Source organism: Dyella sp. ASV21 (genome assembly GCF_016428975.1).
GTDB lineage: Bacteria > Pseudomonadota > Gammaproteobacteria > Xanthomonadales > Rhodanobacteraceae > Dyella.
In genome coordinates this window covers 57,002-159,471 of record NZ_JAELTT010000002.1, presented here as the reverse complement: position 1 = coordinate 159,471, position 102,470 = coordinate 57,002, and the positions used below count along the sequence as shown (strand labels likewise).

General features: G+C 64.0%; 85 protein-coding genes (1 of these 85 cut by a window edge). 43 read left to right on the top strand and 42 right to left on the bottom strand.

Annotation, left to right across the window (positions count from 1 at the left end; genetic code table 11):
- The 10 genes from JHD67_RS01540 to rapA form a co-directional block, all read left to right on the top strand.
- The coding region (locus tag JHD67_RS01540; RefSeq protein ID WP_199096609.1) for a TonB-dependent receptor at positions 1–768 on the top strand (768 nt) is incomplete at its 5' end.
- Positions 769–813: 45 nt separating this feature from the next.
- Complete coding sequence (locus JHD67_RS01535) at positions 814–1,491, top strand: Fe2+-dependent dioxygenase (RefSeq protein ID WP_199096607.1); 678 nt, start codon at positions 814–816, stop codon at positions 1,489–1,491.
- A gap of 424 nt (positions 1,492–1,915) precedes the next feature.
- Positions 1,916–2,479, top strand: a complete 564-nt coding sequence (locus JHD67_RS01530) for a GspH/FimT family pseudopilin (protein WP_199096639.1) — start codon at positions 1,916–1,918, stop codon at positions 2,477–2,479.
- A gap of 4 nt (positions 2,480–2,483) precedes the next feature.
- On the top strand, positions 2,484–2,990 hold the full coding sequence (gene pilV / locus JHD67_RS01525) for a type IV pilus modification protein PilV (protein ID WP_199096605.1): 507 nt from the start codon (positions 2,484–2,486) through the stop codon (positions 2,988–2,990).
- On the top strand, positions 2,987–4,069 hold the full coding sequence (locus JHD67_RS01520) for a PilW family protein (protein ID WP_255556563.1): 1,083 nt from the start codon (positions 2,987–2,989) through the stop codon (positions 4,067–4,069). Before pilV ends, JHD67_RS01520 begins: the two co-directional genes overlap by 4 nt.
- Complete coding sequence (locus JHD67_RS01515; RefSeq protein WP_199096601.1) at positions 4,066–4,605, top strand: hypothetical protein; 540 nt, start codon at positions 4,066–4,068, stop codon at positions 4,603–4,605. The genes JHD67_RS01520 and JHD67_RS01515 overlap by 4 nt, the downstream gene beginning before the upstream one ends.
- Positions 4,606–4,621: 16 nt before the next feature.
- Entirely contained in the window at positions 4,622–8,350 is a 3,729-nt protein-coding gene (locus tag JHD67_RS01510) for a PilC/PilY family type IV pilus protein (protein WP_199096599.1), read from the top strand.
- A gap of 11 nt (positions 8,351–8,361) precedes the next feature.
- Positions 8,362–8,652: a hypothetical protein gene (locus JHD67_RS01505; protein WP_199096597.1), complete on the top strand. Its 291-nt coding sequence runs from the start codon at positions 8,362–8,364 to the stop codon at positions 8,650–8,652.
- Between the two features lie 18 nt (positions 8,653–8,670).
- Entirely contained in the window at positions 8,671–9,135 is a 465-nt protein-coding gene (locus tag JHD67_RS01500; RefSeq protein WP_199096595.1) for a type IV pilin protein, read from the top strand.
- Between the two features lie 86 nt (positions 9,136–9,221).
- Entirely contained in the window at positions 9,222–12,062 is a 2,841-nt protein-coding gene (rapA, locus tag JHD67_RS01495; RefSeq protein ID WP_199096593.1) for an RNA polymerase-associated protein RapA, read from the top strand.
- 224 nt (positions 12,063–12,286) lie between these two features.
- On the opposite strand, the gene JHD67_RS01490 is transcribed toward rapA, so the two are convergent.
- Positions 12,287–13,663, bottom strand: a complete 1,377-nt coding sequence (locus JHD67_RS01490; RefSeq protein WP_199096592.1) for an amino acid permease — start codon at positions 13,661–13,663, stop codon at positions 12,287–12,289.
- Positions 13,664–13,693: 30 nt separating this feature from the next.
- Complete coding sequence (locus tag JHD67_RS01485; RefSeq protein WP_199096638.1) at positions 13,694–14,347, bottom strand: rhomboid family intramembrane serine protease; 654 nt, start codon at positions 14,345–14,347, stop codon at positions 13,694–13,696.
- 657 nt (positions 14,348–15,004) lie between these two features.
- On the opposite strand from JHD67_RS01485, the gene JHD67_RS01480 reads away from it, so the two are divergent.
- Together JHD67_RS01480 and JHD67_RS01475 are read left to right on the top strand one after the other, a co-directional pair.
- Positions 15,005–17,593, top strand: coding sequence for a TonB-dependent receptor (locus JHD67_RS01480; protein ID WP_199096591.1), 2,589 nt, complete (start codon positions 15,005–15,007; stop codon positions 17,591–17,593).
- A 111-nt stretch (positions 17,594–17,704) separates the two neighbouring features.
- A complete protein-coding gene (locus JHD67_RS01475; protein ID WP_199096590.1) occupies positions 17,705–19,351 on the top strand; it encodes a M28 family metallopeptidase in 1,647 nt (548 codons plus the stop codon).
- On the opposite strand, the gene gloA is transcribed toward JHD67_RS01475, so the two are convergent.
- Positions 19,348–19,875 (bottom strand): lactoylglutathione lyase, encoded by a 528-nt coding sequence (gene gloA, locus JHD67_RS01470; protein ID WP_199096589.1) that lies wholly within the window; start codon positions 19,873–19,875, stop codon positions 19,348–19,350. The genes JHD67_RS01475 and gloA overlap by 4 nt on opposite strands.
- A 106-nt stretch (positions 19,876–19,981) precedes the next feature.
- Between gloA and JHD67_RS01465 the strand changes: the two genes are divergently transcribed.
- Positions 19,982–20,623 (top strand): oxidoreductase, encoded by a 642-nt coding sequence (locus JHD67_RS01465; protein ID WP_199096588.1) that lies wholly within the window; start codon positions 19,982–19,984, stop codon positions 20,621–20,623.
- 76 nt (positions 20,624–20,699) lie between these two features.
- Here JHD67_RS01465 and JHD67_RS01460 read toward each other — a convergent pair whose 3' ends face one another.
- The 3 genes from JHD67_RS01460 to JHD67_RS01450 form a co-directional block, all read right to left on the bottom strand.
- Positions 20,700–21,434: a C40 family peptidase gene (locus JHD67_RS01460; protein WP_199096587.1), complete on the bottom strand. Its 735-nt coding sequence runs from the start codon at positions 21,432–21,434 to the stop codon at positions 20,700–20,702.
- 248 nt (positions 21,435–21,682) lie between these two features.
- Positions 21,683–22,396 carry a YggS family pyridoxal phosphate-dependent enzyme gene (locus JHD67_RS01455; protein WP_233171567.1) on the bottom strand — a complete coding sequence of 238 codons (714 nt, stop codon included), beginning with the start codon at positions 22,394–22,396 and terminating at the stop codon, positions 21,683–21,685.
- 117 nt (positions 22,397–22,513) lie between these two features.
- Positions 22,514–23,938, bottom strand: coding sequence for a M20 family metallopeptidase (locus JHD67_RS01450; RefSeq protein ID WP_199096585.1), 1,425 nt, complete (start codon positions 23,936–23,938; stop codon positions 22,514–22,516).
- A gap of 217 nt (positions 23,939–24,155) precedes the next feature.
- Here JHD67_RS01450 and JHD67_RS01445 point away from each other — a divergent pair, with 217 nt between their 5' ends.
- The 4 genes from JHD67_RS01445 (at position 24,156) to JHD67_RS01430 (ending at position 26,281) form a co-directional block, all read left to right on the top strand.
- On the top strand, positions 24,156–24,521 hold the full coding sequence (locus tag JHD67_RS01445) for a ComEA family DNA-binding protein (protein ID WP_199096584.1): 366 nt from the start codon (positions 24,156–24,158) through the stop codon (positions 24,519–24,521).
- A gap of 169 nt (positions 24,522–24,690) precedes the next feature.
- On the top strand, positions 24,691–25,167 hold the full coding sequence (locus tag JHD67_RS01440) for an SET domain-containing protein (protein ID WP_199096582.1): 477 nt from the start codon (positions 24,691–24,693) through the stop codon (positions 25,165–25,167).
- Positions 25,168–25,175: 8 nt separating this feature from the next.
- On the top strand, positions 25,176–25,715 hold the full coding sequence (locus JHD67_RS01435) for a GNAT family N-acetyltransferase (protein WP_199096636.1): 540 nt from the start codon (positions 25,176–25,178) through the stop codon (positions 25,713–25,715).
- Complete coding sequence (locus JHD67_RS01430) at positions 25,712–26,281, top strand: HutD family protein (RefSeq protein WP_199096572.1); 570 nt, start codon at positions 25,712–25,714, stop codon at positions 26,279–26,281. Before JHD67_RS01435 ends, JHD67_RS01430 begins: the two co-directional genes overlap by 4 nt.
- A gap of 48 nt (positions 26,282–26,329) precedes the next feature.
- On the opposite strand, the gene JHD67_RS01425 is transcribed toward JHD67_RS01430, so the two are convergent.
- The 7 genes from JHD67_RS01425 to JHD67_RS01395 all read right to left on the bottom strand — a co-directional run bounded on the left by JHD67_RS01425 (position 26,330) and on the right by JHD67_RS01395 (position 34,183).
- Positions 26,330–27,235 (bottom strand): hypothetical protein, encoded by a 906-nt coding sequence (locus JHD67_RS01425; protein ID WP_199096570.1) that lies wholly within the window; start codon positions 27,233–27,235, stop codon positions 26,330–26,332.
- Positions 27,235–29,454 (bottom strand): M1 family metallopeptidase, encoded by a 2,220-nt coding sequence (locus JHD67_RS01420; protein WP_343214279.1) that lies wholly within the window; start codon positions 29,452–29,454, stop codon positions 27,235–27,237. Before JHD67_RS01420 ends, JHD67_RS01425 begins: the two co-directional genes overlap by 1 nt.
- Before the next feature lie 79 nt (positions 29,455–29,533).
- Complete coding sequence (locus JHD67_RS01415) at positions 29,534–31,153, bottom strand: sulfite reductase flavoprotein subunit alpha (RefSeq protein ID WP_199096633.1); 1,620 nt, start codon at positions 31,151–31,153, stop codon at positions 29,534–29,536.
- Between the two features lie 5 nt (positions 31,154–31,158).
- Complete coding sequence (locus JHD67_RS01410; RefSeq protein ID WP_199096568.1) at positions 31,159–32,139, bottom strand: FAD:protein FMN transferase; 981 nt, start codon at positions 32,137–32,139, stop codon at positions 31,159–31,161.
- A gap of 25 nt (positions 32,140–32,164) precedes the next feature.
- Positions 32,165–32,977, bottom strand: a complete 813-nt coding sequence (locus JHD67_RS01405; protein WP_199096566.1) for a DUF4198 domain-containing protein — start codon at positions 32,975–32,977, stop codon at positions 32,165–32,167.
- An 18-nt stretch (positions 32,978–32,995) separates the two neighbouring features.
- Entirely contained in the window at positions 32,996–33,511 is a 516-nt protein-coding gene (locus JHD67_RS01400) for a DUF2271 domain-containing protein (RefSeq protein WP_199096564.1), read from the bottom strand.
- A 12-nt stretch (positions 33,512–33,523) separates the two neighbouring features.
- Complete coding sequence (locus JHD67_RS01395) at positions 33,524–34,183, bottom strand: PepSY-associated TM helix domain-containing protein (protein WP_199096562.1); 660 nt, start codon at positions 34,181–34,183, stop codon at positions 33,524–33,526.
- Between the two features lie 225 nt (positions 34,184–34,408).
- Between JHD67_RS01395 and JHD67_RS01390 the strand changes: the two genes are divergently transcribed.
- From JHD67_RS01390 to JHD67_RS01375, 4 genes are all read left to right on the top strand, one after another.
- Positions 34,409–35,098, top strand: coding sequence for a response regulator (locus JHD67_RS01390; protein WP_199096559.1), 690 nt, complete (start codon positions 34,409–34,411; stop codon positions 35,096–35,098).
- 41 nt (positions 35,099–35,139) lie between these two features.
- On the top strand, positions 35,140–36,561 hold the full coding sequence (locus JHD67_RS01385) for a sensor histidine kinase (protein WP_233171573.1): 1,422 nt from the start codon (positions 35,140–35,142) through the stop codon (positions 36,559–36,561).
- 224 nt (positions 36,562–36,785) lie between these two features.
- The gene (locus JHD67_RS01380) at positions 36,786–37,595 is read left to right on the top strand and encodes a hypothetical protein (protein ID WP_199096556.1); all 810 of its coding nucleotides are present in this window, start codon (positions 36,786–36,788) and stop codon (positions 37,593–37,595) included.
- Positions 37,596–37,612: 17 nt separating this feature from the next.
- Positions 37,613–38,137 (top strand): polymer-forming cytoskeletal protein, encoded by a 525-nt coding sequence (locus JHD67_RS01375; protein ID WP_199096555.1) that lies wholly within the window; start codon positions 37,613–37,615, stop codon positions 38,135–38,137.
- A 189-nt stretch (positions 38,138–38,326) separates the two neighbouring features.
- On the opposite strand, the gene JHD67_RS01370 is transcribed toward JHD67_RS01375, so the two are convergent.
- On the bottom strand, positions 38,327–39,838 hold the full coding sequence (locus tag JHD67_RS01370; protein ID WP_199096554.1) for an MFS transporter: 1,512 nt from the start codon (positions 39,836–39,838) through the stop codon (positions 38,327–38,329).
- A gap of 105 nt (positions 39,839–39,943) precedes the next feature.
- Between JHD67_RS01370 and JHD67_RS01365 the strand changes: the two genes are divergently transcribed.
- On the top strand, positions 39,944–40,849 hold the full coding sequence (locus tag JHD67_RS01365; RefSeq protein WP_199096553.1) for a LysR family transcriptional regulator: 906 nt from the start codon (positions 39,944–39,946) through the stop codon (positions 40,847–40,849).
- 110 nt (positions 40,850–40,959) lie between these two features.
- On the opposite strand, the gene JHD67_RS01360 is transcribed toward JHD67_RS01365, so the two are convergent.
- A complete protein-coding gene (locus tag JHD67_RS01360; RefSeq protein WP_199096552.1) occupies positions 40,960–42,366 on the bottom strand; it encodes an aminotransferase class III-fold pyridoxal phosphate-dependent enzyme in 1,407 nt (468 codons plus the stop codon).
- A 54-nt stretch (positions 42,367–42,420) separates the two neighbouring features.
- Positions 42,421–43,122: an MtnX-like HAD-IB family phosphatase gene (locus JHD67_RS01355; protein ID WP_199096551.1), complete on the bottom strand. Its 702-nt coding sequence runs from the start codon at positions 43,120–43,122 to the stop codon at positions 42,421–42,423.
- Positions 43,123–43,378: 256 nt separating this feature from the next.
- On the opposite strand from JHD67_RS01355, the gene JHD67_RS01350 reads away from it, so the two are divergent.
- Genes JHD67_RS01350 through JHD67_RS01330 form a run of 5 tightly spaced genes read left to right on the top strand, consistent with a single transcriptional unit; the run spans position 43,379 to position 48,459 of the window.
- Positions 43,379–44,794: a TolC family protein gene (locus JHD67_RS01350; RefSeq protein ID WP_233171565.1), complete on the top strand. Its 1,416-nt coding sequence runs from the start codon at positions 43,379–43,381 to the stop codon at positions 44,792–44,794.
- Positions 44,794–45,927: an ABC transporter permease gene (locus JHD67_RS01345; protein ID WP_199096546.1), complete on the top strand. Its 1,134-nt coding sequence runs from the start codon at positions 44,794–44,796 to the stop codon at positions 45,925–45,927. Before JHD67_RS01350 ends, JHD67_RS01345 begins: the two co-directional genes overlap by 1 nt.
- A gap of 10 nt (positions 45,928–45,937) precedes the next feature.
- Positions 45,938–46,684, top strand: a complete 747-nt coding sequence (locus JHD67_RS01340) for an ABC transporter ATP-binding protein (protein WP_199096544.1) — start codon at positions 45,938–45,940, stop codon at positions 46,682–46,684.
- A 20-nt stretch (positions 46,685–46,704) separates the two neighbouring features.
- Positions 46,705–47,634, top strand: a complete 930-nt coding sequence (locus JHD67_RS01335) for an HlyD family efflux transporter periplasmic adaptor subunit (protein ID WP_199096542.1) — start codon at positions 46,705–46,707, stop codon at positions 47,632–47,634.
- 18 nt (positions 47,635–47,652) lie between these two features.
- Complete coding sequence (locus tag JHD67_RS01330) at positions 47,653–48,459, top strand: MipA/OmpV family protein (protein ID WP_233171564.1); 807 nt, start codon at positions 47,653–47,655, stop codon at positions 48,457–48,459.
- A gap of 3 nt (positions 48,460–48,462) precedes the next feature.
- On the opposite strand, the gene JHD67_RS01325 is transcribed toward JHD67_RS01330, so the two are convergent.
- Genes JHD67_RS01325 through JHD67_RS01310 form a run of 4 tightly spaced genes read right to left on the bottom strand, consistent with a single transcriptional unit; the run spans position 48,463 to position 51,372 of the window.
- Entirely contained in the window at positions 48,463–48,783 is a 321-nt protein-coding gene (locus JHD67_RS01325; RefSeq protein ID WP_199096540.1) for a non-heme iron oxygenase ferredoxin subunit, read from the bottom strand.
- Complete coding sequence (locus JHD67_RS01320; protein WP_199096538.1) at positions 48,780–49,328, bottom strand: GNAT family N-acetyltransferase; 549 nt, start codon at positions 49,326–49,328, stop codon at positions 48,780–48,782. Before JHD67_RS01320 ends, JHD67_RS01325 begins: the two co-directional genes overlap by 4 nt.
- A 39-nt stretch (positions 49,329–49,367) precedes the next feature.
- On the bottom strand, positions 49,368–49,946 hold the full coding sequence (locus tag JHD67_RS01315; RefSeq protein WP_199096536.1) for a Fe-Mn family superoxide dismutase: 579 nt from the start codon (positions 49,944–49,946) through the stop codon (positions 49,368–49,370).
- Positions 49,936–51,372, bottom strand: coding sequence for an MFS transporter (locus JHD67_RS01310; RefSeq protein WP_199096534.1), 1,437 nt, complete (start codon positions 51,370–51,372; stop codon positions 49,936–49,938). Before JHD67_RS01310 ends, JHD67_RS01315 begins: the two co-directional genes overlap by 11 nt.
- 83 nt (positions 51,373–51,455) lie before the next feature.
- On the opposite strand from JHD67_RS01310, the gene JHD67_RS01305 reads away from it, so the two are divergent.
- The 3 genes from JHD67_RS01305 (at position 51,456) to JHD67_RS01295 (ending at position 55,527) form a co-directional block, all read left to right on the top strand.
- On the top strand, positions 51,456–52,097 hold the full coding sequence (locus JHD67_RS01305; RefSeq protein ID WP_199096532.1) for a metalloregulator ArsR/SmtB family transcription factor: 642 nt from the start codon (positions 51,456–51,458) through the stop codon (positions 52,095–52,097).
- A 146-nt stretch (positions 52,098–52,243) separates the two neighbouring features.
- Positions 52,244–54,280, top strand: a complete 2,037-nt coding sequence (locus JHD67_RS01300) for a M13-type metalloendopeptidase (RefSeq protein ID WP_199096530.1) — start codon at positions 52,244–52,246, stop codon at positions 54,278–54,280.
- A gap of 377 nt (positions 54,281–54,657) precedes the next feature.
- Positions 54,658–55,527, top strand: a complete 870-nt coding sequence (locus JHD67_RS01295; protein WP_199096528.1) for a polysaccharide deacetylase family protein — start codon at positions 54,658–54,660, stop codon at positions 55,525–55,527.
- 21 nt (positions 55,528–55,548) lie between these two features.
- Here the strand turns inward: JHD67_RS01295 and JHD67_RS01290 are convergent, their stop codons facing one another.
- The 6 genes from JHD67_RS01290 to JHD67_RS01265 all read right to left on the bottom strand — a co-directional run bounded on the left by JHD67_RS01290 (position 55,549) and on the right by JHD67_RS01265 (position 61,656).
- Complete coding sequence (locus tag JHD67_RS01290) at positions 55,549–56,052, bottom strand: DUF3291 domain-containing protein (protein WP_199096525.1); 504 nt, start codon at positions 56,050–56,052, stop codon at positions 55,549–55,551.
- 128 nt (positions 56,053–56,180) lie between these two features.
- Complete coding sequence (locus JHD67_RS01285; RefSeq protein WP_199096523.1) at positions 56,181–57,428, bottom strand: cysteine desulfurase; 1,248 nt, start codon at positions 57,426–57,428, stop codon at positions 56,181–56,183.
- 45 nt (positions 57,429–57,473) lie between these two features.
- A complete protein-coding gene (gene sufD, locus JHD67_RS01280; protein ID WP_199096521.1) occupies positions 57,474–58,793 on the bottom strand; it encodes a Fe-S cluster assembly protein SufD in 1,320 nt (439 codons plus the stop codon).
- Entirely contained in the window at positions 58,790–59,560 is a 771-nt protein-coding gene (gene sufC / locus JHD67_RS01275; RefSeq protein WP_199096519.1) for a Fe-S cluster assembly ATPase SufC, read from the bottom strand. The genes sufD and sufC overlap by 4 nt, the downstream gene beginning before the upstream one ends.
- 134 nt (positions 59,561–59,694) lie before the next feature.
- The gene (gene sufB / locus JHD67_RS01270) at positions 59,695–61,173 is read right to left on the bottom strand and encodes a Fe-S cluster assembly protein SufB (protein ID WP_199096517.1); all 1,479 of its coding nucleotides are present in this window, start codon (positions 61,171–61,173) and stop codon (positions 59,695–59,697) included.
- A 48-nt stretch (positions 61,174–61,221) separates the two neighbouring features.
- Positions 61,222–61,656 (bottom strand): SUF system Fe-S cluster assembly regulator, encoded by a 435-nt coding sequence (locus JHD67_RS01265; protein ID WP_199096516.1) that lies wholly within the window; start codon positions 61,654–61,656, stop codon positions 61,222–61,224.
- A 352-nt stretch (positions 61,657–62,008) separates the two neighbouring features.
- On the opposite strand from JHD67_RS01265, the gene JHD67_RS01260 reads away from it, so the two are divergent.
- From JHD67_RS01260 to JHD67_RS01235, 6 genes are all read left to right on the top strand, one after another.
- Positions 62,009–62,347, top strand: coding sequence for a P-II family nitrogen regulator (locus JHD67_RS01260; protein ID WP_199096515.1), 339 nt, complete (start codon positions 62,009–62,011; stop codon positions 62,345–62,347).
- Positions 62,337–63,665 carry an ammonium transporter gene (locus tag JHD67_RS01255; protein ID WP_199096514.1) on the top strand — a complete coding sequence of 443 codons (1,329 nt, stop codon included), beginning with the start codon at positions 62,337–62,339 and terminating at the stop codon, positions 63,663–63,665. Before JHD67_RS01260 ends, JHD67_RS01255 begins: the two co-directional genes overlap by 11 nt.
- Before the next feature lie 139 nt (positions 63,666–63,804).
- A complete protein-coding gene (locus tag JHD67_RS01250; protein WP_199096513.1) occupies positions 63,805–64,815 on the top strand; it encodes a phosphotransferase in 1,011 nt (336 codons plus the stop codon).
- Positions 64,816–64,834: 19 nt separating this feature from the next.
- Entirely contained in the window at positions 64,835–65,548 is a 714-nt protein-coding gene (gene murU, locus JHD67_RS01245) for an N-acetylmuramate alpha-1-phosphate uridylyltransferase MurU (RefSeq protein WP_199096511.1), read from the top strand.
- A gap of 253 nt (positions 65,549–65,801) precedes the next feature.
- On the top strand, positions 65,802–66,923 hold the full coding sequence (locus JHD67_RS01240) for a sterol desaturase family protein (protein ID WP_199096509.1): 1,122 nt from the start codon (positions 65,802–65,804) through the stop codon (positions 66,921–66,923).
- A gap of 161 nt (positions 66,924–67,084) precedes the next feature.
- Positions 67,085–67,246, top strand: a complete 162-nt coding sequence (locus tag JHD67_RS01235; RefSeq protein ID WP_199096506.1) for a hypothetical protein — start codon at positions 67,085–67,087, stop codon at positions 67,244–67,246.
- A gap of 165 nt (positions 67,247–67,411) precedes the next feature.
- On the opposite strand, the gene JHD67_RS01230 is transcribed toward JHD67_RS01235, so the two are convergent.
- The 14 genes from JHD67_RS01230 to JHD67_RS01165 form a co-directional block, all read right to left on the bottom strand.
- Positions 67,412–70,453, bottom strand: a complete 3,042-nt coding sequence (locus tag JHD67_RS01230) for a TonB-dependent receptor (protein ID WP_233171563.1) — start codon at positions 70,451–70,453, stop codon at positions 67,412–67,414.
- A gap of 523 nt (positions 70,454–70,976) precedes the next feature.
- Positions 70,977–74,015 (bottom strand): TonB-dependent receptor, encoded by a 3,039-nt coding sequence (locus tag JHD67_RS01225; protein WP_233171562.1) that lies wholly within the window; start codon positions 74,013–74,015, stop codon positions 70,977–70,979.
- Positions 74,016–74,502: 487 nt separating this feature from the next.
- Positions 74,503–75,459 (bottom strand): protein translocase subunit SecF, encoded by a 957-nt coding sequence (secF, locus tag JHD67_RS01220; protein ID WP_199096504.1) that lies wholly within the window; start codon positions 75,457–75,459, stop codon positions 74,503–74,505.
- Between the two features lie 16 nt (positions 75,460–75,475).
- Positions 75,476–77,347 (bottom strand): protein translocase subunit SecD, encoded by a 1,872-nt coding sequence (gene secD, locus JHD67_RS01215; RefSeq protein ID WP_199096502.1) that lies wholly within the window; start codon positions 77,345–77,347, stop codon positions 75,476–75,478.
- Between the two features lie 89 nt (positions 77,348–77,436).
- The gene (gene yajC / locus JHD67_RS01210; protein WP_199096500.1) at positions 77,437–77,778 is read right to left on the bottom strand and encodes a preprotein translocase subunit YajC; all 342 of its coding nucleotides are present in this window, start codon (positions 77,776–77,778) and stop codon (positions 77,437–77,439) included.
- 234 nt (positions 77,779–78,012) lie between these two features.
- On the bottom strand, positions 78,013–79,140 hold the full coding sequence (gene tgt, locus JHD67_RS01205) for a tRNA guanosine(34) transglycosylase Tgt (RefSeq protein WP_199096498.1): 1,128 nt from the start codon (positions 79,138–79,140) through the stop codon (positions 78,013–78,015).
- 93 nt (positions 79,141–79,233) lie between these two features.
- The gene (gene queA / locus JHD67_RS01200) at positions 79,234–80,265 is read right to left on the bottom strand and encodes a tRNA preQ1(34) S-adenosylmethionine ribosyltransferase-isomerase QueA (protein WP_199096496.1); all 1,032 of its coding nucleotides are present in this window, start codon (positions 80,263–80,265) and stop codon (positions 79,234–79,236) included.
- A gap of 73 nt (positions 80,266–80,338) precedes the next feature.
- The gene (locus JHD67_RS01195; protein WP_199096494.1) at positions 80,339–82,717 is read right to left on the bottom strand and encodes a hypothetical protein; all 2,379 of its coding nucleotides are present in this window, start codon (positions 82,715–82,717) and stop codon (positions 80,339–80,341) included.
- Between the two features lie 72 nt (positions 82,718–82,789).
- Positions 82,790–84,019, bottom strand: coding sequence for a DUF3142 domain-containing protein (locus JHD67_RS01190; protein ID WP_233171561.1), 1,230 nt, complete (start codon positions 84,017–84,019; stop codon positions 82,790–82,792).
- Between the two features lie 56 nt (positions 84,020–84,075).
- Positions 84,076–84,678: a response regulator transcription factor gene (locus JHD67_RS01185; RefSeq protein WP_199096492.1), complete on the bottom strand. Its 603-nt coding sequence runs from the start codon at positions 84,676–84,678 to the stop codon at positions 84,076–84,078.
- On the bottom strand, positions 84,675–85,829 hold the full coding sequence (locus JHD67_RS01180; protein ID WP_199096490.1) for a sensor histidine kinase: 1,155 nt from the start codon (positions 85,827–85,829) through the stop codon (positions 84,675–84,677). Before JHD67_RS01180 ends, JHD67_RS01185 begins: the two co-directional genes overlap by 4 nt.
- On the bottom strand, positions 85,826–87,028 hold the full coding sequence (locus JHD67_RS01175) for a sensor histidine kinase (RefSeq protein ID WP_343214277.1): 1,203 nt from the start codon (positions 87,026–87,028) through the stop codon (positions 85,826–85,828). The genes JHD67_RS01180 and JHD67_RS01175 overlap by 4 nt, the downstream gene beginning before the upstream one ends.
- A 41-nt stretch (positions 87,029–87,069) precedes the next feature.
- Positions 87,070–87,864, bottom strand: a complete 795-nt coding sequence (locus tag JHD67_RS01170; RefSeq protein WP_233171560.1) for an ABC transporter permease — start codon at positions 87,862–87,864, stop codon at positions 87,070–87,072.
- On the bottom strand, positions 87,864–88,778 hold the full coding sequence (locus JHD67_RS01165; protein WP_199096486.1) for an ABC transporter ATP-binding protein: 915 nt from the start codon (positions 88,776–88,778) through the stop codon (positions 87,864–87,866). The genes JHD67_RS01170 and JHD67_RS01165 overlap by 1 nt, the downstream gene beginning before the upstream one ends.
- Positions 88,779–89,061: 283 nt before the next feature.
- Here JHD67_RS01165 and JHD67_RS01160 point away from each other — a divergent pair, with 283 nt between their 5' ends.
- The 7 genes from JHD67_RS01160 to JHD67_RS01130 all read left to right on the top strand — a co-directional run bounded on the left by JHD67_RS01160 (position 89,062) and on the right by JHD67_RS01130 (position 100,326).
- Positions 89,062–90,558, top strand: coding sequence for an aminotransferase class III-fold pyridoxal phosphate-dependent enzyme (locus JHD67_RS01160; protein WP_199096484.1), 1,497 nt, complete (start codon positions 89,062–89,064; stop codon positions 90,556–90,558).
- A gap of 179 nt (positions 90,559–90,737) precedes the next feature.
- On the top strand, positions 90,738–93,566 hold the full coding sequence (locus JHD67_RS01155) for a lamin tail domain-containing protein (protein WP_199096482.1): 2,829 nt from the start codon (positions 90,738–90,740) through the stop codon (positions 93,564–93,566).
- Positions 93,567–93,734: 168 nt separating this feature from the next.
- Positions 93,735–94,082 carry a PsiF family protein gene (locus tag JHD67_RS01150; protein ID WP_233171559.1) on the top strand — a complete coding sequence of 116 codons (348 nt, stop codon included), beginning with the start codon at positions 93,735–93,737 and terminating at the stop codon, positions 94,080–94,082.
- 293 nt (positions 94,083–94,375) lie between these two features.
- The gene (locus JHD67_RS01145) at positions 94,376–95,974 is read left to right on the top strand and encodes an ATP-binding cassette domain-containing protein (RefSeq protein ID WP_199096480.1); all 1,599 of its coding nucleotides are present in this window, start codon (positions 94,376–94,378) and stop codon (positions 95,972–95,974) included.
- A gap of 32 nt (positions 95,975–96,006) precedes the next feature.
- Positions 96,007–96,648, top strand: a complete 642-nt coding sequence (gene upp, locus JHD67_RS01140; protein WP_199096478.1) for a uracil phosphoribosyltransferase — start codon at positions 96,007–96,009, stop codon at positions 96,646–96,648.
- Positions 96,649–96,894: 246 nt separating this feature from the next.
- Positions 96,895–98,520, top strand: coding sequence for a methyl-accepting chemotaxis protein (locus JHD67_RS01135; RefSeq protein WP_199096476.1), 1,626 nt, complete (start codon positions 96,895–96,897; stop codon positions 98,518–98,520).
- Between the two features lie 12 nt (positions 98,521–98,532).
- Positions 98,533–100,326 (top strand): EAL domain-containing protein, encoded by a 1,794-nt coding sequence (locus tag JHD67_RS01130; RefSeq protein ID WP_199096474.1) that lies wholly within the window; start codon positions 98,533–98,535, stop codon positions 100,324–100,326.
- Positions 100,327–100,381: 55 nt separating this feature from the next.
- Here the strand turns inward: JHD67_RS01130 and pip are convergent, their stop codons facing one another.
- Both pip and JHD67_RS01120 read right to left on the bottom strand, forming a co-directional pair.
- On the bottom strand, positions 100,382–101,338 hold the full coding sequence (pip, locus tag JHD67_RS01125) for a prolyl aminopeptidase (protein ID WP_199096473.1): 957 nt from the start codon (positions 101,336–101,338) through the stop codon (positions 100,382–100,384).
- Between the two features lie 116 nt (positions 101,339–101,454).
- A protein-coding gene (locus JHD67_RS01120; RefSeq protein ID WP_199096472.1) for a YncE family protein crosses the window boundary here: on the bottom strand, positions 101,455–102,470 show its 3' portion. 16 nt of this gene lie beyond the right edge of the window; the window shows 1,016 of its 1,032 coding nt (coding positions 17–1,032); its start codon lies beyond the right edge, outside the window; the stop codon is at positions 101,455–101,457.

The window sequence follows — 102,470 nt, the reverse complement described above, 5'->3', positions numbered from 1 at the left end:
AATACGCGCGTCAGCGATAACTTGTGGAACTGGAAGCTGGGCGTGCTCTACAAGCCTGCGCCGAACGGCTCGGTATACGTGAACTACGCGGTGTCGGCCGAGCCGCCGGGCGGCAGCACGCTCACCCTGAGCAGCTCCGCCAACAGCCTGGACAACCCGAACCTGGAGCCCGAGCGCGCCCGCACCTACGAGGTCGGCACCAAGTGGGAGCTACTCGATCAGCGCCTGTTGCTCACTGGCGCGCTGTACCAGACCACGGTCAGCAATGACCTCGTGCAGGACCCGGTTACCCTGCTCTACTACCAGATCGGCAAGAAGCGCGTGCAAGGCGTGGAGCTGAGCGCCGTCGGCAAGCTCACCGACAACTGGGCCGTGAGCGCGGGCTTTACCACCATGAACGCCAGCGTGATCAGCGGCACCGCCGTAGCGCAGGACGGCTCCTCCGACCTCGCCTATACGCCGAAGAAAGCCTTCACCAGTTGGACCAGCTATCTGCTGCCGTTCGGTCTCACCATCGGCGGCGGCGCCCGCTACAGCGGCGAAATGCAGCGCGGTACCGACGGCGCCATTGGCACACCGGCGTACACCAAGGCGTACTGGGTGGTCGACGCCATGGCCTCCTATCCGCTCAACAAGCACGTCGATCTGCGCCTCAATCTCTATAACCTGTTCGACAAGGACTATGTCGCAGCCATCAACAAGAGCGGCTACCGTTACACGCCGGGCACGCCGCGCGCGGCGATGCTGACGGCCAACGTACGCTTCTGATCGCACACCTCCGCGACAACGCGCCACCCTGTTCGAGGCACCGTCATGTTGCTGCACATCCCCAACATCCTCGCCCCCGAACAGGTCGCCGCCATTCGCGCGGCACTGGACCAGGCCGAGTGGACCGACGGACGCGAAACCGTCGGTCCGCAAGGCGCCAAGGTCAAACGCAACCTGCAGTTGCCTGATGCCTCGCCACTGCGTGCCGAACTCGCACGCGTGGTACTCGACGCACTGGCGCACCACCCCCTGTATCACGCGGCCACCCTGCCGCTGCGCACGCTGCCGCCACGCTTCAACCACTACGCGGGCGGCGGCGAGTATGGCTACCACGTGGATGGCGCAGTGATGGCCCTATCGCAGGGCGAGCAACTGCGCAGCGACATCTCCTGCACGCTGTTCCTTGCCGAGCCGGAGGAATACGACGGCGGCGAACTTGTCATCAGCGATACCTATGGCGAGCACGAGGTGAAGCTCCCCGCTGGCGACATCATCATCTATCCCTCCAGCAGCCTGCATCGCGTGACACCGGTGACGCGCGGCGCCCGCATCGCTGCCTTCTTCTGGGTGCAAAGCCTGGTGCGCGACGACAGCCAACGCCGCCTGCTGTTCGAACTCGATACCGCCATCCAGACCCTCACCCGCACCGGCGCCGACGCGCAGGCCGTGCTGCAACTCACGGGCACGTATCACAACCTGCTGCGGCAGTGGGCTGAGACCTGAGTCCCCGGTAGCCACCGACTGCCCCCTTCATCTGTGGGTCCGCCGTGTGGCGAAAGCATTCGCCATGCCCACGTCCACGCTTAGCCATACCTCAGGCGCCAAGCCTGTATTCAAACTGACGATTTAGCGGACTTGCGCCATTCGCGATTGCTTACGAATGCCCGAGAAGATGCCGACCAACGGTAATCCAAAACCGACAAGCGGCACGCCCTGGATCACAAAAATCGCATGAAAAAACGTTCAGTTAACGCTCAGAATAATGGCGTCAAAAAGGGGCCACGCGACGACATGTCTGCACGGCCAACGGCCAGCTGAAGAGCAACAGATCCGTCCCGCGCACCGGTGATGACACGCCGGTTTTCACGGGCCTTGCCGAACGCAGATCGGTAGGTGGGGACAGCTGAACACACAGGGGACGCCTTCCATGATGCCGGCTTGCGCACCGCGCTCGCGTGACCATGGCTTTACGCTGATCGAGCTGATGGTCACTCTGGCCGTGGTGGTGATCATTACCGTGGTGGCTATCCCCAACCTGCGCACGTTTGTGCAAAACGTCCGTCGCGATAGCGTGGTCGATGGTCTGGTCGCGTCCCTGCACTACACGCGCAACCAAGCGCTGAGCACGGACCAGACTACCCTGATTTGCGCGGGTACTACGGGGGTGGGCTGCACTGGCGGCACATGGGGCGGCGGCTGGGAAGTACTCGCTCTGCCGGCCAACGCCTCCACGGTATCGCTGACCAGCCACGCTATCGTGACCACCAGCGCCACGCCCACGCTCAAGGCCCTCAACGGCAGCACGTCTCTTACTTTCAACGGCCAGGGTTTGGTAACCAACATGCCCAGTGCCGGCAGCGAAACCATCGTGGTGTGCGACTCGCGTGGATCCAACTATGCCCGCGCCGTATTCATCAACACCGTGGGTTACATCCAGGCCTCGCCCAATCCGGGCACGGCGCCCAACGGCACTGCACTGACCTGTCCATGAGCCTATGAACAAGAAGCGCCACAACCAAGGATTCAGCCTGATCGAAGTGCTGATTTCCGTAGTGATCGTCTCGGTCGGCATGCTCGGCGTGGCGGGCATTCTGCTGACCGTATCGCGCAGCGCCAACTCCAACTACGCCAGACAGCAGGCCGTTGCGCTGACCTACGACATCGTCGATCGCATGCGGGCCAACGCGACTGCGGCGAGCAACTCGACCACGAGCAACCCCTACATCGCCGCCGCCACTGCACCCAGCACCACCACGCCCAGCCCCGATTGCAGCTCCGCCACGTGCTCGGCGACGCAGATGGCGTCGTTCGACGTGTGGCAGTGGCAAACAAAGATAAAGAACAGCCTGCCCAATGGCCTTGGCTCAGTGTCGGTCGCCGCAGGCAACACCAATACCACCAACATCACGGTGACCGTGACGTGGAACGACAAGCCCGCGCAAGCAAGCTTTGGCAACACCACTGCGACCAACGCCTCCTACACAATCGTCACCGCGCTATGAACAGGCAACCACGTAGATCCAGGCAGACAGGCTTCGGGCTGGTCGAAGTCATGGTCGCCGTTACACTGGGCTTGATCGTGCTTGCCGGCGTTGTGGTGATCTTCACCGCGCAACGCCAGGTGTATCGCAATGCGTCCTCGCAGGCACTGATTCAAAACGCCGACAGCACCATCGCCGCCGTGATAACGCCGACGGTGCGCGGCGCCGGCTTTCTCGGGTGCAGTTCGATGAACAGCGCCGGCAGCTACACCTACGTCGGCAGCCCTGCGACGCCACTGAGCTACAGCACTAGTAGCGCTGTGCAGGGCTACAAGGCCAGCACCATGCCGACACAGATCGTCACCGGCACCGCCAACGACACCAAAGGCACCGATTGGAGCCCCACGCTCGATTCGTCGCTTACCACCAACGGCGTGGCCCAGGGCAGTGACGTGCTGGTATTGATCGGCGCCAAGCCCGGCGCGCAACCGATCGGCGTGACCGCGTTCAACTCCGGCTCGCTGTCGGTGAACAATGCCAGCGCGCTTCCCAGCGCCAGTACCGCCAATCCACTGCTGTTGTCGGTGTCCGACTGCGGCAAGAGCGCGGTGTTCCTGGCTACGGCCATCAGCACGTCCGCCAATACCGTGACCTTCACCAGCGGCCCCAACGGCACGCCGACGTTTGCCAACAGTTCGCAGCTAATTCCGCTGCAGCAGACGGTGTACTTCATCGCCAAGGGCGACGGCGGGGAAAGCGCGCTCTTTCAGGGCACCATGAGCGGCCCGGCGGCATCGGCCGCGTGGACCATGAATGAAATGGTGCCTGGCGTGTCGAACATGCAAGTGCGCTACGGCATCGGCAGCAACGGGCAGGCCACCCAGTACGTGGATGCCAGTGCCGTATCCAGCAACGGCGGCTGGGGCGCGGTAACCAGCATCCAGTTGGGTTTTCTGATCGAGGGCAACCTCAACTCGGCGACCATTCCGTCTGCGGCGACGAAGTACACACTGTTCAACACCACCCTGACCGTACCGCCGGATTCGCGCCTACGGCACACCTATTTCCTTACCATCAACACGCGGAACGCCACGCTATGAACCGGCTCGCCACGCCCATTGACTCGCGCGGCCAGCGCGGCGTCGTACTGCCAGTGGTGATGATCATGCTGCTGGTGCTCACCATTGCTTCGCTGGTGATTGCAGAGCAGATCGGCACGCAGACCCGCGTAGCCACCAACGCCTCGCTGAACGAGATCTCCAGCCAGGCGGCCGAAGCGGTATTGCGTAATGTGGTCAACCAGATGCGCTCCGGCACCATTGCGACCGACCCCGGCTCGTATCCTCTCTCGACCTCCAGCTATCCCGCGAATGGCCAGTACAAATTCGAGGCCTCTTCGTACGCGGGCGTGCTGCTGCCCTGGCAGAACCCAAAAGCATGGGCAGCAACGACGTCCAATACGGCATGGTGCGGCAACACCACCGTGCAGAGTTGCAAGTACATCATCGAGAAGCTGCCTAACATTCGCCCGCCCGGATTCAGCAGCGACGTGAGCGTGTTCCGTATCACGTCGCGCGTGGTGGGGCCGGACGGCCAAAGCGTCGTGATGCTGCAAACCCTCTTCCAGAAACATTGATCACCGGCGACCTACCATGAGCAAGCAAACCCATCGGTTCGTTCGTTCGCTGCGCCTGGGCGCAGCGGTAGCAGTCGTTGCCCTCACAGCTGGCGTGGCGAATCTGCCCATGGACGAGGCTCACGCTGCCAGTACGCCACCGACACTGCCCATTTCCCAGGTTCCATTGACGGTAGTGCAGCCCACGCATCCGCAGGTGCTGATCGCCATCGGCAACTCCGAATCGATGGACGGCAACCTCTCCGGCGCCATCATGGCGGGTTCGGGTTCGCTGAGTTCCAGCCTGGGTGCGCTGACCAGCTCCAGCTCACCTACCAACTTCACCATCCCCAGCGGTTTCACGCCGCCGGTAAATGCCGGCAGTAGCGGTAGCGCGCCCTACACAGTGAACCAGAGCGGCACGCTGTACGACAACAGCCCCAGCCGCCTCAATGTGGCCAAGCAAGGTATCTCGGCCATCATCAACCAATACATGCCGAGCACGGACTTCGGCCTGATGGACTATGGCACCACCGGCACGTCGCTCTATACGACGTGGGTGTATTACATGTCCGCTTCGGGCAGTAATTTCACCTTCACCAATACCGCACCGACCAATGGCACGGAGTACGTCACCAACCCTTGCTACAACTACTCCTCGGCCAGCTCCACCATCAAGAGCAACTGTTCGAGCATCGACACCACCCTCTACAGCGGCAAGATGGGCACGTACCAATACATGATCGTTGGTGCGTCAAGCGATGACCCCAGCATCAACGACGTGTTGTATGCCGGCAGCCAGCCAGGCGTGTACGTCACCTATGGCGGCGTGTCGCCTTCCAATCCCTACAGCTACTACACGCTGGCCAAGTACAACTCGGGTGGCATCAGCACTACCTACAGCAAGTCGGTGCCGAGTGCGAACCAGACCACGTCGCCCACCAATGCGGGCTACATCCCCTACTCGCAACAAGTGATGTACGCCGAGCGCGGCTTCGGCTACGGCGCCAACGACGCCCAGACCGGCGGCATCGGCAATGTGGTGGTGAAGGACAGCAGCGGCAACTCCATCATCAGCGCCGGCCAGTCGCCCACGTCAGCCACCGTGGCGACCGCGGTAGGCTACTTCAGCGCAGCCTTGCAGCCTGAAACCAACAGCACCAGCACCAGCGAGATCAAGGCGCTGGCCGGGCAGTCTGCGCTGGCCGGCATGTTGACCACCGCCAAGACTACCCTTGCCAACAGCCTGCCGACCACCAGCTCCGGCTGCACCCCGCCCAAGCAATACGTGGTGCTGATCACCGACGGCCTGCCCACCGAGGATCTCAAGGGCAAGTTCTGGCCACCGGTAGGCAGTGTATCGGCCACCGGTTATGGCATGACCGCGACGTTCAACAGCGATGGCTCGCTCAATACCGCGGGCACCAATGACCAGGCGCTGCTCGACACCATCACCGCCATATCCAACCTCAACGCGGCCGGCGTGGAAACCTATGTGATCGGCCTGGGTGCCGGCGTGGACCCCACCAAGAACCCGCAGGCCGCGGCAACGCTGGCCGCGATGTCCGTGGCGGGCGGCAGCGCGGCTACCGCCACCAAGATCACCGGCGGCACGCAGTACTTCCCCGCCACCAGCCCTTCGGCGTTGGTGACGGACTTGCAGAGCATTCTTTCGGACGTGGCCAGCCAGAGTTCGTCGTCGAGCTCAGCCACCGCCAACTCCACCAGCCTCAATGCCAATTCGCAGGTGTACCAGGCCACGTTTACGCCGGGCAGCACGGCGGTAAACGCCTGGATCGGTGATCTTCAGGAATACGGCATCAACGCCTCGGCCACCATCAACACCACCGCCACCTGGAGCGCGCAGGCGCAGTTGGACAGCTTGACGCCAACCACCCGCCACATCGCGACGTGGGACCCTTACCACATATCCAGCGGCACCACGGTCACACCGGCCGCGGTAGGTTTCAGTTGGACCAACTTGTCGAGCACCTTGCAAACCCAGCTCGCGCAGAACAGCAACAACGGCCAGTACGTACTCAATTTCATACGCGGCGATCACTCGCAGGAACAGTCCAACGGGGGAACGTTGCGAACGCGCGCCCACCTGCTGGGCGACGTGGTGGACAGTTCGCCAGCCTTCGTCAGCGTGCCAGCGGGAGCGTTCCAGGACGATTCCTACGCCACCTTTTCCGCCAGCAGCACGGTACAGAGTCGCACCCCGATGCTGTACTTCGGCGCCAACGACGGCATGTTGCACGGCGTGAACGCCAATACGGGCCAGGAAGTGATGGGGTTCATCCCCAATGGCGGCACCAATGGCGTGTTCTCCAACCTGTACATGCTGGCTAGTCCTTACTACTTCTACCATCACCAGTTCTTCGTCGACGGCTCACCACAGGTCAGCGACGCTTTGCTGTCCACGGACGGCAAATGGCATACCGTGCTGGTGGGTGGTGAGAGCGCCGGCGGCAGCACGATCTATGCGCTGGACGTCACCAATCCGAACAACTTCACTTCGGACGCCAACGTTGCCAGCTCGGTGCTCTGGGAATTCTCCGATAGCGACATGGGCCTGAGCTATAGCACTCCCGTGATTGCCCGTTCGGCCGCGGTCACCGTCACCGACAAGACCAGTTCCACCAGCACCACGGCAGCCGGCTTCGCGGTGATCTTCGGCAATGGCTACAACAGCGCCAGCGGCAACCCCATCTTCTATGCCGTGGATGCCTCCACCGGCAAGCAGTTGGCCAAGATCAACCTGTGCTCGGCGGTATCGGCCACCTCGCCCAATGCATGCAGCAGCACGCTGCCCAATGGCTTGTCCAGCGTGTCGGTGGCCAACTCCAGCGGTGTGGCCGGTGTCGTCCAGGACATGGCTTACGCGGGTGACCTGCAGGGCAATTTGTGGGCCATCAACATGAGCAACAGCAACCCGAGCAAATGGACGGTGACGCTGCTGTTCCAGGCCCGCGACGGCTCGGGCAATACGCAACCAATCACCACCGCGCCAGCGCTGACGCTCAACCCGAACTTTCCTAACGAGTTCGGACTGATGGCGTTCTTCGGCACGGGCGAACTGCTCACCCAGGCCGACCTCACCAGCACTAATGTCCAGACCATTTATGGCGTGTGGGACAACACCGCCAACTTGACCAGTTACGCCAAACCGTATCCTGCGCCGCCTTATACCCGCTCCAACCTGGCTCAGCAGACCGTGAGCGTGGTAACCGCCACGGTCTCCGGTACCAGCGTGAAGGGTGTGACCAACAGCGCCAACCCGGTGAACCTCACGTTTGCGTCCGTAAGCGCCACCAATCCATCGCCGCCGCCGGCCACCATAACCGTCGCGCCGCAGGAAGGCTGGTATTTCGACTTGTCGCCACTGGGTAGCGGCACCCGCTCGTTCACCACGCTGGCGGTCGATGCAGGCGGCGTGAAGTTCACCACCAACCAGCCACCCGCGAACGCCTGCGCGCAGCCAAACTCGTACTTCCTCAACGTGGACTATCGTTCCGGCAGCGCCCTGCCCACCGCATCCATCGGCCTGCCCAATTCGGGTGTAACGATCAGTTCGGCCACCGTGAATGGCAAAGCCGTGGTGTTGTCCGGTGTCTATGTAACCAATGCTTATGCGGCGGCGCCAACCAGCGTGCAGTCCGGCAGCGGCACCAGCGTTAACATCATCAGTACGGCCAACGGCCTGCAGACCGTAGCCACGCAGGGCTTCCAGCCCGGGCGCGTGGGCTGGTGGCAGGTCCAATGAGGAGGATCACCATGACCACCCGTCGCCATCTGCTCGCCCTTGCCGGTCTGGCGTGTGCCCTGAGCGCACAGGCCAGCACGCCCGCCCCCACCACCTCTGGCGTTATCCAACAAGTGCGCCCGCTAGGCACGGGGAGCGCGGTCACCGTCAATGGCAAGACCTATACCTTGCAGTCCGACGTGCGTGTGGACAGCAGCCTCTCCAACCTTCAGGCGGGACAGGCGGTGACGCTGGATCTGTCCAGCAAGGACCAGTCCGTCATTGCGGTGCACCCCACGAGCGCAACGACCCCCACCCACTGAGCGCCAATGGCTAAGCCGATGAAAAACCCCACCAAGCACGCTGCGGGCTTTACCTTGATCGAGCTGATGATCTCAGTCGCGATCATCGCCATTCTTGGCGCGCTGGCGATCACCAATTACGCGCGCTATGCACAAACCAGCCGCCGCTCTGACGCACTCAGCGCGCTATCCACGGACCAGGGCATACTCGAGCGCTGCTATTCACAGACCTTCGACTACAACAAGGTTACGGTTAGCGGTTCAGGCTGCGGAAGCCTCTCCACCAGCGGCAATACCTCGCCCAATGGCTTCTACACGGTAGCGCTGGCGATGCCTGGAACGTCCTCGCCGCAGACGTCCTATACGCTCACCGCCACGCCCGCCACGGGCTCACCGCAGGTGAAGGACACCACTTGCGCCAAGTTTGTCGTAAGCAGTGCCAGCCCGCACCAGGCCTACGACAACACCGGCGCCACGCAGACATCCACCTGCTGGCCACAATAAGTGCCTCAGGCGCCCGCGCTTTGCAGGCGCGTGCCTGGCAGCGGATAATCGACGCCCTCTGTATTTAATAAGTTGATGGCGTCGCGATGTTTGTACCTGGGCAACGATGGATCTCCACCGCCGAACCCGAACTGGGCCTCGGCACTGTGCTGCGCGTCGAAGGGCGCGGCGTACAGGTGCTGTTCGCCAAAGCGGGCGTGCTGCGCCCTTATGCGATCGACTCCGCCCCGCTGGTGCGCGCGGAATTCCGCCCTGGCCAGCGGGTAGCCGGCAAAGGCATCGCGTTTCTGGTCGAGCGTGTGGAAATCCGCGAGGACCTGCTGATCTACCGTGGCGAAGGCCGCGAGCTGGAAGAAGGTCAGCTCGACGACGAACAGAGCGTGAGCCAGGCGGACGACCGCTTGATCGGTGGCCGCACTGACCCCGTCGCGCACTTCGAACTGCGCCTGGAGGGCCTCAAGCGCCGCGCCGATGCCCGTCGCTCGCCGGCCTGGGGCCTGGGCGCGGCACGCATCGGGCTGGTGCCACATCAGTTGCGCGTGGCCGGCATCGCCGCCTCGCGCCGCCCTCCCCGCGTGCTGCTGGCCGACGAAGTAGGCCTGGGCAAGACCATTGAAGCGGGCATGATCATTGCCCGCCAGCTCGCCACCGGCCGCGCCCAGCGCGTGCTGGTGCTGTTGCCCGATACCCTGGTGTATCAGTGGTTCGTGGAGCTGATGCGCCGCTTCAACCTGAGCTTCGCCATCTATGACGAGGAACGTTGCGAGGCGCTGGACATGTCCGACGCCGGCGCCAACCCGTTCGAAGACGAACAGCTGGTCATCGCCGATTTCAGCTTCCTCGAACACTCGCCCAAGCGTGCCCAGCAATTGCTGGATGCCTCGTGGGACTTGCTCGTGGTGGACGAAGCCCATCACCTGGCGTGGACCCCGGAAGCCGCCAGTCCCCGCTACACGCTGGTGGATCAGCTCGCCGCGGCCACCCCCGGCGTGATCCTGCTTACCGCCACGCCGGAACAGCTGGGCCGCAGCGGTCACTTTGCGCGCCTGCGCCTGCTCGATCCGCAGCGCTATCACGACCTGGACGTCTATTTGTCCGAGTCCGATCGTTTCCACAATTTGTCCAAGGTGGCCGACCGCCTGCTCGCAGGCCAACCGCTGGATGATGCACAGCTCGCCGCACTGCGCGAGGCGTTTGCCGGTGATTCGGCCCTGCAGGCACACCTGGCCGATACCACCAAGCCGGAAAATATGCGCGAGATCCTCGCCGCGCTGATCGATCGCCACGGCACCGGTCGCGCGATGTTCCGCAACCGCCGCGCCAACATCGGCGGTTTCCCTAAGCGCATTCCGCAATGGCACCTGATTGACGCCGACGCGCTCGACGACGCTGCTCGCCAGAGTTTGCTGGCGGAGTTCCACGCGGACATGCAGCAGCCGGCACCGGCCATCGAGATCGACTACAGCAACGACCCGCGCATCGACGCCCTGGTTACCCTGCTGGAGGAGCATCCGCAGGACAAGTTCCTGCTGATCTGCCGCAGCCAGGCCAAAGTGTTGGCGTTGGAAGAAGCCTTGCGCACCAAGAGTGGCGTGGGCGTCGCCCGCTTCCATGAAGGCCTGGGCATCGTGCAGCGCGACCGCAATGCAGCCTACTTTGCCCAGCCGGATGGCGCGCGCTTGCTGATCTGTTCGGAAATCGGCTCCGAAGGCCGAAATTTCCAGTTTGCGCACCGTCTGGTGCTGTGGGATCTCCCGCTCGATCCCGATCTGCTGGAACAGCGCATTGGCCGACTGGACCGCATCGGCCAGAAGCACGACATCAGCATCCACGTGCTTGCCGTGGCCGATAGCGCCCAACATGTGTTGGCTCGTTGGTACGACGAGGGTATCGATGCCTTCCGCTCCAGCCCGGCCGACGGTCGCGAACTGCTGCGTCGCTTTGGCGAGTCGCTGGCCAAACTGGCCGACGAGCACGCACGCGGCGACGATAACCGCGACCAGGAGCTGGATGTATTGCTCGCCGAAACGCGCGCCAGCCACGAAGAGTTGGCCGCCCTGATCCGCGATGGCCGCGACCACTTGCTCGAATTGGCCGCCAGCCGCGACCTGCATGCGGATGAACTGCAGCAGGCGTTTAGCCGCGAAGATCACGATCCCAGTCGCGATCATTTCATCCAGGGGCTGCTGGAGCGCTTCGGCATCCACGCGGAGGAACTGGGCGGCAAGGTGATGCTGCTCGACCCGCAATACCTTTCCACCGATGCACTGCCCGGCTTTGCCGAAGGTCCCGTGCCGGTCACCTTTGCCCGCGACGTGGCCCTGGCGCGTGAGGATCTCCCGTTGCTGCGCCTGGATCACCCGATGGTGATGGGTGCGCTCGATCTCACCCTTTCCAACGAGCAAGGCAACGCCGCCTTCCTGGTGGACGACACGCTGCCGCCGCGCAGCGCGCTGCTGCAAGCGGTATACCTGCTGGAATGCGTGGCCGACCGCAAGCTGGATGCCGAACGCTTTCTGCCGCCGCTGCCGATCGTGGTCACCATCGACACCCGGCTGGCCGAGCGCGCGGATTTCCGGCCCAGCGACATCGCCCTGCGCAAGGCGGCCGATCGCAACATCGAGGTGGCTCGCTACCGCAAGTTCCTCGGCAAGCTGGTGCCGCCCATGCTGGAGAAGGCCGAAAGCATCGCCAGCGAGCGCGGCCAATCGCACATCGCCGATGCCGTAGCCCTCGCCACGGAAACGCTCGATGGCGAGCTATCGCGCCTGCTGGCACTGCGTGCGGTGAACCCCGCTATCAGCGAAACCGAAATCGTCACCGTGGCGGACGAACGCACCGCCCTGCTCAAGGCCCTGCCAGGGTCGCGCCTGCGCCTGGACGCCGTGCGTTTCGTGGTGAGCCCGGACTTCCTCGCGCTACGCTGAGTCATCCATCCGGGGCGGCCATTGGCCGCTCCGGCACCCGTCGCACGGAAGACGAATATCGCGGGCTTCACGCCGAAAACGTTGCGCTGCGATTGGGGCGGGCTGCCGGCGCGACTCAGGTCGACCATGCACCTGTTCCATGCGTACCGCAGCCTTGAGGTGGCCGAAGCGCTACCAAAATGCCTGCAAGGCTGGGGTGGCCCGCGCCACGACCATACCCCGCCTCAGGCCATTGCCCGTTCGCCCGCCATGATGCGGTGGCGCACGTCAAACACCTTGTAGGCCACGCTGAGCAGGGCAATCCACCCGGCGCCCACGTACAAGGCCACGCGCGTATCCGGGCTCACTCCCAGCATCACCACCACAAAACCCAGGAAGGCCAGGCAGACAATGCCGGTGAAAGGCCACCAGCGCAGGCGGAACCCCGCGGGCTTTTCGCCCCGCTCGCGCAAGCGACGACGGAAGCTGTAGTGCGCCAGCAACACCATGGACCAGGTCCACACGGTGTTGAACGACAGGATCGACATCATCATGCCGAACACCTTGGTCGGCAGCAGGTAGTTGAACAACACCGCCAACAGCAGCACGGCCAAGGTAGCCAGGATGGCGCGCACCGGTACGCCCTGCTCGTTCACCCGATTGAATACGGCCGGCGCCTGCCCCTTGCCAGCCAGGCTGAAGAGCATGCGACTGCCACTGAAGGTAGTGCTGTTGAAGCCCGACAAAGCCGCGGTGATCACCACGAAATGGATCAACCCCGCCGCCTGCGGAATGCCCAGCTTGGCGAAGGTGGTAACGAACGGGCTGCGGTGTTCGCCCAGGCCCGTCCACGGGTAGATCGCCATGATCACGAACAGCGAGCCCACGTAGAAGATCAGGATGCGCCACAACACCGAATTGACCGCGCGCGGAATGGTACGTTCCGGGTTGGCCGCCTCGCCCGCCGCAATGCCCACGGTTTCCACGCCGCCAAAGGAAAACACCACCACCGGCAGCGCCAGCACCATGCCGACCAGTCCATGCGGGAACCAACCGCCGTGCGACCACAGGTTGGACAATCCGGTCGCCTGGCCGCCATTGCCCCAACCCAGGAAGATGATGGCCAGGCCGCCGGCGATCATCGCCAGCACCGTCACCACCTTCACCAGGGTGAACCAGAATTCCATCTCGCCGTAGACCTTCACGGTGAGCAGGTTCAGCCCGCCAATCATCACCACGCTGCCCAGCACCCAGATCCATCGCGGCCAGTCGGGAAACCACTGGTTCATGTACGCGCCCACCGCGGTGGCTTCGGCCATGCCCACGCCCACCATCAACAGCCAGTAATTCCAACCGGTGACGTAGCCGGCGAACGGCCCCAGATAGCGCCTCGCGTACACGCTGAAGGAACCTGCCACCGGATCGCGCACGGTCATCTCGCCCAGCGCGCGCATGATGATGAAGATCATCACGCCGCCGAACAGGTAGGCGAATAACACCGATGGACCGGCCAGTTTGATGGCGTCGGCCGAGCCCAGGAACAAGCCCGCGCCAATGGCCATACCCAGCGCCATGAAGGTGATATGGCGCGGCGTAAGGCGGCGCTGAAGATGCTGTGTCATGAAAAACCGGAGGTAATGTAGGTCGCGCGATCAGCGCCGGAGCTGGCGCTGCGGCTTGATCGGCAACTTGCCGCGCCAATACTGGATAAGGATAAACCCGCCGAGCATGCCGCCCAGATGGGCGAAATGCGCAATGCCCGATTGCGTGCCGGTAACGCCGAGCACCAGTTCGTACAAGCCGTAGAGCGTCACGAACACCCACGCAGGCATGGGGATGGGCGGAAACAGCAGCATGAGCCGCTCGTGCGGGAACAACATGCCGAAGGCCAGCAGAATGCCGAACACCGCGCCCGACGCGCCCAGGGTCGGGTAGAAGCCGCCGGTAAACCATCTCACCACGGCCAGCTGCGCCAGCGCGGCCACAATCAGGCAGACGAAGTAGTACACGGTGAAGTTGCGTGGCCCGAACACCCGCTCGATCTGGCCGCCGAACATATAGAGGGCGAACATATTGGAGAACAGGTGCAGCAGGCCGCCGTGCATAAAGGCGTAGCTCACCAGCTGCCAGGGGCGAAAACCGACCGAAACGATGTCGCCCGCCGAGGTCTGCCCCATCTGATCGGCGCCCCACGGCCACAGCGCAAAGTGCATCAGCAGGGTCTCGCCCATGACCTGCTGCAGCAAAAAGACCGCCACGTTGGCAATCAATAAGTTACGAGTAACTGTCGGCATGTCGAACGGCATGGGCTGGCGATTCCGGAAAAGCGATCCGGCCAAGCGTACCCGTACCGGCGGTTTACCGCCACGAAAGACTGCGTCAATTCGCCGCACCCGATCTGGCGCCTGGTGCAAGCCGCGCAACCAAGGGCTCCCGCGCGCATCGCGCCTCCCCTCAGCCATCGGAACCAACGCCATGGCCAACGAATGGTTGACATCGCTTTCACCAGATGCGCAAATGGACGTCCATACCGCTATTCACAGCGGTGTCGACCGACCTTCAGGACCCACCGTTCCGTGAACATCCAGCGTTTCTGCCCGGCCAACAACACCGCACACCGCCTCATGGCGATGTGTTGCGGCTGTTGATCGCACGCCACGCAGAAACCCCGCACGGCCACTGCGGCCGCCGCCCAAGGCTCATGGCCTTTTATGGATGTCCATATGACTATTTCGTCCCGCACCGCGCATTGCGCCACGCCTAGCCGCCTTCGATATCGCGCGTGTTGTCGCGCATGTCGAATGTGTCGCATTGACTGACGCCATCACACCGAGCGTCCCCACGCTCAGCCGTTAACGCCGTCCCCGCAGCGAATCCCTCGACAGCTCCCCCGCTGTCCACACCCAGCACACCTCCCCCCTGGCCCATGCCGGGCCGGGCGTGCGCATAAGGACTGCCCCTCCATGTTCAAGCGACACCTGCTTCCATTCGCTATCGCCGCAGCGCTGGCGACTCCGGTACTTCACGCCAGCGACAGCACCGACACGCAAGCCAAACAGCTGGAAGCCGTTACCGTCACCGGCTCCAACATCAAGACCACCGACACCGAAGGCCCCAGTCCGGTACAAGTGATTTCCGCCGATCAGATCAAGGCCAGTGGCAAGACCACCCTGCCGGACTTTCTCCGCGCCATCTCCGCCAATACAGGCAATAGCGTCAACGAGCAGCTTACCGGCAGCTTCTCGGCGGGCACGGCGGGTATGTCGCTGCGCGGCCTGGGCCAGAAAAACACACTGATCCTGGTTGATGGCAAGCGCGTGGCCAACTACGCCACCGCTTATGAGCTGAAGGACACCTTCGTCGACCTCAATTCATTGCCATTGGCTGCCGTTGAGCGCATCGAAGTACTCAAGGATGGCGCCTCCGCCGTGTACGGCTCCGATGCCATCGCCGGCGTGATCAACATCATCCTCAAACAGAACTACCAGGGCGCGGAAGCTGGCGCGAGTTTCGGCGCCAGCACGCAGGGCACTGGCCAGACGCAGAACAACTTCCACCTGTTGCTGGGCCACGGCGACGTCAAGAAAGACGGCTACAACGTGTTCTTCGCCATTGACGGTACGCGCAGCAACCAGCTCAATGCTTCCGACGTGAGCTGGCTGCGCAGCAACGACTTCCGCGACCAACCCGGTGGCCAGCTCAACTGGGTACCCACCAACTATTACAACAACGACCCCACGCAAGGCTTCGCCAATGCCGTGGGCCCCGTGCAGAACGTGCCCTATGGTGCGATCACGCCTGGCAAAACCGGCGAGGTGTGGGCTTACAACCCGGCCCAGTACGACACCCTGATTCCCGGTGTGGAGCGCTATCACGCGGTGTTGCGCAGCACGGTAAAGATCACCGATGACATCACCGGCTATGGCGAGGCCATGTACAGCCGCAGCCACGCCTCCTTCATCTTCGGGCCGCCGCTGGCTATCGGTAGCGGCCTGCGCGCATGGGACAACCAACTACAGCGCCTGACCAACATCGATACCACGTTGCCGGTCGGCAACCCCGCCAATCCCTATAACGTGCCCACACCCGTCAATACCAACCTGTGGGATGTGGGCCAGCGCAACAAGCGTGACCGCACCATCTTTACGCGGTTTCTGCTGGGCGCAAAAGGCCACACGGGCGCATGGGACTGGGATGTGTCGGCCCAGCACTCGGAAAGCAGCCTCAAGGAATACGTGACCGACTTCGGCAACCGTTATGCATTCCAGTCGCTGCTTGCCAATGGCGGGTACAACCTCGCCAGCACCAGTAATTCGCCGCAGGCCATCGATGCCCTCAGCCTGTCGACCATTCGCCCGGCCGTCTCGCGCCTGACTACCGTCGATGCCACCGCCAGCACGCCGTTGTTCGATCTACCCGCGGGCACGGTAGGCTTTGCCGCCGGTTACCAGTTCCGCCACGAAGCGATGAACTCACGCACTTCCCAGGCCGTGCTTTCGGGCAGCGAACTGCGTCCGGCCATCGACATCATCCAGGGGTCGCGTGACGTCAATGCGGCCTACGCAGAGTTCAACCTGCCGCTGCTGAGCACGCTGGAAGCCAATATTGCCGGCCGTCTCGATCACTACAGTGATTTCGGCGACGCCTTTGCTCCCAAGTTCAGCCTGCGCTACCAGCCACTGGACTGGCTGTTGTTGCGCGGTTCGTTCTCGCGCGGCTTCCGCGCGCCGTCGTTGCCGGAGATCACCAACAGCACGGCGATCAGCTACAGCACGGTGATCGATCCGTATGACCCGATCACGCCCGGCCAACGTCGCGGTTATACGGACGTCTTCACTGCCAACCCCAACCTGAAGCCGGAACGATCGACCAACTACAACGCCGGTATCGTGCTGTCTCCCAGCGTCGATACCAGTCTTTCGCTCGACTACTACCACATCGTGCAGGACGGCATCATCGGCCCCGACAACGACGCCGCTTTGGTGGAACGCAAGGACCCACGCGTGCAACGCGATGCACAGGGCCGCATCGTCACCATCTACAACCAGTACAGGAACCAGCAAAGCCTCACCACCGATGGCGTGGACATCGATTTGCGCCACGTGCTTCGCACGCAGGGCTATGGCGACTTCACCCTCAATGGCTCGATCACGCGACTGCTGAAGTTCAGCCAGCCGCTGGTGGCGGGCGACGCGCCGGTGAATGGTGCGGGCACGAACCTCTTCGGGTCGCTACCGAAGTGGCGCGGCACCACGGGCGTCAACTGGTTGCTAGGCGACTTCTCCAGCACGCTCACTTGGTACTACGTGGGCGGCTACAAACAGAATCCCGCCAACCTGCTGACGGATGCTTATCCGGATCGGGTAAAGAGCTGGAGCACGTTCGACCTGTCGGTCGCTTACACCGGCCTTGCGAAAACCACCCTTACGCTGGCGGTGCAGAACCTGCAGAATCGTCGTCCGCCGTGGGATCCTTCAACGCCGTACTTCGATATCACGCAGGCCGATCCGCGTGGCCGCTTCGTAACACTCGGAGTCGATTACAAGTTCTGATGAAATAGTATTTTCTTGCGATTACGCATACCGGAAGAGATGTCTTCCGGTATGCGTGCATGCGTTGGATACGCGCTACATTTAGACAAAGCGATATGCAACGGAATGAGTATGCGTTACCTGTGGCCGCTGGCTGCCCTGAGCCTTTTGCTCTGCGCGTGCCACCATCATCAAACCAATTCGAGCAACGAGCGCGACGGTGACGCCAGCGCATTGCTTGACTACAACGATTTTTCGCCCGGCATCGTGGTCGATGACTTGGCCCAGCATATGAAGGTGCTTTCTTCCGACGCGCTGCTTGGACGTACGCCGGGCGGCGAAGCCGAGCGTCGCACCACGCAATACCTCATCAAGCAATTCACCCGTATGGGATTGGCGCCCGGCAACAACGGTAGCTGGCTGCAAGCCGTACCGTATGTCGCCGCCACCGTGCAGCACGCGGCGCAGGTGAGGCTGGACGTAGCGGGCAAAGAGGGAGCCGCTTCGCTCGCCTTCGGGCCCGAGATGGTGGTGGGTACGCTGGATGAGCAGACGCATACGGCGCTGCATGATTCGCCATTGGTATTCGTGGGCTACGGTGTCGAAGCACCCGCGGAACAGTGGCACGATTACGCCGGCACGGACCTCAAAGGCAAGACCGTCATCATCCTGGTCAACGACCCAGGCTGGGCCACCCAAGATCCCAACTTCTTCAAGGGCCGCGAGTACACCTACTTCGGTCGCTGGACCTATAAGTTCGAAGAGGCCGCGCACCAGGGCGCCAGCGCCGCGCTCATCGTGCACGACACCGAAGCCGCGGGTTATCCCTGGCGCACGGTGGAGCGCACCTGGAGCGGCGAGCGGATGGACCTGCCCAAGCAAGAGGAGGCCTCGCGACGACTGCCGGTGGCCGGCTGGCTCACCACCGAGGCCGCGCGCAAGCTGTTTGCCAGCGCAGGTGTCGACTTCGACACGCTCAAGCGCCAGGCCGCGCAGCGCGGCTTCACCGCCGTGCCACTGCAGGCCACCCTGAGCGTGGCGTTCGACAGCGATATCCGACGCGGTGAATCGCATAACGTAGTCGCCCGCCTGGATGGCAAGACGCACGCGGACGAAGCCATCGTCTATTCCGCGCACTGGGATCACCTGACCCCGCCCGCAAGCCCGCCCCATGGCACGGTGGACAACGCCACGGGCGTGGCCGGCTTGCTGGAGATCGCCGAGGCGTTCGCGCACCGCGCGCCCAAACCTCATCGCAGTGTGCTGTTCATCGCCACCACGCTGGACGAATCTGGTCTGCTCGGCTCGCGCTATTACGTAGCGCATCCGCTGGTACCGCTGGCCAAGACGGTAGCTGACATCAACCTGGACATGCTGCCGGTCGACGGCCCGGCAAGCGCACTGTCGGTGATCGGCTTTGGCCAATCGCAGCTGGACGAATACCTCGCCGACGCCGCCAAGGTGCAGCGCCGCACGGTGATGCCGGACCTGGCACCCGAAAAGGGCTACTTCTTCCGTTCCGACCAGCTCAGCTTTGCGCGGGCCGGCGTACCGGTGCTGTACGCGCGCTCGGCGGCGGCGCGGCCGGACGCCGTGCCAAGTGGCGGCGATACGCCCGCACTGGACGACAGCTTCAATCCCCGCTGGAACCTCAGCGGCGCCGTCGAGGATGTACGCGCCTTGTTTATGGTGGGTAGCCGCCTCTCGGTGGAGGACAGCTACCCACAATGGAAACCGGGCAGCGACTTTCACCGCCCGGACAGCATGAAAGGGCTTTAGGCGATGAACGCCGCCGGCTGCAGAATCTCGATCCAGTAACCATCCGGATCACGAATGAAGGCGATGTGCTTCATGCGCCCATCCGTCAGGCGCTTCTGGAACGGCACCTCCAAGGCTTCAAACCGAGCGCAGGCGGCCTGCACGTCCGGTACCGACACGCAGAGGTGACCGAAGCCGCGCGGCTCGGCATTGCCGTGGTGATACTGGAACGCCTCGTCCTGTTCGGTGCCATGGTTGTGTGTCAGCTCCAGCACGCCCGGCTGGCCCAACACCCACTGCAGGCGCTGCTGATCATCGTCAGGAATCTGGCTCGGGTCCGCCGCCAGCACCAGGTAAACGATGGTGAACGCCGCCTCGGCAAAGTCCTGGCGATGGACGGGGGTAAAACCCAGCACGCGGGTGTAGAAATCCAGCGAGCGCGCAAGGTCTTTCACGCGGATCATGGTGTGATTGAACACGAAGCCACGGGTGGCGGCCTCCGGCTTGCTCACGCCGGGCATCTGGAGCAACGCAGAAAGGGACATCGGCAAGTTCCTGAAAAACGATGTCCAGAGATGGGGCCCGCCAGCGTCCAGGCAACCCCCGACCCGTCATCCAACCTCGTAACACGAGGCCACTTACAATGCGCTCATGAGCACAGCCCCCCGCCACGTTCTGCTTGCCGGCGCCACCGGACTCACCGGTGGTCACCTATTGCGACTGCTGCAGGATGACCCCGAGGTGGCGCACGTGCTCGCGCCGACACGTCACGCGCTGCCTGCGCACCCAAAGCTGGAGAACCCGGTGGGCATGATCGGGCATCTGATCGCCCAGTTGCACGGCACCGTCGATACGGCGTTCTGCTGCCTCGGCACCACGATCCGACAGGCGGGGTCGCGCGAAGCCTTCCGCGTGGTCGACTACGACCTGCCGTTATCACTGGGGCGCCACGCCCTGGCGCTAGGCGCACGCCATTACCTGGTGATCAGCGCGCTCGGCGCCAATGCAAGCTCCCGCCTGTTCTACAACCGCACCAAGGGCGAGTTGGAACTGGCGCTGCAAAAGCAGGGGTGGCCTCGACTCACCATCGTGCGCCCGTCCCTGCTGCTTGGCGCACGGCACAAGCCACGCGCGGGTGAGGTGCTGGCCGCTCCCTTCTCGCGCCTGCTGCCCGGGCGCTGGCGGGGCATCGAAGCCGCCACCGTGGCCCGCGCCATGCAGAGGCTTGCGAACGCCCCTGGCACCGGCCTGCGCATCGCGGAATCGGACGAACTGGCCGCACTGGGCGCCTGACCCGTTCCTGGCGTTTCATCCGCCCAAAAAAAAGCCGCCCACAGGGCGGCCCTTTTGACGGACGGCGATTGCGCCATCAGCTGCGAGCAAGACCGCCCGGGCGCTTGGCGCCGGCGAAACGCTGTGCCCAGTAAGACTCGTCAAGACTGTCCACGCGCACCGTCTTGCCACGCGAGGGCGAGTGAATGAACTGGCCGTTGGCGATGTAGATGCCCACGTGCGAGATGCGGCCCTGGCCGCGCTTGCCGGCCGTGCGGAAGAACACCAGATCGCCCGGCTTCATATCGTCACGGCTGACCTTGAGGCCGGCCAGGAACTGGGACGCCGAGTTGGTCGGCAATTCCAGGCCCACCGCATGAGCGAACACGTAGCGGACGAAGCCGCTGCAGTCGAAGCCGGTGGACGGATCGCGGCCGCCACGCACATAGCGGATGTCGCGCAGCTGCATGGCCAGACCGATCAGCGTCTTGCGCAGGTCGGAGGTGTCATTGGCCAGCGCAACGACGGCGTTGCCGGCGACGCCCGTGCTGGGCATGCCGTCGGCATCCAGATCGTCGTCGTCACCGCCCCAGCCAGCCGATTTGGCGGCGGGCGCACTGGTGGCGAGATGCACCGGAACAGCCGATTGCGCCAGCATGGCTGCCGGCGAGAAGACCGACAGCGACCCCATCAGACTGGGAGCGGCATTGGTGGTCGTGGCGGCCGGCTTGGATGCCGTGGCATCGACGGTCAGCGGTTCAGCGAAGAGCGGAAGGGAGAAGAGCGTTGCACCAGCAAGCGCAGCTGCGGCGAAAATTCGCTTCGTTGGCATGTGGGACAAATCCCTTTGCAGTTCGGAGGTTAAGCCGCCGGAAGTGCTGGCGACCGTGATTAAGCCGTGAACTTAGCAAAGGGATATAGATCGTATGTTGGATCGAGGTTAACTGAACTCTATCGTTTCAAAATCTGGCACGAGCTATGCAGTGCCATCAAGTCATTGTTTTTAATATTGAAATATGACTGACTTGATTACTTTATGATCAATTAGTGAACTAATTATCCAATTCGGTGGCGTATGTTTCAGACGATTCTGTGACGTGCGCCAAAGATGGCCGTACCCACGCGTATGTCCGTCGCCCCCTCGGCAATGGCCAATGGAAAGTCTCCGCTCATGCCCATGGAAAGGCGCGGCAGTACATGGCCACGCGCCTGCGCGGCATCCCGCAACTCGCGCAGCCGACGGAAGCAGGCACGTACTTCGTCCGGGTGCTCGGACTGCACGGCCATGGTCATCAGTCCCTGCACGCGCAACGTGTCGTAGCCGCGCAGCGCATCGAGCAGCGCAGGCAGTTCGGCCGGCGCCAGTCCGTGCTTGCTCTCCTCGGGCGAGGTCTTCACCTCCACCAGCACATCGATGCAGCGGCCTTCCTGCTGCAGGCGACGATGCAGGGCATCCGCCAGTTCGAGACGGTCCAGCGACTGCACCTCGCTGGCCAGACGCGCCACGTCCTTGGCTTTATTGGTCTGCAGATGACCGATCACGACCCACTCCACCGGGCAATCGGACAGCGCCTGCGCCTTGCTGCGAATCTCCTGCACCTTGTTCTCGCCAAATCGGCGCAGGCCGAGCGCAAGCGCGGCCCGCACGGCATCCGCCCCAAAAGTCTTGCTGACGGGTAACAAGGACACCTCGGCCGGGTCGCGCCCAACCGCATGACAGGCCGCATCGATGCGCGCTCGCACCTCAGCCAGGTTTGCCGCCAAAGAGGAGTCATCGCCGAAGGAAAGCATCATGGAGTGCACCTCTGACTGCTGGCCGCCTGAGCATCGTGCCGGCCCAAGCCGGCACCCCGTGTCCTGCGGCACGATCGGGCGCCAGGCCCCGGCATACGCCGGGGCGGCAATGAACGCTCAGGCTTTGGCGCCCTGCGCGTAATGGTGGGCAACGACGTCGGCCACGACCATCGACACCTTTTTGCCGGTGGGAATGTGCAGGAACTCGTTCGGACCATGCGCATTGGAGTGCGGACCGAGCACGCCGGTGATGAGGAACTGCGCCTTGGGAAATTTCTCGCCCAGCATGCCCATGAAGGGAATGCTGCCGCCCTCACCCATGTAAGCAGCCGGCGCACCGAAATAGGTCTGCGAGGCCTTGGCCACGGCGTCCTCCAGCCACGGCGACAATTGCGGCGCGTTCCAGCCGCTGCCGTCCTTCTCCAGCTTGAAGGTGACCTTGGCGCCGTACGGCGGGTCCTTCTCCAGCAGCTGCTTGACGAACTGGCCCGCCTTGGCGCCAGACAACGTCGGCGGCACGCGCAGGCTCAGCTTCACCGAGGTCTTGGGACGCAACACGTTGCCGGCACTCTCCAGCGGCGGCATGCCGTCCACGCCGGTCACCGCCAGCTGCGGACGCCAGGTGCGGTTGAGCACCAGCTCGGTCAGGTCTTCGGTGACCGGATGCATGCCGTCCACGAAGGGGAACTTGTCGTACACCGCCGTACCCAGCACCTGCGCCGACTTCTTGGCCTGCTCGATGCGCTGCTGCGGAATATCGACGTACAACTCCTTGGGCTTGATCGCACCGGTTTCCTGGTCTTCCAGGCGGCTCAGCAGATCGCGCAGGATGCGGAAGCTGGAGGGCACCACGCCGGAGGCGTCGCCCGAATGCACGCCTTCTTCCAGCACCTGTACGGTGAGCTCGCCGCCGGTCATGCCGCGCAGCGAGGTCGTGAGCCACAGCTGGTCGTAGTTGCCGCAACCCGAATCAAGGCACACCACCAGCGACGGGTTGCCGATGCGATCGGCCAGGTGATCGACGTAGTAAGGCAAATCGTAGCTGCCCGATTCTTCGCAGGCTTCGATCATCACCACGCAACGCGCATGCGGAATACCTTGCTCATGCAATGCCAGCAGCGCGGCCAGCGAACCGAAGATCGCGTAGCCATCGTCGGCACCGCCACGACCGTAAAGCTTGTCGCCCTTGATCACCGGGGTCCACGGGCCCAGGCCTTCCGCCCAGCCAGTCATCTCCGGCTGTTTGTCGAGATGCCCGTACAACACCACGGTGTCGTCACCACTGCCCGGCACATCGATATAGATGAGCGGCGTGCGCCCCTCCAGTCGCACCACTTCCAGCGTCGCACCCGGCAGCGCGGGCAGCTTGCTGCGTGCCCAGGTCTCCATCAGCTTCACCGCCGCATCCATGTAACCGTGCTCAACCCACTTGGGATCGAACATCGGCGACTTGTTGGGGATACGGATGTACTCCACCAGCTGCGGCACGATCTCGTCGTCCCACAGACCGCCGATGAAACGGTTGAGGCGAGCGGTATCCATGAGGCGACTCCTACAACGTTGGGAAAGGGGCAATTGTATCAGCGCTGGCGAGGAGCCCGCCGCAGCCCACAACGATGCCGCCCTTAAGGCGCGTGGCGTTCGCGGCAAGCCCTACCCGATATCGCTATCGCCGCCGACTGCCCTCGCCACGCAACCTGCGCACAGTCGGCATGCGGCCCGACTCGCGCCGCATCCCATCCATTCCGGAGGCTTCCCTATGCGCCACCTGTTCGCCGCCCTGCTGCTCACCCTCACCCTGGCCCTGCCCGCCTGGGCGTCCACCCCGGTCAACATCAACACCGCGGACGCTGCCGCCATCGCGCACGCGCTGGACGGCGTAGGCCCGAGCAAGGCCGCCGCCATCGTGGCGTGGCGTGAAGCCCACGGTCCGTTCAAGAGCGTGGAGGATCTCGGCCAGGTCAAGGGCATCGGCCCCGCTACCCTCGAACGCAATCGCACCGCCATCCAGCTCAGCGATGCCGCCGGCGCAGAAAAGGCACCGGGCAAGCCCGCCGCCGCAGCCGCCGCGACGGCAGCTCCGGCCAAGACCAAACCGAACGCCGCCAAAGCTGCACACGAATAACCAAACCGATCAGTCACTTGCGTTTACTAAAGTGCCACCGGCCGGGACTGGCACCCCCGGCCGGATGAGCCTACACTCGGCCGCCTTGTCGAGTACAAGAGCCTGCCCCCTGTCTCCACGTAGCCGGCACAGGCCACATAAAGACATGGAATAGGCTCTGAGGGTTCACATGATCGTTCCGCGTTACCGCATTGCCGCATCTGAAATCGTCGGCGCGGGTCAGGGGCTGTTTCTCGAGGAAGACGTTCGCGCGGGACATATCGTCACCGCGCCGGACGCGATTGAGCGCACCTACCGCTACGACGAGCTGATAGGCTCGCCCGAGCTGTCTCAACAGCTCTACGCCAGTGCACGCTGGTTCGAGGATCGCTACACCGTCTCGCCCGACTGGCCGGATGAGTGCTACATCAACCACAGCTTCGAACCGACTGGCTTGTGGCATCTGGGCTTTGTGTTTGCCACGCGCGACTTGCCCGCAGGCACCGAGATCACCGTGGACTACCGCCACCTGCTACCACCGGGTGAAGCGGAGGCGTTTGTCGATACCGCCTCTGGCCACAGCATTGTCGGCCTACCGTGGCACGAGAGCCTGGCCATCAGCACCCGCGCGCTGGCGACCTTGCTCGATGGCACCCGACTTGCTTGATGAATACCATGATTGAGATACCTGTCATTGAAACCGCGCGCCTGCGTCTGACCGCTCTGCTGGAGCGTCATTTCGACGACTACGCCGCCATGCTGGCCGATCCACTGAGCACGCGCTGGGTTGGCGACGGCCAGCCGCTGGATCGCACCAACGCGTGGCGCTCGCTCGCCATGCTGATCGGCCACTGGCAACTGCGTGGTTATGGCATGTGGGCGCTGGAACTGAAGGACAGCGGACAATTCATCGGCCGCGCCGGATTGATGAAGCCCGAGGGCTGGCCCGATCTGGAATTGGGGTGGATGCTCAAGCCAGAGTTTCGCCACCACGGCTATGCCACGGAGGCCGGTACGGCAGTACTGGAGTTCGCCTGGCATGCACTGAATGCGCCGCGTGTGATCAGCCTGGTCAAGATCGGCAACGAAGCATCCGACCGCGTGGCGGAGCGCCTGGGCGGCGAACATATTGAAGACATGGACTTCTTCGGCGCACACAACCACGTGTTCGCCTATTACCCGCCCTGCCCGCAGCAACGGCGAGCCTGGGCGTGAGTCGGCTCAGCCGCGTCTCCACGGACCAGTTGCACGGCAAGTCGTGCGCCGACGGCAGCGCGATTATCACGGAGATTGCCTGCGGTCCGCACAACGATGACTGGCAGTGGCGCCTCACCATGATCGGCGCCGATGAACAGGTAGCATTTCCGCCACATGCCGACATGCGACGGCAGTTTGTGCCCCTGGATGCCCCGGTCGAGATCAGCTTTCCCGACGGGCGAACCCAGCAGTTGGATCGTTTCGCCATCGCCTATTTCGACGATGCCAATGCGCCTGAGGCGTTCCGCGCGGCGTCGCCCACCCGCACCGTCAATCTGAAACTGCGCAACCAGGCGCAGGGCGAGCTGCTCGCGCGCCCATTGCGCGGCACCATGGTGCTGCTCGCACCGCAGGGCTGGCGCTGGTTTTTCCTGCTGCTCTCGGGCCATGCAGACATCTACGCCGATCACCGCTCGCAAGCGGTGTCGCCCAACGACATGATCTGGATCGACCCGATTCCCGGTCACCCCGTACGCATCGAAGGCGACGGCGAGCTGGTGCTGGCGCGCCTGCCCAGCCATTGACCTGGGCCAACGCGACCCTCGTACGCACGAAGATCGCGTTGGCCCTGCCTAGCCCAAACCCGAGCGTCGCGAACCGCCCAGTGAGCGCGCCACGTCGGCGAGCGCAAACAAGCGCGCGATGCGCATCCAACCCAGCGTCATGACCATCAACTGGGTCAGCAGGAAGCCCCAACCCATTGCCGCACCGCCTACCGCCAATGTGTGCGTGCGCGCATAGCCCAGCAATAGCGCGACTGCAAAACCCACCAGGCTAATCACCACATAGGTGAGCGCCGTGGAGAACGGTCGACGCAACAGCTGCACCAGGCCACGCCACATCGCCACGGTCGCCGCACGCAAGCCACCATCGGCGATGAACGCCGCGCGCGCCGATTCGATCCAGAGCTGCGCGAGGACTACGGCCAGCCCTGCCAGCCACCAAGCCAGGTGTTCGGCGGCCGTCGCCTGTGACTCCAGTACGGCTAGATCAGCGCGATCATCCGCGTGATCCAGGCCCAGCTGTGCGAGATAGCCCGCCAACGCATACACCGGCAGCGCGCACAGCAGCAGCCGGAACATGCGCCCATACTCGCCTAGGCCGCCCTGCAGCAGCGCCGCAAAACCCAACGAGCGACCGGCGCGACCGCTCGCCACCACCATGCCATTGAGCCACGGCAGCAGCATCACGGCCGTCAGCACACTCGCCATCAAGGCGCCATGCAAAAGGTGATGTTGCTGACTCAAGGCGTGCCCCACGTCACCGAACATCAGCATGTCGAAGTCCCGTGCCCACGCCTGCACGTGGGTCGATTGATCGAGCAGGCCCCCCAACACCTGCAACACCGGCAGGGCGGCGATCATCGTGGGCAGCAACAACAGCAAGGCCCACATCAGCAACAAGCGCCATTGCAGGGCCAGGAACGGCGCACGGAAAACAGCGCCCATATCGACGCGACGGGATTGTCGGTAGGCCATCACAGCGTCACCAGGAATGCGTAGAACGTCTGCAGCAGGGCGGCGAAATCGGCGGTCCAACGCCGCGAAGCCACGTGATTGGGTGTCGTGGTACGACTGTCGTTGAGTTTGTCGGCGTCGAGCAGAATCTTCTGCTCCGGATCCAGCTCGGCCGACACGACCTTGGTCGGACGCGTGAATACGAAACGCGCCCAACGGCGATCATCGTCCCAATGCACGTCTTCATGACTTCCATCGGCAAAGGTGACGCGCAACAGCTGCGGCACCGATGCGCCGTCGCGCACCACCGTCACCGTGCCGCGCCAAGGGAAAGGCCCAGGCTTGTCGCTACCGTCATGCGGATGCGCCTTGCGCCAGGACGTGCGCTGCCGGTCCACCATCTCATCGCGATCATCCGCTACGAATTCCTGGCGCTCGCCCCGCTTTGACCAGCTGCCGGCCAGCGGCCACACCTCTTGGTTATCGATCGATGCGACGCGGTCGTCGATGTGCGCGGTGCCGTAGATGAACTGGTCGAAGATCTCATTGACCGCGCGGGCGTTACCGGATACGTCGATCAAGGTGGCGCGCAGATCGGCGACGGATGGATGACGGAAACGCCAGCGTCGGTAGTACTCACGAAAACCGCGTTCCATCACCGACGTGCCCAGACGCTCCTCCAGGTCGTGCATCGCGGTGGCCGTACGCGAATACACGGTGCCATAGCTGCTGCTGGAATAACGATCCCAACTGTTCTGTCCCAGCGGATCGTAGGGATGCGCAAGGTCGGCAAATCGGCGCTCGAACTGGAATACATCGGTGGACGGTGTGATGCCAGCGCGACGTGCCAACGAACTGGGCACCAGGATGCGCTGGTTACGCGCGCGCAGCATGCGCTGATCCCAATACTCGTTCATGCCTTCGTCGAGCATCGGCTCTTCGAATTCATTGGAAGCCAGCAGTCCATAGAAATAGCCGTGGCCGAACTCGTGGATGGTCACGAAGTCGATATTCCACTGGTCCATGGTTTGCGCATCGATGTTCGCGTAGCCCTCGGCAGTGAAGAAGGTGGGGTACTCCATGCCGCCCGCCTCCTGGGCATTGAACGGCGGCACGACCGCAGTGACCGTGCGATACGGATACGCACCGAGCGTGTTGGAGAAGTAGCTCAGTGAATCGAGCGTGGCCTTCAATACGGGCGCGGCACTGGCCTTGTATTCGGGTGGATAGATCACCCGCACCGCCACCTTCGGGCTGCCGGGTCCTTGCCAGCTGGCATCCAGTGTCTGGTAGCCCTTGGCGGCCACCCAGGCAAAGTCGTGCACGTCGCCTTGCTGGAAATGATAGGTGGCCTTGTCACCCGTGCGCTCCGGCTGGCCTTGCAGTTCGCCCACCGCGCCCACGGTGTAGTCAGACGGCACCGTCAAACGCACGTCGTAGCTGCCAAAGTCCGCGTAGAACTCACTGTTGAAGTGAAACTCGTGCGCGTTCCACTGCACGTGGGTGGCACCGCGCTCCCCCGGCAGCTCCAATACGGCGATCTTGGGAAACCACTGCGCCACCAGGTTGAATGACCCCCACCAACCGGTGCGTTCCACGACGCGTGGCAACTGGCTCAGGAAATCGATATTCAACGCAAGCGTGCCACCAGGCGGCACCGGCTCGGCCAGGTCGACGCACACCACCGTCTGATCGGTGGCAGGGCCGTCGTCCGGGTGTACGAAGCGCCATTTGAGCGCCGCGCTGCCTTGCTGCACGCTTTTGAGATCGATCCATCCCCACTGACCCTTCTCAAGCGCCGCCGCGCCTCGCGAGTGCCCGTGCGCCGTCAGCACCTGGCGTTCGGTGAAGAACGTACTGCCTTCGTTCTGAAACGCATTGAGATACAGATGCAGATAGACACGATTGACTGGCTGATTGCTACGGTTGCGCCAGCTCAACTGCTCGTTGCCTTTCACGCTGTGGCGAACGGCGTCCAGCTCTGCATCGATACGATAGGCCACCACGCGATCGGATAGCGTGGCTTCCTTACCGGTACGCACGCCACCCCACGCATCCGCCGCGCTGGGTTCACGCGGCGCGGCGGCATGGGCCTTGGCCAAGGGAATCTCCACCATGGCTGGCGGCGTCGATGAGGCCGCCGAGACAGGTTGTTCCTGTGCGTGAACGCCCCAGCACCACGCCACGCATCCCATGACGACCAGCCAACGGCCGATCCTGTTCGCTTGCTGCATCCCCATGCGCCCTCCCCCAAGGAACGGCCAGCGTGAAGCATGCGTCCGCAGGCCCCTATAGGCCAAAAGTCACGCTTACCGGCGCTCAATACACGTCGCGACGGTAACGCCCCTGCTCGCGCAGCTCCGCGACGAGGGCTTCGCCCAATACCTCGCGCAAGACGGCGTCCACGCCCGGGGCCATGCCCTCCAGGCTGCCACAGATGTAGATGGCAGCGCCGTCTGCCACCCATGCTTGCAGTGCGGTGGCCGCCTCGCGCAGGCGATCCTGCACGTAGATCGTGCCGGCCCCGTCGCGCGACCACGCCAGATCCAATCGTTCGATATGTCCCTGCTGCTGCCAGGCAAGGATTTCGTCGCGATGATAGAAATCGCAAGCGGACTGACGCTCGCCGAACAACAACCAATGGCGCGAGTATCCGTTGCCGATGCGCGCCTTGAGCAGCGCGCGCAACCCCGCCAGCCCCGTGCCATTGCCGACCAAGATCAGCGGTACCTCGGCAGGTGGCGCGTGGAACCCGGGGTTGGCGCGGATGCGCAAGGCGATCGTCTCGCCGATGGCCGCATGCTCGGTAAGCCAACCAGAACCAAGACCAAGACTCCCATCCTCGCGCTGCATGCGACGCACCAGTAAATGCAGGCTGCCGTCGCCGGGAACGGAGGCGATGGAGTACTCGCGGTGCGGCAGCGGCGTGAGCGCCTCCACCAGCTTATTCGGCGTCAAGCCACGTGCCGCGCCCGGCGTCGGCCACTGACTGGTGGCCAACCATTCGCGCAGGGCGAGCGCGCGCCCCTGCTGCGCAACGATCCTGTCACCCTCCAGCCCGGCCGTTGCCAACCAGCGCTCCACCATGGCTGGTGCGTGTTGCGGCCCGATCTCCACCAGATCGCCCGCCTGCCAGGATAAGTCGCCGTCGAGCGGCTGCAAGGCAAGATGGAAGCAGGCGCCGCCTTTACTGTGTGGGTTGAGCAGTCGACGTTCCACCAAACGCCAGCGCTGATAGTCGGGACGTTCCCAGTCGGGCATATCCGCCGCACCCGACACAAGCGACAGATGATGTTGCCAATGGCGCAATGCGGCCGGGTCACCGTTGTCCACCTCCACCGCATCGAACCATGGTGTGGCCCCGCTGAGTTGCAGCCACTGTTCCAACTGGCGACCGAAGCCGCAAAAGTGTTCGTAATCGCGATCGCCCAGCGCGAGCAGACCGTACTGGAGCGCCGGCAACGCCTGCGGCGATGACATTAGGCGGGTAACGAAGGCCGCCGCACTATCCGGTGCATCGCCTTCACCGGTGGTGCTGACGACAAACAACACACGGCGACAGGACGCGAGCGCGGCATGGGTCAGTGTGCCCAGCTCGATCAGCTGAGTACGCATGCCCGCCTGTTGCAGGCTGGCAGCCGTCTGCGCGGCCAGTTGCGCGGCGCTGCCGGTCTGGCTGGCGAAGGCGACCAGCACCTGCTCGCCGGCGGCGCCCGCCACGGCCAAGGGTCTACGCGCAGCCGCGCGGCGCATGGCCACCCAGGCGGTGAACGCCAGCCATGTACCGGCCACGCCTGCAGCCACCCACGCGCGCGTCCCGCCGGGGTGGTACGACTCCCCTTCCGATGCGTGCCACAGGCCCAAGCCCAGCAGCAGCATGGCAAGCAGCGCGCACAAAAGAACATTGCCCCACGCGGGGCGCTCCACCCGGGCCAGCATCGATGTCACGCCGCCAGCGCCTCGACAAAGGCCGGTGACAGCCGTTCTTCCAGGCCACGCTCGCCGTGCAGGATGAACATCACGGCGATACCACGCTCACACGCATAGGCCAGGCCCGCATCCGGCCCCAGCACCGTCATCAGGGTGCCGAGTGGATCGGCCTGGAGGGCGTGATCCGCGAGCACGCTCACGGATGCCACGCGATGCGGCACGGGCTGGCCGCTGCGCGGATCGATGTGGTGGGAGAAGTACTGGCCGTTCGCCTGGAAATGACGTCGATAGTTGCCGGATGTCGCAATGGCCCGTCCACTCAGCGTCAACACCTGGCTGAGCTGATCCAGCCGCTCCACCGCACCGCTGACCGCGCCGGGCCGCTCAATGCCGATACGCCAGGGCGAGCCATCGGGCTTGCGTCCCTTGCCTTTCAATTCACCACCCACCTCCACCAGCCACGCGTCCACGCCGATGCCATCGAGGTAACGACCCACCTGATCGACGCCATAGCCCTTGGCGATGGAGGACAAATCCAGGTACACGCCACCCGGCTGATAGAGACTGTGCGCGGCGATATCCAGCTGCAAGCGCGACCAGCCGATGCGCTGGCGCGCTGCCTGGATTTCCTCATCGCAGGGCGGCGACAGGCGCGGCGCGTCGGGACCAAAACCCCACAGATTCACCAGCGGTCCCACCGTAGGGTCATAGGCGCCGTCGCTGGCCTGCGCCAGCTGCAAGGCATGCGCCACCACTTCAAAGCACTCGCTGGGCAAGGCATGCCAGGTGCGTGCCGGCGCCAGATTGAAACGCGATAACGCAGACTGCGGCTTATAAGTACTCATCTGGCCGTCGATGCGATCGAGCGTGCGCTGCACGCCATCCTGCACGTCACGCAGCGACATGCCCGCGGGCAATACCGCGCGCACCGACCAGTTCGTGCCCATCGTCTCGCCGTGCAGGTTGTGCACGGCAAGCAGTAGGGTCCGGGACATCAACGCGTGCCCACGGCTGCGCGCATCACTGCGGCAGCACTTCCAGCGTGGCCGCATAGGACAGGCGACGCTGCTTGGCCGGCTTGACACTGGCTTTGTCGTCCTGCGTGCTGGCACTGATCCAGTACATGCCGGCGTGTGGCCACTTGAGGCTGAACTTGCCGTCCTTGCCGGTGGTCACGTCCAGCTCCTCCTGCGCGTTGCGATAGCGCGTCTCGCCAGCGATCGCCACCACTTTCAGCCCCGCCGCCGGCTTGCCGTCAAGCAACAACTGGAAGGTGGCAGGCTCGTCCGCTGCCAGGTCGGTGAATGACGTCACCGGCACCAGTTCCAGGCCCCTGCCCGTGGGCTTGAGCGCCATGTCGCTGGGCTTGCCGTTGGTAACGAAGGTTTCCACGCGATTGATGGATTCGGACACATCCACATTCTTGGCGCCGGCCGGAATGGCCTTGGCCAGCTCCGTCGCGTCACCGCGCCAGCGCTTCTTCTCGCCGTTGAGCTCATAGTTGGCGAACAGGCCGCCATTGATCACCGCCACCTTGTACGTGCCCGGCTGGGTCAGGTGCACATCGAACACACTGCGATATTGGCCAGTAACGCCATGCTCGGGCTGCACCGCTTGGCCGTCCGGCGCAATGACCGTCACGCGGTCCAGCGCCACCGGCATGTGGTCGGGGTAGAACAGATCGTTGGAGACGGCGGCATCCACCGTAACCCACGGATCGGCACCCGACACGTTGGTCGCCGAAGGCACCAGCCACATCTTGTGCGCCTCCGCCGCCAGCGGCAGCGAAAGAGCCAGCGCCAACGCGCTCCACTTGAGGGTTTGCTTCAACATGCTTGGGACTCTCCGTGTTCAGGGGGCCAGGTCGAGCTTGACCGCGCCCAGTTCGCTGCTGCCCTTGGCAGCCAGTTGCTGCGGCGCGCTGGCCGGCCAAGTGAACGGCACGCGCACCACTTCGCGTCCGCCCACTTCGCGTGCCGCTTCCACCACGAGTTCGTACTTGCCCGCAGGCAGTGGGCCAAGCGGCGCCTTGCCGTCGTGGAAGCTCAGCTTTTGATCGCCGGCTGGCCGCGTGGCGCCGGACACGCCGTCAATGGGCAACTGAAGTTCGCGGCCGCCGCGACGCCACCACTGGCGAAGCTCGGGCAGCCACTTGGTGCCGGCGCCCTCCTTCGATTCCTTCTGCGCGTACCACACCGCCAGTTGAGCGGCCACGCTGTGGTCTTCGCGCTCGATCCACACGGCCGTGTACGGGCGGTGGTATTCGGCGACGTCCAGTTGCGGAATCTGCACGGTCACGTTGAGGTCGGCGGCCATCGCCGGAGCGGCGAGCAGCAACGCGGGCATGGAAAGCATCAGTCGACGCATGGGCATTCCCCGTCAATGAATGAAGATCAAGGCCAGCAACAGCGGCAACACCAAACCGAAGGCCACCAGCGGCCAGGTGGCGCCACGCTGCGCGGCGTGCATTTTCAACAACAACAGCCCGGTGACTGAAAAGATCACGCAGGCCAAGGCAAACACATCGATGAACCAACCCCATGCGGCACCCGCATGACGCCCTTTGTGCAAATCATTGAGGTAGGCAACGACGCCGCGCGTGCTGCGTTCGTACTCCACCTTGCCGCTTTCGCGATCGATGCTGAGCCAGGCATCGCCGCCGGGCCGCGGCATGGAGAGATAAACCTCGTCGCTGGACCAGTCTCCCGCGCGACCGGCCACATCGACGTCGAGCGAACCGTCGATCCAATCGGCGACCGCTTGTGGCAACGCCACGCCCTTGCGTTCGTCCTCGGCCGCCAGCACCTTCAGCAGCGGCGCGGGAAGTTGGGCGTTCCGATGGACGGTCTGCGCCTTGGCCTCGATCTGGCCGGCATGATTGAGCGTGAAGCCGGTAAAGGCGAACAGCAGCATGCCCACCAGGCAAAGCGCGGAGCTGATCCAATGCCACTGGTGGAGCTGCTTGAGCCAGAACGCCCGCCGCGGGCCACCCCGATGCGCCGTGCCTGGGTTGTCGCGCGACTGCTTCGCTGGTTCCATGCCCGCCTTCTGTCTGTCCTATCCACACGGATGCTGACGCGGGCGATGCAACGAAGGCTCGCGCATGCTGTCCCAGCACCTTGTCAGGGCGCTAAGCTGCCCACTTGGGCGGCTTCCCTGACATGAGGCCGGGATGTTGCCACAAATGAGAATCAGTCGCAATTTGACCCGCGCCGCCCCGAAGGTGCCATCGCCCACGATGGTCCGCCCCCAACGGAAACCTGCATGCGTATTTTGATTGCCGAGGATGACCCTTCCATTGCTGCTGGTGTGAGCGCATCGCTCCGCCAAGGCGGTCACGCCGTGGATTGCGTGACCGATGGAGCCAAGGCCGACGCCGCCCTGCGCGACACGCCGTACGACCTGCTGATCCTGGACCTGGGTCTGCCCAACCTGGACGGCGCCGACGTATTACAGCGCCTGCGCAAGCGTGGCACCGGCCTGCCGGTGCTGGTGATTACCGCGCGCGAAGGCCTGCGCGAGCGGGTGCGCGTGCTCGACCTGGGCGCGGACGATTATCTGGTGAAGCCCTTCGCACTCGCCGAGTTCGAGGCACGCGTGCGCGCCCTGCTGCGTCGCTATACGGCACAAGGCGCGCCGGAAATGCTGATCGGTAAATTGCGCCTGGACCTGCCCGGCCATCGCGCCTGGGTGGACGACGCACCACTGGAGCTTACCGCGCGTGAATTCGGCCTGCTGGAAGCCTTGGCCTCGCGCCCGGATCGCGTCACCAGCCGCGCCCAACTGGTCGAAGCGCTGTGCAGTTGGGACGAAGAACTCACCGATAACGGCCTGGACATCGCCATCTATCGCCTGCGCCGCAAGCTGGTCGATTCGGGTACCCAGGTACGCACCATCCGAGGCCTGGGTTATCTGCTGGAAGAAGTGAAGGAAGGCAAGGAATCGAAGGCATGAGCGCACCCGCGCCACGGCTCGAACAACCCTGGCTCTATCGCATGCTCGAACCCGATGGCCGCGCGAGCCTCCGCCGCCGCCTGCTCTCCTCGCTGTTGGTGCCACTGATGGTGCTGCTGGTGATCGAAAGCCTGGTGACCTACGGCGGAGCGCTGATCTACTCCAATCACGTGCACGACCGCGACCTCGCGGACGATGCCACCACGCTGGCGCAGATGCTCAGTCAGGAAGACCTGGGCGGACAGATCTCGCCGCAGGCGCGCTTCCTTCTCGAATACGCGCCGGAAGGCCATAACTATTTCAACGTCAGCAGCCAGCGTCATGGCCTGCTGGCCGGCACCGCCGAACTCAAGCCGGCACCGCTATCGGGTGCCACGGAAGACGGCGAGCCGCAGATGTACAGCACCACGCTGTATACGCCCACCCAGAAGCGTCGCGAACTGCGCGCGGCCACCGTGCGCATTCCCAACCTGCACGATCCCAGCGACCAGCTCACCGTGACCATGGCGGAGACCTTCCATGATCGCCACCAGCGCGCGCGCGAAATCCTGCTGCTAAGCATTCCCGCGCAAGCCATCCTGATCGCCAGCGTGTTCATGCTGGTGTTGTATGGCGTGCGCGTGGGCCTGCGCCAACTCGACCCGTTGACGGCGCGACTGGCCTCTCGCGAGCACGACCTCGCCCCCATCGGCGATGCCGACGTGCCGGTGGAGATTCTCCCGCTCACGCGCACCATCGACGGCCTGTTCGCGCGCCAGCGCGGCATGCTCGCGCTACAGGAGCGTTTCATCGCCGATGCCGCGCATCAGCTCAAGACCCCGCTGGCCGGCCTGCGCGTACATGTGGAACGCGCCCAAGCCAACCCCACGCCAGAAACGGTGACGGATGCGCTGCAACACATCTTGCGATTGACGCAACGCGCCAGCCGTACATCCTCCCAGCTGCTTGCGCTGACGCGCGCGCAATCCCCCGAGTTGAACGACAGCAGCCCGCTCTGCCTGCTGGATCTGGCGCAACTGGTACCGGACCTGCTCGGCATGCGCGTGCACGATGCCATCGCGGCCGGCGTGGACCTGGGCTACGAGGGGCCTGAGGGGCACGTATGGATCGACGGTGACCGCATTTCGCTGCAGGAACTGCTCGATAACCTGATCGACAACAGCTTGCGCTACGCAGGACGCGACAGCGTGCTTACCGTTAGCCTCGCCGCACAGGCTGACGGCACTTGCCTCGCCGTGGAGGACAACGGCCCCGGTGTGCCGCCCGCCTTCCTGGAGCGCCTGGGCGAGCGCTTCTTCCGCGTACCCGGCATTACCGAGGAAGGCACGGGCTTGGGCCTGGCGATCGTGCAGCGCATCGCCGAACGTCATCACGCCCAGGTGCGCTATCTCGCCGGCAACAGCGGCGGATTGCGCGTAGAGATCGTATTTCCACCGGCACGCACCTCGCGATCCACCGGTTGATCCGTGCCCGCGAGACGTCTGCACCACGTCACGCGGGCTCCTTGAACGGATGCCGAAACACCACATCGGCTGGCACGGCATTTAAGACTTGTCCGATGGATCGCTGCCCGGCGATCAGTGACCCTTCCCTAGTGAAACGTGGGCATCGCATGGTGCGCACGTTCACCGCGCCGTCCTATTTCACGCCATCACCTTGCGGGTTGTTCCATCGCATGTGAGCAGGCATGGCGCACGGCGAGGCCGCCTTCGCGCGCCGCCATACCACTCCCTCCATGGCCAACAAGCAACGCCAGCCCGTGTGGCTGCACGACAACGCTTTGTTCCGATGCACCGCTATCGAACTCAGCAACGACGCCCAACTCATCGCCCAGCTTCCGCGATTGGCGATGTCAGACCCGGCTCCGGCGGTCAGGCAAACGGCACTGCTGCGCTGCAATGACCTGGTCGCGGCCCAGCACTTGTCGCACAACGATCCCGACGAGCGCACCCGCGTGCGTGCGCGGCAACTGTATTTCTCGTTGATGGCGGGAACGCACCACAACGCCCCGACGCTCAACGACCGACTGCGCCTATTGCAAGGACTGACCGACCCGGCCCTGGTCCTGCACCTGGCCATGCGCAGTCACGAACTCTCGCTCCGCGAGGCTGCGCAGCAACAACTCGAACATCGACAGTATGCCGGCCCGACCGGCGGCTCCATCCACGTCGATCGCGCGGACGAAGACCCTATCTTCAACAAGGCACGTTCGCGCGCACTGTTGCGACGAGCCATCGTCACCGTAGCGCACGAGATCGAATCCGCGCTGTCGACGCACGATCAGGCAAACGCCTGGAAATGGGTGGACGCGCTGGAACGTTTTGTCGCCGACTGGCCCGTGCGCTGGCCGCTACCCCACTACGCCATACGTGCAAGTCGACTACTGCAGACGGCACCACCGCCTGGGCCCGCAGGCGTGCTACCCGCCCCCACGCGTCGCACCGTTGTGTCGCTCGCGCGCCCACCACATCACCGGCCCAGCGCCAGCGCTGCGTAACCCAGGAGGAAACCATCATGTTCAATCGCAAGCGTCCGGATCTCCCCGGTACCCATGACGTCACCAGCCTGGTGGCACGCCACACCCATATCCAGGGTGAAATGCTTTTCAGCGGCTCGCTGTATCTGGAGGGCCAGGTTGAAGGACTTGTACACGCCCACGATACGGGCGCTGTTTTCACGCTGAGCGAGCATGGCGTGTTGCGCGGCAATCTTCGCGTACCCGTGGCGATAATCAACGGCGAAGTGTTCGGCGATCTGCATATTACCGATCGCCTGGAGCTCGGTGCGGGAGCACGCGTGACCGGCGATGTGTTCTATCAGACGCTCAACATGGCTGCGGGCGCGCAGGTTAATGGGCGCTTGCATCACCTTACTCCCGCGTCCAGCGGCACGCCGACGCCACCCGAGGCACCCCAAGCGCTGATGCCGAGCGCGTCGAATGGCGAGTTCGTCGACACCCTCGCGCCTTCGCTGCCCTCGCCTGCCATCGAATCCCGGCGCGAACGCAGGCAGCGACAGGCGCAAGACGCCAAGCGCTGACCCAAAAAGCGGTGACGCACAGGCGTCACCGTTGTCACACATCCCCTGCGAAGCTACGGGGCTGGGCTTGGCCATCGTGCCGCCCATCGCCAAACGTCCGCGAGCCTTGGTGCGCTGCCTCAACGGCAGCTCGGGCGGTTTGCGCGTAGAACGGGCGTTGCCGCCCGCACGCGCCTCGCGCATGCCGAGTTACGACAACAGGTGCGCAGCGCCATTGACCTTACGCACACGGCCTTTGACGCCGAACACCCACAGGCTGGCCCCTGCCAGCAACCACACGCTGAGCCCCGCGTAGAGCATGACCCACTGGAAACCTTGGGCAAGTGCGCCATGTACGACGTCCGCCGCCAGTGGCACCGGCTGCCCACCGGCCATGGCCACGGCCATCACGTGACGTGCCTGCGCATGGCCGGACATCACGCGCGACAAACCCGCGCTAGTGCCGGCGACCAGGATGAGACCCATCAACGCAATGTTGATTGCCAGCGAAATCATGCGCGCGCTCATGTCGATACCTGAGGCCATGCCCGCGCGCTCCGCAGGCACCGCGCCGGTGGTCGTGTTGGTCACTGTGGTATTGGTCAGCCCCAGGCCAATGCCCGCGATGACGCAACCGGGCAACAGACTTAACCAGCTGGGCTGGGCCACGCCACTGCCCCACTTCATCAGGAGAAACCCCGCTCCGATGGTGAACAACCCGCCCGGAATCACCCAGCCCGCGTGGTAACGATGCGCCAATCGCTCGGCCACAGGTGGCACCACCAGCGTGGGCAGCGTGTAAGCAAGCAGTGCGCTTCCTGCAACGACGTCGCCGTAGCCGAGCACGTCATGGAAATAGACGGGCAGATAGAGCATGAAAGGCCAGAAACTGGTATTCATACCCGCTGACCCGAGCAACGCGCCCGAGAACGGGCGAATGCGAAATACCGAAAAGTCCATCATCGGCCGCGCCAACCGTCGTTCGATCAACACAAAGGCGCCCAGGCACAACACGCTCAGCGCAGCCATGACGATGGTTTGCGCACTCGCAAAACCCATGTCTCCCCCCTGGGTAATAACATAGGCAATGCCGAACACCGCCAGCGACAAGGTGACCATGCCGCCCACATCCAGGCGCTGCGCGTGCGGGTCGCGCGATTCCACCGCACCACGCCATGCCAGCGCCCAGGTGATCAACGCCAGTGGCCCATGAACCAGAAACACCCACGGCCAATTGGCCAGCGCCGCGATGGTGCCGCCAATGATGGGACCAAAGCCCAGGCCGATACCGAAGACCACGCCCCACGACGCAAATGCCTTCACGCGCTCCTCAGGGTCGGAGAACTGATGCGAGAGCACTGCCACCTGACCGATCAGCATGGCGCCACCGCTGGCTCCCTGCAGAAAACGTCCAGCGATCATCACCGGCATGTTCCAGGACAGGCCACACAGCAACGAGGTGATGCCGAACAGCGCTATGCATACAAGGAACAACCGTTTGCGTCCGTAACGATCGGCCACCGTACCCGTGCCCATCAGCACGCTGGTACAGGCAATGGTGTACGCGTTCATGACCCACTGCATATCGCGAAAATCGCCGTGGAGCACATGCGCCAGCGTGGGCAGCACGGCTGGCACGCTGGAGATCTCCAGCCCAAACATCAACGAAGACAGGCACACCGCGGCCAATGCCATGCGGTTGCGGGAGACTGAGCGGGACATGATTACGCTCCGTGCGAGAGCGGCTACTATATCGACGCCAAAACATCCCCATTGACTCAATTGGCTCCCCGCACTGAATCCATGAAAGAACCAATGAGCAGGCGCATGGATGACAGGCTCGACGGCGTCGCCACCTTTGTACAGGTGGTGGAAGCCGGCAGTTTCGCCGTGGCGGCGGAGCGGCTCAACCTCACGCGGTCCGCCGTAGGCAAGATCATTGCGCGGCTGGAAGCGCGCCTGGGCGCACGACTGCTTCAACGCACCACGCGCGCGCAAAGCCTCACCGAGGACGGTCAGGCTTATTACGACTATTGCGTGCGCGCGCTCGCCGAACTTGATGCCGCGGAAGCGATGCTCGAAGGCGGTCGCCAACAGCCACAGGGGCGTTTGCGCGTCAGTGTGCCTATCGCGTTTGGACATCTCTGCGCGGCGCCGGTGCTGATGGAACTGGCGCGCCGATATCCCTCGCTGCGCATCGATGTGTCCTTTACCGACCGCGTCGTCGATCTCATCGAGGAAGGCTTCGACCTGGCCGTACGCATCGGTGAGCTACGCGACAGTACAAGCCTCGCTGCGCGCAAACTCGGCGTCCAATACGTCAGCATTGGCGCATCACCGTCCTATGTCGCCGAACATGGCATACCAACGGCATGGGACGATTTGGAGCGGCACGCTATCGTCGCCCATTCACGCGCGGGCGTGACGACACCATGGGACCTGCGTGAAACCCAGGGGCACATTCGCCGGCTGCAGATTCAGCCGCAGCTGAGCATGGACGACGTGACCGCCATCGCGGCGGCGGCCATCGCGGGCTTTGGGCTGGCGCGTCTGCCGTCGTGGCTGCTAGCCCGTCACATCAAGACCGGGGAGCTGGTGCAGGTCAAGGATCGCTGCAATCTCGCGCCACAGGACATTCACGTCGTGTGGCCGAAAACGCGCTACATGCCATCCAAGACGCGCTGCGCCATCGATGCGCTGGTGGCGGCGATTCCCGCCATGCTCGACAACTGAAAAAAAACGGCGACGCATAGGCGTCGCCGTTGTCACACATCCCCTGCATGGGAACTACTCGAGACAAACCGTACGGCAACGCGGCGAGGGATTAGCCTCGCCGCGTCGTCTTACATAGCCTTCTTGGCCTTGGTCAGCAGCTGGTCGAGCAGCGCAATGGCCAAGTCAATTTCTTCGTGCGTGATATCCAGCGACGGCGCGAAGGTGATCACGTTCTTGTACCAACCACCCACGTCGAGCACGAGGCCGATCTTCTTGCCGTTGTGCTCCAGGTCGCCAGCCAGGCCGATGTCGACCATCTTGTCCAGCAGCGCCTTGTTCGGCGTGAAGCCGTCGTCGGTGCAAATCTCGGCGCGCATGGCGAGACCCAGGCCATCGACGTCGCCGATTTCCTTGTGGCGCTTCTGCAGGTCGCGCAGGCCTTCGAGGAAGTGCGCGCCCTTCTTCGGCACGCTGGTCTCGTAGTCCAGCTCGTAGCCCATCTTGATCACCTCCAGACCCAGCGAGGTACCCAGCGGGTTGGAGTTGAAGGTGGAGTGGGTGGAGCCCGGCGGGAAGATGGTCGGGTTGATCATCTCTTCGCGCGCCCACAGGCCCGACAGCGGATTGAGGCCATTGGTCAGCGCCTTGCCGAACACGATGATGTCCGGCGTCACGCCGAAATGCTCGATCGACCACAGCTTGCCGGTGCGCCAGAAGCCCATCTGGATTTCGTCGACGACCATCAGGATGCCGTACTGATCCAACACCTTCTTCAGGTCCTTGAAGAAGTTCATCGGCGGCAACACGTAGCCACCGGTGCCCTGGATCGGCTCAACGTAGAAAGCAGCGTATTCGGCCTGGTTGACCTTGGGATCCCACACGCCGTTGTATTCGGTTTCAAACAGGCGCGCGAACTGGCGCACGCACGCATCGGAGTATTCCTCCGGCGTCATGCCCTTCGGGCGACGGAACGGGTACGGGAACGGCACGAACATCGCGCGCTCGCCGAAGTGGCCGAAGCGACGACGGTAGCGGTAGCTGGAGGTGATGGACGACGCGCCCAGGGTACGGCCGTGGTAGCCGCCCTCGAAGGCGAACATCAGGCTCTTGCCACCGGTGTAGTTGCGCACCAGCTTGAGCGAATCTTCCACCGCCTGCGCGCCGCCCACGTTGAAGTGCACGCGGCCCTTGAGGCCGAACTTCTTCTGGGCATCGACCGCAATGGTCTTGGCCAGCTCGATGCGGGTCTGGTGCAGGTACTGGCTGGCAACCTGCGGCAGCACGTCGATCTGGCGCTTGAGCGTATCGTTCAGGCGCTGGTTGCCGTAACCGAAGTTCACGGCGGAGTACCACATCTGCAGATCGAGGAAGCGCGTACCGGCCGTGTCGATCATCCAGCTGCCTTCACCATGACGGAAGATCTTCGGCGGATCGACGTAATGCACGGTATCGCCGAACGAGCTCCACTCAGCCTCATCGGCCAGCAGCTGCGCGTCGGGGATCACGACGCCAGCGTTCTTGTCGTAAGCGTTCATCAGGGGAATCCAGAAAACGATGGAAAGTGGGGAGAGCGAGCGTGGCTCGCTCAGTTACAAGGCAATGGCCACGGGGGGCTGAGCCGGGGTGTGCTCGGCCAGCAGGCTACCGTCGAGCAGGCGCGGCAACAGCTCCAGCGCGTCCTCGAAACCCGTGATCGGCACATAAGGAATGCCGGCGGCGCGGCAGTGCTCGATCAGGCGATGCTTGGCAAACACGAAATCGACGCGATCAGCGGCGCAGAAATCCGACGCGCCATCGCCGATCAGCAGGGTCTTGGTGCCGCCCTTGCTGGCCTGCGCGGCCACGGCGCACTTGCAGGTACCGCTGCGGCAACCCTCGGCCTGGAAGGGCGAGGTGAGCTGCCACTGGCGCGGCGGCGTGGCCGGGGCCAGGTGGTTGGCCGCCAGCGGCATATCGTCCAGGCCATAGCGACCCAGAATCTTATGAATGGCGTAATCGAGACCGTCGCTGACCACGCGGATGGGCGTGGACAACTCGCGCGCCTGCTTCACGAACGCCGGGAAGGCGTGGTCGATCCACAGCGAACCCAGGTGCTTGTCCAGCTCCTGCTGGGTCATGTCGAGCAGGCCAACCTGGCCGGTCATGCACTCGCGCGAGCCAATACGGCCGGCGCGCCAATCCTGCTCGAGCGTCTCCCAGCCCGGGCGGCCGAAGCGGTCAAGCAGCGAGTCGATCACGTCCTCGACCGAGATGGTGCCGTCGAAGTCGCAGAGAATGGTCCAGCCAGTCACAAGGTGAAGCTCCGTATTGCAGGATGAGGACACGATAGGGACCCACCCCTTTCGGCCTCCTTTCTTTCCGAAAGAAACTGCGCGGCGTCTTAACGAAGACGACAGCTCCCGGCAATTTATAAGCCTGTCGTAGGGCAGCTCCGGTATGATTGGGGCACTTATTGGCGCTGTCGCCGGTCACAAGCACACCCCACTTGTCACCTGAACGTTCAGGAAATTCGTGTTTCAGCGTCGAAATCACCCGGAACAGTCGAACATGGAAGCTGCACCTTCCCGGATCCGCCCCCTGTTCGCCAGCGGGTTGATCGCCTGGGGACTGGTGACGTTGGCGGGGTGCTCGGTCGCCCCGCTACCCGATCTCAAGCCCCCGGTGCCCGAAACCTGGCGCAATGCGCCGGCCGGCGTCGCGCCCCCCAGCGCAGACCTGCGCGGCTGGTGGCAGGCGCTGGGCGACCCCGAGCTGAACGCGCTGATCGACCGCGCCCTGCAGAGCAACCTGGAGGTGGCGCAGGCCGCCGAGCGCATGCGCGCAGCGCGCATCCTCAACCGCCACTCCCATGATCCGTACCTGCCCTCGCTGCACGGTCGCACCAATGACGTGATCGACCCGGACACCACCGCCTCCTACTTCGTGGCGGGCTTCGATGCCGTGTGGGAATTGCCCCTGTTCGGGGCCTGGCAAAGCACCAAGCGGTTGTCTCAGGGGCAGTTGGACGGGGTCAATGCCGCCGTGCGCGGCGCCCAGGTATCGCTGGTGGCGGAAGTGACCCGGCGCTGGGTCGAGCTACGCTCCGCCCAGCAGCAAGCGCGCCTGCTGACCGCGATCCGCGACTCCCTGCGGGAAAAACTGCGCCTGCTCAAGGTGCGCCAGGAACTTGGCCTCGCCCCCCCGGCGGAGGTGGCGCGCGCCCAGGCCGAGCTTTCGCATGCCCAGGCCGCCCTGAGCGAACCTCTGCAGACGATCAACAGCAGCGCCCAGCAGCTGGCCGTGCTGCTGGGCCAGCCCGAACCCGACCCGCAATGGCTGCAACCCGGCGAGCAGCCGCGCCTGGGCGACTGGCAGCTGACCAGCGCACCAGCCGACATGCTGCGCGCCCGGCCGGAAATCGCCACCGCCGAAGCCGACGTGTTGCGTGCGGCCGGCGAGCTGGGTATCAGCCGCGCGGACATTTATCCGCACATCGGGATCGGCTCCTCGGTGCAGTGGTCAGCCAACATTGCCGCCAACCATAAGGTGCACACCGGCGAGGCGATCTATTCCACCGGGCCCATCATCGACGTTCCGCTGTTCGATTGGGGCCAGCGCGTGGCCAATGCCCACGCCAAGGACCACGAACTGAAGGCCGCCGTGCTGGCCTACCGCCAGGCGGTGCTGCAAGGCGTGGCCGAAGCGGAAACGGCCATGGGCGACCTGGCGCAGCTGCGTGATCGCGAACAGGCGACCGTGCAGGCCGCCGAGGCCGTGCAGACCAACCTCAACGCCCAGCGCAAGCGCACCGAGCTCAAGCTCAGCAGCCCGCTCGAACTGCAGGACAGCCTGATCGAAGGCCACAAGGCCGCGCTGGATGTGGTAAGCGCCGTAGCGGCGCGCGACCTCGCCTACGTGGCGCTCTACAAGGCCTTGGGCGGCGCCCCCATGCCGAACACGCCACTGCCGGAAGGCACCAACTGATGGTGGCGCTGGCTCGCAAGACGCTTGTTTATGAATGGCGTCGCTTTCTGCCCGCCATCGTGGCGGTCGGCTTTTCCGGCCTGCTGCAGTTGCTGCAGGCCGCGCTGGTGCTCGGCATCTTCGGCAGCGCGGCGGTGTACATCACCGGTTCGTCGGGCGACCTCTGGGCGGGCTATCCCGGCACGCAGAGCGTCAACCTGGGCCGCTCGATCGATGCCGGTGTGGAAATGCGACTGCGCATGGACCCGGACGTCACCGCGGTGGAACCCTTCCACTGGGTGGACGCCGACTGGCGCGGTCCCAGCGACACCGGCGGCGTGTCGGTATTCGTCTCCGGCATCAACGCCCGGCCGGACGGCCTCATGTTCGCCCACGCCCTGCCTCTGAGCTTGCGCGCGCGCCTCAACGAGCCCGATGCGGTGATCGTGGATCGTGCCGACCTTGAGAACCTGGGCGTCGGCGTGGGCGATACCGCCGTCATCAACGGCCACCGTGTGCGCGTGGTTGGCGTCAGCAGCGGCCTGCGCGCGCTGGGCGGAGTGAACGTGGTGGCATCGCTGGCTACGGCTGCCACCCTGGACACCGACCCCTCCAACGCCAACCGCATGACTTATTTCGTAGCCAAGCTACGCGACCCCGCGCTTGCCACGGACGTTGCTGCGCGCCTGCGCGGCGACCGCGCCTTCGGTAGCTACGACGTGTGGACCGCACGCGATTTCGCCCGTCGCTCCCAGCTCTACTGGATACTCGACACGGGCGCGGGTGCCGGCGTGCTGTTCCTGGCCGGCATCGTGTTCCTGGTGGGTGCGGTGATCACCAGCCAAACCCTGATCGCCGCCGTGATCGGCTCCGTACGCGAGTACGCCACGCTCAACGCGCTGGGCGTTGGCGTGGGCGCGTTGCGCAAGGTGGTGATGGAACAAGCATTCTGGGTCGGCGCACTCGGCTTGATCGGCAGCAGCGTGCTGGGGGCAATCGCCCTGGCAATTGCGCGCGCGCGCAACGTGCCGGTATCGCTGGGGCCGTGGACCACCGCGGTATGCCTGCTGCTGTGCATGAGCCTGGCGATTGTCTCGGGGCTGGCCGCCATGCGCAGCCTGCATCGCGCCGATCCCGCCACATTGTTGCGCTGAGGCGAGCGACATGTCCCAACCCATGAGTTCCCTCGCCTCCAGCCCCGCGCCATCGATCTCGTTGCAGGCGCGCAACATCAGCAAGTCCTTCAGCACGGGACCGATCCACAACACGGTGCTGCACGACCTGACGCTGGATATCCGCGCGGGCGAGCTTACCCTCATCTCCGGACCCTCCGGCTGCGGCAAGAGCACCTTGCTCGCCATCCTCAGCGGATTGCAGCGCGCCGACAGTGGCGAGGTCGTCGCCCTGGGCGAGGATCTGGGCAAGCTCAACCAGCGCGCGCTGGAGCGTTTCCGCCTGCTGCACACCGGCTTCGTGTTCCAGGGCTTCAACCTCTTCCCCGCGCTCAACGCGCTGGAACAGGTGGAGCTGCCGCTGAGCTACCTGGGCCTGACGCCCGGCGAAGCTCGCCGCCGCGCCCAGGCGTCGCTGGAGGAAGTGGGCTTGGGTCCGCGCATGGGCCTGCGCCCGTCCGAGCTGTCCGGCGGCGAAAAGCAGCGCGTGGCGATTGCCCGCGCCCTGGCCAAGGACCCGGGCCTGCTGTTCGCCGACGAGCCCACCAGCGCGCTGGATGCGGCCAACGGCCAGATCATCATCGACATCCTGCATCGCATTGCGCGCGGGCACGGCACTACGGTGCTGTGCGTCAGCCACGATCCTCGCCTGGTCGGCCATGCCGATCGCGTGCTCGCCATGGAAGATGGCCGTATCCTTAGTGATCGCGTGCCCACGCCGGCATCCGCGCCGACGTGAGGCAACAAGGAACTATTTGCATGACCCTGCGCACGCTTCTTTCATTGCCTGCCCTCGCCCTTGCCGTGGCACTGCTGGCGGCCTGTTCGCATAGCGATGCCGACAAGGCCAAAGCGCAGGCTGCCGCCACCCCGGCCTACGCCGCTGTAGCGCGTGGCCGCATCGACATCGAAGGTGGCCTGCTCAAACTGAGCATGCCGCGTGACGGCGTGGTGGCCGAGATCAAGGTGCACGAGGGTGACCATGTCACCAAGGGTCAGGTGTTGGCAGTGCTCGACACCAAGCCCGCACAACTGGCGGTGCATGCGGCCGAAGCCGAGCAACAACAGGCACAGGCACAAGCCAAGCTGCTCGAGATTCGCCTCAAGGCCGCCCAGCAACGTGCTGGCCGCCTGGCCGCCGCCGCCGCGGCCGGCGCCGCCGACGGCCAGAGTGCGGACGATGCCCGCGATGCGGCGCAGCAGTTGCAAGGCGAGCTGGATAACGCTCACGCCGCCGAGGCCATGGGCGCGCAGAAACTGGATGCCGCTCACTATGAGCTGGCCCAGCGCAGCCTGGTTGCCCCGGTGGACGGCCAGGTGGTGGAACGCAGCATCCAGCCCGGCGCCGCCGTCTCCCCGCAGAGTGGCGCCGTGTTCGTATTGCTGCCGGAGAAGTCGCGCATTGTGCGCGCGGAGCTCAACGAGTCGTTCGTCACCTCCGTGCACGAAGGCATGGCGGCGCAAGTCGTGGACGACAGCGGCAGCGGCGCACCCGCGCTCAGCGCGCACGTGCAACGCATCGGCACGGTCTTTGGCCCCAGTGCGCTGGAAGAAGATCCGCTGATTCGCGCCAACAGCCGCACGGTGGAATGCGTGCTGGCGTTCGACCAACCGCCGCCGGCGTCGCTGCGCATCGGCCAGCGCGTGATCGTGCAGTTCAAGGCGGCCGACGGCGCTGCCGGCAAGTAAGGCGATCTGGTCGTCCACATGCGCCTGTCCCTACCCTTCGCGCCACGCCTGCTGCCGGTGGCGCGCCTCGCGCTGATGGCCCTGAGCCTTTGCGCGGTGACCCGTGTGTATGCGGAGAATGTCACCGACGGCCCCAACATCATGCTGGGCGCCGGCGTACAGCGCATGCCCGCGTGGGTGGGCTCCAGTGACCATCGCAACCAGGCCATTCCGTATATCCAGGCGGAGCTGCCCTACCACATCACGCTATCGACGCTGGACGGCCTGACGGTCGACTTTATTCATGGCGATCAATGGCGCGGCGGTCTGTACGGCAACTATCTGTGGGGCCGGGATCGCCAGGAGCTGGGCCCCAAGCTTGGCGGCATCGTCGACTCGCTCTCGCCACGACTCAACGGCGGCGGCTATCTCGAATACCAGGCCACCCCGCAATGGAACCTGGGAGCCGAACTGAGTCATGACACGCAAGGCGCCGGCGCGTACCTCAACGTGTACGCCGACTACGACCTTCCAGTGATTGGCTATCTCAATCACAGCCTGCAATTGCAATGGCAGGCGATGAACGGCGCCGCGATGCGCCGCTTCTTCCAGCTCACGCCCGTGCAGGCCGGCAAGCTGGGGGTGGCGCCGTCGACGCCCAGCGGCGGCGCCCAGCAGGTCGCCCTGGAGTATGACGCGTTCATGCCCACCAGCCAGCACACCGGCATTGCGTTTGCGGTGAATTACACGCGCCTGCTCGGCGATGCGGCGGACAGTTCACTCGTGCGCCACTTCGGCTCGGCCAACCAGCTCACCACCACGCTGGCCTTCGTCTACCGCTACTGAGCGTCAGCGGTCGTCGCGCGTCCAGATCTGCCCATCCACTTCGTGTACGGGAAAGCTGGCGATGGGCTCATAGGCCGGTGGACAAGTGACCGCGCCCGTGCGCACGTCAAAGCGCGCGCCGTGACGCGGGCACTCCACGTCGAAACCGTGCACGTCACCGCCGGCCAGTTCGCCACCATCGTGACTGCACACATCTTCGATGGCATACAGGTCGCCAGCGATGTTGTACACGGCAATGGCGGTATCGCCGTCCCACACCACCTTGAACTCGCCGGGCAACAATTCGCTGCGCGTGCCCACGAAAACCCAGTCCGCAAGATTCATGCGGCCGCCTCCTGCAATGGCTTGCTCATCCATACAAAGCGCAAGTCGTCACGCCGGGGGATGCCAAAACGCGGCTGACCATAGGGAAACGCACCCGTTTCGCCGGTGAGCTGGTAGCCACGACGCTGGTACCACGCAATCAACTCGCCGCGTTGTTCGATCACCGACATGCGCATGTCGGAAAGGCGCCAATCCTCACGCACGATGCGTTCGGCCTCGGCCAGCACGCGGCGGCCAAGGCCGGCCATTTGCAACGCGGGATCGACCGCAAACATGCCGAAGTAGCCAAACTGCCCGCGGCGCTCCAGGTGGCAGCAGGCCACCAGTTCGCCATCGCGCTCGGCCAGCAAGACCGTACTGTCAGCGCGGCCGATCACGTCGGCCACGCTCGCCGCATCGGTGCGCTGCCCATCGAGCAAATGGGTTTCCGTGGTCCAGCCACGCAAACCCGACTCGCCACGATAAGCGGACTCAACCAGGGCCACGATGGCGGCCACATCAGCGGTCCCGGCCGCTCGGAATACGGGAACAAAATCCTTGGACATGGCGCGATGGTAAACCGCCACGCGGCGCCACGCACCGGCTCAGGCAAGGTTGTCCTCGGCAAAGCCCCAGTGCGCCAGCGCCCAGAACGCATCCAGATAACTGGCGCGCGCGTTGCGATGGTCGATGTAATAGGCGTGCTCCCACACATCGAGCGCCAGCAACGGCCGCTCGGGACTGGCCAGCGGCGTGGCCGCATGGGTGGTGGCAATGATCGCCAAGGCGCCATCCAGTCGCTGCACCAGCCAAATCCAGCCCGAACCGAAGTGCCCCATCGCGGCGCGGTGGAAGGCCTCCTTGAAACCCTCGAACGAGCCGAACGAACGCGTGATTGCCTCGGCAAGTCGCCCCTGGGGCACGCCACCGCCGCGCGGACTCAAGGAGTTCCAGAAGAAGCTGTGATTCCACACTTGGGCGGCCTGATTGAACAGCGCACCGGTGGCGTGGTGCACGATGGTTTCCAGGTCCGACTGCTCGAACGCGGTGCCTTCGATCAAACGGTTGAGATGCATGACATAGGCGTGGTGATGCTTGCCATAGTGGTAGTCCAGCGTTTCGGCAGACATATGCGGTTCCAGCGCGTCGCGCGGATACGGCAGTGGCAACAGTTCAATCGCCATGGGTTTTCCTTCCGTGGTCGAGGGAGAGGGGCTGCGCGGCGCGGCGCGCCGCCGGCAGGCCAAGCAGGCTCAACAAGGCGAAGCCGCCGAACAGCCAAGGCACCGCGCGGCAGGCGCCCTCGATACCACCCGGGTCGCTAAGGCCGGCCGCGTTGACGATCAGGCCGGCGAGCGCGGCGCCCAATGCCATTGCATACAACTGCACGGTGGAAATGGAGGCGGAAGCGAGCGCACCGTCTTCTGCCGGCACGCTGCCCAGCAAGGCGCTGAGCAGGTGCGGCCAGGCCAGGCCGATGCCCAGCCCTACGCCGCCCATGGCCACGCACAGCACGAGCAGGCCTGCGCCTTCGCCGAAGCCGTCGCGCTGGCGCAGCATGAGGCCCAGCGCACCCAGCGATAAGGCCATCAACCACGGCCCGCTGCGCATGGCCCATGCGGCGAAACGCGATCCTCGACCTGCGCTGAGCGTAGAACCGAAGCTCCAGCCACCGGCCATCACCGCCGTGAGATAACCCGCCGCCAACGGGCCATGACCGTGAATCACCTGCAGGAAATACGGCACGAAAATTTCAGCATTGGTGCCCACCACCAACGCCGCCATCACCAGATAGATCGCACGCAGGCGCGAGGGCTGGTACGCAAGCGGCGGCAACAAGCGCAACTGGGCGTGGCGATCGAGCCGGATGATCGGCCACACCAGCAACAAGCCAAGGCCCACACCCGTGGCTTGCCAGACACGTGAGTGACTGAGGCTGGCGAGCGAGATCGCCAGCGCCGACAACGTCAGCAGAAACAGACGCAGGCCAGGCAAGCGGAACGGTCCTGCGTGACGCGCCCCTGCGGGCAGCCAGCGAGCGACCACCACGGCCAACAGCGCCACCACCGGCAACAACGACCAGAACGCATCACGCCAATGTCCCCATTGGGCAAACACTCCGCCCAGCGCAGGCCCGGACAAGGTGGCGATGCCCCACATGGCCGACACCAGACCCATCGCACGCGGCCACAGGCCGGGTTCGAAGACAGCGCGAATCAGTACATAGGCAAGCGACACCAGCACGCCTCCGCTCAGTCCTTGCAAGCTGCGCCCCACCAGTAGCACCGGCATCGCGCCGGCGGTGGCGCAAATGGCCGTGCCCAGCGCAAACACGCCCAAGGCCAGCAGGTAGGCGCTCTTGCCACCCCAGCGCATCGCCAAAGGCGCCGCTGCGCTGGCGCCGACAATCGAAGCAATGACGAATAGCGTGGTATTCCAGGCGTAAAACGCCATGCCACCGATGTCGGCCACGGTGGATGGCATCAGCGTGGTGACCATGTAGATGTTGATGGCATGGAGTGCGGTGCCGCCGGCCAGCGCTAGACAGCGGGTGCCATTGCGGCCAGAAAGAAGCGTGCGCCAGCTCGGGGAAACGGCGACAGAGGACATGAAACCTCGACAGTGCGCGGGGACGCGCCTAATATCCAAGAATGTACTTGTATATTAATCGAGCGCACCGGAATTAAACAAGCATGAACTTGGAAAATAAAAGCGAAGCCACGGCCGAGCGCATCCTGTTTCAGCTCAAGACGGTAGGCCCACTCAGCACCGCGACCTTGGCAGAGAGTCTCGGACTGACCGCCGAAGCGGTGCGCCAGCAAGTGCAGAAGCTGCACGAATCCGAACTGATCGTCGGCGAAGCCGAGCGCGGCACCGGCGCGGGGCGTCCGCGTCAGGTGTGGGCATTGACCGCCACTGGCCACGCGCGTTTTCCCGATACGCATGCGCAATTGGCGGTTGATCTGATCGGCTCCGTGCGCCAACTCTTTGGCGATGCCGGCGTGGACCGGCTGATCGACGCGCGCCGCGAAGACAACCGGCAGGCCTATCTCGACCAGTTGAAGAACGCGCGCTCCATCGGCGAGCGCGTGCGTCGCCTCGCCGAGATCCGCCAGCGCGAAGGCTATATGGCGCGTGCCGAACGCGACGGCTCCGATTGGCTGCTGATTGAGGACCACTGCCCGATCTGCGCCGCCGCCCGCGCCTGCCAGGGCTTTTGCCGCGCCGAACTACAGTTGTTCCAGGACGTGCTCGGTCCGCAGGTACGCGTGGAACGCGAGCAACACCTGCTGGCTGGCGCGCGCCGCTGCAGCTACCGGGTCAGCCCTCGCTGAAACCCGCAAGGTCATGCGCCGCGGCATGACCTTCGACACTGGGCCATACCCTGCCCGCCTCCCTAGCCTGACCGGTCGATTCAACAGCGCGGCGGACCGGATGTTCCGGCCGCCGCGTGCCGTCAACCGAGGGAGCGCAACACCGCATGAAGATCCGCATCGTAAAACCGCTGACGCTGGCCGTTGGCCTGGCCCTCAGCACGGCCGCCCTGGCCGGCCCCTCGGGCAACTTCAACGTCAAAGAGCTGGATACCAGCAAGAACATCTGCAACGACTTCAACGGCTTCGTCAACGCCAAGTGGCTCGCCGCCAACCCGATTCCCGCTGATCGCACACGCTGGGGTTCGTTTGATGCGCTGCGCGAAGACAGCCTCAATGTGCAGCATGGCATCGTCGACAAGGCCGCCAAGGATGCGGCTAGCGCGCAGTCGGGCTCGATCGAGCAGAAGATCGGCTACTTCTACGCATCGGGCATGAATGAAGATGCCATAGAAAAAGCCGGCTATGAACCGATCAAGCCGGAGCTTTCGCGCATCGCCGGCCTGAAGAACAGCCAGGACATCGTGGCCTATATCCGCGACAGCTACGCCAACGGCAACCCGGTGGCGTTCCGCTTCTACGGCAACCCGGACTTCAAGAACTCCAGCAACCAGATCGCCTACGCAAGCCAGGGCGGACTGGGCCTGCCCACCGCCGATTACTACAGCAAGCCGGACTTCGAGAAAATCCGTGCCGCGTACGTGGCACATATTGCGCGCACCTTGCAGTTGGTGGGTGTAGGCGAAGCCGATGCACAAACGCAGGCCAAGGCGGTGATGGCGTTCGAAACGCGCCTGGCCGCCGCCTCGCTGGTGCCGACCGAACTGCGCCAGCCGGAGAATCGCTATCACTATGTGAGCCTCGCCGAGGCCAACAAGGTGACGCCGCACTTTGACTGGGCGACGTTCTTCAAGGCGCAGGGTGCGGATGTGGGCAATGGCTTCTCGCTCTCGCAGCCGAAGTTCTTTGCCGAGTTCGACAAGATGCTGGCCGATGTGCCAGCCAGCGATTGGCAGGCGTACCTGCGTTTCCACGCTGTCGACAATGCAGCGCCCTATCTGTCCAAGGCCTTCCAGCAGGAAGACTTCGCCTTCAATGCGCAAACACTGAACGGCCAGAAGGAAATGAAGGCGCGCTGGAAGCGGACGCTCGACGCCGTGGAAGGCGGCATGGGCATGGCGCTGGGCCAACTGTACGTGGCCCAGACCTTCTCGCCCGAATCGAAGGCGCGTGCACAAGAGTTGGTGGACAACCTGCGCGCCGCCTATAAAAAGCGCATCGAGAACCTGCCGTGGATGAGCGACGCCACCAAGCAGAAGGCGCTGGAAAAGTGGGCCAGCTTCACCCCCAAGATCGGCTACCCCGACAAGTGGCGTGACTGGAGCGGCCTGCAGCTTCAGCCGGGCAACTACTTTGCCAATGTGCAGGCCGCCGATAAGTTCAATTACGACTACATGGTGGCCAAGATCGGCAAGCCGGTGGACCGCACCGAGTGGGGCATGACGCCGCAAACGGTGAACGCCTATTACAGCCCGCAGAAGAACGAGATCGTATTCCCCGCCGCCATCCTGCAGCCGCCCTTCTTCGACGCCAAGGCCGACGACGCGATCAATTACGGCGGCATCGGTGCCGTGATCGGTCACGAAATGGGTCACGGCTACGACGACCAGGGCAGCAAGTTCGACGCCCAGGGCAACAACGCCAACTGGTGGACCGACGAAGACCGCAAGGCCTTCGAAGCACGTACCGCCAAGCTCGCCGAGCAGTTCGACGGCTACGAGGCGCTGCCGGGCAAGTTCGTCAATGGCAAGCTCACCATGGGCGAAAACATCGGCGACCTGGGCGGCCTCAACGCCGCCTACGATGCGTTGCAGATGGCGCTGGCCAAGAACCCCAAGGAAGCCAAGAGCAAGATCGACGGCTACACGCAGAATCAGCGCTTCTTTCTCAACTGGGCACGCGTGTGGCGCGGCAGCATTCGCCCCGAAGCGCAGCTCACCTTGCTCAACACCGACCCGCACGCACCGGCGCAATTCCGCGCCATTGGCGCGCCCTCCAACATGCCCGCCTTCGCCCAGGCCTTCCAGTGCAAGCCCGGCGATACGATGGTTCGCCCGGACGATAAGCAAGTAAAGATCTGGTAAGCGCCCCGCACGTTGCGGATGCGACGAAACGCCGCGGCATGCCCGCGGCGTTTCTGCATTCACCGGCCTCACACCCTTACCGCCTTTAGGCCTATAGCCCAAAAAGTGCTGTCGCCCGGCGTCACATGACGCGGCATTCACGTCATTCGCGCGCACTGTGCCGTGGGTCACTTCCGGCCGCGTACCGTCAAACGTCAAAGCAACAGACCACCCTGGGAAAGCATCGCGACAGGAATGCTGCCCGGCAAGGTCACATGTTGACTTAGCTACGTCCCCAACACCTCGGTTACGTCGTCCGGGCGAGTACTTAGCGCACTTGGCACGGCACGTGCGTTGGTTCTGCCATCGAGGCGAAACAATCGAACAGGGCGAATGCCATGACGACCGATATCAATGTGATGCACTGGGGCATGGACTGCATGGACGACGCGCAAGACGCCCGGGTGTGGCGCCACCTGTTTGAACGCATGCGTTACGAAGCCACCAAACCGCGCAAGCTACCGGTAAGGGGACTATCGCGCGTGGCCGCCGTGCTGGCCTGCGCCGCAGCCATGTTGATGCTTAGCCTGCCGTATATGGCGCCGCGCCAGTTCTCACTGAGCGAGAGCCAAGGCACCATCACCCCGAGTGACCACCAGCCTTTGCACGCCGCAGGCGACTGGCTGACCCGCCACAAGTACGCCGTGCTCACCTTCGACGATGGCCCGGAGGGTAGCGCGCTGGATGATCGTATCCTCCGGGTGCTGCGCCACCATCACGCCCGCGCCTTGTTCTTCGTGGTTTGCAGCAAGATGAACGCCGAGACCGCTCGCTCCATCACCAAGATGGAAAGCGAAGGCCACGCCATTGGTAATCACAGCTACGATCACCTGAAGCTCAGCAGCATCGCCTCTTCGGCGCTGCCGCATCAGATCGAGGATTGCAGCCAGCGGATCGCCCAGGTCACGGGCCATCGTCCGCGCTATTTCCGGCCGCCGTTTGGCATGACCTCCGACCAGGTGCGCCATGTCGCCGAACAGGCCGGGATGAAACAAATGCTGTGGGACGCCAACAGCTACGACTGCCTGGTGAAGAACCCGACCGAGATCGTCCGCCGCGCCACCAACGAAACTTTCGACGCCTCCATCATCCTGATGCATGAGAAGGCCACCACCGCGGCGGCGCTCGATCAAATCCTGACCAACCTGGAACAGCGCGGCTTCCAGTTCGTACTGCCGGACGATGCTTCCGCGGCGGTGCCGGCCTGACCTGCACGCCGCGCACGGGGCTCAAACCTCGGCCGTAGCGGCTTCATCCAACCCGGCTGGGGTCCGCCCGGGCATCTCGAAGCGCTGCTTGAAGGTGAAAGCCAGCGGCGTCGGCCCAAAGCGATCCAGGTGCCATAACTTGGCGAGACCCTCGCTCACCGTGGGTTCGGTGCCCGCGGGCACCCACCAGAGCACCTGGTAAGCGCGCCCTTCCGGAGGCTTGCCGAAGAACTCCCGGCGCCTGGCCATGATGGCCGTATGCGCCGAGCGGTACACGAAGTCGAACAATGCCTCCGCGCTATCCCATACCGACATGTTGACGATAAGCCGGGGATCGGCGGTCGCCGCGATACTGGTCGCATTGTCCGCAACCTCGTCCTTCAGCCGCCACACGAAGCCGGGGCGGCTCTCCGCCAGCGCATTGACCTCGGCCAGCGCATCGAAGAAAGGCTGCACCACCGGATCACCCGCATCGGCCACCAGCGTGGCGATATTCATCTGAGCCAACTGCCAGGAACGTTCCATGCGCCCTCCTCCCGAAAATACACGGGTTGGGGACACGGCAAGGGGTTCTCAATGGAGGAGGTCAGCATACCGTCGCGGCCAACGATGTCAGCCCAAGGAAGGTTGCATGCAACGCCGCCTCCGGCGACCTACATCAGCAGCTTGCGCACCTTGAGCAGCGCGGTGATAAACGCATCCACTTCCTCGCGCGTGTTGTAGAACGCAAGCGAAGCACGCAGGGTGGCCGGTACACCAAAGAACTGCATCAGCGGGTGCGCGCAGTGGTGACCCGAGCGTACCGCCACGCCCTGCAGGTCAAGCAGCGTCGCCAAATCAGTGGCCTGGGCGCCTTCGATCAGGAAGGAAATCACCGGCTCTTTCTCTTTCGCTTCACCGAACAGGCGCAGACCCGGCACCTCGCGCAGGCGCTCGGTGGCGTACTGCAGCAATTGCTGTTCCCACGCATGGATGGCGTCGAAGCCCAGCGAGGCGTAGTAGTCGATGGCCGCAGTCACACCGGCAAAACCGGCGATATTGGGCGTGCCCGCTTCAAACTTGTGCGGCGGTTCGGCAAAGGTGGTGCCGTCAAAGCGGACCTCGCGGATCATCTCGCCACCGCCGAAGAATGGCGGCATCGCCTCCAGATGCTCCTTGCGCGCCCACAGCACCCCGGTGCCGGTCGGCGAAAGCATCTTGTGCCCGGTAAACGCATAGAAGTCGCACCCCAGCGCCTGCACGTCGACAGGGCGATGTGGAATCGCCTGGGAACCGTCCACCAGCAGTGGAATACCCCGCTTGCGACATTCGCGGGCGATCTCGCGCACCGGGTTCACCGTACCCAGCACGTTGGACACATGCGTGACGCAGGCGAGCTTCACGTCGGGGGTGAGCATCTCGACATACTTTTCGAGGATCAACTCGCCGCGCTCATCGATCGGCGCCGCCTTGACCGTGGCACCGCTGCGCCCGGCCACCAGCTGCCAGGGCACGATGTTGGCGTGGTGCTCCATCACCGTGGTGAGAATGCTATCCCCGGGCTTCAGACGCGGAAGCGCAAAACTGTAGGCCACCAGGTTCATGGCCTGCGTCGTACCGGAAGTGAGCACCAGCTCGTTGCGCGAAGGCGCGTTGATGAAACGTGCCAGCCGGTCGCGAGCGCCCTCGTATGCCGCCGTGGCCTCCTCGCCCAACAGGTGCACGGCGCGCGAAACGTTGGCGTTGCGCAAGCGGTAGTGGCTGTCCACCGCCTCGATCACGCTCAACGGCTTTTGGCTGGTGTTGGCGTTGTCGAAATAGATCAGCGGCTTGTCGTGCACCGTGCGCGACAGCAAAGGGAAATCGGCGCGGATGCGCTGCACGTCGAACACGGTGGAAAGCGGTTGGGTCTGTGCGTTCATCGGAGAGATTTCGCCTTGTAGCCGGTGAGCAGAATCAGTCGTCGCTTACGCGGACGGCAGGTGTTCCATCAGGCGGTGATCGATATGTTCGCGCAGCGCCGCGTTGGGCAACGACTCGAACACGGCGCGGCAGAACGCCGCGGTGAGCATCGAGCGCGCCTCGGCGAGCGGAATGCCGCGCGAGCGCAAATAGAACAGCGAACGCTCATCCAGCTGACCCACGGTGGCGCCGTGGGCGGCCTTCACTTCATCCGCGTAGATTTCCAGTTCGGGCTTGGTGTCGATTTCCGCCTGCCCCGAGAGCAACAGGTTCTTGCTGCTCAGGCTCGCATCACTGCCATCGGCGCCCGGCGCCACCACGATGGCGCCACGAATCACACCACGCGAGCGCCCATCGGCCACGCCACGCCACACCGAGTCCGACGCGGTGTTGAGCGCCTGATGGCGAATCGCCATCTGCGTATCTACATGCTGGCGACCGTCGAGGGCGAACACGCCGCGCGTTTCCAGGCGCGACTGGTCGCCTGCCAGCGTGGCATGCAGATCGTGACGGACCAGCGAGCCACCCAGTTCGAGGACATAAAGCGATGCCTGCGCCTGCGCATCCAGCTGCACACTGTCATGGCGCACCAGGGTGCTGCCTTCGCCGGCATCCTGCAGGGTGACATGGGTGAGCCGGGCGCCCTTGCGCAGCACGATATCCGCCACTTGCGTGCCCAGGTGCTGATGCTTGCCCACGGCGACATGGTGTTCCACCAGCGACAGGGCCGCCTCTTCGCCCAGTTCGATCACATGCCGCACATGCCAGGCGATGTCGTCTTCGGCCGGAGCGCCAACGAACACCAGGTGTACCGGAGCGACCACCTTGGCGCCCGCGGCCACGCGCAACACCACGCCATCACCGGCCAATGCGGCGTTGAGGCGCGCGAATGCATCGCCGCCTTCACGGTAATGACGCGACAAGGCAAAGCGCAGCGGCTCGGCGTCTCCCTGCAAAGCCTGCGATAGCGGCGACAGGGTCAGCCCGGCCGGCAATGTATCGAGACACGACAGATCGGCACGGAACACGCCGTTGACGAATACCAGTGCGGGACCGTCCACGCCGGGCAAGGCAAATACGGCCGCATCGACCGCGCGCGCGGCCGCCTGCGCATCGCCCAAGACGAAGCGGCGCTGCCCCAAGGCGCGCAGTGCGGTGTATTTCCACGCTTCCACCCGCGTGTCGGGCAAGCCGCTCGCGGCAAAGGCGTCGAGATTCTCACGGCGCGCCGTGTCCAGCCAGTCGATACCGCTACTCGGCAGGGGCGTCTGTGCGGCAGCCTGCAGCAGCGAATCGACGAAAGGCGTCGCTTGCGCCTGGCTCATGCCGAGGCTCCGGTGAGCGCGGGATCCTTGTCGGCCACCCACGCGTATCCCTGCGCTTCGAGCTTGAGCGCCAGCGTCTTATCGCCGCTCTCCACGATGCGGCCGTCGGCCAGCACGTGCACGAAATCCGGTTCGATGTAGTCGAGCAGGCGCTGATAGTGGGTAATCACCAGGAAACCACGCTCGCTCGAACGCAATGCATTCACGCCCTGCGCGACCTGCTTGAGGGCATCGATGTCCAGGCCCGAGTCGGTCTCGTCGAGAATCGCGAGCTTGGGCTCCAGTACCGCCATCTGGAAGATCTCATTGCGCTTCTTTTCACCGCCCGAGAAGCCCTCATTCACGGCGCGATGCAGCAGCTCGTCGGAGATCTGCATGATCTTGAGCTTCTCGCGCACCAGCTTGAGGAACTGCATGGAGTCCAGCTCCGGCTCGCCGCGCTGCTTGCGCTGGGCATTGAGCGCGGCGCGCAGGAAGTAGGTGTTGTTCACGCCGGGAATTTCCACCGGGTACTGGAAGGCCAGGAACACGCCGGCAGCGGCGCGTTCTTCGGGCTCCAGCGCCAGCAGGTCGATGCCGTTGAAGACGACCGAGCCTTCCGTCACTTCGTAGCCTTCACGCCCGGACAATACGTTGCCCAGGGTGGACTTGCCCGCGCCGTTGGGGCCCATGATCGCGTGTACCTCGCCCGGATTCACGGTGAGCGTGAGGCCCTTGAGGATGTCCTTGCCCTCGACACGGGCATGCAGGTTTTCGATCTTCAGCATATGCGTTCCTGGTCTTTATGCCCTGCACCCAGCGGGTGAGGGATGGGGATGAGGATGGGCCGTGCCGCAAGGCGCCAGCCGCTCCCTCATCCACCCGTTGAATACCTACTCCCCAAGGGAGTCAGGGATAAGCATCAACCCACGGCGCCTTCCAGCGACACTTCCAGCAGCTTCTTGGCTTCCACCGCGAACTCCATCGGCAGCTCGCGAAACACCTGCTTGCAGAAGCCGTCGACGATCAACGACACGGCGTCTTCCTCGCCAATGCCGCGGCTGCGGCAGTAGAACAGCTGGTCGTCGGAGATCTTGGAGGTCGTGGCTTCGTGCTCGACGATGGCGCTGGGGTTCTTCACTTCCATATAGGGGAAGGTGTGCGCGCCGCACTTCTTGCCGATCAGCAGCGAGTCGCACTGGGTGTAGTTGCGCGCACCCTCGGCGCCCTTCTCCACCTTCACCAGGCCGCGATAGCTATTGGAGCTGCGGCCGGCGCTGATGCCCTTGGATACGATCTTGGACTTGGTGCCCTTGCCGATGTGGATCATCTTGGTGCCGGTGTCGGCCTGCTGGCGATGATGGGTGAGTGCCACCGAATAGAACTCACCCACCGAGCGGTCGCCGCGCAGCACGCAGCTGGGGTACTTCCAGGTGATGGCCGAACCGGTTTCCACCTGCGTCCACGAAATCTTGGAATCGTCGCCGCGGCAATCGCCACGCTTGGTCACGAAGTTGTAGATGCCGCCGCGACCTTCTTCGTCGCCCGGATACCAGTTCTGCACGGTGGAATACTTGATCTGCGCCTTCTCCAGCGCCACCAGCTCCACCACGGCCGCATGCAACTGGTTCTCGTCGCGCATCGGCGCGGTGCAGCCTTCCAGATAGGACACGTAAGCGCTGTCCTCGCACACGATCAGGGTGCGCTCGAACTGACCGGTATGGCCGGCATTGATGCGGAAATAGGTGGACAGCTCCATCGGGCAACGCACGCCCTTGGGAATGAACACGAACGAGCCGTCGGAGAACACCGCCGAATTGAGCGCGGCAAAGTAGTTGTCGCCCACCGGCACCACGCTGCCGAGGTATTTCCGCACCAGCTCGGGGTATTCGCGGATGGCTTCGCTCATCGAGCAGAAGATCACGCCGACGTCGGCCAGCTCCTTGCGGAAGGTGGTGCCGACCGATACGGAGTCGAACACCGCATCCACCGCTACGCCGGCCAGTCGGGCGCGCTCGTGCAGCGGCACGCCGAGCTTGTCGTAGGTTTCCAGCAGCTTGGGGTCCACTTCGTCCAGCGACTTGGGCTTGTTCTTGGGCGAGGCGTAGTAGCTGATGGCCTGGAAATCGATCGCGCCGATATTGAGCTTGGCCCAGTGCGGCTCGGGCATGGTGAGCCAGTGGCGATAAGCCTGCAGGCGCCACTCGGTCATCCACTCCGGCTCCTGCTTGAGCGCGGAAAGCTGGCGAATGATGTCTTCGGACAGGCCCGGCGGCAGGCTGTCGGTTTCAATGTCGGTGACGAAGCCGGCCTCGTAGCGACGACCCAGCACGGCGGCCACTTCAGCGTTGTCGCGAAGCGTGGCGGAGAGTTCGTTGCGGTCGGTGGTTTCGGTAGTCATGGTCGTCTTCGGGTCGTCGTCGGTGGCGGGCGCGGATGGGCTTTCAGCTCATCCGATAAGGGTCGCGTCGATGCGACGACTGGGTGGTTTGAGCATGTCGGACAGGCTGACGGCGCGCAGCGCATTGCCCACCACGCCGTTGACGTGTTGCCAATTGGCGCGCACGCCGCATTGCGATTCGCGCTCGCACTGGCCTTCGGCCAGGCTGCACTCGGTCATGCCGATGGGGCCTTCCAGCGCTTCCACGATCTGCGCCAGGGTGATCTCGCCCGCCGGGCGTGCCAGACGATAACCGCCGTTGACCCCACGGAATGACTCCACCAACCCGGCGTGGCTCAGCGACTTCAGCAACTTGCTCACGGTGGGCAATTCCAGGTGCGCCTCATCGGCAATCTGCGCCGTGCTGAGCACGTCGTCAGGATGGGCGGCGATGCAGGTCATCACCACCGTGGCGTAGTCGGTGAGGCGGCTGACGCGAAGCATGGGAAGCGGCCGGGGACTGCGGGAATCGGGACCAAAATGGTACAGATTGCAGCCTTCAGGGTCAAACCGCGGCAGCGCACCAAAAGCGGGAATTGAGCTGCCCCTCTGCCCTGTTTCCGGGCAATGCCGAAGCGTAGGTTCACCATCCTCACCACCCAACCCGCCTCGTCATTCCCGCCAAGGCCTGAATCCAGCGTAGCCATTCACTACCAAGTCATTGAAAGCCCGTGGATTCCCGCTCTTTCGGGCATATCGTCAAGGGTCTGGTTCAGCGTTGCCTCTCATGGCGGCCTCCTGATGGCACGCATCCTGCTGCACTGCGGCATAACCACGGCACGGGGAGCCTTTGGGTATGAAGTGGATTACGGCCATCATCAAACCGTTCACGCTGGACGATGTCCGTCAGGCGCTGACCGAGGTGGGAGTGACGGGCATGACCGTCACGGAAGTAAAGGGGTTCGGGCGCCAGCACGGCCATACCGAGTTGTATCGGGGCGCCGAGTACGTGGTGGATTTCCTGCCCAAGCTGAAGTTGGAAGTGGCGGTGGCCGACGAGCAATTGGACCACGCGGTGGAGGCCATTATCGGCGCGGCCCGCACCGGCAAGATCGGCGACGGCAAGATCTTCGTGAGCGAACTGGAGCAAGCCATCCGCATTCGCACGCAGGAGGTCGACGTCGATGCGCTTTGATGCCAAGACCCTGCTCGCCATCGCCCCCCTGCTCACCGCCTCGCCCGCCTGGGCGCAGGCCGCTGCCGCGCCGACACATATAGATAGCGGCGACACCGCGTGGATGCTCACCGCCACCGCCCTCGTGCTGCTGATGACCATCCCGGGCCTGGCGTTGTTCTACGGCGGCATGGTGCGCGCCAAGAACCTGCTCTCCGTCTTGATGCAATGCTTCGCCATCACCGCGCTGGTCTCGGTGCTGTGGATGCTCTACGGCTTCTCGCTGGCCTTCAGCACCGAAGGCATGCAGGCCGGTGTAACCAACCTGCACTCGTTCATCGGCGGGCTCGACCGGGTGATGCTCGCAGGATTGAAGCCCGATTCGCGCTACCAGACGGTGCCGGAAAGCGTGTTCGTGATGTTCCAGCTCACCTTCGCCATCATCACGCCGGCGCTGATCATCGGCGCCTTTGCCGAGCGCATGAAGTTCAGTGCGCTGCTGTGGTTCAGCGGCTTGTGGCTCACCATCGTCTACCTGCCGATGGCCCATATGGTATGGAGCGGGCCAGGCTCGTTCCTGGGCGACCTGGGCGTGCTGGATTTTGCTGGCGGCACCGTGGTGCACATCAACGCAGGTATCGCCGGCCTGATGGCCTGCCTGGTGATCGGCAAGCGTCGCGGCTACCCCAACGTACCCATGCCGCCGCACAACCTGGGATACACCGTCATGGGCGCAAGCCTGCTGTGGCTGGGCTGGTTTGGCTTCAATGCCGGCTCCGCGGTAGCCGCCAACGGCAGCGCCGGCATGGCCATGCTCACCACGCAGATGGCCACCGCCGCCGCCGCGCTGGGCTGGCTGTTCGCCGAATGGATCGTGCATGGCCGCCCCAGTGTGCTGGGCATCGTGTCCGGGGCAGTCGCCGGTTTGGTGGCGGTCACCCCTGCCGCCGGCACGGCAGGCCCGGGCGGCGCCGTGGTGCTGGGCCTGATCGCGGGCGTGATCTGCTTCTTCAGCGCCACGCGCCTCAAGCACAAGCTGGGCTACGACGATACGCTCGATGTGTTTGGCGTACACGCGGTGGCCGGCATCGTCGGCGCCCTGCTCACCGGCCCGCTGGCTTCGCCCAAGCTGGGTGGCTTCGGCACAGTGGAGTCGCTGTGGGGCCAGTTGTGGATCCAGGCCAAGGGCGTGGGCTTTACCGTGGTATGGAGCGCGGTGCTGAGCCTGGTGATTCTCAAGCTGATCGACTGGACGCTGGGCCTGCGCGTAGACGACGAGCAGGAACAGATTGGCCTCGATCTCGCCCTGCACGAAGAGAAGGCTTACAACCTGTCCTGAGGCATCGACCACCAGCCCTCTCCCCGCCCGGGAGAGGGCTGGTGGTCGCTTGAACAGCCGCTCGAGCGCACGTCGCGGGCTCCTACAGTTCGGCCGGCCCACCCGCTAAGCTGCGCAGCATCGCCACTCGCAGCACACCATGACTACCGCCTCCGATCGCGCCGATGCCCGCCTGGCCTGGACCCGCACCACCCTCGGCGATGACACCCTCATGCTGGAACCGGCCTCCTCCGATGCGAGTTTCCGCAGCTATTGGCGCACGCGTCACCTTGGCAAAAGCTGGATCGTGATGGACTCGCCGCCGGCACAGGAAGATCCGCGTCCGTGGCTGGCCATCGGCGAACAACTCGCCGCTGCCGGCCTGCATGTACCGGCGGTGCAAGCGAAGGATCTGGAGCAAGGCTTTTTGCTGATCGAGGATCTGGGCAACCGCCTGTACCTTCCCGCGCTCGACGAACACAGCGCCGATGCGCTCTATGGCGACGCGATGAATGCCCTGCTGCGCATGCAGACGCGCATGCCGCACGATGCATTGCCACGTTTTGACCATGCCATGCTGGTGCGCGGCCTGGAAGTGATGCCCGAATGGTTTCTTGGTCGCCATCTCGGCCACACCCTCAGTTGCGATGAATGGGATGTGCTGGAAGCAGCCTTCGACGTGATCATCCATAACGCGCTGGAGCAGCCGCGTTGCTTTGTGCATCGCGATTACCACAGCCGCAACCTGCTGATCGTCGCGCACAACAACCCGGGCATCATCGATTTCCAGGGTGCCCTGTCGGGCCCCTGCACTTACGATCTCGCATCCTTGCTGCGCGATGCCTATGTGGTGTGGCCGCAAGAGCGCGTGGAAGGTTGGGTAGCGTCGTATCGCCAGCGATTGCTCGATGCCGGCATGATGGACGCGAGTGTTACCACCGAGCGCTTCCAGCGCTGGTTCGACCTTACCGGCCTGCATCGCCACGTACGCGTGCTCGGTCAGTTCTATCGACTGTGGTATCGCGACGGCAAGGCAGGTTATCTCGCCGATGTGCCTCGCGTGTATCACTACGTGGTATCGGTCGCGCGTCGTTATCCGGAACTGGGCGATTTCGTCGCGCTGCTGGAACGCCATGCGCACGGGCGCGATCTGACCAAGGTGGCGGCATGACCGACAAGAGCAGGTACGCATGCGCCACGCATTGATCTTCGCCGCCGGCCTGGGTGAGCGCATGCGTCCGCTCACCGAACACACGCCCAAACCGCTGCTGGCGGTAGGCGGCAAGCCATTGATCGAATGGCACCTTGAAAAACTGGCCGCCATCGACGTGCGCTATGTGGTCATCAATACCTCGCATCTGGCCGATCAGTTTCCCGAAGCACTGGGTGACGGCTCACGCTGGGGGCTGCGCATCCGTTATGCCTATGAAGGCACGACCCCGCTGGAAACCGGCGGCGGCATGTTCAATGCGCTGCCGCTGCTGGGGCCGGAACCTTTCCTCGTCATCAGCGGCGATGTCTGGAGCGATATCGATTTGGCCACCCTGCCCGCCGAACCCAAGGGCACGGCCCATCTACTGATGGTGGATAACCCCGCGCACCATCCACGCGGTGACTTTGCGCTGGATGCCCAGGGCCTGCTCCACGACCACGATACCCAGCCGCGCCTCACCTATAGCGGCATTGGCGTGTTCCGACGCGAGTTGCTCGACCACTGGCCGCGGGTGATCACCGATGCCGGCGCGCAGGAGCAGCCGCCGCGTTTCAAGCTTCGCCCCCTGCTGGAACGTGCCATCGTCCAAGGCCAGCTGCGCGGCAGCCATCATCCCGGCGCATGGACCGACGTGGGCACGCCCCAGCGTCTCAGCGAACTGGATGCACGCCTGCGCGCCGGGATGCTCTGATCATCGCCTTATTGGCCGCCCCTCAGGCCGGATGGATTGAACATCGTGGGATGAGTGATGCCCGGAAGGGCGTCGTGGCGCCCAGGCGGCGTCGATCAGAGCCCCCAAGCTGAGCGAAAGGAAGCGGGCGCAAAATCCTACCGGATGGATGCTGCCGGAGACCGGCGGTATCCTAAACCGCCCAGTTCTGTAGGGCGCCCTGCGCCAGGAGATGCCCTGCAGGACCGCCCCGCTTTCCCGCAAGGTATCCACGATGTCCGAACTTTGGTCTCACTTGGTCAGCTGGTTCGCCAGCCACGGCGTGCTGCCGGTGCTGCAGTTGCTGCACCTGGAAGGGCTGGCGGGCGATCCCAATGACATTGCCGCGTCCCTGCTCATCGCTGCCGTGCAGTTGGCCATCATCGGCCTTATTTTCCGCCCGCTGGAGAGCATCGTTCCCGCGGAGAAGTGGGAGAACCGCAAGCTGACCGCGGTGGATTTCCAGTACACGGTGATGATGCTGGTGGGTATCTTCCCCATCTTCAGCTACCTGATACTCACCCCCATCGCCAATTATTTTGGCGGCCCGGATACCGGCCCCAGCGATGCCAGCGCCTCGCCGCTCGCCATCACCCACTGGGTGCCGTGGCTCAAGCAGCATCCGTGGCTGCTGTTCGGCTGCTATTACCTGGTCTACGACTTCGTCTACTACTGGATGCATCGATTGCAGCACGCGCTGCCCTGGTGGTGGGCGCTGCACAGCATGCATCACAGTACACGGCAGATGAGCTGCTGGACCAATGATCGCGGCAGCCTGATCGACGGCTTCATCCAATCGATGATCCTGGCCTGCGTGGGCATCGTCATGGGCGTGGAGCCCGAGCAATTTGCCTGGTTGGTGCTATTTGGCGAACTGGTGCAGAACTTCTCGCACGCCAACGTGCGCATCGCTTTTGGCCCAGTGTTCAACCGCGTGTTCGTTTCGCCCAAGTTCCACCGTCTGCATCACATGCTGGTCGACCCCGAGCGTCCCAAGCTGCACAACTGCAATTTCGGTCAGGTATTCTCGATCTGGGACGTGCTGTTCGGCACCGCGCTTTATAACGAGCCGCTGCGCCCCACCGGGGTGGGCGATCCGATGGTGGACGATGACAACAACCACAACCTGATCGGCCTGCACTGGAACGCAGTGAAGCGCTTTTGGGGCGCGGTGCGCCGCCCGGCGGGATGGAAGTTCGGCGAAGTGGCGTTCGGGCCGGACTATCGTCCCATTCCCGTCGATCAACTCGACCTCCACGGCTTGGCGCACCATGTGATGCAACCCGCGCATGGCGCGGCGCCAACCGCTATGGACAGGGCAACGACCACGGACAAGACGTCGGCCGAGGTGGCCTGAGGTCCCATCCGTCATTCCATTCGGCGGAAGAAGTCGCGTGACCATGAATTCCACGAACACCCTCACACGCGGCAGCGGGGTGCGACTGGCTGGCTACACCGGCCGGAACTAGCCGCGTTCCAGTACCCGGCTCCCTAACCGGCTGCAGCAAGCCCTGCGCCGTGAAGGCTTGCACAAGAACGTCGGGCAGGCGGGCGTTCAACACGCGCGGGCTGATCCTGGCCGCTATCACGGCGGCAGGTGTGCTGGCGGTGGTGATGGTCATCGAAGGCATCGACGCATCGCTGCCCATGATGACAAGCGAACCGAACCTGACGCCCTGAGCCAAACACGTGGGCGGCCACGGCGGAGGAGCACGCGTAAAAAAGCCGCCGGGCAAGCCGGCGGCAGGGCATCGGTTTCCAAGAATCCTTTCCCTACGAAAACACCACGCGATGACGGGAGTGACATCGCGTGGCGTGGCTGGCCTTGCGGCCAGCACGAGCTCCTTAGAAGTCGTATGTGACCGAGAAGCGGCCGTAGCGCGGCGTGGTCTGGTACACGGCCGCACCGTAGGTGTTGGACACAGTGAACTTATCGTCTTCGTAGGTGGCATCGAGCACAGTCGGCTTGCGCTCGTTGAACACATTGAAGATGTTGAAGTTGAAGGCGAGCTTCTTGTCGCCCCACTCCGGACGATAAGTCACGCCAAGGTCCACGGTCTTGGTCCACGGCAGGTGGCCCATGCTGCCCAGGTTGGACGGCTTGCCGCCGCACCAGCGATACGCCGAGTAGTAGCCGCCCGCGGGATCGCTGTTGTCCGGACCGTAGAAGCCCAGGCATGCCTTGGGTGCGCCAGACATCACACGCAGCGCGCCGGACACCATCCACTCCGGCGAGATCATGTAGGTGCCATAAGCCTTCAGCTGATGCGTGCGGTTGTTGGACAGCTCGCCATTGCTGTTGACCATGAGCGACGGGGCATCCCAGTCCTGCGTCTTGGAGACGTCGTCCTGGCCCACGGTGGAGAGCACCTGGCCTTCCGTGTTGCCGTAGCTGCGCGAGAAGGTGTAGTCCACGCGGCCCTGCCACTTGCCATCAAACGGATGCTCCAGGAACAGGTCCAGCGCGTAGTACTTGCGCTTGGCACCCTGCTGGAAGCCCCAATCGCGGGTGGACATGCTCACCTTCTCGTAGCCGCTGCCATCGGCCTTGGCCAGCAGGAAGGTATTGGTCTCGCCCGGGTTGAAGATCAAGCAGCTATGCGGCAGCAGGACCGAATCCGGGTCGATGCCCTGCGCAGCCGCCTTGGCGATCAGCGGATCGGTATCGCACACGTCGTCAATGGCTGTCTGCAGCTTGCGCAAGGTGGCCTTGGCACCGAACACCCAGTCCGAACCCAGCTGCTTGCTGAAGCCGAGAATCGCTTCATCCTGGTACTGCGACTTCAGGTTGCTGGCCGTGACGGTCTTGGGATCGGGCGTTTCGCCATACTCGCCATTGGTAGATACCGGGCCGGGACCCAGCGCCTTCAGGCCGGTCGGGTTGCCATTGGCATCAATGCCGCCGTAGGTGAAGTACTCATAGGTGAAGGTCGACGGCGAAGCGCCACGGATCGCCACGCTGTTGGGCAACGCGAGGTAGTAGCGGCCCAGGTTACCGAACACCTTGAAGGTGGAGTCACCAAACACGTCCCAGCTGAAGCCCAGACGCGGGGCCCACTGGTTCTTGTTCTTCACATAGGCCTGGCCGGCCGCGTTGTAGTTGGTGAACTGGTCATCGCGCAAACCCAGGCTCAGCAGCCAGCGATCGTTGACCTGCCAGCGGTCTTCCAGGTACTGCGCCTTCTGGTCCACCGACATGCTGGTGGTGGTGGTGAACACGTAGCGACGCACGTAGTAGCCGTCGCCACCCGGCGCACCAATGCCCTGCTCGCTGGAAATCGGCGAGTTCGGCTTGGAGGTCTTGCTGTACAGCCACGCATAGCCGGGGCCGCTGACCTGCTGGCCTTCGTCCGTGGCGGTGAAGTGCATGTTGTCGATACCACCAGTGATGGTGTGATCGCCCAGCTTGTACTCAAGATCCAGGCGCAGACCATGCGTCTTGTTGTGCGCGTTCGGGTTCTTGGCGTACAGGATGGTGTTGCCGCTATAGACCGGATTGCCGCCGTTGTAGGCCGGATTCTGCAGATCCGGGCGGCTCAGGTACACCAGGCTCGGATCGAGACCGGGGATGGTCGAGTAATCGATCGCGCGGTTCTGGCCATAGGTTGCCGAAAAGGTCAGGTTATCGGTGATGTAGCTGGTGTACTTGCCGATATAGATGTCCGAACCGGTTTTGGTCGACGTATCGTTGCCGATGAAGTCGCTGTCCTTGCCGGTCGCATAGTCGTAGTAGTACTTCGAGCCGCTGTACTGCGTCTTGTTGGAGATGCTGGTCAATTCGAGGATGTTGCTCTCGTTGATGTTCCAATCCAGCTTCGCGTAGTACTTGGGAACCTTGTACGTGTAGTAGGTGTTGGCCGGCTGCGCCGCGACCGAGGTCGAGGTGGACTTGCCTTCCTGCTTCTCGGCTTCGGCCGCCACGAACAAGAACAGCTTGTCCTTGATCAGTGGACCGCCAACGTACGCGCTATAGGTGGTATTCCACTTGGTGTTGTCCTTGCGCGAGCGGTACTTGGTGCCCGGCAGGGTGTCGTCCGTGTAGGCGTAGCCATCCGGCAGCGCCTGGTTCGGGAAATAGACGTCCTTCGGATCCTGCGCAAGGAAACGCGGCGACCACAGCACCTGGCCACCGAAGTGCCACTCGTTGGTGCCGCGCTTACCCACCTGGCTGATCACACCGCCGTCCGAGCGGCCATACATGGCGCTATAGCCGCCGGTGTAGATTTCCTGCTGATCGATCGCACCATACGGCAGACCGATACCGCCCAGGTTGCTCAGCGGGTCGGTGGTGTTGTAGCCGTTGATGTAATAGGCATTCTCTGTGACCGAGGAGCCGCCGAAGGACACCACCGGCGAGCCAGCTTTCTGGCCGGAGAAGTAGTCGCTACCCTGCACCACGCCCGGCGCCAGCAGCGCGATGGCTTCGGCGCTGCGCCCCAGCGGCAGACGATCCAGATCCTGCGAGGTGATCACGGTGCGCGAATCCACCGACGATACGTCGATCGCCGGGAGCGCATTAGCGGTCACGGTCACGGACGCGAGCGCCTGCGCATTGGCTGCAGCCGCAAACGACACTTCCGTACCAGCGTTCACCGTAATGGAGACGTCCTTGCGCGTATCGACCGTGGCGCCATTCTTCTGGAGCACCACGTTGTAAGTGCCCAGCGGCAGATTACTGATGCGGTAGCGGCCCGCGTTGTCCACCGTCGCGGAGCGCGAGATACCGGTGGAACCCGTCACGGTTACCGTTTCGCCGGCTTCTGCCTGGCCAAAAATGGTGCCGGTAGTGGACTGCGCAAACGCCACGCCCGCCATGCCCATGGTCAACGCCATGGCCAGGGCCGAGCGCCGCAGGACGACAGCACCGTTCAACGTACGAAAGTTCATCGATTGGATCTCCCCGTAAATGCCCAAGAGGGCAAAAAAGCCGTGCCAGCCGAAGCCCGGCCAGCCAGATGCGTCTGGACGTGAATCTGAAAGAGGCTCCCCCTGCAGATCCCACCCTGCACGCGCCAGCGCAATTCCTTGCGCACCCCGCTTGTAAGCTTAAGTGAAGCTGACGTAAGCGAAATATGTAGCGAAAGTAGGGCTATTTCTTACGCCGTGTCAACACAGCTTTAATATTTGCTGCGGAGCAAAATTCCCGAACATTGGCCCATATCAACGACTATGCAAGCACTTACCTAACGCCAAATATTTGTCCTACAAGAAAAAATCTCGCCTGAAACGAAATTTCCAACGACCGTGGCTGCGTAAAATTTTGTCGAAAAAAAACCACCGGCCTAAGCCGGTGGTTCTGTGCAACACGCCTTGGAAGCACCATGCAATGTAGGTGTGGCCCTACACACCCGTTGCCCGTGGCGCCCGGGAAGGAAACGCCACGAAGCGTGGGAAGCATCGGTGGTACGACTTAGAAGTCGTAAGTCACCGAGAAGCGGGCGTAACGCGGTGCGGTCTGGTACAGCGCGGCACCGTAGGTGTTGGAGACAGTGTAGCGACCGGTTTCATAGACGCCGTCCAACACCGTCGGCTTGCGCTCATTGAGCACATTAAACACGTTCATGTTGAACGCCAACTTCTTGTCGCCCCAGGTCGGGCGATAGCTCACGCCCAGGTCGAGGAACTTGGTCCACGGCAAGCGACCGTTGCTGCCCAGCGGCGACGGCTGACCGCCGCACCAACGGTACTTGGACTTGTAGCCCGACGGATCACCTTCATTGGCGCCGTAGTAGCCCAAGCAAGCCTTCGGCGCACCGGACATCACACGCACCGCACCGGAAACCATCCATTCCGAGGCGATCTGGTAAGCGCCGAATGCCTTCAGCTGATGGGTGCGGTCGTTGGACAGCACACCATTGCTGTTCTCCATCAGAGCCGGGGTATCCCAGTCTTGCGTCTTGGACACGTCGTCCTGACCGATGGTCGAGAGCACCTGGCCTTCCGTGTTGCCGTAGCTGCGCGAGAAGGTGTAATCCACACGACCCTGCCACTTGCCATCGAACGGATGCTCGACGAACAGGTCCAGTGCGTAGTACTTGCGCTTGGCGCCCGAAGCGAAGCCCCAATCCTTGGTCGACATGCTGACCTTGGTGTAGCCGCTGCCGTTGGCATTGGCCAACAGGAAGTCGTTGGTCTCGCCCGGGTTGAAGATCAAGCAGCCGTGCGGGAGCACCACGCTCTTCGGATTGACGCCGGTAGCGACGAGTTTGGCTTCGACCGCATCCGGATCGCACACGTCGTCGATCGCGCTCTGCAGCTTGCGCACGGTGACCTTGGCGCCATACAGCCAGTTGGAGCCCAGCGTCTTGTTGAAGCCAAGGATGGCTTCATCCTGGTACTGCGACTTCAGGTTGGACGCGGCGACCGAATGCGCATCCGGCGCCTGGCCGTATTCGCCGTTGGTCGACACCGGGCCCGGGCCCATCGGCTTCAGGCCGGTCGGCGCACCGTTGGCATCGATGCCGCTATAGGTGAAGTACTCGTAAGTGAAGGTCGAGGCCGAGGCACCGCGAATCGCCACGCTGTTGGGCAGCGCGAGGTAGTAGCGCCCGAGGTTACCGAACACCTTGAAGGTGGAATCGCCGAACACGTCCCAGCTGAAGCCCAGACGCGGCGCCCACTGGTCCTTCTGGTCGACGTACTTCACCGCAGCGCTGTTGTAGTTGGTGAACTGGTCGTCACGCAGGCCGAGCTTCACCATCCAGCGATCATTGATCTGCCAGGTGTCCTCGATGTACTGCGCCTTCTGGTCCACCGCCATGCTGGTGGTGGTGGAGAACACGTAGCGAGCGGTGTAGTAACCCTTACCACCCGGAGCGCCAACGCCGAAGGCCGGCTGGATCGGCACATTCTCCTTGCCGGTCGCCGCCTTGTAGTAAATCCACGCGTAGCCCGGACCGCTGATCTGCTGGCCTTCGTTGGTGGCCTTGTAGTGCATGTTGTCGATACCAGCCGACAGCAGGTGATCGCCCAACTTGTACTCAAGGTCGAGGCGCAGACCGTGGGTCTTGTTCTTCGCGCCCGGGTCCTTCACGTACAGCACGGTGTTGCTGTTACGAATCGGCGTGCCGCCGGTATAGGCCGGGTTCTGGTTGGTGACGCCGCTAAGGTAGTTCTGCGTGGTGGTCAGGCCCGGCGTGTTCGAATAGTCGATCGCGTAGTTCTGGCCATACGTCGCCGAGAACGTCAGGTTGTCGGTGATATAGCTGGTGTACTTGCCGATGTAGATGTCCGAACCCGTCTTGGTTGACGTGTCGTGACCGGCCAGGCTGCTTTCCACGCCCGTGGCGTAGTTGTAGCGATACAGGTCACCGCTGTACTCGGTCTTGTTGGAAATGCTCGTCAGCTCGAGGATGTTGCTGTCGTTGATGTTCCAGTCGAGCTTGGTGTAGTACTTGGGAATCTTGTACGTGTAGTACGTGTTGGCCGGCACCGCCGCCGTGGACGAGGACGTCGACTTGCCTTCCTGCTTCTCAGCTTCAGCCGCCACGAACAGGTACAGCTTGTCCTGAATCAGCGGACCACCCATGTAAGCGCTGTAGGTGTTGTTCCACTTCACGTTGTCCTTGCGCGAGCGGTACAGCGTGCCCGGCTGGCTCTTGTTGGTGTAACCGTAGCCGGCCGGCAGCGCATTGTTCGGGAAATAGACGTCCCTGGGCGACTCGGCGAGGAACCGCGGCGACCACAGCACCTGGCCACCGAAGTGCCAGTCGTTCGTGCCGCGCTTGCCGACCTGGCTGATCACGCCACCGTCCGAACGACCGTACATGGCGCTGTAACCACCGGTGTAGATTTCCTGCTGGTCGATCGCGCCGTACGGCAGACCGATACCGCCCAGGTTCTTCAGTGGGTCGGAGCTGTTGTAGCCGTTGATGTAGTAGGCGTTCTCGCTGACAGCGGAACCACCGAACGACACCACCGACGAACCAGCGGACTGGCCGGAGAAGTAGCCGCTACCCGGCACCACGCCCGGCGCCAGCAGTGCGATGGCTTCGGCGCTACGACCCAGCGGCAAGCGCTCCAGGTCCTGCGAGGTCACCACGGTGCGCGAATCGACCGACGACACGTCGATCGCCGGCAGCGCATTGGCGGTCACGGTCACGGCGGACAATGCCTTCGCATCGGCGCTCACGAAGGACACTTCGGTACCCGCGTTCACCGTAATGGAAACATTGTTGCGGGTATCGACGGTCGAGCCACCCTTCTGCAGCTGCACGGAGTACGTGCCCAGCGGCAGGTTGGCAATGCGGTAACGACCCGAGTTATCGACGGTCACCGAACGGGTGATGCCGGTGGAACCGGACACGGTCACCGTTTCGCCGGCTTCTGCCTGGCCAAAGATGGTACCGGTGGTCGACTGTGCGAACGCCGCGCCCGCCAGACCCATGGTCATGGCAATGGCGAGCGTCGAGCGTCGCAGCACCAGGCCATTCAACTTATTCGAACTCATCAAACGTTTCTCCCCGAAAAAACCCGAAAATGGGCAAAACAATGCCGGGTCCACGCGGCTACGCCGGTTGACCAAAAGTCGTCAGGTTCGAATCTGAAGGCTCCCCCAGCAGACCCCCCCCCACACGGCCCGCGTATTCGCCCGGCCTGCGCGCCTCCTGTCATCGCAATGTTTCGCGCTTGAAACAGGAAGTAACTACGAACATGGGTTATTTCTTACGATCTGTCAACAATAAATTCACATCTTCAGTCTGAAGAAAGGAAGTACTTTGCAGGCCGCATTCCTACGTCGACCGACGGCGAAAACGGCGTTAGCTTGCTGAAAGACTGGAATTTTCTTGGGAAAGATCCCCATGGCGCCCCGCCCATAGGCTGCTGAAAACGCCCGGCTGTCCGCCACACAAGACAGGCCGTTCGCCACAAAAGGACGCAAAAAAAAACGGCCCGGAAAACCGGGCCGTTTGCTTGAGCGGGGTGGCTGCCGATGCTTATGGACGGCGCGCCAGCTCCGGGTTTTCCTTGGACTTGGGCATCAGGTCCTGCTTGGACACGCCCAGCCACAGCAGGATCGGGCTCGCCACGAAGATCGAGGACAGCGTACCCACCAGGATGCCGATCAACATGGTGATGGCGAAGCCGTGCACCACCGGGCCACCGAAGAAATACAGCGCCGCCATGGTGATGGCCGTGAACAGCGCGGTGATGATGGTTCGCGACAGCGTGTTGTTGATCGAACGGTTGAGGATCTCCTCCGGCTCGGCCTTGCGGGCCAGGCGGAACAGCTCACGCACGCGGTCGAACACCACCACCTTGTCGTTGATCGAGTAACCGATCACCGCCAGCACCGAGGCCAGCACCGTCAGGTCAAACTCACGCTGGGTAAGCGCGAAGATGCCCACCGTCACCAGCGCGTCGTGCGCCTCGGTGGCAATGGCCGCCACCGCGAAACGCCACTCGAAGCGGATGCCCAGGTATAAGCCGATGCCGAGTACCACCACGATGGCGGCGATCACACCGTCACTGCGAAGCTCATCGCCCACGGTAGAACTGACGTAGTCGCGGCTCTTGACGCTCACATCCGCGCGAGCGGCCTTGAGCACTGCGGTAGTCACCGCCGACACCTTGTCCAGGTTGACCTTGCCCGCCTCGTCCTTCATTGCGGCGGTGGGCTGGAAGCGCACCGATACTTCGCGCGTGCCGCCGAGGCTGGCCACCAGTGAATGCTCGATGCCACCCTTGTCCAGGGCCTCCTGCACTTCGACGGTGGTCACCGGGTTCTCGTAGTCCACTACCAGCGATACACCGCCGGTGAAGTCGAGACCGTAGTTGAGGCCTTTCACGGCGATCAGCGCGATGGAGGCAAGCATCAGCAGGATGGCGATACCCACGCTGATCTTCCTCATACCGAGGAAGTTCACATTGGCGTTGTGGTTGAAGATTTCCATAGGTGTCTGTTCCTCTTCAGACCGACAGCGTCTTGAGCTTGCGATGACCGTGGATCAGCGCCGTGATGGCGTGCGTCACGGTGACCGAGGTGAACATCGAGGTGAGGATGCCGATCAGCAACGTCACGCCGAAGCCCTTGATCGGACCCGAGCCCATCGTGGTCAGAGCCAGTGCGGCGATAAGGTGGGTGACGTTGGCGTCGAGAATGGTGGCCCAGGCCTTGTCGTAACCGGCGCGAATAGCCGCCAGCGGCGAGGAACCATTGCGCAACTCTTCTCTTACGCGTTCGCAGATGAGCACGTTGGCGTCAATCGCCATACCCAGGGTCAGCACGATACCGGCAATGCCCGGCATGGTGAGCGTGACGCCCACGGCGGACATTACCGCCACCAGAATCACCAGGTTGAAGAACAGCGCCACGTCGGCCACCAGACCGAACAGCTTGTAGTAGAACGCGGCCGCAAGCAGCACCAGGGCCAGGCCCAGGGTGACGGCACGCAGGCCCTTCTGGATGTTTTCCTGACCCAGGCTCGGGCCGATCACGCGCTCTTCGACGATGTCGATCGGCGCGGCCAGCGAGCCGCCCTTGAGCAGCAGCGCCAACTCGGAGGCTTCCTTCGGGCTGCGCAGGCCGGTGGTCTGGAAGTTCTTGCCGAACACACCATTGATGGTGGCGTAGTTGATCACCTCTTCGGTGATCTTGGGCGTACGCACTTCCTTACCGTCGACGATCTTGGTCTCGACCACGCGCTCCACATACACCACACCCATCGGCTTGCCGACGTTACCGGTGGTGAAGTCCAGCATCTTCTTGGCGCCAACCGCATTGAGCGTCACCGACACCGCGGGCGAACCGCTCTGCTGGTCGAAGGTGGAGGACGCATCCACCAGCTGGTCGCCGGTGACGATGATGTTCTTGCTGAGCAGGTAAGGCTGACCCTCGCGGCCCTTGTACAGGCGCGCATCCGGCGGAACGATGCCCGAGCGGGCCACGTCCATCGCCTGCTGCGGCGTACCGTAGCCGGCGCGATATTCCAGCGTGGCGGTCGCGCCGATCAGCTTCTTGGCTTCGGCGGTGTCCTGCACGCCGGCCAGCTCGACCACGATGCGGCTGTCGCCCTGCTGCTGGATGATCGGCTCGGACACACCCAGCGCATTGATACGATTGCGCAAGGTGCCCAGGTTCTGGCGAATGGTGTTGAGCGACAGCTCACGCAGCTTGTCCGGGCGCACCGCGGCATTCAACGGGAAGCGATCGCCGCTGGCGCTCGCGTCCTGCACGGTCAGATCGGGGTATTCGGTAGCGATGATGTTCGCCGCCGCGGCGCGATCCTCGGCGGACTTGAGCACCACCGATACGCCCTGCCCGCGCTGCGCGTTGCGCGTCACCGACTCATAGCGAATGTTCTTTTCACGCAGCAGGCTGCGGATATCGTCGGCATAGCGCGTTTCCTGCTTGTCGATCACATCGTTCTGATCGACCTGCATGAGAAAGTGCACGCCACCCTGCAAGTCCAGGCCCAGCGGCATCGACTTGGCGCCGATGGCGGTGAGCCAGGCCGGCACGGTGGGCTTGAGATTGAACGCTACCGTGTAGTCATCGCCCAGGGCCGCCTTGATGCTATCGGCAGCGCTCTTCTGCACATCGGCATTGGAGAAGCTGGCGAGCAGGTGGTCGCCCTTGATCTCGATGCCCGTGTTGGCGATGTTCGCCTGCGCAAGGGCCGCGACGACCTTCTGCTCGAGCGCCTGGTCGACGGTGCCGTTGCGGTTGGCCGTGATCTGCACGGCAGGTACCGGCAGGAACGCGTTGGGCAACGCATAGACAATGCCGAGCACCAATACGATGGCGACCAGCGCATATTTCCAGCGTGGAAAATCACTCATGCCTTGAATCCGTCAAAAGCCGCGGCCTGAGGCCGGCCGCGGCGAGCAATGCATCGGATGGACCGGGACCCCTCCGCCCCGGCAAGTCGTCAGGACGACTTCAGCGTGCCCTTGGGCAGCACCTGCTGCACGGCACCCTTCTGCAGCTTGATCATCACGTTCGGCGCGATTTCGACCGTGATGAAGCTCTCACCCACGTCGGCCACCTTGCCGGCGATGCCACCGTTGGTGACCACCTCGTCGCCCTTGGACAACGCCGCCACCATGGTGCGGTGTTCTTTCTGGCGCTTCATCTGCGGACGAATCATCAGGAAATAGAACACGACGAACAGCAGGATCAGCGGCAGGAACGTCATGATCGGGTTCGGTGCCTGGGCTGCGCCGGCGGCCGGAGCGGCCTGAGCGATCACGAAGGACGTCGTAAGATTCATCAGCTTGTCTCGTAAGTAGCGGTTCCAACGGGAATTTCCGTCGAAACCTGATAAAAGATCGTGGATTATGCCATGCGCCCCCGGGGCCTGCATGCGTCACAAGAACCGTCCGCCAAGGGGTTGGCGGCGGCCGATGGCAATTCCAAGGGGCTGGACCGGGGCGGCAGGCAGATGGTTCCCCGATCGCGGCATGCCGCCCTTCCGGCGCCAACCGGCATGGAGCCGCTTATGGCGTCAGGCCACAACGCCGCCCTGGCGGCGGGCATAGAACTCCGCCACGAAGTCGTCCAGCTGACCCGCCGCGATAGCGTCGCGCAGACCCGCCATCAGGCGCTGGTAGTGACGCAGGTTATGCATGGTCGCCAGCTGGCTGCCCAGAATCTCATTGCAACGATCCAGGTGGCGCAGATACGCGCGGCTGAAGCCGTTGCTGCACGCGTAGCAATCGCAGCCTTCCTCGATCACCCGGGTATCCAGCGCGTACTTGGCATTGCGGATACGCAAAGTGCCCTCGTTGGTGAACAGGAAGCCATTGCGCGCATTGCGGGTAGGCATGACGCAATCGAACATGTCGATGCCGCGGCGCACCGCTTCCACGATGTCCTCCGGCCGACCCACGCCCATCAGGTAGCGCGGTCTGTCCTGCGGCAACAGGGGCACCGTGAAGTCCAGCGCATGGTTGCGCTCAGCCTCCGGCTCGCCCACGGCGAGGCCGCCCACCGCGTACCCGTCGAAGCCGATCTCGATCAGGCCCTCCGCCGAACGACGGCGCAGGTTTTCGTACACGCTACCCTGCACGATGCCGAACAGCGCATTGGGGTTCTTCAGGTCGTTGAAGGCGCGGCGCGAACGCTCGGCCCAGCGCAGGCTCAGTTCCATCGAGGTGGAGGCGACCTTTTCGGTGGCCGGGTACGGCGTGCACTCGTCAAAGATCATCACCACGTCCGAATCCAGCACCTTCTGGATCCGCATCGATTCTTCCGGCGAGAGAAACACCTTGGAGCCGTCCACCGGCGAAGCGAACGCCACGCCTTCCTCGGTGATCTTGCGCTTGTGCGCCAGCGAGAACACCTGGAAACCGCCCGAATCGGTGAGGATGGGTTTGTCCCAGCCGATGAATTTGTGCAGGCCACCGAACTGCTCCACCACGTCGAGACCGGGGCGCAGATACAGGTGGAAGGTGTTGCCCAGGATGATTTCAGCGCCGATCTCGCGGACATCCCGCGGCGTCATCGCCTTCACCGAGCCATAGGTACCCACCGGCATGAAGGCCGGCGTTTCCACCGTGCCGCGGTCAAACGTGAGGCGGCCGCGACGGGCCGCGCCATCGGTGGCCTGGAGTTCGAAGGTCATGGAAGTCATCGGCGCATTATCGCCGGTTACGACGTTTCGTGCTTTGTCCGCCTGAACGCCGGCCCCCTCCACCCACCCGAAGCCAGCGGCGGCGCGCGGGCTTCAGCCGCCCTGCGGCAAGATCAACATGGCGTCGCCATAGGAGAAAAAGCGGTATTTCTGCTCCACCGCATGGCGGTAGGAGGCCAGCATGAAATCCCGCCCGGCCAACGCGGACACCAGCATCAGCAGGGTCGATTGGGGCAAGTGGAAGTTGGTGAGCAGGCCGTCGATGCTGCTGAACTTGTAGCCCGGAAAAATGAAGATCTGGGTTTCGCCGGCAAAGGGCTGCAATTCGCCATCGCGACTGGCACTCTCCAGCGCGCGCACCACCGTGGTACCCACGGCGAACACGCGACCACCCGCGGCGCGCGTGCGGCGTATCTGCTCCACCAGGCCAGCCCCCACGTTAAGCCACTCGCGGTGCATCTGGTGATCCTTGATGTCGTCCGCGCGCACCGGCTGGAAGGTGCCCGCTCCCACATGCAAGGTCACATAGCCGAACTGGATGCCGCGTTCACGCAGCAGCGCCAGCGTGGCTTCGTCGAAATGCAGCCCGGCGGTGGGCGCGGCCACCGCGCCCGGCGAGCGGGCAAACACGGTCTGATAGCGCTCCATGTCGCTGGCATCGGCGTGGCGCTCGATGTATGGCGGCAAGGGCATTTCCCCCAGGCGCAGCAGCAGGCGCTCCAGCGGATCAGGCGATTCAAAGCGCAGTTGGAAGAAGGGCCCCTCACGCCCCAGCACCACGGCAAAGCTGCCGTCCGCCAGTTCGATACGGCCACCTTCCTTGGGCTTTTTGCTCACGCCCAACTGCACGGTGGCCTCGTGTGTACCGGTCACGCGCTCAATCAGGATCTCGACCGCCCCGCCGCTTTCCTTGCGCCCGTACAGGCGCGCCGGTAGTACGCGGGTGTCGTTGAAGACCAGCAGGTCACCCTCGCGCAGGAACTGCGGCAGGTCACGGAACATGCGGTCCTGCCGCGTCTGGCCGTCCACATCCAGCACCAGCAGGCGGCTGGCCGAACGCTCGGCCAAGGGTGCCTGGGCAATCAGCTCGGGGGGCAGCTCGAAATCGAAATCGGTCTTCTTCACGGCAGGGCGCTTGCGTCGAATAGGCCATTATCGCGCAAAGCGCGGGGCGACGCCCCGCGCCCGGGCCAAAGCCTCAGTGCGAGCCGCCGTTGGCGCGCCGGCGGCGACGCCACACCCAGGCACCAAATGCCACCATCACCAACGCAAGAACCGCCACCTCATAGGGCAAGTAGCGCCGCACCGCGTGACGGACCGCAGCCACCTGCTGCGTGCGCTGCAATTGGCGGGCGCGGTCAAAATCAGGCTCCTCGCAATCGCGGCCGAAGTCCTCCGCCCAGTCCACATAGGGACCCTGCTTCACATAGCGCGCATACAGGGCATCGGCGCGTTGCAGGCGCTCCGGCACACCCTTGGGCTTCTCCTCGCCCCAGCCCTGATAGTTGTCTTCGTAATCCGGAGGACCGTCCTGCATCCAGCCCGTGGCCTGGCAAAGCACCGCAGCAAAGGCCTGCGAGCGCGGCGGCAGCAGATCAGCGGCGGCGCTGGCCTCGTCGGCGGCAATGTAGCGATAGTGGAAGCGGCGCTCCGGCTTGGCCACGCTGTCGGCATAACGCTGGCGTTCGCCATCGGTCACGAACCCCTGCTTGAGCGATTCGGCGGCCTGCCCGCTGCCACCCTGGAACCCGCCACCGTTGTCGGTGTAATCGGGGCCCTGCTCGTAGCCCAGGATTTCCATGCCGTCCTCGCGTGCGATCTTCGCCGCGGCGTAAAGCCCCTGCGCACGACCGATACGGGTCCAGGCATGCTCGCCTTCATGCAAAGCCTTTGCATAGGCCGCAGCCTTGCTGCGCAAGGTCGTTGCCTGGGGCTTGCCTTCGTCGTCATAGCTGGCGAAGCGCGGATCGCCATCGACGGGGAAATACGCCTGCGCTTCGTCATAGCGCCCGGCGCGCATCAGGCGGCGCGCCAGCAGCCAGCGCAGGTTATCGCCCAGCGGGCGCTGATTGCGGTAATAGCCCTCCTCGTCCTTGCCCTTGGGCGGCACCGGGGTGGCGGGGGCACGGGCATCGACAAAGGTCTTGAGCTCATCCACCGTAAGCACGCGCTCAGCAACATAGTTGGCATCGTTGCCATAGCCGTAGCCGCCACCGTCACCCTCCTCGTCATAGAGGTTGCCGTCGCCGCCCACGCCTTGCGCGGCGTCGTAAAGGTGACCCAGCGCCTCGACGTATTCGCCGCGAGCAAGCGCCAGCACGCCTCGCTCGCCGGTAAGCAGTTGCACGTTGCCCGGCTCCAGGGCGGGCTGCGCTTGGCCGGCCTTGGGGAAGGCCTTGGCCGCTGCCGCGTAGGCCGCACTGGCGGCCGCCAGGTCGCCCTTTTGCAATGCGAGTTTGGCGCGCACCCAATCGGCCAGCGGACCGCTGGCCTTGGCCGCGAAATTCGCGGCCACGTCGTAGTGACCGGTTTCGTAGGCCAGCGCGGCCAGACGATCGGCGCCGCTAACCTTGTGCAGGCCGCGCTGCTCGATCGCCTGCATCAGCGTCGCCAGACGCGGATCGGGCTTGCTCGCCTCGCCGCTGACGGAGTCGATGCTGCCGCCGCCAAGGCGCGCCAGCGCGTAGGCCACCAGCATGCGCTGCGCCACCGGGCCATCGATCAGCCCGGCCAACTGCGACGGCGTGCGCAACGTTTGATCGGCCAGGACCACCAGCGATTGCACGCCGCTGTCCGAACCGTAGCCCGCCTGTGCGGCGTACAACGTAATGGCGCGCTTGAGATCGGCCACGGCGATACCGTCGCCACAATGATTCTGAGAGTCGTTGAGGTTGTCCCAACTGCACTGCTCGCCGGCACTGTAGAGATACAGACGCGCTTCCTCGCCAAAACTGGCCACGGCCAGCGCCTGCGCATCGTCAGCGCCGGCTACCGCGCGCGTGCGGGCCAGCTCGAAGGCCTTGGCAGCCTCGCTGCGCGCGTGCTGGAACGCCGTCGCATCGCCGGCCGCTTTCATCTGCTCGGCATGGATGCGCCCCAGCATGAAGGCTGCCCACACGCCGCGCAGCTTGGCCTGCTCAGGCGGCAGCGCCAACACTTCCTCGAAGCGCGCTGCCGCGTCATCCAGCCGCTCCTGCGCAAAGGCCACCGCGCCCGCCGTATAGGCGCGCAAATCGGCCGGCAGATCTTTGCCTTGGGCATAGGCTTCATCGGCGCTGTCGAGCTGACGCAGGGCGGCCACCCGTTCCGCCTGCGCGGTACTCAAACCCAAGGTCTTGGCCTGCGCAGCGGCGTCGGGCGCCGATGCATCCCCGCCACCCGACGGAGCGGCCACCAGCTTGTCGGTCGGCTCCAACAGGTGCATCGCCTCGAAAGCGAAGCTGTTCTGCGGGGTTGCCTTGAGCGTATCGGCGCGGTGATCGAGCAACTGGTTGGGGAACATCGGGCCACAGGCCCAGGCCACGGCACCCGCGAGCGAGGTGAGCAGGCCAGCGACGATCCATGAGCGCTTGTACATGAGGTTACCTGTCAACGGGGCGCTCCGCGCCCGATATCGCGAAGTATGCGGCAGCAGCGTGGCAACGTCGCGTCAGCGGGCGCGCCCTGCTTCAATATGCAACGCCGCCGTACCGTCGCAACGCAACCAGCCAATGGCCAGCTGGCGACCGGCGCGCAGCAGGCCGCCCCGAGCGCGCTGCAGGAACAGCCCGTGATCCGAACGCTGCAAGGTATACCCATTGGCGCCATCGGCCAGCGAGCAGGCCGCATCCAGGCGCACCAACGACGGCAGCGGCACATCGGCATTGCCCGCGTTGATCAACACCAGATCGCGCAGCGATGCCTGCCGCGCCGCGCGCACCTGGGCCAACAGGGAAATGCGCAGCGGCTGATGCAGAAGGACGGCACGCCAGGTCGCCATGCTCCAGGCGCGCGTATCGTCGTCGGTAGGCAGACGGAACCACACGATGCCGGCCAGCCCGGGCGGCGCATCCGCCTGCAGGGTGTTCAAAAAGCCCTGCATGGCGACGGGGTCGGCAAACAACTCGTTGGCGTCGCTTGCGCCGCTCAGCGTCGGCCGCTCGCTTTCGATAGCGGCCACCCGCCCTTGGTCGTCCCAACTCACGCGCGTGCCATAGGCCGGCAGGGCCACCCGCCAAGGCGAATGCACCCGCTTCGCAAAGGCGGCGATCCATGCGTGCGCGCGCTGCGGATCGAACAGGCCGGCGCGCGGCGACTGCACGGCATGCACCTGCAGAACGGCTTCGTCCACCTGTGCGAGCAGCGTCTCCAGTTGCGTGCTATCGAGCCAGGTGGGCAGCGCGGTGATCGAAAGACGTACACGCGTGCCCAAGGTGGGGCGCAGCGCAGCGAGAAAATGGGCGTAGGCCGGCAGGCGCGAGGTCGCGCAATCGTGATCGATCTCCACGCCTGCCGGCGATAGTCCCCGCTGACGCCATTCCGTCACCACGCCATCCACGCCGTCGATGAGGGCTTGTTCGTCCCAGCGGTCGAGCTGGCCTTCGATGCGCACCACCGCAATGACCGGCTTGCCGCTCGCCGCCAGCGCCGCCGCGTCGGGCCGCATGGTGTGCCATTGCCCGTGCACGTCCACTTCGGCGGCGAGCACGCGCCAGGTCTGCACCGCGTCCTGGCTGGCGTGCAGCGCGTCGGCCAGGGCGGGCGTCCACTGCCGTTGCCAGACATAGGCGTCGTTGCCCAGGGACTCATGCTTCTTCGCGCAGCCGCTCGACAACATGGCAATCAGCACGATGAGCAGCCACGCGGGCAGTCGAATGGAACAAGCGAGCGGATGCGGCAAGGCCAGCCTCGCGAACGGTGTGGGCCTGCTATTGCAGCCGATCCCTGCGCCGCTGGCTACAGCCAGCCCTTTTGCCGGGCCAATCGGTACGCCTCGATCCGGTTGGCCACCCCCAGCTTGCCGATGGCCTCGGACAGATAATTACGCACCGTGCCATGGGACAGGTTGAGCTGGCTGGCGATGTCAGTGGCCGACTGGCCCTCGCCGGCCAGCCGCAAGACCTGCCGCTCGCGGTCATTGAGCGGGTCGGCCTCCGACCAGGCTTCGAGCGCGAGTTGCGGATCGATCGCCCGGCCGCCGCGATGAACCGTGCGCAGCGCCTCGGCCAACCGTTCGGCCGGCGCGTCTTTCAGCAGATAGCCCGAAACGCCCGCATCCAACGCCCGACGCAGAAAACCGGGGCGCGCAAAGGTGGTCACGATGATGATCTTGATGGGCATCTCGTGGCGCTGAATGCGCTGCGCCAACTCCAGTCCAGTCAAACCGGGCATTTCGATGTCGGTAACCAGCACATCGGGCTTGAGGCGCTGCAGGTCGCGCCAGGCGGCTTCGCCGTCCGCGGCGGAACCCAGCACTTCGATGTCCGATTCCAGGTTGAGCAGCGCCGACAGCGCGCCGCGCACCATCGCCTGATCTTCGGCCAGGGTGACGCGGATCATGCGGCGCTCCTGTCCACCGCCTGCGTGGCGTTGACGTGAGGAAGCGTCACACGAACCGTCAGCACCGTGCCATGACGCGATGGCGAGTCGATATGAAGGCTGCCACCCAGCGCGCGCACACGCTCACGCATGCCGCTGACGCCGTTGCCGTGCGCGGCCAGGCCGCCACACCCATCATCACTGATCTGCATCTCGAATCGATCCTTGCCCACGGTGAAAATCGCCTGCGCCGAACCCGCTTTTGCGTGGCGATGAATATTGGTAACCGCCTCGCGCAGCACCAGCGCCAGCGGCGCCTCGATGTCCTCGGGCAGCGCGATCTCGTTCGGCAGTTCGCCCTGAAAACGCACGCCTGAGGCCTCCAGCATCAGGCGCGCGGAGATCAGCTCGGCCGCGAGATCGCCCCGGCGCATGCCCGTGACTGCTGCGCGCACCTCGCCCAGGGCATGCCGCGCCACTCGTTCTACCTCTTCCATCTCGCGCTGGGCACGCGGCGGATCGATCAATGCCAGCCTGCGCGCCAACTCGGACTTGATGGTAACCAGCGACAACGTATGCCCAAGCAGATCGTGCAGGTCGCGACCGATGCGCTCGCGCTCGGCCACCGTCGCCAGGCGACGCACTTCGTCCTGGGAAAGGCGCAACTGGGCGTCGCGGCGCTGGTTGTTGAGGCGAAGATAATGACCAAAACCCGATACCGCCGAGACAAATCCCACCAGCAGCATCAGCCAGGGCGATACATGCATGGCGACCGCCAGTGGCACGGTCGCCAGCGCCAGCAATACAAAGGCCAGCAACCAGCGGCGCAGCGAATGCATATAGGCAAAGCACATGCTGGACGAAACCACATAGCCCAGCGCCACGCCGTTGTATGGCCACAACAACAGCCCCAGCGCACCGATACCCGCGGCGTACCAGGGCAAACGGCGATACGGCCCGGCATACACCTGGCGGTGCAGGTACACATAGACGGGCACCGAAAGCGCCGTGGGCAGCAGCCAGCGCGACCAATGCGACGAGTCGGCGGTCAACGGGCCGACGAACAGCGCAACGATCCACACCAGACTCGCGAACGCCTCCCAGCGCAGATAGCTCGATGCGCCGAGTTGTCCGAACAACGAGTCGGGATGCGGCTTGAGCCAGCCGATCATGACGCGTGGCGCTCCTGTTCCGGCCAGCCATCGCCCTGCCCGTGCGCTTCCGCGCCGTCGCCCACCAGGGTCAAACGCGCGCGCAGCGGTACCCGGATGCTCAGCCGCGTACCTTTGCCGCGGGGGGAGTCCACCGCCAAGCTTCCGCCCAGTGCACGCACACGCTCATGCATGCCGCTAAGACCGTTACCGTGGCTATCGATGCCGCCGCGCCCGTCGTCCTCGATGCCCATCTGCAAGACATTGGCAACCACGACCACCGATACGCGCGCCTTGCGCGCTTGTGCATGCCGGGCGATGTTGGTTATCGCTTCGCGCAGCACCAATGACAATGCGCGCTCCACCTCTCCCGGCAGAGAAGGTGGCAGCTCGCCGCTTTCCAATTCCACCGCCGAAGCGCCCAGCATCAACCGTGCCGCCGCCAGCTCGGCGGCGAGGTCCGTGGCGCGAATGCCGCTGACCGCCGAGCGCACTTCCGACAGGGCGTGCCGCGCCACCTTTTCCGCCTCTTCCATCTCACGGCGCGCCGCTTCGCTGTCACGATCGAACAGCTTGCGCGACAACTCCAGCTTCAAGGTAATCAGGCTGAGCGTGTGACCCAGCAGGTCGTGCAGATCCCGCCCTATGCGTTCGCGCTCGGCCAGCGCGGCAAGGCGACGCACTTCGTCTTGCGAAAGGCTCAGCTCCAGTTCCTTTTGGTCCGCATGGCGCTCGGCATTTACCACCAGCCCCACGATGACCGTGGTGACGGGCATCCATACCACCGCCTGCCACGGGTACTTCAACAACCAGACCTCGACCAGGCATATCGCGTTCAGGCCGGCGAGTGCCAGCAGATAGCTGCGCAAGCTCATGCGACACGTGCACAGCATCACGCAGCCATACACAAAGTAGGTAAGCCCACTGGGATACCAGGGCAACGTGACGAAGGTCAGCATCACCAGCGCTAGCGCATAGCGGTAGGCTACCTGTTGAGAGGCGGTGCAGCACTTGGCGTATAGGAACAGGAACGTCGGATAGCTCAGCAGCGTGCCCAGCGCCCAGCCCCAGGTGAAGCCATCGAACATGGGGATGATGAATACCCACACCGACCAGAGCAGGTGCACGGCGTTGAGCCAGGGAGATCGGGCACGGCGCAGGTCGCGGGCGACCAGGGAATCGGGCGCGGGGACAAACCAGTTTTTCAACAGCTGACGCACCACACGCTCTCCCCCGGCCACCAACCACGGTCCATCGTACTTCAACCGACCCGGCGCAGGCGGCGAGCCGCCAGCATGAAAAACACCAGGCCATAACCCGCCAACGCCAGCACGTGCGGCCACAAGGCGTCCTTGCCCAAACCCACCGCGCTCAGCGCCAGCGGCTGCAGGTGCGCACTGGGCCAGATCGGCGCCAGCCGCTGCAATGTGGCGGGCAGCATGGCAAGGGGAATCCACAGGCCCGACAGGAACGACATGGGTAGATAGATGAGGTTGAGTACACCAGGCGCGCCCTGTCCTTTGACGTATGCGCCGACCAACATGCCCAGCGCGCAAAACGGAAGTACACCCAACATGCCGGTGAGCAGCAACCGCATCCCCTGGCCGGCGCTCAACGGCACATGACCCAAACCGGTCGCCATGGCGAGCAACAGCAATACCACCCCACCGGCCGCCAGCATCGCCATCAGCATCTTGCCCAGCAGATAGGCCCCGGGCGGCATCGGCAAGGCACGCTTGAGCGTCAGCAGACCGTTCTCGCGCTCGGCCGCCAGCGATACGCCAAAGCCAAACAAGCCAGGGCTCATCACGCCGAAGACGGCGTAGCTCGCCAGCAGGTAACGCGGCACGTCACCGGGTGCATTGTGGTTCATCACAATGCCGAACAGCAGGTAGAACATGGTGGGGAAAAGCATCACCGGCAACATAAAGCCCGGTGCGCGCAGATAGCGCAGGCACTCACTGCGTGCTTCGGCGACATAGGCGCCAAGCACGCGTTGCCAGGGCATGGCGTGGTCGATCGAGCGCGGCGCGTCCGCAACATGCAAGGTATTCATCAGGCGGCCTCCCGTTCCTGCGCCAGCTCGTTGGTCAACGCGGTGAACGCTTCGGCCAGGCCGGCACGCGTCACCTCCAGGCCAGACAGTTGCGGATCGGCATCCAGCAGGCGCCGCAGCACATGCTCGGCGGCATCGGTGCGAATACTCAGGCTGCCACCCTCCCGCTCGGCACCGGTGACGCGCGGCCATGCGGCGACGGCCTCGGCATCGAGGTCGGTAACGCAGCGAATGCGCGTGAGCGATACGCGTGAGCGCAACTCGTCCACGCTGCCATCGCTCACCACGCGCCCGTTCGCCAATACCACCACGCGCTGCGCCAAGGCCTCTGCCTCCTCCAGGTAATGGGTGGTCAGCACTACGCTGCATCCTTCCGCGACCAGTCGGCGAATGGATGTCCAAAGTCGTTGGCGTGCATCGATGTCCATGCCCACGGTAGGTTCGTCCAGAAACAACAGCTCCGGCCGGCCGCACAACGCAAGGGCAAATTGCACACGGCGCTGCTCGCCGCCCGACAGCTTGGCGTAACGTCGATCGAGGTACTGGGCGATACCCGCCAGCTCCACGGTTTCCTCCAGCGTGCGCGGCGCCGGGTAGTAGCTCATGGTGAGTGCAAGCAACTCCGAAACCCGCAACGTGGCCGGCAGCGCTGCCTGTTGCAGCATCACCCCGATACGGCGACGCGCGGCGATATCCTGCGGATCGCGGCCGAACAGTTCGACGCGTCCGGCATCGGCGCGAACCAGGCCTAGCAACAGCCCGATGGTGGTGCTCTTGCCCGCACCGTTAGGCCCCAGCAAGGCGAGCAATTCGCCGCGCTGCAACATGAGATTCAACCCGTCCACGGCGGTTAAACCGTCGTAACGTTTGATCGCGCCAGCCAGGCTGGCGACCACGGCGACCGTAGCTGTCATAACCCCTCCTTGTGGCTTGCCATGCTAGGCAGCGCAAGGGTTTGACCACAGTCGCCAGCGTCAGCCGGCGCGGGTGACAAGCGTCACGTGGGGTACCGGCCGACAAGCGGCCGCGCTATGCTCGGACGGTCGTTGCGTTGCCACATCCGTGATGGATCGCAATGCGACAAGGCCCGCACAGGCCAGGAGCGCGCACGATCAGGCGCTTCCACCATGCATTCGTTGACACGTCGACGCGCATGCCATCGGGACGGCAGGCCAGTCGACCTTGAAGGAGGAACCCATGGGCGTGATTGATCAGCTGCGCGAACTGCGCGAATTCGGCGGCGCTCCGCTGACGACCGGACTCGACGACGCCAGCATCGAGCGTTTCGCGAGCAGCCACCCGGCGCTTGCGCAGGCGATTGAAGAAGCCGTTGCGCGTCATCGCGAACTGCGTGCCGAACTGGGTGATTTCCTCAAGCTGGATGAGACCGAGCAACTGGCGAAGACGCAGGCCGAGTTCGTCAATTTCTACCCGGACGATGCCATCAACCCGTACTTGCCGGCCGCTGCGCGCGGTCCGTGGGTGGTGAGCTTCAAGGGTGCGGTGATCCACGACAACGGCGGCTACGGCATGCTGGGTTTCGGTCACAACCATCCGGCCATCGATGCCGCGCTGGCGCGCCCGCAGGTGATGGCCAACGTGATGACACCGAGCATCTCGCAGATGCGCTTCACCCAGGCGATGGATCGTGAACTGGGTCGTCACCGCGGCGGCAATCCGTATACGCGCTATCTCGCGCTCAACTCCGGCTCCGAGGCCGTGGGGCTGGCCTGCCGCATCGCCGACGTCAATGCCAAGCTGATGACCGACGCCGGTGGCCGCTATGCCGGTCGCACCATCAAGCGCGTGGCGGTCAAGGGCGCGTTCCATGGCCGTACCGACAAGCCGGCGCTGTATTCCGATTCCACCCGCAAAACCTATCTGCAGCACCTGGCCAGCTATCGCAACGAAGACACGCTGATTACCGTGGCGCCGTACGACCTGGCCCAGCTTGAAGCGGTATTCGCCGAGGCGGACAAGCAAGGCTGGTTCATCGAGGCGATGTTCCTCGAGCCGGTGATGGGCGAAGGCGATCCGGGCCGCGCGGTCACGCCGGAGTTCTATCAGCGTGCCCGTGCGCTCACCGCCGAACACGGCACCCTGCTGATGGTCGATTCGATCCAGGCCGGCTTGCGCGCCCACGGCGTGTTGTCGATCACCGACTACCCGGGCTTCGAGAAGCTCGCGCCGCCGGACATGGAAACCTTCTCCAAAGCGCTCAACGCCGGTCAGTATCCCCTGTCCGTGCTGGCCGTGACCGACGCGACCGCGCAGCTGTACCGCAAGGGTATCTACGGCAACACCATGACGGCCAATCCGCGCGCGCTCGATGTGGCGCTGGCCACGCTGGGCGAGCTTAGCGATGAGGTGCGCCAGAACATCCGCGAACGCGGCAAGGAATTCGTCGACAAGCTCAATGCGCTCAAGAACGAGCTGGGTGGCCTGATCACCAAGGTGCAAGGCACCGGCCTGCTGTTCTCGTGCGAACTGGCACCGGAGTTCAAGTGCTATGGCGCCGGCTCCACCGAGGAATACATGCGCGAGCGCGGCGTGGGCGTGATTCATGGCGGCACCAACTCGCTGCGCTTCACGCCGCACTTCCTGGTGACCAGCGCCGAAGTGGATCTGGTGGTGTCGCATGTGCGTCAGGCCCTGCTGGAGGGGCCCCGCAAGCTCAAGGCTGAAGCGGCCTGAGCAAACCGCAGACCCGCGTCGCCTGCCCATGGCAGCGATGCGGGTCGTTCGCCAAGGCCAAAACGCAAATTGCTTCGCAATCGGCAGCGATATCGCAATTTCTTCGCAAAAGTGTCGCAATAACCTACTAGCTTGCTCCCCGATGGGGTCCACCCCGGACCCTGGGAAGGGAGTGGTCAATGAAACCCATGCATGTTCGGCGCGCCCTTTGGGGTGCGCTGCTGATCGTCCTGTCGGCGACCTCCGCACAAGCGGCCGACCTCAGCATCAGTCAATTTCGCGTACGCGGCCCCGCCGGGGGCAACGACGAATTCGTCGAACTGTTCAACAGCAGCCGCAAAGCGCTGGACCTTTCCGGCTATAAGCTCAATGCCTCCAACGCGAGCGGCACCGCCGGCACGCGCCTCACCTTGCCCAGCGGCACTTCCATCGCCTCGGGCTGCTACCTGCTGCTCACCAACGGCGCCAGCGGCGGCTACTCCGGCAGTGTGGCCGGCGACATCAAATACAGCACCGGCGTTACAGACGATGGCGGCCTGGCGATTCTCGACGGCAGCGGCCAGCTGATCGACCAGGTGGGCCTCTCCGCCGGCTCGGCCTATAAGGCCGGCACGCCACTGGCGTCGCTGGGCAGCAGCAACGCCGACAAGGGGTACGGCCGCAAGATCGACAGCGCCGGCCTGCCACGCAACACCGGCGACAACCAGGCGGATTTCGACGTGGTGTCGCCCACCGCGCCGCACAACAGCGCGAGCACCTGCGTAGTCATGGGGCAGGCGTTCTCTATCGCCGACGCCAGCGCCACCGTGCGTGGGGCGGCGAACGTCAACATGCCATTCACCATCACGCTGAGCCAACCGGCGCCTAGCGGCGGCGTGAGCGTGCATGCCACCACCGTCGATGGCACCGCCACCGTCGCCAACGGCGACTACGAACCAGTCGATACCACCCTTACTATCGCCGAAGGGCAGACTCAGGTCGGCTTCCATGTCGTGGTGCACGGCCGTACCTCGGCGAGCGACGACAAGGCGTTCGAGATCAAGCTCAGCCAGCCCAGCGGCAACCTCCCGCTGGCGCGCGACACCGCAATGGGCGCGATCCTGTATGACATCCCGGTGGCCGCCGAGATCTGGCAGATACAAGGCCGCGAGCAGATCTCGCCGCTCGTCGGTAAATCGGTGAAGACCACCGGCAACATTGTCACGGCCGTCGGCCCGAACGGGTTCACCATGCAGACGCCGGATGCCCGCGCCGACGCCGACCCGTTGACCTCCAACGGCATCTACGTGTTTACCGCAAGCAAGCCGGCCGTCAGCGTGGGCGATGTGGTGAACGTCGATGCCACGGTCGACAATTACTACCGCCTCACCGAATTGAAGAACGCCACCGTGGTGGTAACGGCCCGCGGCAGTCGCCTGCCGGCGCCGGTGAAGTTCGGCGATGCGATCCCCTCCTCCGATCCGGACAAGCTTTCCTGCGGCGCCACCAATTTCCAGTGCTACGTCGGCATGCGCGTAGTGATAGAGAACGGCATGGTCAACACCGGCAACAAGCGCTTCAGCGGTCAGCCGTATGCCGAAGTGAGCATCACCGCCAATGGCAAACGATCGCTGCGCCTGCCGGGCGTACGTTATGGCGTGCAGGTGCCCGCGGGCGTGCAGCTGCCCAACTGGAGCGGCAACCCGGAAGTGTTCAAGATGAACACGGCGGACTTCGGAGCCGTACCGGCCAATACGCCACTGGTCGCCGGCTCCACCTTCCGCGCGGAAGGCGTGATCTCGTATGACTTCGGTGCCTACACCTTCATCCCCACATCCATCACGCTCAAGCACGCGGCGGAGATGCCACGCGCGGTGTCGCCTACCGCGCCGTACGCACTGCGCATCGGCGCCTTCAATACCGAGCGTTTCTGCGACAGCAATTTCAATACCACATTCACCTGTAGCGGCAACAGCAAGGAACCGACCGACGTCGAGGTTGCGCTGAAAACGCAGCGTCTGTCCGCCTATATCGGCAGCGTGCTGAAACTGCCGGATGTGTTGTCGGTGGAGGAAGTGAAGAGCTTGCCGCTGTTGCAAGGGCTGGCTCGCCAATTGAGCGACGACTACCGCGCCAAATACGAGGCTTACCTGCTGCCCGGGCACGATCCAAGCGGCATCAATGTGGGCTTCCTGGTGCGCAGCGACCGCGTGCGCGTGGTGTCGATACAACAGCTGGGCGCCGATGAGCGTTGGGACGACAACGGCCAGAACAGTTTCCTGCACGATCATCCGCCGCTGCTGCTCACCGCCGAGGCGCGCGGTCTGCGCTTCCACGTGATCTCGGTGCATATGAAAGCGCGCACCAACGTGGACAAGGACGACAGCACCGCCGTGCGCGATCGTCAGAAGCGCTTCCTGCAAGCCAGCTCGCTGGCCCGCCAGGTACAGCGCCTGCAAACCGTCGCGCCGTGGCAACCGCTGCTGGTCGTGGGCGACTTCAATGCCTATCAATTCAGCGACGGCTGGGTCGATGTGGTCGGACTGATCTCGGGCAAGTACAAGGACAGCGAGAACCAGCTCAAGTTGGGCAAGAATCTCGTCTATCCGGCGCTGTGGAACGCGGTGGAATCGGTGCCGCAGAACGATCGCTACTCGTTCCTGTTCACCGAGAAGTTCGGGCCGATCCAGGGTTACACCCAGGCGGGAACCGGCAACTCCGGACGCGAGGTGCCGACCGTGCAAGTGCTCGATCATGCGCTGCTCAACCCGGTGGCCCGACTGCGCCTGCTGAAGATGCAGTACGGTCGCGCGGATCTGGATGCCCCGGCACAGGCGATCGCCGATGCCGCCACCGCGACCGACGCGAGCAAGGCCATCGGCGTGTCCGATCATGACGGCTTGGTGGTCGACCTGTGGGTGCCCGGCCTGCCCCATGGGCCGGGCCACGGCACGCACGGGCGCGACGACCATCCGCATGGCCATGAGCGCAACGATGACCGCGGCGAGGAACACGGCCGGGGCCACTGAGGTCTTCAGCCTTCACGGAGGCCACGCCCGGCGACGGGCGTGGCCTTTTGTTTTGAGGGGCGGCTGAACACATCGCGCAACAGGCCGGGATGCCCCCTCCCATCGCATGCGTTCGCAGGCATAGACTGATACGGCCGGCACTCGCCGGTCATCCAGGAGGGTACCCGCATGTCTTCGCGTTTGAGCCTGATGGTCGCCAGCCTCGCGCTGGCTTTTGCCGCTTCCACCGCTTTCGCCGCACCGCAGGCCGACAGCAGCGCCCCTGCCAAGAACGCCCAGCAACAGCGCATGACCGACTGCAACAAGCAGGCGACGGGTAAGACCGGCGATGAACGCAAAGCGTTCATGAGCAGCTGCCTCAAGGGCGAATCGGCCGCACCGACCAAGATGACCCAGCAGGAGAAGATGAAGTCCTGCAACGCCGACCCACAGGCCAAGAGCCTCAAGGGCGACGCCCGCAAGCAGTTCATGAGCCACTGTCTATCCGGAGATGCCGCGCCGGCTGCCGCGCACTGATCGCGTTACCGCCACGAGGGCGCCGGTAATGACCGGCGCCCTGCTCTGGCCGTTCATGTCCCGTGATCGCCAACCGCTTTTTATCGACGCTTAAGCGGTGCCGGTTATGCTTCGCGCTCATTGCCTTTCAGGGATTCACCGCCGACATGCGCCTCTAAGCCACTCGCCTGCCGACTGACTGCCGCCTTTCATGGCGAGTCTTGTCCGGCCTCGAGTGACAGGGCGGTCGACATCCCTCGCGCGCGCATCGCGCCAGCCCCCTGTCGTATGCCACATCTCTTTCGGAGAGGTCTATGACAGCCATCGCCATCATCGCGCGACAACTTGGTTTTGCGCCGGTCGGCCATGACCCCGTTTTCAACGAAATCGACGCTACCTATGCCACCGGCCGGCACGCCCTGGTCGGGCGCAACGGCAGCGGCAAGTCACTGTTGGCCCGCGTGCTCGCCGACGAACTCGCGCCGACGCAGGGCCACGTAACGCGCCACATGGATATCGCCTACCTGCCGCAACGATGGACCTCGTTCACCGGCAGCGTCGCGTCAGCGCTTCGCCTCGACGATAAGCTTGACGCCCTGCGACGCATCGAAGCCGGCAGCACGGACCCCATGGACTTTCACGTGCTGGGCGATGACTGGTCCGTGAGGGAACGTGCCCGCCACTGGCTCGACGACGCCGGACCGCCCAACGATCTCGCCCGCCCCTGGGCAAGCCTCAGCGGCGGCGAGCGTGTGCGACTGCGGTTGGCGCAGATGTTCGCCTTGGCGCACCATTTCCTGATACTCGACGAGCCTGGCAATCATCTCGACCAATGCGGCCATCGATGGTTACGGGAACGTCTCGCCGCACACACGGGTGGCTACCTGCTGGTCAGCCATGATCGCCACCTGCTCGCCGATGTCGAAAGCATCGACGAGTTGTCTCCACGGGGCCTGCGCCGCCATGGAGGTAGCTACGCAAGCTATGCGGCCCATCGCGAAACCGAGTCACAGGCAGCCGAACGCCAGCTGGATCAGGCGCGCCGCGAACACAGAGCCTTGGAGCAAAGACAACAGCAAGAGCGCCAACGCCTGACGCAACGTCAACAGAAAGCGGGTCGCGAACGCGCGAATGCCAATATGCCCACCATTCTGCTCGACAGGCGCAAGCAGCGCTCGCAAGACACCGGTGCCCGCCTGCTCGCGGCACAGCGGGCACAACGGGCGCGCCTGCTGGCACACGTTCTCCAGGCGCGCGAACACGTGGACATGCATCGCGTCCATCGCTTCGACCTCGGCCACCAAGCGGCTACCCACGCCTCGCTCCAGCTCGAAGGTGCGATACCGCCGCACGGGCACGACCAACCGATCGACCTTCACCTCACTCCCGGCAAACGCCTCCATCTGCATGGCGATAACGGCAGCGGAAAATCGAGCCTGCTGGCGGCCATCAGCGGACACCGGCCGCTGCGCGCGGGACGCATCCGCCGTGGTAAACGCACGCTGCTGATCGACCAGTACTGCAGCCTGCTACGCGACGCGCAGAGTGCACTGGACAACCTGCAACGCCTATCGCCTGGGCATACCCCAACGCACTATCGCGACTACCTGGCCGGCATCGGCTTACGCGGTGAACGTGCCGACTTGCCGGCGGGCACGCTAAGCGGCGGTGAACGCATGAAACTGGCGTTGCTCGCATTGGACAGTGCCACCGAACCCTACGACTTGCTGCTGCTCGACGAAGCGGACAGCCACCTTGACCTGGACAGCCGTGCGTTGCTCGAGCAAGCGCTGGCCAGCTATCGCGGCACGCTCGTACTGGTCAGCCACGATCCTGCGCTCGTCGCAGCCACGCGTATCGACAAAGAGCTCCGCCTGCACAAACCGCTCGCCCCGATCACGCCCGGTAGGTGACAATCGCTCGACTCTGTAGCCAGGCTTACCCCATGAAAATCGTCGAAGTCAGTCATCCGCTCATCCAGCACAAACTGGGCTTGATGCGCCGCGCCGGGATCAGCACCAAGGAGTTTCGCGAGCTCGCCTCGGAAGTCGCCGCGCTGCTCACCTACGAGGCCACGAAGGATCTAGAGACAGTTGAGCAGACTATCGATGGTTGGGCCGGCCCGCTCACGGTGCGCCAGATCAAGGGCAAGAAGGTCACCATCGTGCCGATCCTGCGCGCTGGCCTTGGCATGCTGCCGGGCGTGCTCGATCTGATTCCGGCCGCCAAGGTCAGCGTGGTGGGCCTGCAGCGCGACGAGGAAACCCTCAAGCCCATCGCCTACTACGAAAAGCTCACCGGCCGCATGGACGAACGCATCGCGCTGATCGTCGATCCCATGCTCGCCACGGCCGGCACCCTGGTCGCTACCGTGGATATGCTCAAGGCTGCTGGCTGCAAGCGCATCAAGGGGTTGTTCCTGGTGGCCGCGCCGGAAGGGCTCAAGCGCATCGAAGCGGCGCATCCGGATATCGAAATCTATACCGCCGCCATCGACGAGCGATTGAACGAGCATGGCTACATCCTGCCCGGCCTCGGCGATGCCGGCGACAAGATTTTCGGCACCAAACAGCTCGTCAGCGAATAAGCGTTCCACGCTTCCAGCGTCTATCCCAAACTCCGCCCGTCGGCGGAGTTTTTTTATGGGGACGTTCTGCGAACCGAAGCACGGAAGTCATTCAAACGACATCTGCGAATGCCATCGTTGCGGCGATCCCATGCCCGCCGACAATTACCATAACAAACTGTTTTAATTAAATATTTTTGGCTATTCCGGCTAAAGTTCGCGCTCCATGAGCCGACAGCGGTTGCAGGTCCCTCACCTTTACTCCCCATGTTCAAGCTGCCGACCCGCATCCCCCGACTGACCTTGCGCCAGCGCCTATGGCTGCGTCTGCTCGTCATGCTCGTGCTGCTCGCCGTCATGAGCGCCGCCGGCATGCTGCAATTGCATCGCGCCGATAGCCGTATCCAGGGGTTGGTCGATGGCTCGCTGAGCCCGGTCGCTGACGTCGGTCGTGTGCAGAACGACTACAACAGCAGTCTGCAGGCCTTGGTCCATGCCGTACTGTCGCAGCTACCCTCGGCGGTCGATGACGCACATACGCGCATCCATACCGATCGCGTGGATGCCGAGCGTCATTGGAAGCCCTTGCTCGCCAGCGCACTGGCCGAGGAACAGGCACAGACCCTCAAGCTCACCGGTGTGCATCGCGCCGAAGCCGACCGCGCCATCGATGAAACGCTGAGCCTGCTCGATGCGGGGCAGTTCGACATCGCCGCACTGAAGTTGAGCACCGAAGTACAGCCCGCCTATGAGCCGCTGCAAAGCGATTTCGCCAACCTGTTCCAGGCCGCGCTGGCCAAGGGCAATGCGCAAGTGGAACAACAGCGCGTTGCCGATCGACAAGGCATGTGGCTGTTGCTGGCACTACTGGCAATTGCCCTGGTTGGTACGGTGTTGCTCGATCGCGCCTTGATGCGCAGCCTGTTGCATCGCGTGCGCAACGCCACGCAGCTCGCAACGCGCATTGCCGCCGGCAAGCTGGGCGAACCGGTGGAGATCGGAGCGGCCGACGAACTGGGACAGCTGCTGCAAGCGCTGGCCGCCATGGATGCGCAGCTTGCCAGCGTGCTTGCCCAGGTGCGCGATCGCGCTCAGTCGGTGGATGTCCGCGCGCAACACCTTACCCGCGACAACCAGGCACTCCATCAACGTACCGAGAGCCAGGCGGCCGGCCTGGTGCAAACCGCAGCATCGATGACGCAGATGGCCAACATGGCCGTGCAAGGCGCCAGCCATGCCAACGATGCCGCGCGAGCGACACGCGATGCGCTGGGTCATGTCGAGCAGGGCCGCGAAGTGGCGGATGAGGCGCTCGATTCCATGCAAGCCATCGAACGCGCCAGCCACCGCATTGCCGAGATCGTCGATCTGGTCGACAGCATTGCCTTTCAGACCAACCTGCTTTCGCTCAATGCGGCCATCGAAGCCGCCCAGGCCGGCGAGCGCGGCCGCGGCTTTGCCGTGGTAGCCGGCGAAGTGCGTCAATTGGCGCGCCGTTGCGTGGATGCGGGCAAGGACATCCGCCGTCTGGTCACGCAAAGCGGCGATGCGGTAGCGCTGGCGCGCAGCAAGGTGACCCATTCCAGCGAGGCGCTGGATGGCATTGCCCGCAGCGTCACCCGCGTTGCCGAACTGGTCGCGCAGATCTCCGATGCCAGCCGTCGTCAGGCGCAGGATATACACCAGATCAACCAGACCGTGCTCGATCTGGATCGCCTGACCCAGGCCAACGCCGGCCTGGTGCACGATATCCACGCCACCGGCGATGCCCTGGCCAATGATGCCGAGGCACTGGGGCGTCAGGTCGCCTTCTTTCATCTTCCCCCCGGGGCCGCGCACGAAGCGCGCCCCTCACCTGCAGTGACGCATTTGCCCCGGGCCGCTACGGCCTGAACCGACCAAGGCATGCCAGCCACCCTTGCCCTCGACAACACCTCTGCCGCCATACTCGAGCGCGCATTCACCGCTGGAAGCCTTACTCCGGTCTTCCAGCCGGTGGTGCGCGTGGACACGCTGGAGGTGGTCGCCCACGAGGGATTGAGCCGCTGCGCCCTTCTGCCGGAACCCTGCTCGATCCTCGACTTGCTCGACCTCGCGCGTACCGAAGGGCGCCTGGCGGAGCTGGAGCTGCATGCCGCCCGCACGATCTGTCGCGCGTTTGCCGGACATGGCACGCAAGGGCGGCTGCTGGTGAACCTCAGCGCGCACGCCATCCTGCAGGACGCCATGCGCCCGGACGACGTGCTGGCCGCACTGGCCGCCGGTGGTTTGGACCCCGCGCGTATCACGGTGGAAGTCACTGAACGCGACGTGGTGGAGAATCCAGCGCGGCTGGCCCACGCGCTGGGCTATCTGCGTGCGCATGGTGTGCGCATTGCGCTGGATGATTTCGGCAACGGGCATTCCAACTTCGAGATGTGGAATGAGATCCACCCGGATGTAGTGAAGATCGACCGCTATCTCATCAACGGCCTTTCGCGTAGCGCCGGTCGCCTGGCGATCGTGCGCGCCTTGTGTCAGGTGGCCGAATCGCTGGGTACCGACCTCGTCGGTGAGGGGGTGGAAGATCCAGCGGACCTGCGCGTGCTGCGCGATCTGGGCGTACCTTTCGTGCAGGGTTTCCTGATTGGTCGCCCGGTAGCGGCGCCAGTGCAGGAGGCCAGCGCCGAAGCGCAGCAAGTGCTGCGCGTTCCCGCCGTGTCCGTGCTGCCCAGGCCACGTGGACCGATCACGCAGCGCCCCACGCAGGTCAGCCATCTGCTGATCGAGGCGCCTCCCGTGCATCCACGGCAGACCAATGACGAGGTGATGGCGTTGTTTGTCGATCATCCCGAACTGCACGCCGTAGCGGTGGTCAAGGAAGGCAACCCCATCGGACTGATCAATCGACGACTGGTGAACGAGCGCATGGCGCAGCCCTTTGCGCGCGAACTGCTCGCACGTAAATCCTGCACCGCGTTGATGAACAGCGCGCCGCTGATCTGCGATGAACAGCGCAGCCTGGAAAGCCTGGCCGACGTACTGCGCGGCGAGGATCAACGCTACCTGAGCGACGGTTTCATCGTCACCAGCGCCGGGCATTATCGCGGCCTGGGTACCGGCGAAGCACTGGTTCGCCGCGTGAGCGAGTTGCGCATCGATGCAGCGCGACACGCCAACCCACTGACGTTTCTTCCCGGCAACATTCCCACCACGGAACACCTCGAACGCCTGCTCGAAGGCAGCGAGCGCTTTGCCGTCGTGCATGTAGACCTCACCGACTTCAAGCCATTCAACGATCACTACGGCTATTCGCGCGGTGACGAGATGATCCGTCTGCTCTCCGGTCTGCTCAGCGAGCATGTGGACCCGGCACTGGACTTCATCGGCCATATCGGCGGCGACGATTTTGTCGCGCTGTTCCAGAGCCCGGACTGGCAAGCGCGCTGTCTGCGTGTCATCGACACCTTCAATGCGCGAGCGCCTACCTTGTTCGACGCCGCCGACGTGGTACGCGGAGGCTTGCGCGGCAAGGACCGTCGCGGCACATCGCAGTTCTTTCCATTCACCACGGTGGTGATGGGCGCCGTGGAGTTGATTCCACCGCTGCCTCAGCGCGCCCAATCCATCGCCACCCTGGCCGCACGCGCCAAGCGCCATGCCAAGCGCGCCAACCAGGGCTTGCATGTGTTTGCGCGCACGCCATCAGCCACGCCATAAACGACACGGCCCCGTCCGTTGCCGGACGAGGCCGCGTCATCAGCGCGCAGGTTCGTTAACCGCGAAAGCGGTCGGTCGCCTGCACCAATTCGGAGATATTGCCCGGCTCGAAGGCTGAGTGGCCGGCATCCTGCACGATGCGCAGATCGGCCTCCGGCCATGCGCGATGCAGATCCCAGGCACTGCGCATGGGGCACACCACATCGTAGCGGCCCTGCACGATCACGGCAGGGATATGGCGGATGCGCTCAACATTGCGCAGTAGCTGGTCGTCATGCTCAAAGAAGCCGCCGTGCACGAAGTAGTGGCACTCGATACGCGCAAACGCCAGGGCGAACTCATCTTCACCACTCGACTGGATGTGCGAGGTGTCCTGCCACAGGTAGCTCGTCGCACCCTCCCACACCGACCAGGCGCGCGCGGCGTTCACGCGCACCTGCGCATCACTGCTGGTCAAACGACGATAGTAGGCGCTCATCAGGTCGCCGCGCTCCACTTCGGGAATGGCTGCCAGGTAAGGCTCCCACGCATCCGGATACAACGCGTCGCAGCCCTTCTGGTAGAACCACTCCAGCTCCCAGCGGCGCAGCATGAAGATGCCACGCAACACCAATTCGGTGACGCACTCGGGATGCGTCTGCGCGTACGCCAGCGCCAGGGTCGAACCCCACGAACCACCGAATACTTGCCAGCGATCGATACCCAGGTGCGTGCGCAGGCGCTCGATGTCGTTGACCAAGTGCCAGGTGGTGTTGTCTTTCAGCTCTGCGTGCGGCGTGGACTTGCCGCAGCCGCGCTGATCGAAAAGCACGATGCGATACACCGCCGGATCGAAAAAGCGTCGACATTTGGGATTGGTGCCGCCGCCGGGGCCGCCGTGCAGGAACACCACCGGCTTACCGTTGGGGTTGCCGCTCTGTTCGTAATACAGCGTGTGCAGGTCCGACACCTTGAGCATGCCGGTGTCGTACGGCTCGATCTCGGGGTATAGGGAATGCAGGACCTGCGACATGCTCATGCTCCAAAAGCCAACGGGGGACGGCCAAATAGGCTAGCACGCCCCCTGTCGCGGGTCTTGCACGCCGCAAGCCGGTGCAACGGCCCTTGCGGCGTGCATCGCGCCAGCGCTTAGGGGCTTCCCACCGTAAGCACGGTAAAGCTATCGGGCACCATCGCCGGGCGCTTGCCCTCGGCCGGCGGCTCGCCCGCAAACTGGGCAGCCGACAGGTAGAGGCGATGCAACTTGGGATCGAGCGCCAGCGTGCGCGCGCTGGGCTGGCTGGTCACGGTGGCGGCCACGCTGTAGTGGTCGGCGTCGTCCTGGTGTATCGCCGTGATGTTGCCGCTTTCGCCGTTGGAACTGAATACGTTAGCCGTGCCCTCATCGAACACCACCGCATCCGGACCCTCGCCAATCGCCACGCTAGTCACCACCTTGCCGGTGTCCGCATTGCTCACCGTCATCTGGCGGTTGTCGCATACGGAGAACAGGCGATGATGCTTGCGGTCAATGGCCAGGCCCGTGGGCGACTCGCACGTGCCCAGCGACCAGCTGCTGGCCACCGTGTTGGTGCGGGTGTCGATCTTCACCAGTTCGGCGCGGTCTTCCAGGTTCACAAAAATGTGACCCTGCTCATCGGTGGCGGCAAACTCCGGCTTGCCCGCCAACGCCACCGTAGCGATCACCGTGTTGCGCTGGGTATCGATCACACTGAAGGAATGGCCTTTGCCGTTGAAGGTAAACACATGCTTGGACGCCGGGTCATAAAGAATGGCGTCGGGCTTTTCGCCGGTGCCGTTGACGGTGGCGACCACCGCCAGGCTGTCCAGGTCGAACACCGTCACCGAAGCACTCTGGCCATTGCTGGCATAGCCGCGATGCGCGGCCTGATCCAGCGTTACGCCATGCACGCCGGCCGTGCCGGGGATAGTGCCGATCTTCTTTTGCTGGTCCACATCGACCACCTCGACCCGATCGCCACGGGTGACAAACAGGTGACGACGCTGGGCATCGAAACTGAGGTAATCCCAACCGCCCGTGCCGCCGAGCTGAAGCCTGGAGAGCACACGGTAGTCGGCACTCTGCGGAGCGGCCAGGGCATGGGAAGTGAGCAGCAGTCCGAGGGAAACCATCAGGGTATGGC

What these genes read in the sequence shown, in the direction of transcription:
- JHD67_RS01535 (WP_199096607.1), top strand. Translation starts at nt 814, where the DNA reads ATGTTGCTGCACATCCCCAACATCCTCGCCCCCGAACAGGTCGCCGCC.
- JHD67_RS01530 (WP_199096639.1), top strand. Translation starts at nt 1,916, where the DNA reads ATGATGCCGGCTTGCGCACCGCGCTCGCGTGACCATGGCTTTACGCTG.
- pilV (WP_199096605.1), top strand. Translation starts at nt 2,484, where the DNA reads ATGAACAAGAAGCGCCACAACCAAGGATTCAGCCTGATCGAAGTGCTG.
- JHD67_RS01520 (WP_255556563.1), top strand. Translation starts at nt 2,987, where the DNA reads ATGAACAGGCAACCACGTAGATCCAGGCAGACAGGCTTCGGGCTGGTC.
- JHD67_RS01515 (WP_199096601.1), top strand. Translation starts at nt 4,066, where the DNA reads ATGAACCGGCTCGCCACGCCCATTGACTCGCGCGGCCAGCGCGGCGTC.
- JHD67_RS01510 (WP_199096599.1), top strand. Translation starts at nt 4,622, where the DNA reads ATGAGCAAGCAAACCCATCGGTTCGTTCGTTCGCTGCGCCTGGGCGCA.
- JHD67_RS01505 (WP_199096597.1), top strand. Translation starts at nt 8,362, where the DNA reads ATGACCACCCGTCGCCATCTGCTCGCCCTTGCCGGTCTGGCGTGTGCC.
- JHD67_RS01500 (WP_199096595.1), top strand. Translation starts at nt 8,671, where the DNA reads ATGAAAAACCCCACCAAGCACGCTGCGGGCTTTACCTTGATCGAGCTG.
- rapA (WP_199096593.1), top strand. Translation starts at nt 9,222, where the DNA reads ATGTTTGTACCTGGGCAACGATGGATCTCCACCGCCGAACCCGAACTG.
- JHD67_RS01490 (WP_199096592.1), bottom strand. Translation starts at nt 13,663, where the DNA reads ATGACACAGCATCTTCAGCGCCGCCTTACGCCGCGCCATATCACCTTC.
- JHD67_RS01485 (WP_199096638.1), bottom strand. Translation starts at nt 14,347, where the DNA reads ATGCCGTTCGACATGCCGACAGTTACTCGTAACTTATTGATTGCCAAC.
- JHD67_RS01480 (WP_199096591.1), top strand. Translation starts at nt 15,005, where the DNA reads ATGTTCAAGCGACACCTGCTTCCATTCGCTATCGCCGCAGCGCTGGCG.
- JHD67_RS01475 (WP_199096590.1), top strand. Translation starts at nt 17,705, where the DNA reads ATGCGTTACCTGTGGCCGCTGGCTGCCCTGAGCCTTTTGCTCTGCGCG.
- gloA (WP_199096589.1), bottom strand. Translation starts at nt 19,875, where the DNA reads ATGTCCCTTTCTGCGTTGCTCCAGATGCCCGGCGTGAGCAAGCCGGAG.
- JHD67_RS01465 (WP_199096588.1), top strand. Translation starts at nt 19,982, where the DNA reads ATGAGCACAGCCCCCCGCCACGTTCTGCTTGCCGGCGCCACCGGACTC.
- JHD67_RS01460 (WP_199096587.1), bottom strand. Translation starts at nt 21,434, where the DNA reads ATGCCAACGAAGCGAATTTTCGCCGCAGCTGCGCTTGCTGGTGCAACG.
- JHD67_RS01455 (WP_233171567.1), bottom strand. Translation starts at nt 22,396, where the DNA reads ATGATGCTTTCCTTCGGCGATGACTCCTCTTTGGCGGCAAACCTGGCT.
- JHD67_RS01450 (WP_199096585.1), bottom strand. Translation starts at nt 23,938, where the DNA reads ATGGATACCGCTCGCCTCAACCGTTTCATCGGCGGTCTGTGGGACGAC.
- JHD67_RS01445 (WP_199096584.1), top strand. Translation starts at nt 24,156, where the DNA reads ATGCGCCACCTGTTCGCCGCCCTGCTGCTCACCCTCACCCTGGCCCTG.
- JHD67_RS01440 (WP_199096582.1), top strand. Translation starts at nt 24,691, where the DNA reads ATGATCGTTCCGCGTTACCGCATTGCCGCATCTGAAATCGTCGGCGCG.
- JHD67_RS01435 (WP_199096636.1), top strand. Translation starts at nt 25,176, where the DNA reads ATGATTGAGATACCTGTCATTGAAACCGCGCGCCTGCGTCTGACCGCT.
- JHD67_RS01425 (WP_199096570.1), bottom strand. Translation starts at nt 27,235, where the DNA reads ATGGCCTACCGACAATCCCGTCGCGTCGATATGGGCGCTGTTTTCCGT.
- JHD67_RS01420 (WP_343214279.1), bottom strand. Translation starts at nt 29,454, where the DNA reads ATGGGGATGCAGCAAGCGAACAGGATCGGCCGTTGGCTGGTCGTCATG.
- JHD67_RS01415 (WP_199096633.1), bottom strand. Translation starts at nt 31,153, where the DNA reads ATGCTGGCCCGGGTGGAGCGCCCCGCGTGGGGCAATGTTCTTTTGTGC.
- JHD67_RS01410 (WP_199096568.1), bottom strand. Translation starts at nt 32,139, where the DNA reads ATGTCCCGGACCCTACTGCTTGCCGTGCACAACCTGCACGGCGAGACG.
- JHD67_RS01405 (WP_199096566.1), bottom strand. Translation starts at nt 32,977, where the DNA reads ATGTTGAAGCAAACCCTCAAGTGGAGCGCGTTGGCGCTGGCTCTTTCG.
- JHD67_RS01400 (WP_199096564.1), bottom strand. Translation starts at nt 33,511, where the DNA reads ATGCGTCGACTGATGCTTTCCATGCCCGCGTTGCTGCTCGCCGCTCCG.
- JHD67_RS01395 (WP_199096562.1), bottom strand. Translation starts at nt 34,183, where the DNA reads ATGGAACCAGCGAAGCAGTCGCGCGACAACCCAGGCACGGCGCATCGG.
- JHD67_RS01390 (WP_199096559.1), top strand. Translation starts at nt 34,409, where the DNA reads ATGCGTATTTTGATTGCCGAGGATGACCCTTCCATTGCTGCTGGTGTG.
- JHD67_RS01385 (WP_233171573.1), top strand. Translation starts at nt 35,140, where the DNA reads ATGCTCGAACCCGATGGCCGCGCGAGCCTCCGCCGCCGCCTGCTCTCC.
- JHD67_RS01380 (WP_199096556.1), top strand. Translation starts at nt 36,786, where the DNA reads ATGGCGCACGGCGAGGCCGCCTTCGCGCGCCGCCATACCACTCCCTCC.
- JHD67_RS01375 (WP_199096555.1), top strand. Translation starts at nt 37,613, where the DNA reads ATGTTCAATCGCAAGCGTCCGGATCTCCCCGGTACCCATGACGTCACC.
- JHD67_RS01370 (WP_199096554.1), bottom strand. Translation starts at nt 39,838, where the DNA reads ATGTCCCGCTCAGTCTCCCGCAACCGCATGGCATTGGCCGCGGTGTGC.
- JHD67_RS01365 (WP_199096553.1), top strand. Translation starts at nt 39,944, where the DNA reads ATGGATGACAGGCTCGACGGCGTCGCCACCTTTGTACAGGTGGTGGAA.
- JHD67_RS01360 (WP_199096552.1), bottom strand. Translation starts at nt 42,366, where the DNA reads ATGAACGCTTACGACAAGAACGCTGGCGTCGTGATCCCCGACGCGCAG.
- JHD67_RS01350 (WP_233171565.1), top strand. Translation starts at nt 43,379, where the DNA reads ATGGAAGCTGCACCTTCCCGGATCCGCCCCCTGTTCGCCAGCGGGTTG.
- JHD67_RS01345 (WP_199096546.1), top strand. Translation starts at nt 44,794, where the DNA reads ATGGTGGCGCTGGCTCGCAAGACGCTTGTTTATGAATGGCGTCGCTTT.
- JHD67_RS01340 (WP_199096544.1), top strand. Translation starts at nt 45,938, where the DNA reads ATGTCCCAACCCATGAGTTCCCTCGCCTCCAGCCCCGCGCCATCGATC.
- JHD67_RS01335 (WP_199096542.1), top strand. Translation starts at nt 46,705, where the DNA reads ATGACCCTGCGCACGCTTCTTTCATTGCCTGCCCTCGCCCTTGCCGTG.
- JHD67_RS01330 (WP_233171564.1), top strand. Translation starts at nt 47,653, where the DNA reads ATGCGCCTGTCCCTACCCTTCGCGCCACGCCTGCTGCCGGTGGCGCGC.
- JHD67_RS01325 (WP_199096540.1), bottom strand. Translation starts at nt 48,783, where the DNA reads ATGAATCTTGCGGACTGGGTTTTCGTGGGCACGCGCAGCGAATTGTTG.
- JHD67_RS01320 (WP_199096538.1), bottom strand. Translation starts at nt 49,328, where the DNA reads ATGTCCAAGGATTTTGTTCCCGTATTCCGAGCGGCCGGGACCGCTGAT.
- JHD67_RS01315 (WP_199096536.1), bottom strand. Translation starts at nt 49,946, where the DNA reads ATGGCGATTGAACTGTTGCCACTGCCGTATCCGCGCGACGCGCTGGAA.
- JHD67_RS01310 (WP_199096534.1), bottom strand. Translation starts at nt 51,372, where the DNA reads ATGTCCTCTGTCGCCGTTTCCCCGAGCTGGCGCACGCTTCTTTCTGGC.
- JHD67_RS01305 (WP_199096532.1), top strand. Translation starts at nt 51,456, where the DNA reads ATGAACTTGGAAAATAAAAGCGAAGCCACGGCCGAGCGCATCCTGTTT.
- JHD67_RS01300 (WP_199096530.1), top strand. Translation starts at nt 52,244, where the DNA reads ATGAAGATCCGCATCGTAAAACCGCTGACGCTGGCCGTTGGCCTGGCC.
- JHD67_RS01295 (WP_199096528.1), top strand. Translation starts at nt 54,658, where the DNA reads ATGACGACCGATATCAATGTGATGCACTGGGGCATGGACTGCATGGAC.
- JHD67_RS01290 (WP_199096525.1), bottom strand. Translation starts at nt 56,052, where the DNA reads ATGGAACGTTCCTGGCAGTTGGCTCAGATGAATATCGCCACGCTGGTG.
- JHD67_RS01285 (WP_199096523.1), bottom strand. Translation starts at nt 57,428, where the DNA reads ATGAACGCACAGACCCAACCGCTTTCCACCGTGTTCGACGTGCAGCGC.
- sufD (WP_199096521.1), bottom strand. Translation starts at nt 58,793, where the DNA reads ATGAGCCAGGCGCAAGCGACGCCTTTCGTCGATTCGCTGCTGCAGGCT.
- sufC (WP_199096519.1), bottom strand. Translation starts at nt 59,560, where the DNA reads ATGCTGAAGATCGAAAACCTGCATGCCCGTGTCGAGGGCAAGGACATC.
- sufB (WP_199096517.1), bottom strand. Translation starts at nt 61,173, where the DNA reads ATGACTACCGAAACCACCGACCGCAACGAACTCTCCGCCACGCTTCGC.
- JHD67_RS01265 (WP_199096516.1), bottom strand. Translation starts at nt 61,656, where the DNA reads ATGCTTCGCGTCAGCCGCCTCACCGACTACGCCACGGTGGTGATGACC.
- JHD67_RS01260 (WP_199096515.1), top strand. Translation starts at nt 62,009, where the DNA reads ATGAAGTGGATTACGGCCATCATCAAACCGTTCACGCTGGACGATGTC.
- JHD67_RS01255 (WP_199096514.1), top strand. Translation starts at nt 62,337, where the DNA reads ATGCGCTTTGATGCCAAGACCCTGCTCGCCATCGCCCCCCTGCTCACC.
- JHD67_RS01250 (WP_199096513.1), top strand. Translation starts at nt 63,805, where the DNA reads ATGACTACCGCCTCCGATCGCGCCGATGCCCGCCTGGCCTGGACCCGC.
- murU (WP_199096511.1), top strand. Translation starts at nt 64,835, where the DNA reads ATGCGCCACGCATTGATCTTCGCCGCCGGCCTGGGTGAGCGCATGCGT.
- JHD67_RS01240 (WP_199096509.1), top strand. Translation starts at nt 65,802, where the DNA reads ATGTCCGAACTTTGGTCTCACTTGGTCAGCTGGTTCGCCAGCCACGGC.
- JHD67_RS01230 (WP_233171563.1), bottom strand. Translation starts at nt 70,453, where the DNA reads ATGAACTTTCGTACGTTGAACGGTGCTGTCGTCCTGCGGCGCTCGGCC.
- JHD67_RS01225 (WP_233171562.1), bottom strand. Translation starts at nt 74,015, where the DNA reads ATGAGTTCGAATAAGTTGAATGGCCTGGTGCTGCGACGCTCGACGCTC.
- secF (WP_199096504.1), bottom strand. Translation starts at nt 75,459, where the DNA reads ATGGAAATCTTCAACCACAACGCCAATGTGAACTTCCTCGGTATGAGG.
- secD (WP_199096502.1), bottom strand. Translation starts at nt 77,347, where the DNA reads ATGAGTGATTTTCCACGCTGGAAATATGCGCTGGTCGCCATCGTATTG.
- yajC (WP_199096500.1), bottom strand. Translation starts at nt 77,778, where the DNA reads ATGAATCTTACGACGTCCTTCGTGATCGCTCAGGCCGCTCCGGCCGCC.
- tgt (WP_199096498.1), bottom strand. Translation starts at nt 79,140, where the DNA reads ATGACTTCCATGACCTTCGAACTCCAGGCCACCGATGGCGCGGCCCGT.
- JHD67_RS01195 (WP_199096494.1), bottom strand. Translation starts at nt 82,717, where the DNA reads ATGTACAAGCGCTCATGGATCGTCGCTGGCCTGCTCACCTCGCTCGCG.
- JHD67_RS01185 (WP_199096492.1), bottom strand. Translation starts at nt 84,678, where the DNA reads ATGATCCGCGTCACCCTGGCCGAAGATCAGGCGATGGTGCGCGGCGCG.
- JHD67_RS01180 (WP_199096490.1), bottom strand. Translation starts at nt 85,829, where the DNA reads ATGATCGGCTGGCTCAAGCCGCATCCCGACTCGTTGTTCGGACAACTC.
- JHD67_RS01170 (WP_233171560.1), bottom strand. Translation starts at nt 87,864, where the DNA reads ATGAATACCTTGCATGTTGCGGACGCGCCGCGCTCGATCGACCACGCC.
- JHD67_RS01165 (WP_199096486.1), bottom strand. Translation starts at nt 88,778, where the DNA reads ATGACAGCTACGGTCGCCGTGGTCGCCAGCCTGGCTGGCGCGATCAAA.
- JHD67_RS01160 (WP_199096484.1), top strand. Translation starts at nt 89,062, where the DNA reads ATGGGCGTGATTGATCAGCTGCGCGAACTGCGCGAATTCGGCGGCGCT.
- JHD67_RS01155 (WP_199096482.1), top strand. Translation starts at nt 90,738, where the DNA reads ATGAAACCCATGCATGTTCGGCGCGCCCTTTGGGGTGCGCTGCTGATC.
- JHD67_RS01150 (WP_233171559.1), top strand. Translation starts at nt 93,735, where the DNA reads ATGTCTTCGCGTTTGAGCCTGATGGTCGCCAGCCTCGCGCTGGCTTTT.
- JHD67_RS01145 (WP_199096480.1), top strand. Translation starts at nt 94,376, where the DNA reads ATGACAGCCATCGCCATCATCGCGCGACAACTTGGTTTTGCGCCGGTC.
- upp (WP_199096478.1), top strand. Translation starts at nt 96,007, where the DNA reads ATGAAAATCGTCGAAGTCAGTCATCCGCTCATCCAGCACAAACTGGGC.
- JHD67_RS01135 (WP_199096476.1), top strand. Translation starts at nt 96,895, where the DNA reads ATGTTCAAGCTGCCGACCCGCATCCCCCGACTGACCTTGCGCCAGCGC.
- JHD67_RS01130 (WP_199096474.1), top strand. Translation starts at nt 98,533, where the DNA reads ATGCCAGCCACCCTTGCCCTCGACAACACCTCTGCCGCCATACTCGAG.
- pip (WP_199096473.1), bottom strand. Translation starts at nt 101,338, where the DNA reads ATGTCGCAGGTCCTGCATTCCCTATACCCCGAGATCGAGCCGTACGAC.